A 112,528-nucleotide genomic window follows, 5' to 3' on the forward strand; every position below is an offset into this window, starting at 1 on the left:
AGCGCGGCGAAGCCGGGCGCAGCGGGTCGCCGCCATCGGGCTAGGGCCGTACAGTCTCATCCGTGAGCCGCGTCGCACCGCTCGCTCCGCCGTGGAGCGAAGAAGATGCCGCTGGCATCAACAGCTGGGGCCACCCCGACCGCACTTACGAGCCGCTGCTCTTGGTGCGTTGCCTGCAGCGCCATCCGGTGCTGGCCTCCCGTCTGCGTAAGCTCGGCGAATCCCTCTATGTCGCAGCGCTTTTGCCGGGACGGACGCGGACCATCGCCATCCTTCGCATCTGCGCGCTACTGGGCTGTCAGTACGAGTGGGGCGGACAGGCGGCGTTCTGGGGCCCGATCGCGGGCGTCAGCGACGGCGAGTGCGACGCGTTGGTCAGCGGCGGCCCCGACGACCCGCGGTGGAGCCCGGCCGAGCGGACGCTGATCGAGGCGGTGGACGAACTCGAGCGCACCGGCACGTGGTCGGAGGCGACGTGGAGCGCGCTGGGCCGCGAGCTGGACGACGAGCAGCGCATCGAATTGCTCACCGCCGTGGGCTGGTATCGCACGATTTGCACGCTGTGCAACGCGCTCGCGCTGCCGGTGGAGGGCTGGATGCGGCCCTGGCCCGGCTCAGCGCGCTGAGCGGTCCCTGCGCAGTCCCGGGTGCTGGTTGTTCAATAGCGGCAACAGCACCCGACGCGGCATGAACCGAAACAGCTTGGTGCTGATCTGGCTTGGCAGGCCCGGGATCACGGTTCCGCGATCGCCGTCTAGCGCGTCGATGCCGGTGCGCGCCACGTCGCGGGCGGGCATCCACAGGAACTTCGGGAATGCGTCGGCGAAGGTGCGCTCGTCCATGCCGGCGCTCTTCAGGAATTCGGTGCGCACCGGGCCCGGGTTCAGCAGCGCGACGGTGATTCCGGTGCCGGCGAGTTCGGCGCGCAGCCCCTCGGTGTAGGTGATCACGAATGCCTTGGTGGCGGCGTACCCGACCTGCCCCGGGAAGGGATGGTATCCCGCGGTGGATCCGACGTTGAGGATCGCGCCTTTCTTGCGGGGCACCATCTGCTGGACCGCGCGGGTGGTCAAATCGATGACGGCTTCGACGTTGACCCGCACCTGTGCGATCTCGTCGCCGACGGAGGTGGTCGCCACCGATCCGATGGTGCCGATGCCGGCGTTGTTGACCAGGATGTCGGCGGTCAGGCCGCGACGGTCGACCTCCTCGAAAAGGCCGGCGCGGGCGGCGGAATCGCCGACGTCGCAGGCGATCACCTCGACGCGGACGCGGCCGGCGAGCTCGTCGGCCAGCTCCCGCAGCCGGTCTTCGCGGCGGGCGACGAGCGTGACGCCATGGCCGCGGCCGGCCAGCTCGCGCGCGAGGTCGGCGCCGATGCCCGACGACGCGCCGGTCACGACGGCGGTGCTGGTGGGTGAGGGAGTCGGAAGGGACACGGCCTAACACTAGGTCGCCGCGTGTTCAGAGCCCTCACCGCCGCCGAACGTGAAGCTGGCCGCACGCTCGGCGTCGAATGTGCGGCTAGCTTCACACTCGCCCGGGCACGAGCACACGAAAAGGCCCGGCCCCTTGTGAGGGCCGGGCCTTTTCGTACTCGAGTCGTGGACTTAGAAGTCCATGCCGCCCATGCCACCGGTCGGGTCGCCCGCGGGTGCGGCCGCCTTCTCCGGCTTGTCGGCGACGACGGCCTCGGTGGTGAGGAACAGCCCCGCGATGGACGCCGCGTTCTGCAGCGCCGAACGGGTCACCTTCACCGGGTCGGCGACGCCGGCCTTGAGCAGGTCCTCGTACTCACCGGTGGCGGCGTTCAGGCCGGTGCCGGCGGGCGAGTTGCGGACCTTCTCGGCCACGACGCCGGGCTCCAGACCACCGTTGAAGGCGATCTGCTTCAGCGGAGCCTCGAGCGCCACACGGACGATGTTGGCGCCGGTCGCCTCGTCACCGGTGAGCTTCAGCTCGTCCAGCGACGGGGTCGCGTGCAGCAGGGCCACGCCACCACCGGCGACGATGCCCTCCTCGACGGCGGCCTTGGCGTTGCGGACCGCGTCCTCGATGCGGTGCTTGCGCTCCTTGAGCTCGACCTCGGTGGCGGCCCCGGCCTTGATCACCGCAACACCGCCGGCCAACTTGGCCAGGCGCTCCTGCAGCTTCTCGCGGTCGTAGTCGGAGTCGCTGTTCTCGATCTCGCTGCGGATCTGGGCCACCCGCCCGGCGATCGCGTCGGAGTCACCGGCGCCCTCGACGATGGTGGTCTCGTCCTTGGTGACGACGACCTTGCGGGCCTTACCCAGCAGGGCGACGTCGGCGCTCTCCAGGGACAGGCCGACCTCTTCGCTGATGACCTGACCACCAGTGAGGATGGCCATGTCCTGCAGCATCGCCTTGCGGCGGTCACCGAAGCCGGGGGCCTTGACGGCGACCGACTTGAAGGTGCCGCGGATCTTGTTGACGACCAGGGTGCTCAACGCCTCGCCCTCGACATCCTCGGCGATGATCAGCAGCGGCTTACCGGCCTGGATGACCTTCTCCAGCAAGGGCAGCAGGTCCTTGACGGTCGAAACCTTGGAGCTGACCAGCAGGATGAAGGGGTCCTCCAGGACCGCTTCCTGACGCTCGGCGTCGGTCACGAAGTAGCCCGAGATGTAACCCTTGTCGAACCGCATACCCTCGGTGAGCTCGAGCTGCAGACCGAAGGTGTTGGACTCCTCGACGGTGATGACGCCCTCGTTGCCGACCTTGTCCATCGCCTCGGCGATCAGATCGCCGATCGACTGGTCGCCCGCGGAGATGGCCGCGGTCGCAGCGATCTGGTCCTTCGTCTCGACCTCTTTGGCCGACTTGAGCAAGGTCTCGGTGACCTTGTCGACGGCCTTCTCGATGCCGCGCTTCAGACCCAGCGGGTTGGCACCGGCCGCGACGTTGCGCAGGCCCTCACGGACCAGCGCCTGGGCCAGAACCGTGGCCGTCGTCGTGCCGTCACCGGCAACGTCGTCGGTCTTCTTGGCGACTTCCTTGACCAGCTCGGCGCCGATCTTCTCGTAGGGGTCCTCCAGCTCGATCTCCTTGGCGATGGACACACCATCGTTGGTGATCGTGGGGGCACCCCACTTCTTCTCCAGGACGACGTTGCGGCCCTTGGGACCCAACGTCACCTTTACCGCGTCGGCGAGGGCGTTGAGCCCCCGCTCGAGGCCGCGCCGGGCCTCTTCGTCGTACGCAATTGTCTTGGCCATTGCGAAGTGATTCCTCCGGATTGGGGATGACACGTTCTGGCCGGGTGCAGTGCCCGCGACGGACGGCTAGGTGTCTCCCGCTTGTCGCGGCCCTGGCCTCACCGTCCCGACCTAGCACTCGCTGGTCGCGAGTGCCAACGTCATTCTTAGCACTCGCCTATGTCGAGTGCAAGAAGCGGCCGGCCTTATCGCGCAGCGCGTAGACCGTCGACGACGACGTCGGTCACCCGCTCGGCCAAGTCCGAGTTGTAGGCCTCCATCGCCTGGCAGCCGACCATGATCGCCTTCACTTCGCGCACCCCGATGTCCTGGCGCGCGGAGCCCGCACTCTGGGCGGCCCGCAGCAGCTCGTCGAGCATGGCCAGGAACGCGTCCTCGGCGTCGGGCGCCGCGGTGGCGATGTCGATGCCGAATCCGGCCAGCGCGTCGACCAGACCTCGGTCCGCGGCGCCCCAGTGCAGCACCATCGACCGCAGGCAGGCGAACAGCGCTTCGCCCGGCCCGACGGATTCCAGCAGGGCACGGCCGTCGTCGACCAGTCGCTGCATCCGATCCTGGATCACCGCCTGGAACAGCGCCTCCTTCGTCGGAAAGTGCCGATAGACGGTGCCGGCCCCCACGCCCGCTCGCCGCGCTACCTCGTCGATGGGCACCGAGAGTCCCTCGGCTGCAAACGTTTCGTAGGCGACATCCAGCACGCGTGCCCGGTTGCGCGCCGCGTCGGCGCGCAACGGCCGTGCGGGTTGCGCCATCTGTTCACTCCTCAGCGGTTGACAAAGCGGGGCGTGCGTTCCATATAGTGGCACTCAACCGGAGCGATAGCCCCGTTTACTCTACTAGTTCAAGGAATCTCTCATGGCCAAGTGGACCACCGCTGACATTCCCGACCAGACCGGACGGGTCGCCGTCATCACCGGAGCCAACACGGGCCTGGGCTACGAGACGGCCCTGGCGCTGGCCGATCACGGCGCGCACGTCGTGCTGGCGGTGCGCAATCTGGACAAGGGCAAGGACGCGGCGGCCAAGATCACCGCACAGAGCCCGCACGCCGACGTCGCGCTACAGGAACTCGACCTGACGTCGCTGGCGTCGGTCCGGGCGGCCGCCGAGCAGCTGCGGTCCGCGCACGACCGCATCGACCTGCTGATCAACAACGCGGGGGTGATGTACACGCCGAAGTCGACCACCAAGGACGGCTTCGAGCTGCAGTTCGGCACCAACCACCTGGGACACTTCGCCTTCACCGGCCTCCTGCTGGACCGGCTGCTGCCGGTCGCCGGCTCGCGGATCGTGACGGTCAGCAGCGTCGGCCATCGCATCCTCGCCGACATCCACTTTGACGACCTGCAGTGGGAGCGCCGCTACAACAGGGTCGCCGCCTACGGGCAGGCCAAGCTCGCCAACCTGCTGTTCACCTATGAACTGCAACGACGGCTTGCCCCGCATGGCACGACGATCGCCGCGGCCGCGCACCCCGGCATGTCCGACACCGAGCTGATGCGCAACATGCCCGCCCCGCTGGTCGTCGCCTTCGAGCGGATCGCACCCCTCGTCGCCCAGAACCCGGCCATGGGCGCCCTGCCGACCCTGCGCGCCGCCACCGATCCGGCGGTGCAAGGGGGGCAGTACTACGGGCCCGACGGCCTCGGCCAGACGCGCGGCTACCCCAAGGTCGTGGCGTCTAGCGCCAAGTCGCACGACGTCGAGCGGCAGCGCCGGCTGTGGACGGTCTCCGAGGAACTCACCGGGGTGACCTACCCCATCGATTAGCCCGAGGGACGACCCGCCGCGCCCGGCAGTGCGCCGCGCTCGCGATCGGCACTAGGGCAGATCGAGCAGCTGCTCGTAGAAGCCGCCGAAGCCGCGCGGGCGATCGACGAGGTGGATCTCGAGGATCCAGTGGCAGATGCGGCCGCGCGGATCGGTGCGGCGCATCGGCTTGTTCGATCCGGGCATGATGATCCACTCGACGCCTGGGCCGGCGATCTTCTTGTGCGGGAACTCGCCGATCAGGTGGCCCGCGATGCGGCTGCCCCACTCGAACCCCTCGGCGTCGGCCACCGCGACGACATAGTCGAACAGCTCGGCGCCGGTGATGTCGGGATGGCCGGCGAAGTGGTCGCGGCCGGCCTCCCAGACCCGTGGCAGCGCATCACGAAGGGCCGTCTTGTACGGGTCGTCGCCGAGCACGAACGTCCGCCCGAAATCGGCCTCCCACTCCTCGAAGATCGGACCGAGATCGAGGAACACGATGTCGTCGTCGACGATCACGCGATCCGGCGGGCGTTCCTGGAACGGCTGCAGCGTGTTCTGCCCGGCCCGCACGATCCGCCGGTGCCAGTGCCGGGTCACGCCGAACATCTCGCCGGCGAGGTCATGGATCCGGTCGGAGAGTTCCTTCTCGGCCAGCCCGGGGCGAATCATGGCCCGCCGCTCGATTTCGTCGAACAATTGCGCGGCTTTGCGTTCGGCATCGAGCAGCCGTTGCACGCGAACATCTTCGGCACTCGATCGCTCCACACCGGCGATGCTATGCGCACACTGGAACCATGTCTCTCGTCGTGCCGCCCTACCCGCCAGCCCGATACACCAAGGACGAGCCGGAGATCAGTGCCTGGTTCAAGCGTGCCGATCAGCCACCGGACTACGAGACGTCCGGGGTCAGGTACCACTACCTGGCCAACCAGCAAGACACCGCCGGCGACTACGGCCTCTACCGCGTCGACATCGCACCGGCCGGCGGCGGGCCCCCGGCGCACTTCCACCGCGCCATGTCCGAGGCGTTCTTCGTCTTGTCCGGAACGATGAAGCTCTATGACGGCACGCAGTGGGCGGACGGCCGTCAAGGCGACTTTCTCTACGTCCCGCCCGGCGGGGTGCACGGTTTTCGCAACGAGGCGGACGAACCGGCATCGATTCTGATGTTGTTCGCACCCGGCGCACCCCGCGAGGCTTACTTCGAGGGATTCGCGGCACTGGCCGACATGACCGACGACGAGCGCCGGGAATGGTTCATCCGCCACGACAATTACTGGGTGCAGTAAGCCTCAGGTAAACGCGAGATTGCTTCTGCCGGGGCGTTTCTGGGCGCGACGCCGCCGCGGTTGAAGCCAAGAGCGTGCGGCTACGGACGTAGCAGGTAGTCCTCGACGACCATGCGGCGAGTGCGCTCGAAGAATGTCTTGCCGCTATAGGGCAATTGGGTGACGACCTTCCCGCTGGGATGTCGAAAGTAGTTGGTACAGGCCAGCCAGACCTTGCCCGCCATCGCGGCCTGGATCTCCTCGTTGTAGTGGCGCTGCGCCTCGGCCGTCACCTCGACGGTGCGCGCCCCGCGGCCGCCCATCACGTCGAGGATGTGGCAAATGAAGGTCGTCTGCGCCTCGTGGATGTAGATGATCGAGTTGACGCCGTTGGTGTTGGGGCCATACAGCACAAAGAAATTCGGATACCCGGCGACCAGCGTGCCCAGGTAGGCTTCCGCGCCGTCGCTCCAGTCATCGCGCAGGTGGCGACCGCCGGAACCGTACACGTCGATGCTGGCCAGATAGTCGGCGGCGGTGAACCCGGTGCCGTAGATGATGGTGTCGACGTGGTGTTCGACGCCGTCAACGGTACGCACCCCACGTTCGGTCAGTTCCGCGATCGGGGTCGTTTCCAGGCTGACGTTGGGCAGTGCGAACGTGGGGTACCACTCGCGCGACATCAGCGGCCGCTTGCACCCGGCGGGATAGTGCGGTGTCAGCTTCGCCCGCAACTCGGGATCGGCCACCTTGCGGGCCAGGTAACCGCGGGCAAGCTCGGTCGCCTCGAGGATCTGTGGGTGATCGACGTCGAAGCTGGACGACTCGTAGGCAGCGAAGGCCTCGTCGCGCAGCTTCTGTGCGGCGGCCGGCTCACGCTCGAACAGCTCGTGCTGCTCTGGGGTGAACGGGAAGTCGAATCGCGGCGCGATCCATATCGGGGTCCGCTGAAACACGGTCAGATGGGCGGTCTTTCGAGCTATCGCCGGTACGTATTGGATCGCGCTGGCACCGGTGCCGATGGAAGCGACGCGTTCTCCGTCGGTCGACTTGCTGTGGTCCCAGCGCGAGGAATGAAATCGGCGTCCGCGAAACCGCTTCGCCCCCATAATGTCCGGGACATATGGCACATCGAGCATGCCGACCGCGCTGACCACCACGTCGAAGTCGTACTGTCGGCCGTCAGCACTGGTGAGCGTCCAGCGGCGCTGCGAGTCCGACCAGCGCGCGGTGGTGATCGCGGTGTTGGCCCGCAGGTGCCCGGCCAGTTCGTGCTCGGTCGCCACCCTTTCGAGATACGCAAGGATCTCGGGCTGGTTGGCATAGGTCTTGCTCCACCGAGGGTTGGGCGCAAAGGAATACGAGTACAAATGCGACGGGACATCGCAGGCCGCACCCGGAAAAGTGTTGTGGCGCCAGGTTCCGCCGAATCCGTCTGCTCGGTCGAAGATCGTGAATTCGTAGCCCGCGTCGGCGAGTTGGATCCCCATCGCGATGCCGCCGGCGCCGGCCCCGATGATCCCGACCGAGGGCTTCGGGTCCACTATGCCCATTGCGCGAAATACGGCCGCTCGGGCCGGCTCTTCTCCACCAGGATGAACACCACACCCCAGGGATCGACGAACCAGGTGGTACGTACCCGTGCCACATCGGCGATTCCGCTGACCACAAAGCGCACGCCCTTGGACTCCAGTTCCGCCCGGGTGGCGTCGATGTCCGCACAGATCAGCCCGACGTGCGAGAGCCCGGGGTCGGTCAGCGCCCGGCCGTCACCGGCAGGCCCGCTTTTGGCTCCGAGGTATTCGATCACCTCGAGCACCCGGTCACCGCCGTCGTCGAACCCGAGGATGGCAGCTTTCATGCTGGGATCGGACACCAACTCACCCATGTCGTCGCGAATGGCGTTGCCGGACATGACATATGGGGGCGAGAGCACACGCAGGCCCAGCACATCGCGGTAGAACGCCACCGCAGCCTCGCAGTCCGGAACGCAAACCCCGGTGTGAGCCAATCCGGTAATCACGTTCTCACCTTACGTCCGCCCGGCAGGGCCACCCGCCCATCCGGCAGCAGCAGTTCCGATGAGTATCTTTTGGGCCATGCCTTCCAACGACGCAGAGACCCGCTCATGGTCGGAGGCTGATGTCCCGGATCAGACTGGCCGGGTCGTCGTCGTCACCGGCGCCAACACCGGCATCGGTTACGAGGCGGCGGCCGTGCTGGCCTACCGCGGCGCCCACGTCGTGCTCGCGGTGCGCGACCTGGAGAAGGGCAACGCGGCGCTGTCGCGCATCGTCGCCGCCAGTCCGCGCGCGGATGTCACGTTGCAGCAGCTGGACCTCACCTCCCTGGACGCGATCCGCTCGGCCGCCGACACGCTGCGCGCGGCCTACCCGCGCATCGATTTGCTGATCAACAACGCCGGGGTGATGTGGACGCCCAAGCAGGTCACCAAAGACGGCTTCGAATTGCAGTTCGGCACCAACCATCTGGGCCACTTCGCGCTGACCGGGCTGCTGCTGGAAAACCTGCTGGTGGTGCGGGATTCGCGGGTGGTGACGGTCAGCAGCCTCGGGCATCGGCTGAGGGCGGCGATCCAGTTCGATGACCTGCATGCCGAACGCGGCTACGACCGGATCGCCGCCTACGGGCAATCCAAGCTGGCCAACCTGCTGTTCACCTACGAGCTGCAGCGCCGGTTGGCCGCCACGCCCGACGCAAAGACCGTTGCCGTCGCAGCCCACCCCGGCGGCTCCAATACCGAGCTGGCCCGCAACCTGCCGGGCGTCTTGCGGTCGGTGAAGGCCCTGGTGGCCCCGGTGCTGTTTCAAAGCCCGGCGATGGGCGCGCTGCCCACGCTGCGGGCTGCCACCGATCCGGCCGTCCAGGGCGGGCAGTATTACGGCCCGGCCGGCTTCCTCGAGCAGCGCGGCCGCCCTAAGCTCGTCAACTCCAGCGCCCAGTCCCACGACGAGGAGTTGCAGCGTCGGCTCTGGGCCGTCTCCGAAGAACTCACCGGTGTCAGCTTCCCCGTCTGACGCGCGGATAATGGCTTCGATGCGCTCAGTCGCCGAACATCAGCGGGTCGTCACCGAGTTGATTCGTGCGCGCCCACAGGTCGGGGTCCCGCTGACCGACGCCCAGGGCCTGGTTCTGGCCGACGACGTGGTGGCGCAGCTGGCCTTGCCCGTCTTCGACAACTCCGCGATGGATGGCTACGCGGTGCGCGCCGAAGACACGGCGAGCGCCACGCCCGAAAGCCCGGTGGAGTTGCGTGTCGCCGAGGACATTCCGGCCGGACGCACCGACGAACTGACGCTGCGGCCCGGGACGGCGCACCGGATCATGACGGGCGCACCGCTGCCGGCCGGAGCCACGGCCGTCGTGCCGGTGGAGGACACCGACGGCGGCATGGACGTGGTGTCGATCCGCGCGCCCCGCACGGCCGGTAAGCACATCCGCCGTGCGGGTGAGGACGTCTCCCCCGGCACCACGGTCTTGCGCCGGGGTCAGGTCGTGACGCCGGCCGTGCTCGGCTTGGCGGCGGCGCTGGGCATCGCCGAGTTGCCGGTGATTCCGCGCCAGCGGGTGCTGGTGATCTCGACCGGATCGGAGCTGGTGACGCCGGGCACGCCGCTGCTGCCGGGGCAGATCTACGAGTCCAACTCGATCATGCTGGCCGGCGCGGTTCGGGATGCGGGGGCCGATCTGGTCGCCGTCGCGACCGCGGAAGACGACGTGGCCCAATTCAGTTCGATCATCGACCGATACGCGCGCCCGGACAACCAAGTGGACCTGATCATCACCAGCGGCGGGGTCAGCGCCGGCGCCTACGAGGTGGTCAAGGACGCGTTCGGGCGCGAGGGCGACCAGGGCGTGGAGTTCGTCAAGGTCGCCATGCAGCCGGGCATGCCGCAGGGCGTGGGGCGGGTGGCCGGCGCGACGATCGTCACGCTGCCGGGCAACCCGGTCAGCGCGCTGGTGTCCTTCGAGGTATTCATCCGGCCCGCGCTGCGAAGGGCCATGGGCCTGCCGCACCCGGAACGCCCGCACCGCAAGGCCGTCCTCGCCGAGTCGCTCACGTCACCTCGCGGCAAGCGCCAATTCCGGCGTGCGGTGCTCGACGATGACGCCGGCACGGTCGTCAGTTACGGACCGCCGGCGTCGCACCACCTGCGCTGGCTGGCGTCGGCGAACGGACTGCTGGACATCCCCGAGGACGTCGTCGAGGTGCCCGAGGGAACCCAACTGCAGGTCTGGGATCTGCGTTAGCGGGCTCGCTAGGCCGCGGGCGTGGCCACGTCACGATGGAACTCGTCGGCCTTGTCGAAAGCCGGTGTGCAACGGATGGCGACGGCGACGACCGACATCATCACCGGAATGGTGACCAGCGCCGCCGACAGCCCCACCCAACCCGACAGGTGGCCGATCAACGGCGGTCCGAGCAGGTAGCCCAGCCAACCAGCCGCGGCCACGACGGCGATCGCCGATCCGGCGCCGCTCGCGCCGTAGGCCGCGCTGAAGGCCGTGGGCACCAGCAGCGCCACGCCGACGCCCAGCGCGGCGAAGCCGAACACGCCCACCCAGGCGTCGGCGGCGGCCAGCGTCACACTCATGCCCAAAACGGACACCAGCGCCAGCGCCGGCAAGAGCCGGCGGCTGGACACCCGCGCGTGCAGTCGGGGCGCGCCGAACCGGGTGATGACCATCGCGCACGTGTAGGCGGCGTAGCTCGACGCGGCGACGCTGGGGCCGGCACCCACGACATTGCGCAGGTAGTTGGCCGACCAGTCGGTGGCGGCGCCTTCGCACAGAAACGACGCGAACGACACCGCGGCGAGGATCGCCACCGCCGGGGTCATCCAGGCGCGCTTACCCTGCGGCGGGGTCGATGACGCGGCGGCCGCGTCGACCGCGTCGGGGATCAGGCGACGGGTCAGCGGTTCCACCACGACCAGGACGCCCAGCCCCAGACCAGTCAGCTGGGCGGTGAGGCTGACGCCCACGCTGACGCAGGCCGCGCCGATCACGGCGCCCGCCAACGCCCCGACGCTCCACATGCCGTGAAACCGAGCCATGATCGGAGCCTCGGCGAGGCGCTCGACCGTGCCGGCCTGCGTGTTCATCGCGACGTCCAGGGCTCCCTGACACAGCCCCCACAGCGCCAGCGCACCGAACAGCGCGGCCGCGGATCCGGCCAGGCCCACCGTCGTTCCGGCCGCGGCATAGCCCGCGACCGTGACCGGGATCAGGCGGTGGCTGCCCCACCGGGGCAGTGCCCAGTGGCTGAGCAGCGTGGCCACCACCGATCCCAGCGGCGCGCCCAACAGGGCCGTCCCGAGCGCCGCGTCGGAAAGGCCGAGCTCGGCCTTGACGTGGGGAATGTGAGCGGCCCAGGAGGAGAACACCAGACCGTGCGCGATGAATACGGCGGTGACCGTGACTTTCGCCCAGAGCAACTGTGGGGCTCGCCGATCCGCGCTGTGCGATTCCATGTCGACGGTGGGCGTTCCCGCTGCGGGCGTCTACGAATCAACGGCGGGCTCCGTAAGATGGCCGCGTGGCACGACGCCCCCGCACTATCGGCCCCACGGCTTCGGACCCGAGCTTTAGCCCGCAACACGCGCTGGAGTTGGTGCGCTCCGCCATCCCGCCGGTGCATCCGGCCGGACGGCCGTTCATCGGCGGCGGCCTGGCGCTGGCCCTCGTCGGGCGCAAGCACCGATGGGTGCGACGGGCGGGACTGCTGGCCGCCGGGGCCTGCGCGGGGTTCTTCCGTCATCCGCCGCGGGTGCCCCCCACCCGGCCCGGCGCGATCGTCGCCCCCGCCGACGGCGAGATCTGCGTGATCGATTTCGCCGCCCCGCCCGCCGAACTGAGCATGGGCGACGCACCGCTGCCGCGAGTCAGCATCTTCCTGTCGCTGTTGGACGCCCATGTGCAGCGCGCTCCGGTCAGCGGCGAGGTAGTCGCCGTGCAGCACCGGCCGGGCCGATTCGGCTCGGCCGACCTGGCCTCGGCGAGCACCGAGAACGAACGCACCAGCCTGCACCTGCGCACCGCCAGCGGCGCGGACGTCGTCGCGGTGCAGGTCGCCGGGTTGCTCGCCCGCCGCATCATCTGCGACGCGCACGTCGGGGACAAGCTGTCGGTCGGTGACACCTACGGCCTTATCCGGTTCGGCTCCCGGCTGGACACCTACTTGCCGGCGGGTTCCGAACCGCTGGTGAAGGTGGGCCAGCGGGCGATCGCCGGCGAGACTGTCTTGGCCGAGCTGCGATGATCAGCAAGCCGCGCGGGCGCCCGGCGGTCAACCTGCAGATCCTGCCGAGTGCCATGACGGTGCTCTCCGTCTGCGCGGGACTGACGTCGATCCGGTTCGCCCTCGAGCACCAGCCCAAGGCGGCGATGGCGCTGATTGCCGCGGCCGCCATCCTGGACGGACTCGACGGGCGAGTGGCCCGCATCCTGGACGCCCAGTCGCGGATGGGCGAAGAGATCGACTCGCTGGCCGACGCGGTGAACTTCGGCGTAACCCCGGCGATCGTGATTTACGTGACGCTGTTGACCACGTCGCCGGCCGGGTGGGTGGTGATCCTGCTCTATGCGGTTTGTGTGGTGTTGCGGTTGGCGCGATTCAACGCATTGCTAGACGACGGCAGCCAGCCCTCCTACGCGCACGAATTCTTCGTCGGCATGCCCGCGCCGGCCGGCGCGATCTCGATGATCGGTCTCATCGGACTCAAACTGCAGTTCGGCGACGGCTGGTGGACCTCGCCACTGTTCCTGTGCATCTGGATCACCGGGACCTCGATCCTGATGGTCAGCAAGATCCCGATGCGCAAGATGCACGCGGTCGCCGTGCCGCCGAGTTGGGCGGCGCCCCTGCTCGCGCTCCTGGCGATCTGCGCGGCGGCGGCGGTGCTGGCCCCCTACATGTTGATCTGGGTGATCATCGTCGTCTACCTGTGCCACATACCGTTCGCCATCCGCAACTCGCGCTGGCTGGCCGCGCACCCCGAGGTGTGGGATGACGCACCCAAGCAGCGCCGCGCGGCGCGGCGGGCGATCCGCCGGGCACAGCCCAACCGCCGGTCGGTGGCGCGGCTGGGCCTGCGCAAGCCGGGCAGGCGCTTGCCGTGAGTCGCTCCGGCGACGACGCACACCGCTCCGGCTCGGTCCGTCAGCTCACCCTGACCGCCCGGCTGAACACCTCGGCCGTCGACTCCCGCCGCGGCGTCATTCGGTTACATCCGAATGCCATTGCCGCACTGGGGATTCGGGAATGGGACGCGGTGTCGCTGATCGGATCGCGCACGACGGCGGCCGTCGCCGCCCTGGCCGGCCCGGGCACGCCCGTCAGCACCGTGCTGCTCGATGACGTGACGCTGTCCAACGCGGGACTGCGCGAGGGAACCCCGGTGGTCGTCGGCACGGTCACCGTCTACGGCGCGCGGTCGGTGACGCTGGCCGGCTCGGCGCTGGCCACCCAGTCGGTCACGCCGGTCACGCTGCGACAAGCCTTGCTGGGCAAGGTGCTTACCGTCGGCGACGCCGTATCGCTGCTGCCCCGCGACCTGGGTCCCGGCACGTCGACGTCGGAGGCCACCCGCGCCCTGGCCACCGCGGTGGGCATCAGCTGGACCTCGGAGCTGCTCACCGTCACCGGCGTCGAGCCCGAGGGACCCGTGAGCGTGCAGCCCAACTCGCTGGTCACCTGGGGCGCCGGTGTTGTGTCCGGGGCGCGGGCATCGTCGCAGATTTCGGTCGAAGTCGCCAGGCCGGAGATGGTCGTCGAAGAACTGAAAGGCACCCAGCCGCAGGCGGCCAAGCTCGTCGAATGGCTCAAGCTGGCGCTCGACGAACCACACCTGCTCAAGACATTGGGCGCCGGTGCCAACCTCGGCGTGCTGGTGTCGGGCCCGGCCGGCGTGGGCAAGGTGACGCTGGTGCGCGCGGTGTGCGGCGATCGCAGGCTGGTCACACTTGACGGCCCGGAGGTCGGCGCGCTGGGTGCCGAAGATCGGCTCAAGGCAGTGGCTTCCGCGGTGCAAACGGTCCGCGACGGTGGCGGCGTGCTGCTGATCACCGATGTCGATGCCCTACTGCCGGCCACCGCCGAGCCGGTGGCCTCGCTGATCCTGAGCGAGCTGCGTACCGCCGTGGCCAGCGAGGGCGTCGCCCTGATCGCCACCTCCGCGCGACCTGATGCGCTCGACGCCCGGTTGCGGGCCCCCGATCTGTGCGACCGCGAGCTGGGCCTGCCGCTTCCGGACGCCGGCACCCGCAAAGCGCTACTGGAATCGCTGCTGCGAAACGTGCCGACCGGGGATCTAGACCTCGACGAGATCGCCTCTCGAACACCGGGTTTCGTTGTCGCCGACCTGGCCGCACTGGTGCGCGAGGCAGCGCTGCGGGCCGCGTCGCGGGCCAGCGCCGACGGCCGGCCGCCCGAGCTGAAGCAGGAGGACCTCATCGGTGCGTTGACCGTCATTCGGCCGCTGTCTCGCTCGGCCAGCGAGGAAGTCAGCGTCGGCAACATCACGCTCGACGACGTCGGCGACATGGCCGAGGCCAGACAGGCGCTGACCGAGGCCGTGTTATGGCCGCTACAGCATCCGGACACGTTCGCGCGGTTGGGGGTGGAGCCGCCGCGCGGGGTGCTGCTGTACGGGCCGCCGGGCTGCGGCAAGACCTTCATCGTGCGGGCGCTGGCCAGCACGGGGCAGTTGTCCGTGCACGCCGTTAAGGGCTCCGAGCTGATGGACAAATGGGTGGGCAGCTCGGAAAAGGCTGTGCGCGAACTATTTCGGCGCGCGCGCGATTCGGCGCCGTCGCTGGTCTTCCTCGATGAGGTGGACGCACTGGCGCCGCGGCGTGGGCAGAGCTTCGATTCGGGCGTGACCGATCGAGTGGTCGCCGCGCTGCTGACCGAGCTCGACGGCGTCGACCCGCTGCGCGACGTGGTCGTGCTGGGCGCCACCAACCGGCCGGATCTCATCGACCCCGCGCTGCTGCGACCCGGCCGGCTGGAGCGGCTGGTCTTCGTCGAACCGCCCGATGCGGCGGCCCGCCGCGAAATCCTGCGCACCGCAGGCAAATCCATTCCGCTGAGCGCCGACGTCGATCTGGATCAGGTAGCGGCCGGACTCGATGGCTACAGCGCCGCCGACTGCGTGGCGCTGCTGCGAGAGGCCGCACTGACGGCCATGCGTCGATCCATCGACGCCACCGATGTGACGGCCGCCGACCTCGCCGCTGCACACGAAAACGTCCGTCCCTCCTTGGATCCCACGCAGGTCGAATCGCTACGAGCGTTCGCCAAAGCTTTGTAGCACGGCCAGGGACGACGCCGCGACGTCCTTTTCCAGCCAGGTCGGCATCGGGTCATCGCGCGCGTGGCGCCGCACCACGGCGTAGGGCAGGTCGGCGACCGCCCGCGCGACGGCGTCGACGGATCGCGGTTTGCCGTTGCCATACAGTTGCCGGGCCAACACCGCGATGCGCTGGGTCAGCGGGGCGTTCATCGCGGCAAGGGTCTGCTGGAATGCCGCGTCCGGCTCGTCGTCGAGCAGGTCGCCGGGGCGGATGGTCAACAACAGCCGGGCGTCGTCGGGCAGGGCCCGCGCGAAGCCGACGGCGGCCACGGCCATCGCCACGGCGGTGTCCGTCGGGTTGTCGCCGTTGGCGGCCATTGCGCGCGTCTGGAAGCGTTCCAGCGCGCGCAGCCAGGCCGCGGTCAGGATGCCGTCGCGGTTGCCGAACCGGTGATACAGCGTGCCCGCGGGCGCGCCGCTGGCTTTCGCGATTGCGGCCACGCTGGCCGCGCGCGGACCACCGTCGAGCACCAGTGCTCGAGCCGCGTCGAGGATCACATCGGTTTCGTGCTTCCGCGGAGGTGCCACGATCTAGTACATTCCTTCTATATGGAACGATTACCCTATATTGATGAGCATGCCATAACCATCGACGCCGGCAGCGAAGACACGTGGGCGGCGCTGCTGCGGGTGATGTGCCGCGATCCGCACGACCCGTCGACCGTGCCCTTCGGCTTCACCCTCGACGACGCCCGACCGCCGGCGCGATTCGCGCTCAAGGGGCGCCACTGGTTCGCGGTCTACCGATGGGTGTTCGAGCTGGACGCGCTCGACGGCCCCGCGCGCACCCGGCTGCGGGCGGCCACCTGGGCGGACTTCCCAGGTATCCGCGGCAAGACCTATCGGGCGCTGGTGATCGGCACCGGCGGGCATCGCATCGTCGTGCGGCGGACCCTGAAACGCGTTGCCGCAGCGGTCCTCGACGAGCGGGCCGGCACCGGTGCGACCGCGGCCGATTACGTGGACGTGTTCGAGGTGCCTATCGCCGCCGGCGACACGCGCACCGCCGAACAAGCATTTCGCGACGGGCTCGGCGATAAGCCAACCGCGGGCGGGCGCCTGGTGGCGTGGGTCCACCGCAATGTACTGATGTTGCGGCTGGGCCCGCCCCGCTCGGCCGGTCACCTCATCGGCTGGTCGATCGTTCGTTCGGATCCCGACGAACTGGTGCTGGCGACGCGCGGGCCGCTGATGCGCGGCGAGCTGACGTTGCGCCGCCAGGACGGTCGGCGGGCGGTCCTGACCACCCGCCTGCACTACCGACGCCGAGTGACAGCGCGGGCGGTGTGGGCGTTGATCGGCCCACTGCATCGCATGGTGGCGCCGCAACTCATGCGACGCAGCGCGAGCCGGGGGCGCGCCATGGCGCCGATAGGTTGATCCGCGTGACCAACGCGAGGCCGGGCTGTGGGACCTCTCCGAAGGTTTTGTGCCACAACCTGACCGTGCGCCGGTTCATGGCTCGGGAAGTGGCGCCCATTCGCGGGACAGTCGCGAGGTGAAGCGCGGCGGCCGGTGCTCGAGGAACGCGGCGACGCCTTCGTCGGCGTCGGCACCGCCCATCAGCCATTCGTGCACAAGGGTTTCCAGCGAGGCGACCTGTCGCGGCGTGTAGCGATTGATCGCGCTGTCCCACAGCAGGCGTTTGCACAGCGCCGCCGACATCGGTGACACGTTGATCGCGATGTCGCGGGCCAGCGACAGGGCATGGTCGAGCACCTGTTCGGCGGGCAGAGCGCGGGTGGCGACGCCGAGCGCGGCTGCCTCGGTCCCGCCGAACGTGCGCCCGGTGAGCAGGATGTCTGCGGCCACCCCCAGGTTGGTCAACTGGGTGAGCGTCCAGTGCGACATGCAGTCGGGCAGCACCCCCCGGCGGACCTGCACCACACCGTATTTCGCGTTCTCGGCCACGACGCGGATGTCGGCCTGCAACGCAATGGTCAGCCCGATGCCGATGGCGTGGCCGTTGACCGCGGCGATCACCGGTTTACGCAACTCGAACGCCGCCGGGGTGATCGGCGAGGCCGAGAACGTGCCGGTCGGGCCGGAGTCGGTGGGTGCGCTGAACGGGCGTGCGTCGCCGGAAAAGTCGGCCCCGGCGCAAAATGCACGACCCGCCCCGGTCAGCACGATGGCTCGGACGTCGTCGTCCTCGTCGCAATCCCGGTATGCGCGGCTCAGCAGCGCGCCCATTTCGGCGGTGTAGGCGTTGAGGTGGGCGGGCCGGTTGAGCGTGAGCACCGCCACGCCCGAATCGATTTCGACCGTCAGGTCGGCGCTCATGACAGGACCGGCACCCGATGCGGGGCGCCGATCATGTCGGCGGCGCTTGCCGCCGCCCGCACCGGCGAACCGCTGACCCGAAGCTGCACCTTCATCCGTCCGTCCTTCACCCCGCCCGGTCATTCGGAAAGCTGAAACTCCACCACTTCGGCGACCGCGTCCACCGCCTCGCGCAGCGCGACAAGGCGGTCGGCGGCTCCCGGCGCCGACAGCACCGAGTAGCGGTCGGCCGTGCCGATCGGAATGCGAGACGCCAACGCGAACAAGCGCTTCCCCGCTGAGCCGGTCCGGTCATATCCCAAAATCACCTCACGGCCCGGAAGATTGATGTCGCGCGCCCGCGCAATGCGCTCGAACAGTGCCATGGCCCGGTCTTCGACCTCGAGCAGCTGGGTGTCCGACACCGCATCACCGGACTCGTCGGGCCACGGCGCGACCACCGCCCGCGGATACGGGTCGTCGGGCAGCCATTCTTTCACTCGAATACGTTCTTCGGTACGGCAATTCAGCGAATACCGCCCGGCGCCGTGGTCGATGCACTCGGCAATCCGGGACAACACGCCGACGTCGCAACGTGCCTCACCGCCACCGACCTCACGCCCGCGCGAGATCAGTACCACCCCGAACGGGTCGCCGGTGTCCATACAATGCCGCACCAGCTCGCCATAGCGTGGCTCGAAGATCCGCAACGGCAGATCTTGGTCGGGTAGCAGCGCCGACTCCAGCGGAAACATCGCGAGCTCAAGGGCTTCCGTCATCAGATCTCCAGTTCGGCCACCAGCGCATCGACGACCGCACGCAGGTCGCCGTCATGTTCTTCGGCCACCCGGCGCTGCCGCTGGTAGGAGGCGCCTTGCCGCGGAATGTCGGCCACCGCGGCAAGCTCGTCGACGCAATCCAACTTCTTGGCCACCGGCTCCAGCCGGTTCAGCACGTCGTCGAGATCCTCGGTGACCAACCGCTCATTGCTGTCAGCGTCCAGGATGATGACCGCGTCCAGACCGTAGCGGGCGGCGCGCCACTTGTTCTCCTGGTTGTGCCAGGGCGGCATGCTCGGCAACGACTCGTCGGCTTCCAGTCTGCGGTCCAGGTCGACAACCAGGCAGTGGGTCAGCGCGACCAGGGCGCCCAGCTCGCGCAGGTTGGACACGCCATCGCAGATCCGCATTTCGAGCGTGCCCAGGTGTGGGGAAGGCCTGATGTCCCAACGGACTTCGTCGACATGGTCGATGATGCCGGTCTTCTTCTGGTCGTAGACGAAACGTTCGAATTCCGCCCACGTCTGGAATTGGAACGGCAGCCCGGCGGTGGGCAACTGCTGGAACATCATCGCCCGGTTGCTGGCGTATCCGGTGTCCACGCCCGTCCACCACGGTGACGACGCCGACAGCGCCAGCAGGTGCGGGTAGTAGTTCAGCAGCGAGGTCATGATCGGCATCACCTTGTTCGGCGAGGAGATGCCGACGTGCACGTGCACGCCCCAGATCAGCATCTGCCGTCCCCACCATTGGGTGCGCTTGATCAACTCGGCGTAGCGCGGGGCATCGGTGAACTTCTGAGAACTCCACTGCGCGAAAGGATGTGCCCCGGCACAGAACAACTCCATGCCGCGATCCCGGACGATGCGTCGCGCCGGCCCCAGGGTCTGCCGCAGATCCTCCATGGCCTCGCCCGCGGTGCGGCAGATGCCGGTGACCACCTCGACGGTGTTGCGCAGCAATTCCTTGTGTACGCGCGGGTTTTCGCCGATCTCGGCGATCACCGCGGTGGCTTCGTTGCTCAGGTCGCGGGTCTGCGCATCGACGAGCGCGAACTCCCACTCGACCCCGAGGGTCGGCCGTGGTGAGCGGGCGAAATCGATGTGGGTGTTGGCCCTGTTAACCGGCACCGATGACACCGCACGCCACCCGCTTGCCGGGGTCACCGGTACTCATCGTCATGTCGCGGGGGCCCGGCGTGCCATTGGTCTGGTTGTTGCCCCCCGATGGGGCGTTGGCGGAGCTGGCCGCACCGGCGTGGATGATGATCGCGGTCTTCTGCCCGGTGAGCAGATCCTCCATGGCGAATGCGTCCGTGGTAGTGACCAACCTTCCGGAGCCGTCCTTGCGCACCAGCAAGGTGGGCAGGTCTCCGCTCGCGGGCTCGCCGCTGTGCCCGGGCGCCTGAAAGTGGTCGCCGGCGGACAGGAAGTCCCCCGGCGCGCCGCCGGTCGGGGCCACCGAGTTGGGCTCGCACTTGCCGACCTTGTGAATGTGCACATCGTGGAAGCCCGGTGTAAGCACACCGTTGGCCGTCGTCTCGATGGTGACGGTGGCGTACCCGTTGTCGAATTCGAACGCCGCGGTGGCCACCTGGGTACCGTCCGGGGCCTTCAGGTGCGTGGTCATGCTCGGGGCCGCCCCCCCTCCAGGCTCCGAGGCTTTGGCGCCAGCCGGCGATGGCGATCCGGTCCAAACCGCTGGAGTGGTGCCCGGAACCGAGGACGCCCGCTCGGGCGACGAACAAGCACCCAGCAACACGACACAACCGGCCAGAACCAAACAGGGCAGGTTACGCATAACCAGCAGCCTAGCCCGGCGGCGAGGTTAGCCGGAACGGCTCGCTGAGGAGTCGGGCAGTCGAATCAGCCCGCCACAAGGACGATGACACCCGGCGGCTCCGCGCTGAGCGCGGGGATTCGCGGTTCGACGGGTGCGCCCAGGTTCTTGCCCACCGCATCGGCGGTGGCGTGTTCGTCACCGGCGTCGGTGTAGTAGACCGTGGTGGTCGAGACGTCGGGCACGGTCATGTTGTCGACCTTGGTGACTTTGAATCCGGCGGACGTCAGCTGGTCCTTAGTGCGCGCGGCGACACCCTCTTTCGCGGAGATGTTGTAGATCTGCACCTCGGCCTGGTTGCTCGCCGGCTTGTTGGTGGGGGATGTCGTCGTCGAGCTGGTGACGCTCGAGGTGGACACCGCCGACGCCGAATCGTCGTCAGAGCTCCCGGAAGAACCCAGAGCCTGCCAACCGAGCAGCAGGAAGATGACGCCGAGGAACAACAGCACCATCACCATGGCCCGCAGGGGCAGCCCAGTGGAGTCGGGAACTCGTTCTTTCATCGAGCCCTACTGTAACGAGTCAGGTCACCTCGAAGCCGAGGCGCCGTGCCGCGCGTGCCTTCTGCCTGCCGGCACGCAGCCTGCGCAGCCGTTTCACCAGCATCGGGTCGGCGGCCAGCGCCTCGGGCCGGTCGACGAGCGCGTTGAGCACTTGGTAGTAACGCGTTGCCGACATCGAGAACAACTCCTTGATGGCGTCTTCCTTCACACCGGCGAACTTCCACCACTGGCGCTCGAAGGCCAGGATGTCGTGCTCGCGGCGGGTCAGCCCATCTGCGATCTCAGAGTCGTCCCCCGATCGATTTGCCCGCGCCATGGCGCTGTCCATATCGCTTCCCCTGGACCCTTTCGGCGAATTCCGAACTGCTCGAATGACTTGACTTAGCTAAGGGCGTGTTTCGGCGATAATTGAAACACGCGCCAAACCCTCAAGCCGTCATCCAGACCCGCGAGTCGGCCGATTGGCCAAGATGGCCCAGACTCCGAGATCGCAGGCTGGGCAACCCAAGGGCGTGCGGTAGCTTAGCCGACCATGGCAGTCGTTCCGATCCGCATCGTGGGAGATCCCGTCCTGCATACCCCGACGCAGCCGGTGCCGGTCGCTGCCGACGGTTCGCTGCCGGCGGATCTGGCCGAGCTGATCGCGAACATGTACGACACCATGGACGCCGCGCACGGGGTCGGGCTGGCGGCCAACCAGATCGGGGTCGGCTTGCGGGTCTTCGTTTATGACTGCGCCGACGACCGGGGCCGCGCCGACCGCCGCCGCGGTGTCGTCGTCAACCCAGTCCTGGAAACCTCCGAGATACCCGAGACCATGCCCGACCCGGACAACGACGACGAGGGCTGCCTGTCGGTGCCCGGCGAGTCCTTCCCCACCGGCCGCGCGAAGTGGGCCCGCGTCACCGGACTCGACGCCGACGGCAAACCGGTCTGTATCGAAGGCAACGACCTGTTCGCCCGGATGCTGCAGCACGAGACCGGGCACCTGGATGGCTTTCTGTATCTGGACCGCCTCATCGGCCGGCACGCGCGTAGCGCGAAACGCGCCGTCAAATCCCACAACTGGGGCGTTCCGGGCCTCTCTTGGACGCCCGGCGAAGGACCGGATCCGTTCGGGCACTGATGGTTTCGTGGCCCGACCCGGGTACCCGGGTGACGGTTCGCTACCGCCGCCCGGCCGGTTCGGTGCCGCCGTTGACCGACGCGGTGGGTCAGCTGCTGGCCGTCGACCCGATGGTGCGGGTGCGGACGAAGACCGGCGCCGTCGTCGAGTTCGCACCCGCCGATGCGGTCGCGCTGCGGGTGCTCACCGACACCCCGATCCGCACGTCACACATCCGCGCGCTCGAACACGCCGCCGCCACCGCCTGGCCGGGCGCACAGCATCTTTGGCTGGACGGCTGGCTCCTGCGGGCCGGCCACGGTGCCGGCCTTGCCGCGAATTCCGCAGTGCCGCTGGCACTTTCCGCTCAGCTGAGCTGCCTACCGGCGATCGTCGAATGGTACCAGGGCCGCGGCCTGACGCCACGACTTGCCCTGCCCGACCGCCTGCTGGAACTGCCGGCCGGCTTGACCGGCGAACGCACGGAACGGGTTGTGGTGCGCGATCTTTCCGACGCGGCCGCCCACAGCGCCGGCCCGTCCGTCAGACTGTCGCCGCGCCCCGATGACGCGTGGTTGCGGATATCCGGCGGCGAGATCCCGGTCGACGTGCTCACCGCCGTCATCGACGGCGAGCTCGCCTTCGGCGCGCACGGTGACACAGCGGTCGCGCGTGCCGCCGTGACCGACGCACCCGGCGGCGAACGCTGGGTGGGCATCTCGGCCGTGCGCTGGGCGCCGGACGCCGACGAGCGATCGGCGGCGGACCTGTGCGGGGCACTGTTGGCGTGGGGGGCCGACCGTGGAGCAACGCGCGGCTACCTGCGGGTACCCGACGCCGGCGTGACGACGCTTGCCGCCGCGTTGGGATTCCGTCTACACCACCGCCGTCGCTACGTGCCGGTGCGCCCGGACGGCTGGGCTAACGTCTAGCCATGCCCGACGGGACGGTTGATGGTGGCGGCGACGCGCCGCCCCAGCCGTCGCCGCACTTGCGATCGACGCTTCGGATGGCCACCTGGAATGTCAACTCGATTCGTTCCCGGCTGCACCGCGTCACCGACTGGCTGGCCCGCGCCGACGTCGACGTGCTGGCCATGCAGGAAACCAAATGCTCCGACGCCCAGTTCCCCACGTTGCCGTTCTTCGAACTCGGCTACGAGGTGGCCCACGTCGGTTTCAACCAGTGGAACGGCGTGGCGATCGCCTCCCGCGTCGGCCTGGACGACGTGCAGATCGGATTCGAGGGTCAACCCACCTGGAGTAGCAAGCCGGAAGTCGCCGCCACCGCGGAGGCCCGTGCGTTGGCCGCCACGTGCGGTGGCGTCCGGATGTGGAGTCTCTACGTTCCCAACGGCCGGGCCCTGGGCGACCCGCACTACACGTACAAGCTTGAATGGCTTGCGGCACTGCGTAATTCGGCATCGAGTTGGTTGCGCGACGATCCCACCGCGGCCATCGCGCTGGCCGGCGACTGGAACATCGCCCCGCAAGACGACGACGTCTGGAGTATGGAGTTCTTCGCCGACGCCACGCACGTCTCCGCACCGGAGCGCCGCGCGTTCCACGCCATCGTCGATGCGCAATTCGCCGACGTGGTGCGCCCTTTCGCGCCGGGCCCCGGGGTCTACACCTACTGGGACTACACCCAGCTGCGGTTCCCGAAACGACAAGGCATGCGCATCGATTTCATCCTCGGCTCACCGGCCTTGGCGGGCCGCGTGATCGACGCCCAGATCGTCCGCGAAGAACGCAAAGGCAAGGCGGCCAGCGATCACGCGCCGGTGCTCATTGATGTGAGGCGAGACGAGCCGCGGCCATAAGGACGGGCCAGACCCACTCACATCAAGCTCACGCAATTCTCAGGTGCTTCTCGTTGTCTGCGCGATGACATGGTGGCAGGCTTTGGGGATTAGCAGCAATGGCAGGGAGTCATCATGAGTGTCATCGGCGGAGCATTCCGAGGCGTGAGTCAGGCGGTGAACCGCGCGGCGACCGCGACGACCGCAGCCGCCGGTGCCGTCGGTGGCGCGGCGGTCAACGGGGTCATCGGCGGCGTCACCGGAGCCGCGGAGGGCGTCAAGCGCGGCATGAACAGCGGTAGCCACTCGGCGCCCGCGGCCGCGCTGGCCTTCGGCGCGCTGGGCGTCGCCGGATTGGTGGAGTGGCCGGTGCTGCTGGCCGTCGGCGGCAGCGCCTTGCTGTTGCAGAGGTTGAGCCGCAAGCACGAGGCCGAGCCCCGCGCGGTCAAGGCGGACCTCAAGGCGGTTCCGGCCGAGCCGCCGACGCAGAAGAAGGCGCCCGCGAAAACCCCCGGCAATTCCCCGGCCAAGAAAACGGCCGGACGCCGGGCCGGCACCACGGGGTTGCGCAGCACCAACTAGGCGAATCCGCTGCCGATCAGCCGGCTGCTTCGCTAAAGACCGCCGAAGCCAATTGCGCCAACGGCCAGCGCACCACGCGATCGTCGGAGTGAGCAGATGGATCCGGACAGATCGGGCCCTGAACCACCCCGGACGGAACCTTCGCGCCGCGACGAGGAACCCGATCGTCTTGCCGAATCTCGACCACCCCGACGCGCCACAACAGCGCATAGAGTTCGAGTAGCGGCACCTTCAGCACCGAAGCAAACGATGAAACTAGCGGATCGCCCCCGGTGTCGGTCATCGTCGACATAGTTCCGACGGTGGACCCGCGACCCAGCGAGATGGGAAACCTCTCGTTACCGAAAGGCAAATGATGGCGGAAAAGAAGTCGCGGCGCGGCACGTCGCAGCGCGAGGCGGTGCAGAAGATCCGCGAGGGCGAAACCTTTGTGGTCAACCTGCCGGCGGTCGGTCAGATGGAAATCCCCAGGCCAGAGCAGTTGGCCTACTTCGGCGGGCTGGCGGCCCTGGCGGCCCTCGAACTCATCGACTGGCCGGTGGCCCTGGTCATCGCCGCCGGGCACTTACTGGCCAGCAACCACCACAACAAGCTGTTGGAGGAGCTCGGGGAAGCGATGGAGGAGGCCTAGCCGCCGCCCGATCGGCTCAGCTTTGCGCGACAGCGTGGTCGAACCGCAGGGTGACCCGAGTGCCGGCCGAGGTGCGTCGCGTTTCGACATCGTCGGCCAAACCGCTCATCAGGGTCAGCCCGCGCCCGCGGCGGCGGCTGCGCAAGCTGGCCGACGAATCGCCGACCCATCGGCCGGTGTCACTGACAGTGATCACGACGGTGTTCTGCCGCAGGAAGGCCTCGACCGACACCGTTTGACGCGGTTCGTTTCGGCTGCCGTGTTCGATCGCGTTGGTGACGGCTTCACCGGTCGCCAACAAGATGTCCGTTTCGCGACCCGGCAAGACTTCGATGGTGTTCAGCCAATCTCGCAGCTGCTCCCGCGCGACGGGAATCTGAGCGGGCGCGGCCGGCACCACGGTGACGAAGCTGCCCGCGGCCACGTGGCTCGGCCGCAGCGCGAGTACCACGACGTCGTCGCGGTAACCGGACGGCGGTGCCATCTTGGTCAGCAGCTCCGCGCAAATCTGTTCAACCGGGAGGCCGGCGCATTGCGCCGCGACCGCCCGCAGGCGCTCGAACCCGTCGTCGAGCGTCTCGCCGGGCCGTTCGATGAGTCCGTCGGTGTAGAGCAGGATCAATCCGCCCGCCGGCAGCTCGGCCGTCGCGGTGTCGCCGGATGACTGGTCCGCCGAATCGTGGAAGCCGTTTCCGGCCACAGAAACCGGCGCGCGCCGGCCGGACTCCAGATAGACCGCCTGCCCGTCGGGCAGCACCAGCACCGGATAGGGGTGCCCGGCGCAGCTGTAGCTGACGGTGGCAGCGCCGCGGCGGGATTCGGTGTCGATCCGCGCGTAGGCCACCGTCGCGCAGCGCGCGCCGTCGACGCTGGCGGCATACCTGTCCAGCGCGCCCAGTACTGCCTCCGGTTCGTCCGCGGTCAGCGCGGAGGCCGCGACCGCGGCGCGCAGCCTGCTCATCACGATCGCCGCGGGGAGGCCGTGCCCGACCACGTCTCCGACCGATATCGCGATCCTGCCGGGGTGGTCCAGTGGGGTCACGGAATACCAGTCGCCGCCGACCCGCATCGCCTCCCCCGCCGGCTGGTAGACGGCAGACACGACCGCGGCGGTAGAGCCGCGATCCAGGTCGAGCAGGTGCTCTTGGAAGTCAATGGCAATCTCGTGTTCGCGGGCCATCAGCCGAACCCGGTCCAGGGCCGAGGACGTCAGCTCGGCCATACGGGCAAAGGCATCGAGTTCGGTGGCGTCGAATTTGCGTGGAGCCGGCCACAACAACGCCAGCACACCCAAGATCCGGCCGGCGCCATCCCGCAGCGGGTGGGCCACGCAGGCGCGGATGCTCGCCGCGCTGTCCTGCACGGCGTGCGCGTAGCGCGGGGGCAGCTCGAACGTGTCGGCGACGATCATCGACTCACCGGTGCGCGCGACGTCGGCTCCGATCAACGGGGCGTCGAGCGCGACGACGTGGTAGCGGTCGCGGAACTCCGCCGGCAGATCGCCGGAGTATTCGAAGCGCAGGTAACGCTCGCCGTCGACGACACCGATCGCGACCGCGCCGGCGTCGCCCGAGCCGAAGGAGGAGCCCAGTAGGGCGTCCATGATCTCGCCGACCGAGCTGGCGCCCTGCAGCGCCGAGTCGAGATGCACCAGGTCGGCGGCGAGGCCCGACCGTGCCTCGCGACGCTGCCGCTCACGCTCGCGGCCAACCGCGGACAATCTCGACGCCACCCGGTCGATCAGCTCTTGGGTCCGGAACGGCTTGGGCAGATAGTCGTCGGCCCCGCCGGCATAGCCCTCGTTGATCGCCTCGGGACCGGCCCGCGCGGACAGCATCAGGATCGGCGTGGCCGCCAATTCCGGGTCCGCGCGGACGGCGGTGACAAATCCAAAGCCGTCGAGCCCGGGCATCATCACGTCGGTGACGATCGCGTCCGGGCGCAGTCTCCGCGTCGCGGCCAGCGCCGACTCTCCATCGCCGGCCAGAGCCGTCTCCCAGTGGGCGGACAGCACCCGGTCCAGGTGCGCCCGCATGTCCGCATTGTCGTCGGCGATCAGCACGAGTTGGCGCGTCCTATCGGGCGCGGCGGCCACGGGTTCGGGGGCCGTCGTCACCCATTGACTCGCCTCGGCGACATATGGATTCGTTTCATCCGGCATGGCGGGCGACGCGGCGACCACCGCGCCCGAGACCGATCGCGGCACCCGGATGGTCACGGTGGTTCCGCGGTCCAGCTCGCTGTCGATCTCCACCGTGCCGCAGTGCAGTTCGACCAGGCCCCGCACCAAAGACAACCCGATCCCGGTGCCCTCGACGCTGCGGCCACGAACGTTGTCGGCCCGGTAGAAGCGCTCGAACAACTGCTTCAGATCCTCGGCGCCGATGCCGACCCCGGTGTCGCGCACGTCGATCACGCAGTCATCGGATTCGGTCCGTACCTGCACCGAAATCGTGCCTCGCAGCGTGTATTTGACGGCATTGGACAGCAGGTTGAGAACGATCGTCTCCCACATGCCCGGATCGACGTCGGCCAGGGCCGGCGCGCAGTCCAGCTCGAGGTCGAGCCCCGCGCGATGACACAGCTCGGTGAACGACGACGCGATGTGCGCGGTGAGGGCGCCGACATCGGTGCACACCAACTTGGCGTTGGCCCGGCCGGCCTCGATGCGGGAGAAGTCGAGCAGCGAGTCGACCAGACGCTGCAGGCGCCGCGCGTTGCGTGCTGCGGTGGTAAGCCGCTCCGCGAGCAGGGTTTCCGGCGCCGCGTCCAGCAGCGCGTCGTCCAGCGGTCCGAGCAGCAGGGTCAGCGGAGTGCGGAACTCGTGGCTGACATTGGTGAGAAATGCCGTCTTCGCCCGGTCCAATTCGGCCAGCGCGTCGGCCCGGTGCCGTTCCTGCTCGTAGGAGACGATCGAGGCGAATGTCGACGTCAACTGGTCGGCCAGCAGCTGACAGAAGCCTTGAAATTGTGCGTCGAGGGGGCGCCTGGGGCTGGCGCCGAGCACCAAGGCCCCCGTGGTCAAGGCCTCCCCCAGGGGCAGCACCAGCATTTGCCGCGGACAGTCGGCACCCAGGACCTCACCGATGCCGGGGATCGCGCCGGTGACATCCTCGATGACCTGGCTTTCGGCCCGGGACCGCGCCGCCGCATCCCAATCGGTCAGCTGCGCCAGTTCGCCGGGCAGCAGCGCCAGCACCGATGGCGTCGCGCCGCGCAGCGTGACATCGCCGGTCTCACCGCTGCCGGCGTAGACGGCGATGAAGGACAGGTCGGCCGGTTGCGATGCACACACCCTGACCGCGACACCGACCGCCTCGTCGATGCTGCGGCTCTCGACTATCGCCGAGGCGACCGTGTTGAGCAGATGCAGGCGGCGCTCGCTCAGCACCCGCTCGGTTGTCTCTGTGACCGCGCAGAAAATCCCAGAGACATCGCCGCTCGTGGCGATCATCGGGCCGTAGGTGAAGGTGAAATATCGGTCTTGCCGTCGACCTTCTATCACCATGGACAACAACAGGTCGCGCGACCACGTCGCCTCACCTGTCGCAATAACCCCCGTAAGCATCGGTCCGATGGAGTCCCAGATGTCCCACCACACTTCCCGGCCGCGCCGCCCCAGGGCAGCCGGATGCTTGTCGGCCAGAGCAGATATGTAGGCATCGTTGTAGACGAGGAACAGATCCTGCGGCCCCAGCCACAGCACGATCGGAAACCGCGACGTCAGCGCCGTCGTCACCGCTGCGCGGAATTCGGCCGGCCATTGGTCCGGCGGTCCCAGCGGATGAGTGTCCCAGTCGTATTCGGCGAACCGCCGGCCCATCTCACCGCCTAGCGAAACGGCAGCGGCCAGGTCAGCCGGCAGTCGCGAGTCCATCACCGCCGTCTTCGTTGCAACGCCGCGGACAGCGTCGGGTAGATGTCGAAGACCCGGTCTAATTCGGTGACCTGGATCGGTCGCAGCACCTGGTCGTGGTCGGCCACCAGCCGAACCGAGGTCCCGTCGGCCTTTCCGCCCTCGTGACAGTCGAGCACCGCGTTCAGCGCCGCGCTCCCGAAGAAATCAACGGCCTGCAAATCGATGACCACCGGTCGGGCCGGCTGCGCCGAGGCCAGCCTGAGGGCGGTCGTCAGGTGAGCGGCAAGCTCGCCGACGGTACTGGAGTCAACATCGCCTTTGACGCTCACAATCACCGCATCGTTGTGGGCCTCGTGTTCGACCGGCAACAACTTCGTGCCTTTCGCCGCAGCCAACGTGGAGATCTGCAGCCGCTTAGCGCGATTACGCGGCGGTATGCGCGGTCGCGCACCGCAGACCACCCGAGATTAACCTGTACCCGAACTGCTCGTTTACCGAATCGTTGGTTACCCGGTTGACTCGGGCGGAATCCTCTCGTGCACGGTCAGCAGCAAATGGTCGAACTGGCTTTGCAAGGCGGCAACCGGTGACCCCAGGGTCGCCACTTCGGTGAGCAACTGCTTGGCCAGCGCACGCAATTTCACATTGGACTCCTGCGACCGCCACTGCAGCACACGAAACGCCTGCTCGGCGCTGACCCGGTAGACGAACATCAGCACGCCTTTGGCCTGCTCGATGGCCGCGCGGCTCTCGAACAGGTCCGGCAGCGCCTCGTCGAGCACCTCCTGGCGGGTCGCGTCGAAGGTGTTGGTGAGGTCGATGTAGTAGCCCTCGGTGCCCAGCACGGCGCCCGACTCGTCGCGCATGCGGTCGGCGACGACGATGGCGTCGTGCAGCGTGCCCGCGGTGTCGACGAAGCGGTGCCTGCTCGAGAACGACTCTTCGGACTGCAACGCGAAGTCGAGGAGCTCCTGGACATGGGCGCGGTCGTCGGGATGTTTGTGCGACAGCAGCAGTTCGGTCGTCGGCTCGACCTCCCCGGGTTCGTAGCCGTGCATCCTGGCCACCTCGTCCGACCATTCCCAGCGTTGACCGACGAACCAGAAGCGGAACGCGCCGACGTTCAGGTACCCGGGTGCCGGCTCGCCGGGTTCCGAGAATGACACGCCGCCCCCATCGGATGACGATTCCCCTGTTCGCCTGCGCTGTGGCACGTTTGCATTTTTCCACTAGGGGAACGCCTCCGGCTACCGCCCCGGTACAAAAGGCCGTCGACCATGTCGCTCGGCCCTGGGTCGGGGTAACGTCGCGTGCGGACCCATCCATACGACGCGGGAGCGCACGCCGAGTGCGCTGAGAGGACGGCTCGGGGCCGTCGACCGTACGAACCTGACCGGGTAATGCCGGCGTAGGGAGAAGAAAAATGACTGATGTCCTTTCCGGAACCGTGTCGGGCACCGCTTCGCACGGTGTTGAGCCGGCCGTGACCACCGGCCCTATCGCGGGCAGCAGCAAGGCCTACCGCGAGATCGAGGGCCCGGACGGCGTCACCTTGCGGGTGCCGCTGCGACGCGTGCACCTGTCCACCGGCGACGACTTCGATCTGTACGACACCTCCGGGCCCTACACCGATCCGGACGCGACGATCGATCTGACGGCCGGGCTGGCGGCTCGGCCCGGCGTGGTCCGCGACCGCGGCACCCAGCTGCAGCGCGCCCGCGCCGGCGAGGTCACCGCCGAGATGGCCTACATCGCCGCCCGCGAAGGCATGCCCGCCGAGCTGGTCCGTGACGAGGTCGCGCGGGGCCGTGCGGTGATCCCGGCCAACCACAACCACCCCGAAATCGAGCCGATGATCATCGGCAAGGCCTTTGCAACCAAAGTGAACGCAAACATCGGTAACTCAGCCGTGACGTCCTCGATCGCCGAGGAGGTCGACAAGATGGTATGGGCAACCCGGTGGGGCGCCGACACCATCATGGACCTGTCCACCGGCAAGAACATCCATGAGACCCGTGAGTGGATTCTGCGCAATTCGCCGGTGCCGGTCGGGACCGTGCCGATTTACCAGGCCCTGGAGAAGACCAAGGGCGACCCGACCCAGCTGACGTGGGAGCTGTACCGCGACACCGTGATCGAGCAGTGCGAGCAGGGTGTGGACTACATGACCGTGCACGCGGGCGTCCTGCTGCGTTACGTGCCGCTGACCGCCAAGCGGGTCACCGGCATCGTCTCCCGCGGCGGCTCGATCATGGCGGCCTGGTGCCTGGCGCATCACCGAGAGTCGTTTTTGTACACCAACTTCGACGAGCTTTGCGAGATATTCGCCCGCTACGACGTCACCTTCTCCCTCGGTGACGGCCTGCGGCCGGGCTCGATCGCCGACGCCAACGACGCCGCGCAGTTCGCCGAGCTGCGCACCCTGGGCGAGTTGACCAAGATCGCGAAATCCCATGGCGTGCAAGTGATGATCGAGGGACCGGGCCACGTCCCGATGCACAAGATCGTCGAGAACGTGCGGCTGGAAGAGGAGTGGTGCGAGGAAGCCCCCTTCTACACCCTGGGCCCGCTGGCCACTGACATCGCGCCCGCCTACGACCACATCACCTCGGCGATCGGCGCGGCCATCATCGCCCAGGCCGGCACCGCGATGCTTTGCTACGTGACCCCCAAGGAACATTTGGGGTTGCCAGATCGCAAGGATGTCAAGGACGGGGTGATCGCCTACAAGATCGCCGCGCACGCAGGCGATTTGGCCAAGGGACACCCGCACGCGCAGGAGCGCGACAACGCGCTGTCTACGGCACGCTTCGAGTTCCGGTGGCACGACCAGTTCGCGCTGTCGCTGGACCCGGACACCGCGCGGGAGTACCACGACGAGACGCTGCCGGCCGAACCCGCCAAGACTGCGCACTTCTGCTCGATGTGCGGGCCGAAGTTCTGCTCGATGCGCATCACTCAGGATGTGCGCGACTATGCCGCCAAGCACGGCCTGGACAGCGAGGAAGCTATCGAGGCGGCCATGTCGGAGGGCATGGCGGAGAAGTCGCGTGAGTTCGCCGAGCACGGCAACCGGGTGTATCTACCGCTGGCCCAGCGGTGATCGCAAGCGCGGCGCAGCCGGGCGCAGCGGGTCGCCGCCATCCGGCTGCGGTGATCGCAAGCGCGGCGCAGCCGGGCGCAGCGGGTCGCCGCCATCCGGCCCAGTGACTTTCCTGCCGCTGCCTGCGCCGGGCACGACGCCGCGGCGGGTGCTGTCCATCGCCGGATCGGATTCCGGGGGTGGCGCGGGCATCGAAGCCGACATGCGCACGATGGCGCTGCTGGGCGTGCACGCGTGCGTCGCGGTCACCGCGGTCACCGTCCAGAACACGTTGGGCGTGCAGAGCTTTCATGAGGTGCCCGATGACGTGGTCGCGGGGCAGATCGAAGCCGTGGTCGACGACATCGGCATCCAGTGCGCCAAGACCGGGATGCTGGCATCGCCGCGCATCATCGACACCGTCGCCACCACCTGGACCCGGCTCGGGTTGAGGGTTCCACTCGTGGTCGATCCGGTGGCGGCGTCCATGCACGGCGATGCCCTGATGGCGCCGCCAGCGCTGGATTCGCTTCGCAATCAACTGTTTCCATTGGCGACGTTGGTGACACCGAACCTTGACGAGGTGCGGCTGCTGGTCGACATCGACGTGGTGGATCCCGCCTCGCAGCGTGCGGCGGCCAAGGCGCTGCACGCCTTGGGCCCGCGGTGGGTGCTGGTGAAGGGCGGTCATTTGCGGTCGTCGGATCACAGCTGCGACCTGCTCTATGACGGTGCTGATTTCCGCGAGTTCGACGCGCAGCGGGTCGCCACCGGCAACGACCACGGCGGCGGCGACACGCTCGCCAGCGCGATCGCGTGCGCCCTGGCGTACGACTTCACGGTGCCGGCCGCCGTCGAGTTCGGGAAGCGATGGGTCACCGAATGTCTACGCGCCGCTTATCCGCTCGGCCACGGTCATGGCCCCGTCTCCCCGCTTTTTCGGCTGTCATCGGCGCGCGCATGAATCTCGATCGGATCGCGGGCATCGCACACGAACCGGACGGTGCGCCAGAAGGCGTGGTAGTGCTGACCCACGGCGCCGGCGGCAACCGGGATGCCGTTCTGCTGCAGCAGGTTTGCGAGGAATGGGCGCAGCGTGGCTGGCTTGCGGTGCGCTATAACCTGCCGTATCGCCGGCGCCGGCCCACCGGCCCGCCCTCTGGTTCCGCCGCCACCGACCGGGCCGGCATCGTCGAGGCGATCGCGGTGTGCCGCGGCCTTGCCGACGGCCCGCTGATCGCCGGTGGGCATTCCTATGGCGGTCGGCAGACGTCCATGGTGGTTGCGGCAGGGGAGGCCGCGGTCGACGTGCTTACGCTGTTCTCCTATCCGGTGCATCCCCCGGGCAAGCCCGAACGCGTGCGCACCGAGCACCTGCCCGACATCACGGTTCCGACGGTGTTCACGCACGGCACGTCGGATCCATTCGGCACGCCCGACGAGCTGCGTGCCGCCGCGGCATTGATCACCGGAACGACGGCCGTCGTCGAGATCGCCAGTGCACGACACGATCTGCGATCCAAGACGCTGAACGTCCCGGCATTGGCGGTCGATGCCGCTCTGCAGCTACTGGGACGGAATTAGGCAGTTTCAACTGGACAGTTTTAGCTGTCTAATTTAGGATGTTGGCGTGGGCGACGTCAGCGAATCCGCGGTAGTGGCGGCCCGCGATATCCGGGTGGTGTTCAGCCGGCTGCGGCGCCGGTTGAAAGACGTCTCGGTCGACGGCCTGACACCGTCCCAGACGGCGGTGCTCACCCGGCTGTGGAAAGACGGACCGTCATCAGCCAGTGCGTTGGCCGGTGCGGAACAGGTACGACCCCAGTCGATGGCCACCATCCTGGCGGCCCTGGGCCAACGCGGCCTCATCAAGCGCGAACCGGACCCGAATGACGGCCGGCGCCAAGTGGTCTCACTAACCCAGGCGGGGAGAAGGCGTGCCGAAAGCGGCCGACGCGCCCGCGAAGAGTGGCTGGCACGCACCATCCAGGAGCGTTACAGCGAATCCGAGCGGCGCGTCATCGTCGACGCGTTGTCGCTGCTCGAGCGCTTGACCCATTGACCCGCCAATATAGGACGCGAAAGGACCTAAACTGCAATGGAATTGGGATTACATTTCATCGATTTTCTGCCCGGCGAGCCGGCCAAACTAGGCCCCACGCTTGCTGAAGTGGCCAAGGCCGCCGAACAAGGCGGCGCCACGCTCTTCACCCTCGCGGACCACTTCTTCCAGATGGAAAGCATTGGTCGCGCCGAGGACCCGTTCCTCGAGGGCTACACATCGTTGGGCTTCCTGGCTGCCCAGACGACGACGATCGATCTGGCCCTGCTGGTCACGGGCGTCACCTACCGCTATCCCGGCATGTTGGCCAAGGCGGTCACGACCCTCGACGTGCTGTCGCAGGGCAGATCGATGTTGGGGCTGGGTGCGGCCTGGTACGAACGTGAGCACACCGCACTGGGTATTCCCTATCCGCCACTGCGTACCCGCTTCGAAATGCTGGAGGAGACGCTGCAGATCTGCCGGCAGATGTGGAGTGAGGACGACGGGCCCTACACCGGCACGCACTACCGGCTGAACGAGACCATCTGCGAGCCACAGCCGATTCGGCGGCCTCCGATCCTGATCGGCGGGGACGGCGAGAAGAAGACGCTGCGCCTGGTTGCGCAATACGCCGACATTTGGATCAGCATGGCCGCTGACGCCGAAGAGCTCGAGCACAAGATCGAGGTGTTGAACCGGCACTGCGACAAGGTGGGCAGGAATCCCAATGACATTCGCAAGACAGCCGGCGGCCTGGCCACCACCGATCCTTTCGACGACACATTCCTGAAGACGGTTGAACGCTACGCAGCGCTTGGTGTCGACATGATCAACATCGGCCCGCTGCCCGGCAATCCGGATCCGCTCGGCTTCGTTAACCGCTTGGGCGACGAGGTGATTCCGCGGCTCGCCGAAGTGGGTTGACCGTCGATGGTTCGTCAGATGGGGTAGCGCGAATAACAGGCGTCCGTATTGCCGGTCACGCCACCGCGGAACGCCGCAATCCGAGTGAAACCGGCCGGCACGCTGGTGCCGTCAGCGTCACTGGCGACCAGATGGTTGGTGAGCAGGCCGGCGACCGCTTCGTCGAGATCACCTGCGGTCAGCAGCAATTGGTTGTGCGAGGGTAGGTCGATCGGCTCGGCCATCTTGCGGTGTGCCACACCGGTGAGGCATGCCGTACGCAGCGCGGTCCACGGACTCTGCATTGCCAGGCCGCGTTCATGCTGAACCGCCAGCGCGTATCTGGACATCACGACGGACAGCGCGGTGTCGTCGCCTTGCGGCAGCGTCTGTTGCTTCTCGTCTGCGACCGTGCCCAGGGCGGCGAGTCCGGGCAGGTCGACCACGATAGTGTTGGTGCCTGGACAGTACGACGCCGGTGGTGTCGCCTTGGCGTCCGGGCAATCGGCCGGCTGGTAGGACAGTGCCGGAGGGTTGGTCGGGGCGAAGATCTTTCCCAGCACATCCATCAAATTCGACAAGGTGTCCTTGTTGATCGACACCTCACCGGTCTCCGTTGCCCCCGAGTTGTCGACTCGCAACGCGTTTGGCAAATCGCCGCGGCGCTTCTCGATTTCGTTACGGTTGATCGCCGCGCAGGCCGAGGTACCGCTGAGAAAACCCAGCTGGAAGGCGCTGACGCGGTCCAAGGCCGAACCGTGCGCGTCGTCGTTGACCGTTTCGCTGTCCATCACCGGGTCACGGGTGGTGATGATCCCCGCCAATACATGGTCGAGCCCGTCGGCGGTGCTCAGCGTGAAGCGCGGCGACTTGCCGTCGGCGACCCAGTACAGATAGACGCCCGCGAAGCAATCGGCCTGCTGCTCGCGGATGATGGTCGCGTCCCGTCTAGTCACCAGCTTCGCCATCTGCTGCAGCGCATGCCCGAATTCGTGCGCCAGCACACCGGTGACGGACATGTCACCGAAGTACTTCTGCGCCATGGGCATGAATACGCCGCGGTCCCAGGCAATCAGATTGCATCTGCCGGTGTAGAAGGCGTTGACGAGCTTGTAGGTGTCGTTGTGGCACACGATCGGGCTGCTCGGATCGGTCGAGTTGTAAGACACCATCTTGCTGACCGGAACGAACTTGCCCTTCAGCGACCGGTCGTACACCGACTGCCAGTAGTCCTCGATGTCGTTGACCGACAGCAGCGCCAGCGAGTCGATCTTCCCGTTGTCGGTGTTGAGCACCTTGCCTTTCGTCCTGGGTGCGTTCGAACGGATTCCGCTGGGCCCGTTGGTCGCCGGCAGACCACCGACCAGGAAGGGGTCGTTGAGCATCGACAGTGCACGCCCGCCGACGAATGTCGTGCAGCCGGCCACCACGAGGACCGCCACCGCCCATGCGAATGCCGACCTGAGCGCATAACTATTCATGAGCAACCTCATCCCGACCGGCCGCAGGGCAGCATCAAGGAAACTCATCCTAGAGGGATTCAGCCCACAAGACAGCACAAATCGAGGGACCCAGCAAACGTCGGCTCCGCGCAGAGTTGCTCAAAAGGCGGTGGCTCGCCGTCGCCCCTCGACCGGCCGCTCCGGGTGTATTACTTGAACGGCTAATCGTGCTTGGCGGTTGTGGCGCCGTTCGGTGGCGATGCGTGTCGCGCGGTTTTGGGCGCGGGTGCTGCGGCGTTTGGGCATCATGACGGTGGGGTCGGCGCAGCGTTGGTTTCCGGGTGTGGCGGGTGCGGGCGCATCGCCGGTGGGGGCGCACACAAGGACGCGGACAGCAGCGCGCTGCCCGGGGTCGTAACGTAGGTGTGCGGGCCCGGCAGCGACCAAATTACGGTCCCGCCGACGAGTTGGCGGTCATGCCAAGCGGACTGACTCCAGTAATCGACGCGTTCCTCGGCTTACACTTCCGCAATGTTCTCGGAGACGCGCTATGCGATGAACGGGGACTTGGGCGTCGCCTATCGCACGTCGCGCGAAGGTCCCCGCGACATCGTGTTCGTCCCGAACTGGTTCACCTGTTGCGAGCTGTTCCCGGACCTGCCGTCAACTCAGGGCTGGGTCGAGGCGATGACATCGCTCGGGCGAGTGATCTTCTTCGACCAGCCGGGGAGTGGAGCGTCGGATCCTGTCGAGCCTGGCGCGCTGCCGACCTTGGAGCAATGGGCCGACAGCATCACTGCGGTGCTCGACGATCTCCAGAGCCGCGAAGCAGTACTCATCACCGGGCCCGGTGCGTTTGCGACGGGTGCGGTGTTCGCTGCTACATATCCGGCGCGTACCTCCGCGCTCGTGGTGCTGGAGGGCTACGCCAATCCAGTTAATGACCGGGCTGATGGAGTTAATTCAGAGGAAATCATCGCTGGCCTGGCGGCCATGTGGGGAACGGGCAATTACTGGCCTTCGATCAATCCCGACATGCCATACAACGAGGAGATCGGCGCCGCGCTGGCGCGACATGACCGGCTTGCCGCGAGCCCACGCACCTACGCTCTCTTAATGCCTTTATTGACCGAGGTAGACGTGCGGGCGGTGCTTCCGACCATCCGCGTACCAACTCTCGTGCTCCAGCACACCGACGACCCGATGGTCCCGCCCCCGTGGGGCAAGTATGTCGCTGACCACATACCTGGCACGAAATACGTCGAACTGCCCGGACGCAACTTGTACCACTTCGTGGAACCGTGGCGGGATTCGTTTCAGGAGATCGCTGAGTTCCTCACAGGCCACCGCGCAGAAGTTGCCGATGATCGGGTTCTCGCCACAGTGCTGTTCACCGACATCGTGGACTCAACACGGCGCGCTGCGGAGATGGGCGACCGCGATTGGCGTGCTCTGCTCGACGCTCACGACGCCGTCGTTCGTTCGCAACTCGCTCGCTTTCGGGGCCGCGAGGTGAACACCTCGGGAGACGGCTTCCTCGCGATGTTCGACGGGCCGCAGCGAGCGATACGCTGCGCCATGGCAATTCGCGACGCGGTACAGACATTAGGCATCCAGGTACGCGCCGGGTTGCATACCGGTGAGTGCGAGGTCCGTGGCGAGGACATCGGCGGGATTGGCGTGCACATCGGCGCGCGGGTGAGCGCCCTGGCCGGGCCGAGCGACGTCCTGGTGTCGAGTACGTTGCGCGACTTGGTGATCGGGTCAGGAATCGAGTTCGAGGATCGCGGCACGCATGACCTCAAGGGTGTGCCGGGTGAGTGGCGTTTGTTCGCCGTCGCTTCCTCTTAGCGGCGGCGCGCCTGGGGGTGTGTCTTCCAAAAATGCCCGTGCCGTCCGGCCGTTGCTCGTCGCTCCAGCCGTTGCGGCCGACCCAGAACGTTTTGAGCATGTGGTGGCAACGACTGGCTAGAGAACATTTCAGCAACGCGGCGCCGGCCCGGTTACGGTAGCAACGGCAGACGCCACAGCGGCGTCCCGGGATCGAGAAAAAAGAGCCGTATCGCTGTCACTCGCAGGATCCGCACTGCGCCAATGATCATGATCGCCGCGAGCGGCAGGTTGCCGATGGCGGCCGTCAACATCGGGACAGCCAAATTTCGCCCCAGGCCGGCGGTCAAGATATCGAACCAGGCATCACAGATCAGCAGAACGCCCGTCGTGAACGCGGTGAGCAGTACCAGCTGGCGACGCAGCCAGCCCAACACCGCGGTCGCGGCCATGAACGCAACGAGCAGACAGTCGAAGCCCATCCACGTAGCCGGCCAGTTCTGGGCAACATAGTTCGCGGGCAGGCTGAAACCGAGGTAGACGATCCATGGAATCAATGCGATCGAGCCGCCCACCATCAAGGTCAACCGCGTCCGCCGCATGCGACGCGCGACGGGTGGTGGAAACACTTCGTCAAGCGGACGCTGCAGCCGCTGAATCAAGTCGCGGCGTTCATCGGGCGACATCGCCGCGATGCGGGAATCCGACAGCACGCCATCGCCGTAGCCAGTCATGACTCTTGAGTATCCCCGTCGGCCACCGCGTCGATACTGGCACTGCCAGCAACGTTTTGAGCACTGATGGTATCGACTGACCGAAGAACACTCTGATGGCAAGCAGCGTGGGCATTTTGGGGCCAAACCCCGGGTGGGGCGGATAACGTCGAGATCGTGGGCACGACGACTGAACACAACAGCACTGGCGGCGTTCGGGTCGAGAAGGACGGTGCCGTGACCACGGTCATCATGAATCGCCCGGAAGCTCGTAACGCGGTCAATGGATCGGCTGTGTCGGCGCTGCTCGCCGCGTTCGCTGAGTTCGACACAGACGACTCGGCGTCCATAGCGGTGCTGTGGGGCGATCACGGGAATTTCTGCTCAGGCGCGGATCTGAAGGGGGCCGAAACGGGTGACTTCAACCCCGTGAGCCCAACCGGGCCGGGACCGATGGGTCCTAGTCGGATGACCCTGTCCAAGCCGGTGATTGCTGCTGTCAGTGGCTATGCCGTCGCTGGCGGTCTTGAGTTAGGGGTGTGGTGCGATTTGCGGGTAGTCGAGGAGGGCGCAATCTTCGGGGTGTTTTGCCGTCGCTGGGGTTTACCGTTGATCGACGGCGGCACGGTCCGACTACCCCGGCTGATCGGGCACAGTCGGGCGATGGATCTGATCCTGACCGGGCGAGCGGTGGACGCCACCGAGGCGCTAGCTATCGGGTTGGCGAATCGCGTCGTACCAACTGGCACAGCCCGCGAGGCAGCAGAGGAGCTAGCTGCCGAACTCTCGGCGCTGCCGCAAATGTGCTTGCGCTCGGACCGCCTGTCGACGCTCTACCAATGGGGTCGAAGCGAGGCCGAGGCCATGGACTTCGAGTTCGACAGTTTGTCGCGTTCGGCATCCGAATTGCAGTCAGGCGCGAAGCGGTTCACCGACGGTGCGGGCCGACATGGCTCCAGAACGTGATGGTCCGACCGTGAATAAGGCACAGCGCCTTGAGGTTAGAGGCATGCGTGGCACCGCCGTCGGCGTAGAGGATCGTATGGTCGAGAGCGCAGTCGGTGGCCGGACGGTCACACCCCCCGGAGCCCGACAGGTCAGATCCCGGCAGCGCACGAAGTCGGCCAGTGCGGTCCACAGGGTGTAGCGGGGTTCAGCGCCGGCCAGTGTCGCACCAGCCGTGCCGAGCGGGCCAGCTGCGCGAGCACCTCGGCCGGGATGAGTCCTTCTCGTCCGGGCAAGGCGCGGGGGTGGACCCGCGGCCCTCGACGCTGGCCTGCTCGGCGATCACATGGATCACTACGTGGGCCTTGGGTGCCGGCGTGCCCGCGGCGCAGTCGCGACGTCCGCAGCCACACACCAGCCGCGAGCCGCCGGTGGCCAATGCCCCCAACGCATCAGCACGCCGCTGCGTGGCCGTCCGCGGATCGGCATCGCACACGGTCGCGGCCAATTCGTCGAGGCGACGATCCAGAGCCTGGCCGTCGGTCGCGACCACGCTGCCGTTCACATACGCCATCCCTGACGCGTCGGCAAGCACATCCACATACCGATCGTTGAGCGCCTGCCGGGCGCGGCGCACCGCATCGGCATCCACGACGGCCACCACCCGGTCCACCGCGGCGGCCAGTCCACGGCGGGTCAGCGACGGGCGCCGCGACAGCAGCGCCGCCAACTGCCCGTCCACCCGGACCAGCACCTCGGCATCGGTGATCAAGTCGGTGCGGAACACGATCGTCTGAAACGCCCGATAGTCGATGTGGCCGGCCCGAAACACCTTGCCGACCTCCGGCAACCGATCCCGCATCGCCATGGCATAACGCAGATAGCTGTGGCCCATCGCCACGCTGCACCCCGCCGCCGCGGCCACCTGCGCTGCCACCGCTTCCCAGGCGTCCGCCGACCATTCGGCCCGCTCCCCCGTCTCGCGGCAACGCAGTACCAACAGCTCCCCGGTGGCCACCAACCGCTCAGCCGCCGCCCGTGCCTCCGCGCGCCCGGCGTCGCGTACCCGATGCTGCAGCGCCGCGGCCTCCGGCGTCTCCCGCGAGGCATACCACCACTCGAACATAGGTTCGATCATGCCAGTCGGGTATGACAAGCCGCGCCGTTACGGCACCCGGGTGCGGTGCCGCTTGTTGTGGGCCGGCACCCCGTTGACCCCACCGATCGACTCCGCGTAGCTGCCGACGGCGAACCCGACGCCGGAACCCATGACCCCCAACGCATCCCGGTTGATGTTGTCGACGGTGTCGCGAGGGCTCTGGAGGTTCGGGTCGAACGCCACGCCGGCCTGACCGCCCCACAACCGGGCCTGCACGGGGGTTTTCGGCTGCGACGCTCCGGTGGTCATGCCGCCGATGGGCACGCCGGCGATCATGAAGGGGTGGTAGTCGGCCCTGGTGTCCAACGGCATGTCGGCGGGCCGCTTGCCGGCAAGGTTCAGATAACCGGCCAGAGTGCGTTCGATCCCGGCCGAGCCTTCGGGCACGTCCGCGGCGGAAACACCGGGTCCGGGCGGGCCGGACTGATCACCGTCGTCGGTGAAGAATCCGGCATTGGGCGAACCCAGCATGGTGAAGTTCAAGTACAACGCGATGTCGTTGAGTTGCTCACGGTCCATGCCGAACACGTAATCCATGACCCCGTTGCGCCCATCCTCCTCGGCGCCCCAGAACACGAACCGCACGGCGTTGTTCACCGGCGCGAGCGGGCCCAGTCGCAGCGCGGTCTCGAGCACGGCGGCCACCCCGGAACCGTCGTCGTTGATCCCGGGTCCGGCGCGCGGTCCGTCCAGTTGCGCACCCACCACGACGACGTCATGGGCCGATCCGGTCTTGGTCTGCGCCAACACATTCCGGGAGGTGATCTTGACGTTCTGCGCATCCAGGACCAGCCGTACGGGTGCGGTCGAGCCCGCTAGCGCGCCGGCGCCGGAGGAACCCAGCACGGCGACCGGCACGGTCAGCTGCTTGAAGTAGCCGGTGGTGAACAGCGTGGGTGGGGCTCCTCGCCCCGTGGGGGAGCTGAGCACGATCAGGGCGCTCGCGCCCTTGGCCACCGCGCTGTTCTGTTTGTCGACCACCGAACACTGCTCGTCGTCGACCACGGCGATCGCGCCTTTAGGCATGGGGGCCGGGTAATCGCTGGCCCTGCAACCCGACGGCTGCGATGGACGGATCGGCTGCCCGGTCAATCCGCCGGGCGGTGTCTGAACCAGCAGCGAGGCTTGGTCAACGGGATAGGTGCGGCCGGCAACGGTCAGCGACGGCTTGCCCAACGACACGGTGTAGAGTCGGTCGAACTCCGGTGTCTGAACATCGAAACCCTTGTCGTGCAGTATTTTTGCGACGTAGTCCACGCTGGCGTTGAAGCCCGGCATCCCGTCTGCCCGGTTGCCGCCATTGGTGTTGGCGATGTTCTGCAGGGCACGCAGGTGCGTCAGCATCCCCTCAACAGTCACCTTGTTGGCCAGACTGTGCCCAAGGTCCGGTGTCGCGGTCGGCAGCGCCAGCCGCGTCGAGGAACAACCGGCCACCATCGCGATCAGGAGCAGAGTCGCGCCCAGCCGGGAGATCATGACTTGACGAGCACGTGCCGGGTGCGGTCCGCCATGGCGGGCACGCCGTTGTGTCCGCCGACGTCTTGCGCATAGAGACCGATCGCGTAAGCCACGCCGCCGCCGTTGATCCCCAGCGCGGTGCGGTCGACGTGGTCGAGAGTGTCGGTTTTCTGGTGGTAATTGGGGTCGAAAGGTTGATCGGCGTTGCCACCCCACAACTTCGCTTGGTCGGCGGACATCTTGCCCTCGGCACCCGAGAACAGGCCGCCGGCGGGGATGCCCGCCAGCGTGAATCCGTCGTAGTCGGACCGGCCGTCGAACGAGGTGTCCTGCGCGGTCTTTCCCGCCGACTTCAGGTAGTCGACCAGCGTTCGCTCGATGCCTGCCGAACCCTCGGGTACCACCGGCCGACCACGAGCGTCCACCGGCAGCGACTGGTCGCCGTCGTAGGTGAAGTAACCGGGGTTCGGCGACGCGAGCATGTCGAAGTTCAGGTACAGCGCAATGTTTTTCAGCCCAGTCAGGTCCAGGGACTCCACATAGTTGCGCGAACCGATCAGTCCGAGCTCCTCCGCACCCCAGAAGCCGAACCGCACCGTGTTGTGCACCGAAGGCGAACTACCCAGCCGGACAGCGGTTTCCAGCACCGCGGCCACTCCCGATCCATCGTCATTGATGCCCGGCCCGTCGGGCACGCTGTCCAGGTGCGCGCCGGCCATCACCACGTTGGTCCCCGATCCGGTTTTGGTTTGCGCAATCACGTTGCGCGCCCGAAAGCTTTGCGCGCTGGCATTGAGCTTGATCGTGGTGGGCCCCGGCTGCCCGCGCAACTGCACCCCCACCGATCGGGTCACGCTCAGGACTGGGATCTTCACCTCGGTGGTGGGCCCCAGCGTGCCGCCCATCTGTTGTTCGTCGACGTTGTCGGCGACGATCATGGCCACTGCGCCACGCTCTGCGGCGGCGTCCTCCTTCTGAGCGAACGGGCAGGTGCCACGATCCACCAGCACCACAGCGCCGCGCACCGGCAGGTTGGCGTAATCGGAGGCCGCGCAGCCGAGGTTGTCCGGCGGTGCGGCGACCAGCGGCCCCCGCACACCCTCCGGTCCGGTGCCCAGGCTGAAGTCCAGCGCGTGCGCCTCCACCGCCTTGCCGCCGACGGTAACCTCCGGCTTGTCGCCATGAAACACTCGCGCCGAAAATTCGGGGGTTTGCACGTCGAATCCGCTGTCCCGCAATACGTTCACCACATAGTCGACGCTGGCCTCGTATCCGGGCGTACCCACCGCCCGGGTGCCGTTGTTGGCGTTGGCGATGTCTTGCAGCTTGGATAGGTGTGCCATCATCGCGTCGGTAGTCACCTTGCCGCGCAATGCGGAGGCGAAGTCGGCTGCGGCGGGGTCGCCGGTTATTTGGCGCGAGCCAGCTGACCGGTGGAAGCAGCCGGTTGCGAATGCCGTCAGGGCGAGCAAGGCGAGCAATGCGGGAATCGCCGTGAATTTGTTCACCATCGCGCCTCAGGTTAGACCGCGGCCCAAGCCGCCCGGTTCAGGACACGGCGGTATCAAACGTGTAGTGCGCTGAACGGCGCAATGGGGATGTTGCGCACCACGAACCAGGCCAGCACCAACGACAGCGCCACGACGGCGGCCCAGCGGCGGTGTTGCCAACCGCGGATCCGCCGACCCACCAGGCGCCCGTAGGTCCAGGACACATACGCCCACACCAACAGCACGACAGCCGCCAATCCCAACGCATTGAACCTGGCTGCCGCCAACAGATTGCCATGCATGAGCGAATACACCATGCGCAAGCTGCCGCATCCGGGACAGTCGATACCCAACAATGCCTTGGTAGGGCACACCGGCAGCGGGCCGTTCGGGGTGGTCGGATCGCCCGCCCAGATGGCGGCGCACATCAGCGTCGTGGATGCAGCCACCACCAGTGGTGCACCCAGATTCGCGTGCGCCGCCCCCCAGCGGGTCACCATGATCGGACGCTCTAGAACATCGCGGCAAGGGCCGCGTTGGTGTTCATGTTCAGCGCACCGATCCCCATCAAGATGGCGTAGATGATGCCCGCGACGACACCGATGACCGCCGACCAGACCACCCATCTTTTGGCGCTTTCGGCGGACGCTTGCGCCTCGGCGTAACGACCCTGCGCCCACAACCCGTTGACCTGGCTCGACTTGACGATCGCCACGATTCCGAACGGAAGGCAGCAGAAGAGGGTCACCAGAATCGACCACACCAGATAGTTATTCGGCGCTTGGCCGGCCGGCTGCTGCGGCGGGTAACCGGGAGGAGGCGGCGGATAACCGGGCGGCGGCGGAGGGGGTTGTGTCATGGATTCTCCAGTCAAGAGAAGTTAGCTGACGTAAAGCGGTGCTAACCCTACCCGAGCGGGCCCTGATCGGCACTGGCAATGGAAAATTCTTGTTCAGGCCGCGCGTGAACGAAATGCGCTACCGACGCCCCTGCTCCGCCGGAAATCGGGATTATCGGCACCTCAATGTAATTCAAGGTCCTGTGCGACGACCCGCACGCCACTGGCATTGGCCTGCCAGTCCGTGGGTTGGTCCGACGAAGGATGACCAGACAGACAATTTCCAGCGGAATGTATTGCTTTACCACGACATAGCCCTACTATCCGTGTTTAGAAGCGGCCGTTAAGGAGCCATTCATGTCTGATTTCAGCAATGCGCTGAGGGCGGTGACGGCAACGGCGCTCACAGGTGGTTTGGCCTTAGCGGGCGGCACGCCAGCGGGCGCGGATCCCGCCACCACCGGGAGCCCCTCGGATATCAACACACTTGCGGCCTCGCTGTCGAAGGGCTACGGCCTGAACAACTGCACCGCCCAGACCATCGACCGCAGCACACAACTGGCCGTGCTCACCTGCGGGCAGAGCCCCGATCCACGCGGTCCGGTTCAGGCCAAGTACGTCCTGTTCACCAATGCCGACCATTTGGCCACCTCTTTTAGGGCCACCATCAACGAGGACGTGTTGACCCCATGCGGGGACGCCCACCAATCACCCTCGAGTTGGCATAAGGACGGCTCTGCCGCCAGCGCCGGGCAGGCGGCCTGCGGAACCTACCGAAACGGCGCCGAGATCATCTGGACCACGGATGCGAAGAACACGTTGAGTTATTTGCGCGCGTCCAACACCGACGTTGGGGCACTCTACCAGTGGTGGCGTGCAAACGGGTGACGGTTCCGTTGTGCCGCAACGGAATCGGTGAACCCATATTCGAAGAACGTCCGCCCCTCGTTATTTAAATCAACCGCAGGGAGTCAGAACCACGCGACACCGACCTGGACCACCGCGCCATACCCGTTGGGACAGCTCACCTCGGCCGAATCCGACGTGAACGCCGCTACCAATGGTGGCGCACGAACGCTGACGTCTAGAGCTGAGCCGCAATCAGATCCGCTACCGCCCGCATCCCTGCTGCGTTCGGGTGCAAGGGAGCGGGGCGACCCGGCAGCAGAACACCGAAGCGTGCCGGCAGCGTCGTCCATGGCTCTGCCGACCACGCGTGATGTTCGCGACTCGCCACGCCGGCGCGGATGACTTCGCAACCGGTCGCCGCGGCGGCGTCAGCCGTCATCGTTTCCAGCGCGTCGGCCACATGCCGGCCCAGGTCGGCATCGGTAGGTGACAGCGGAGTCGCCGGCACGCCCGGCGGCGGCAGCATCGTCAGGTAGTCGACAAAGAAGATCCGCGCGCGTGCCGATCGCTGACGCAGCGTACGTCCGACCGCGCACAGCGATTCAAAGACCGCGTCCAGGGCGCGATCCCGCTCCTGGCGATCCAGCAGTTCGCAGATGCGACCCCCCAGCAGCGGCAGGTGACGTAGCGAACGCGGCAGTGCCGCGGCCATCAACAGCGGAATGTAGCCGACGTCATTGCCGCCGATGGTCACCGTTACCAGGCTCTCGGTGCCGTCTAGCGCGGCGATCTGGGGTGGTGCGCCGCGTTGGCGCTCGGCGAGCACGTGCGCGGTGGTCGCCCCGGAGAAGGTGACGTCGACCAAGTCGTGCCGGTATCGCTGCGCGATCAGATGCGCGTAGTTGCGTGCGGATCGGCCCGACCAGCGCGGAGCCCCACCGGCGCGCGGCCGAATGCCGGGACCGGCGGCCATCGAACTACCCAGCGCCACATAACGACTCATGGCTGCGGGCTCGAAGCCTGCGCCCAGAACCGCTTCGGGATGCGCCCGGCGCGCCGGGCCAGATACCCGGCGGTGACGGCGGCGGCCATCGCGGCCGCCATCGCGGCCGGATCGGCGGCCCGGGTCACCGCGGTGGCCAACAGCACGGCGTCACAACCCAATTCCATTGCCAACGCGGCGTCGCTGGCCGTTCCGATGCCCGCGTCGAGCACCACCGGAACGCCCGCCCGGGCGACGATCATTTCTATGTTGTGCGGATTGGTGATGCCAAGGCCGGTACCAATCGGCGAACCCAGCGGCATGACCGCAGCACAGCCGGCGTCCTCGAGCCGGCGGGCCAGCACCGGATCATCGTTGGTGTAGGGCAGGACGACGAACCCGTCATCGACCAATTGCTCTGCGGCGCGCACTAATTCGACCGCGTCGGGTAGCAGCGTGCGTTCGTCGGCGATCACCTCGAGCTTGATCCAGTTGGTGTTCAGCGCTTCGCGGGCCAACTGTGCGGTGAGCACCGCCTCGGCCGCGCCCCGGCATCCCGCGGTGTTGGGCAGCGGCGTGATGCCCAGCCGGTTGAGCAGATCGAGCAGCCCGGTGCCGCCCTCGGCGTCGACCCGGCGGATGGCCACGGTGGTCAGTTCGGTGCCCGAGGCCACCAGCGCCTCTTCGAGCACCGCAAGGTTGCTCGCTCCCCCGGTTCCCATGATGAGCCGGGACGCGAAGCTGCGGTCGCCAATGGTCAGTTTTGCATCAGCCACCTTGCACCGCCGTCACTACCTCGAGCCGGTCCCCTTCGAAAAGTTCTGTGCTCCAACGGGATCGCGGTAGTACCGCGTCGTCCATGGCCACTGCGACGCCACGGTCCGGAAAACCCAGGGAATGCAGTAGCGCGGCGACCGTGACGTGCGCTTCGGCATCGACCTTTTGCTCGTTGACCACGACGATCATTGGCCCCGCTCCTCCTCATCGCATCGCTGAAGCATCGTCAAAGCGCGGATCATCGGTGTGCTCCCACCGGGGCCAGTTCGGAAACGATCTGTTCTGCGGTCCAGGGCGCCAACAGGAATCCTGACCGGCCGTGGCCGGCGGCCACCAGCGTTCGCGTGTCCAGGCGATGCACCAACGGCAGGTTATCGGGTGTCATCGGGCGCAACCCGGCTGCGCACTCGGCCAGCTCGTATTCACCCAGCGACGGCAGCACCGCGCACGCGTCGTCGAGCAGGTCACGCACCCCCGAGACGACCGGGGCGGTGTCGCGACCGTGTTCGTACTGGGTGGCGCCGACCACCAACCCATCGGCACGCGGCACCAGGTACACCTGCCGTCCGTGCACTCGGCCGCGGATAACCCGCCGCGGCAACGGCATGCAACCCCTGCGCCACCGCAGTCGCAGGACTTCGCCCTTCACCGGCCGCACCGGCAGGCCGGGCCACAACCCCGGCGCGTCGATGCCGTTGGCGATCACCACCGCGTCGGCCTGCACGCGCGACAGCTCATACACCGGAGGCGCCCATGACACCCCGAGGCGCTCGCACTCCGCGGCCAACGCGTCCAGCACCGCCCGGTTGTCCACGGCCAGCTCGGTGGGCGCCCGAAAGCCGTGCCGGATGCCCTGCGCCAGCAGCGGTTCGACGTCGCGGACGGCCGACTCCCAGACCACCGGGTGCCCCTGGGCCGACAACCACTCCGCGACGGTGCGCAGGTCGGCGGTGTCGGCACGGTCGACAGCGACCACCAGCGACTCGCGCGCGGTGACCACTTCGGGCGGCAGCCCGTCCAGGAAATCTCCGCGCCACAGTCGCAGCGATTCCAGGCCCAGCCGAAGCAACCGCTCTTCGCCGGGCCAGCCCTCGCTGTGCGGCGCGAGCATGCCGCCGGCGACCCAGGATGCACCCATCTGGTCGCTGCGGTGCACCCGTACCGACCACCCGGCTTGCGCGGCGCGGCGCGCCACTGCGAGCCCGATGACGCCGCCGCCGATGACGGCAAGGGACCCCAGTGGGGACCCGGGGGGCATCCCGGTCATTCTCGAGCCTCCCTTCGCCGGCATGACCCGGATCAGGTGTGACGGTAAGGGCAGGTCCGGGTGGCTCCGGCTGTGCCCACTCTCAGCCCCGCAGTCAGTCGACTACCCGGGACTCCCGTGTCTGGTGGTTCGCTTCGGCTCCACGCTAGCGCGCTAGCGTCTCGGTGTGCAGCGTCCCATCGATAGACGACTTTCCGTCCTGGCGACCGCGCGGCTGTATCTGTGCACCGACGCGCGCCGTGAGCACGGCGATCTGGCGGAGTTCGCCGACGCCGCCCTGGCCGGCGGGGTGGACATCATCCAGCTGCGCGACAAGGGATCGGCCGGCGCGCAGCGGTTCGGCCCGCTCGAAGCGCGCGAAGAGCTGGCGGCGTGCCGGGTCCTGGCTGACGCGGCGCGCCGGCACGGCGCCTTGTTCGCCGTCAACGACCGGGCCGACATCGCCCGCGCGGCCGGCGCCGATGTGCTGCACCTGGGGCAGGGCGACCTGCCGCTGGACGTCGCCCGCGACATCGTCGGGCCGGATGTGCTGCTCGGATTGTCCAGCCACGACCGCGACCAGGCGGCCGCCGCGGCCGGCGGTCGGGCCGACTACTTCTGCGTCGGTCCCTGCTGGCCGACGCCCACCAAACCGGGCCGCCAGGCGCCGGGCCTGGGACTGGTGCGGACCGTCGCCGAACTTGCAACCGACAAGCCCTGGTTCGCGATCGGCGGCATCGATGAGCGGCGGCTGCCCGAGGTGCTCGGTGCCGGTGCCGGGCGCATCGTGGTGGTCCGGGCGATCACCGCGGCCGCCGACCCGCGGGCCGCGGCCGAACGGCTCAGCTCGGCGCTGGCAGCAGCGAGCTGATCCGGCGGGTCAGCTGCGAGGGCTCTTGGCCGGCGTCCCCGGGCATGCACCAGACGAAGACGCCCGCCTCGATCTCGATCGTTCGCGGCAGGTATCGGCGTCTTTCGTCGCCGTCGTCCAGCGGCAACACCGCCGACGCGGTGCGCAGCCGCTGCCAGCTGGCCGCGAAGCCGGGATGCAGCGGCAGGTCGGCGACTTCGTTTTCGGCGACCCAACGCATCTCGGCGCTTTCCCGGTTGGGCACGGTGTGCAGCAATTCCTCGGCGTCGGCGACGACGGTGGTGTAGCTCCAGTGCGTGCCGGCCATTCCGGCGACCTTCGCCGTGACGACGGTCGCACGCACGGCGAGTCGCTCACCTTGCAGCCCGGCCTCTTCGTTTGCTTCGCGGACGGCGGTCTCCTCCGGCGTTTCGTGGCTGTCCCGGGCGCCGCCCGGCAGCCCCCAGGTTCCGCCCTGATGACTCCACACGGCGCGATGCTGCAGCAGGACCGCGGGCGTGCCGTCGGCTTGCGGGGCCCGCAGCAGCAAACCTGCCGCGCCGAAGCGGCCCCAGTAGTGAGCGCCGCTGTCGGAGATCACCCAGCCGTCACCGTCGCCCCGCACCGGTTCAGGATATGCAGACTTGGTGGGGGCGTCGCCAATTGCGTCCGCCTCCACCCATCCACCCGAACAAGCTCTTAGACTTCGCTTATAGATGTCCGTGCAGCGAAATCGAGTGGCCGAGAGACGAGGGCTGATTAGACGTGACGGTTGAGCTGGCGCACCCGTCGACCGAGCCGCAGGGATCGCGGTCACCGGCCGAACCAGCCCATCCACGCTGGTGGTTCGTCTCGACGACGCCCGGCCGCATCTTGACCATCGGCATCGTGCTGGCCGCGCTAGGCGGGATCAGCGCCTTCGCCACCTCGACCACCATCAACCACCGGCAGCAAGTGCTCACCACTGTGCTCAACCACACCGAGCCGCTGTCGTTCGCGGCCGGGCGGCTCTACACCACGCTGTCGGTGGCCGACGCCGCCGCGGCCACCGCATTCATCGCCGAGGCCGAACCACAGCCCGTTCGCCAGCGCTACGAGCAGGCCATCACCGACGCGTCGGTGGCCGTGACCCGGGCGTCGAGCGGGCTCACCGACGAACCGCTGGTGCAGTTGCTGGGCCGGATCAACGCCGAGCTGGCGGTCTACACCGGCCTGATCGAGATCGCCCGAACCAACAACCGGGAGGGCAATCCGGTCGGCTCGTCGTACCTGTCGGAGGCATCGGGACTGATGCAATCGACGATCTTGCCCGACGCGGCGCGGCTCTACCGGGCGACGTCGGAGCGGGTCGACGCCGAAACGACGGCGTCGACGCAGATTCCCGCGCCCGTCATCACGGTGGTCGGTGCCACCGTCATCTTCGGCGCGTTCTCCCACCGCTGGCTGGCACGGCGCACCCGGCGCCGCATCAACCCAGGTCTGGTGGTGGGCGCGCTCGCTATTCTCGTCATGGTGGTTTGGGTTGGAACTGCGCTGACCATTTCTACGACCGCCAGTCGTAGCGCGAAGGACACTGCAGCGGAATCCCTCAAAACCGTCACAAGTGTCGCGATCACCGCCCAGCAGGCGCGCGCCGACGAGACGCTGTCCCTGATCCGTCGCGGCGACGAAGAGAAACGTAAGCAGTCGTTCTACCAACGCATCGATTCCATGCACCGACAGCTCGAGCAGTACATGTCCCGCAGCGACGCAGTGGACAAGCCGGACCTGGAAGGCGCCGATCAGCTGCTGCTGCGCTGGCGGCAGGCCAACGACCGGATCACCTCGTACATCTCGGTGGGTAACTATCGGGCCGCAACCCAGGTGGCGCTGGGCAGCAGCGAAGAAGACTCCACCCCGGCGTTCGACAAGCTGGAGGGCGAGCTGGTCAAGGCCATGGACCAGGGCCGCATCACGCTGCGCAACGACGTCATCAACGCGCGCAGCGGCCTGTCCGGCGCCCAGGTGGGTGGGGTGGTGCTCAGCCTCGGCGCCGCCATCGCGGTGGCGCTGGGGCTGTGGCCGAGGCTGAAAGAGTATCGATGATGATCCGGCTGCCCCTGCTTCTTCGCCGGGCGTGCACCGCGGCCGCCGCGGTGGCGGTACTGGCGGGCTGCGGACACACGGAATCGCTACGAGTGGCCAGTGTGCCGACGTTGCCGCCACCGACGCCCGTCGGCATGGAACAGTTGCCGCCGCAGCCCCCGCTGCCGCCCGACGACCCCACTCGTGGCTGCGACCTGACCGCCAGCCTGCGGCCCTTCGCCACCAAGGCGGAGGCGGATGCGGCGGTCGCCGACATCCGGGCCCGCGGCCGGCTGATCGTCGGGCTCGACATCGGCAGCAACCTGTTCAGTTTCCGCGACCCGATCACCGGCGAGATCACCGGTTTCGATGTCGACATCGCCGGCGAGATCGCGCGCGACATCTTCGGGGCGCCGTCACACGTCGAGTATCGGATCCTGTCGTCGGACGAGCGGATCACCGCGTTGCAGAACTCCGAGGTGGACGTCGTGGTCAAGACCATGACCATCACCTGCGACCGGCGCAAACTGGTGAACTTCTCGACCGTCTACCTCGACGCCAATCAGCGCATCCTGGCCCCGCGCGACTCGCCGATCGTCAAGGTCTCCGACCTGTCCGGCAAGCGCGTCTGCGTGGCCAAGGGCACGACGTCCCTGCATCGGATCCGGCAGATCGATCCGCCACCGGTCGTGGTCTCGGTGGTCAACTGGGCCGATTGCCTGGTGGCGATGCAACAGCGGGAGATCGACGCGGTCAGCACGGACGATTCGATCCTGGCCGGTCTGGTCGAAGAGGACCCCTACTTGCACATCGTCGGCCCCAACATGGCCACTCAGCCCTACGGCATCGGGGTCAACCTGAACAACACCGGACTGGTGCGGTTCGTCAACGGAACCCTGGAACGGATCCGTCGGGACGGTACGTGGAACACGTTGTACCGCAAGTGGTTGACGGTGCTGGGCCCCGCGCCTGCCCCGCCCACGCCGAGGTATTCAGACTGATGGCCGAGCCGGAGAAGCAAACCGAGCAGCCGGAAACCGGCTCGGAGGACGTCGGCCCGGGCACCCAACCGGCCACCGTGCAGAGCGGCGCGACGACGGGGCGGCTGCAGGCAACGCAGGCACTGTTCCGCCCGGACTTCGACGATGACGACGATGACGACTTTCCGCACATCTCGCTGGGGGCGTTGGACACCGATCCGCAGGACCGCATGACGGTGGCGACGCGGTCGCTGCCTGCGGTCAGGCAGCTCGGCGGTGGCCTGGTCGAGATCCCGCGTGGGCGGGACATCGATCCGCTCGAAGCCCTGATGACCAACCCGGTGGTACCGGAGTCCAAGCGATTCTGCTGGAACTGCGGAAAGCCGGTCGGCCGGTCCAGCAAGAAAGCCAAGGGCACTTCGGAGGGCTGGTGCCCCTCCTGCGGCAGCCCGTATTCGTTTCTGCCACAGCTCAATCCCGGCGATATCGTCGCCAACCAATACGAGGTCAAGGGCTGCATCGCACACGGCGGTCTGGGCTGGGTCTATCTGGCGGTCGACCACAACGTCAACGACCGGCCGGTGGTGCTCAAGGGCTTGGTGCACTCCGGCGACGCGGAGGCGCAGGCGATCGCGATGGCCGAACGACAGTTCCTGGCCGAGGTGGTCCACCCGCAGATCGTGCAGATCTTCAACTTCGTCGAACACGTCGACCAGCACGGGAATCCGGTCGGCCTCATCGTCATGGAGTACGTCGGCGGTCAGGCGCTCAAGCACGGGAAGGGCGAGAAGCTACCCGTCGCCGAGGCCGTCGCCTACCTGCTGGAAATCCTGCCCGCGCTGAGCTATCTGCACTCCATCGGCCTGGTCTACAACGACCTGAAGCCGGAGAACATCATGCGCACCGAAGAGCAGCTCAAGCTGATCGACCTGGGTGCGGTTTCGCGAATCAATTCCTTCGGATACCTTTATGGCACACCGGGTTTCCAGGCGCCCGAGATCGTGCGCACCGGCCCGACGGTCGCCACCGACATTTACACCGTGGGCCGCACACTGGCCGCGCTCACGCTCAACCTGCACACCCGCAACGGCCGGTACGTCGACGGCTTGCCCGAGCACGACCCGGTGTTGAAAACCTACGACTCCTTCCGCCGGCTGTTGCGCCGCGCCACCGATCCCGACCCGCGGCGCCGGTTCGCCAGCACGGAGGAGATGTCCGCCCAGCTGATGGGTGTGCTGCGCGAGGTGGTCGCCCACGACAGTGGGGTGCCCAGGCCGGGCCTGTCAACGATCTTCAGTCCCAGCCGCTCGACGTTCGGGGTCGACCTGCTGGTCGCCCACACCGACGTCTACCTGGACGGTCAGGTCCACTCGGAGAAGCTCACCGCACGGGAAATCGTTACCGCGCTACAGGTTCCGCTGGTCGATCCGGCCGACGTCGCGGCTCCCGTCCTGCAGGCGACCGTGTTGTCCCAGCCGGTGCAGACCCTGGACTCGTTGCGCGCGGCACGGCACGGAACGCTGGATGCCGACGGGGTCGAGCTGTCCGAATCGGTGGAGCTGCCGCTGATGGAGGTCCGCGCCCTGCTGGATCTCGGCGATGTGGCCAAGGCCACCCGCAAGCTCGACGACCTGGCCGAGCGGGTCGGCTGGCAATGGCGGTTGGTGTGGTACAGGGCCGTCGCCGAGCTGCTCACCGGCGACTATGACTCGGCCACAACGCATTTCACCGAAGTGCTGGACACGTTCCCCGGCGAGCTGGCACCCAAGGTGGCGCTGGCCGCCACCGCCGAATTGGCCGGCGACGTCGACGACCACAAGTTCTACGAAACGGTGTGGAAAACCAACGACGGGGTGATCTCGGCCGCATTCGGGTTGGCTAGAACGCTGTCTGCGGAAGGGGATCGGGCCGCCGCGGTGCGGACGCTGGACGAGGTCCCGGCCAGCTCCCGGCACTTCACCACCGCGCGACTGACCAGCGCGGTGACGCTGTTGTCCGGACGGACCAAGAGCGAGATCACCGAGGAGGACATCCGCGACGCGGCCCGGCGGGTGGAGGCGCTGCCGCCGACCGAGCCCCGCGTGCTGCAGATCCGCGCCCTGGTGCTGGGCTGCGCGATGGACTGGCTGGAGGACAACAAGGCCAGCACCAACCACATCCTCGGATTCCCGTTCACCGAGCACGGGCTGCGGCTGGGAGTCGAGGCGTCGCTGCGCAATCTGGCCCGCGTCGCCCCGACCCAGCGACACCGCTACGCGCTTGTGGACATGGCGAACCGGGTGCGCCCCACCAGTACCTTCTAGCCGCGTCTGGCCGCTTCGCTCGTGGCCGCTTCGCGCATGACCATTTCCCGCGTGGTCGCTTCGCTCGTGGCCGCTTCGCGTCGGACCGCTTCCCGCGTGGTTGCTTCGCGTCGAGTGTGTATCGTGGGCCTTCAGTGTGAACGTCGGGAGGCGACACGCCGACAAACTCCGCCGTAGGTTCACTCCGAAAGCCGACAATTCACAGTCGATTTCGCTAGCGCCGCCCGAACTCGGCGAACGATGCCTTCGGGCCGGTCTTCCGCGACGACCCGGACGACGATCCAGCTCAGCTCTTCGAGCATCTCCTGGCGCTGAATGTCTTTGACGTATTGTCTTCGGTCGGTGCGATGTTGGTCGCCGTCATACTCGACGGCGACCATCGGCTCCGGCCAGCCCAAGTCCAGGTAGGCGGCGGGCAGGCCGTCCGCGCCGAACACCGGAATCTGGGTCTGCGGCCGCGGCAGGCCCGCGTCGATCAGGAGCAACCGCAAATAGCTTTCCCGCGGCGACTGTGAGCCCGGGTCGACAAGGTCGAGTGCCGTCTCCAGTCGCCGCAGGCCAGGCGTGCGCGGGTGTGCCTCGGCGACCCGCAGCACGCCGTCGACCTTGAAACCCGTTGCGCGGGCCAGCGCGTCGAGCCGGACGACGGCCGAGCGGATGGCCCCGCGGCGGCCGATGTCGAACGCGGTCCGCTCCGGGGTGGTGACAGCGAGCACACCGCACAGCTGCGTCTCGCCGGCACCCAATGTTTCCCGACGCGTCAGTACTGCGTTCGGGGGCCGGTTGTTGGCGTGTATCAGCTCAACCGGAACACCGTCGGGTACCCACTTGGCGCCGTGCAGGTAAGCGGCGGCGGCCCCTGAGATGACGGCTCGGCCACCAGACCACAGCCACGCAGCCGCAATTCGCAACTCAAGCGAGGGTACCGCGTCATTCGAGAGGTACACGTCGGGCAACAGTGCGCGGTATCGCGTCCGCAGCTGGTGCCGGCTCAGCGAGCCACAGCGCAACGCCTCGCTGCCGACAAATGGCTCCTTCATGTCGCGACCATCGCAGGTCGACCGCGCTCAGCGAGTACGTCTGTGCACAGGGCTGCCGGACCCTGGGCCTGCGGCCAGGGCCAAATGGGCCAAATGAGCCAAATGGGCCAACGGGAACCCCACCCGACGCGGTGCGATTCACGCGCCAAGCCACCGGCTTAATATCCGCCTAGCACGTCCACGCAGTCCCGGGCGATGGCCAGCTCTTCGTTGGTCGGGACCACCAGCACGGTGATCGGTGAATCGTCGGCGGAAATCTGACGCGCACCCTTACCGCCGCCGAGGTTGCGGCGCTCATCGAGCACGATGCCCAGTTCCTCCATGCCGGCGACCGCGTCGCGGCGCACCGCCGGATCGTTCTCGCCGATCCCGGCGGTGAAGCTGATGACATCGGTGTGCCCCAGCACCGCGAGGTAGGCGCCGATGTACTTGCGCAGCCGATGCGTGAACACGCTGTACGCCAGTTTTGCCGACTCGTCGCCGGATTCGATCATCGTCCGCAGCCGGCGAAAGTCGCGCTCCCCGGCCAGGCCCAACACCCCGGAGCGCTGGTTGAGCATGGCCTCGACGTCGTTGACGCCCATCTTCGCCACGTGGCACAGATAGGCGACGACACTGGGATCGATGTCGCCGCTGCGGGTGCCCATCACCAGACCTTCCAGCGGCGTCAAACCCATCGAGGTGTCCAGCGGCCGGACACCGGCGATCGCCGAGGCGGAGCAACCGTTACCCAGATGCAGCACAATCTGTTTCACGCCGCCGAGCGGTCGGTCCAGGAACGCCGCGGCCTGCTCGCTGACGTAGCGGTGCGACGTCCCGTGAAACCCGTACCGGCGGATCTGAAACCGCTGCGCCAAGTCGTGATCGATGGCGTAGGTGGCCGCCGCGGGCGGCAAGTCGTGGAAAAACCCGGTGTCGAACACGGCTATGTGGGCGAGGTCTGGCAGCAGCTTGCGCGCGACCTCGATTCCTTTGAGGGCGGGCGGATTGTGCAGCGGGGCCAACTCCGACAATTCGTCGAGCCTGCCGATCACCGTATCGTCCAGCAGCGTGGGTTGATAAAAAGTGTTGCCGCCGTGCACCACTCGATGACCCACCGCGGCGATGCCGCTCGCCTTCAGGTCGATGCCGTCGTCGGCCAGCGTGTCGAACGCGCTGCGCAGCGCCGCGTCATGGTCGGGGACCGCCGACGATTCCTCTCCGATCCGCTCGATGAGACCCGTCGCTCGCGCGTCTCCCGAATCGGGGTCGACCACTTGATATTTCAGGGATGACGAGCCCGAATTGATCACCAACACCAGGCGTCCGTCGCCACCGGCCGTCATGGCTGGCCCTGCGCCTGAATCGCGGTGATGGCCACGGTGTTCACGATGTCTTCGACCGACGCGCCCCTGGACAGGTCGTTGACCGGCTTGCGTAAGCCCTGCAACACGGGCCCGATGGCAAGTGCCCCGGCGCTACGCTGCACAGCCTTGTAGGTGTTGTTGCCGGTGTTGAGGTCGGGGAAGATCAACACGGTCGCGCGGCCTGCCACCGGCGAGTCGCGCAGTTTGGTGGCGGCGACCGACGGTTCGATCGCGGCGTCGTACTGGATCGGGCCCTCGACCGGCAGCTCGGGGTTGCGCTGCCGTACTAATTCTGTTGCCGTCCTTACCTTGTCGACGTCCGCGCCGGTACCCGAGTCGCCGGTCGAGTACGACAGCATCGCCACCCGCGGTTCGATGCCGAACTGCGCGGCGGTGCGCGCCGACGAGATCGCGATGTCGGCCAGCTGCTCGGGCGTCGGATTCGGGATGATCGCGCAGTCGCCGTACGCCAGCACGCGATCGGGCAGACACATCAAGAAGATGCTGGACACCGTCGAAACATCCGGGACCGTCTTGATGATCTCGAATGCGGGCCGAACGGTGTGGGCGGTGGTGTGCGCCGCGCCGGACACCATGCCGTCGACATGGGAGTTGTGCACCAGCATGGTGCCGAAATACGTACTGTCGCGCATGACCTCGCGGGCCTGCTCGACGGTGACGCCCTTCGCCTTGCGCAACTCTGCGTACTGGCAGGCGAACTCGTCGCGCAGCTCGCTGCTGCGCGGGTCGATCACGGTGGCATCACCCAGGTCGACCCCGAGTTCTGCAGCGCGCTGGCGGATTTGAGCCTCGTCGCCCAGGATGGTCAGGTCGGCCACGCGGCGCTGTAGCACCCGGCCGGCGGACCGCAGGATCCGGTCGTCGTCGCCCTCGGGAAGCACGATGTGCTTGCGATCCGAACGCGCCTGCAGCGTCAGCTGGTGAATGAACATCTGCGGCGTGACGACGGTGGGGATCGGGATGGCAAGCTGCGCAAGCAGATCGGTGATGTCGACATGGCGGTCCATCAGCTCCAGCGCGGTGTCGATCTTGCGCTGCGAGGTCGCCGTGACCCTGCCCCGGGCCGACGCCGCGGCGCTGCCGGTGTCGTAGGTGCCCAGCGCGGTGGCGACGATCGGTAGCCGCAGCCGCAGTCCGGCGACCAGGGCGGCGATGGACGGGTGCAGCGCGAATCCGCCGTTGAGCACGATGCACGACAGCGACGGAAAGCCCTCCGCGGCATGGGCGCTGGCGACGGCGAGCACCACGTCCGAGCGGTCGCCCGGGGTGATGACCGCGACGCCGTCGCTCAGCCGTTCCAGGACGTGGTCGGCGGTCATCCCCGCGACCAGTACGCCGGTGACCTCGCGTTCGCGCAGCGACTCTTCGCCGCTGACCGGCGTCCCACCGACCGCCTTCTCCAGCTCGGCCACCGTCGGCGCCGACAGCAGCGGCTGCTCGGGCAGCACGTAGCTGCGCTGGGTGAATTTGCGCAGCGCTTCGGCCACGTCGGCCAGCTCGGCCGGATCGCACCGGTTGGCCACCACCGCCGCGGTGTGCGCGTGCTGGGCGTCCAGTTCGGCGAGGCAGACGTCGACGACCCTGGCGATCTCGGCGGCGGTGCGCCCCTTGCCGCTGACCGTCAGCAGCAGCGGCGCACCGAGGTTGACCGCGATACGCGCATTGGTCGTGAGTTCCGCGGGCCGGGTCACGTCCGTGTAGTCACTGCCCACGATCACCACCACGTCGCACACCTCGGCCACCGCGTGATAGGCGTCGACGATGCGGGCGATCGCGGCATCGCCGTCGGCGTGCAGCTGCTGATACGTGACGCCGACGCACTGCTCGTACGACAGACCTGCGGTGGTCCGGGTCAGCAATAATTCGAGGATGTAGTCGCGGTCGTCTGACTCAGAGCGCGTAATGGGCCGAAACACACCGACTTTGGCGACCGTCGCGGTCAACCGGTGCAGCAGCCCCAGCGCTATCGTCGACTTGCCGGTCTCCGGCTCGGGCGCGGCTATGTAGATCGCTGTCACTGAACTGACACAGAGCCGGAAACCATTCGCGCGCCTCTCAGGCCAGCCGCCGCAGCCGCGGCGCCAGGTCCTTCTCGAAGAGCTCGAGGAAGCGGCGCTGATCATGGCCGGGGGCGTGGAACACCAGGTGGTTGAGGCCCCATTTCACGTACTGGCCGACCTTTTCGACCGCTTCGTCGGGATCGGACGCCACGATCCAGCGCTTGGTGATCTGCTCGATCGGCAGCGCGTCGGCGGCCTTCTCCATCTCGATTGGATCATCGATGGAGTGTTTCTGCTCGGCCGTCAGCGACAGCGGCGCCCAGAACCGGGTGTTCTCCCGGGCCAGTTCGGGGTCGGTGTCGTAGGAGATCTTGATCTCGATCATCCGGTCGACGTCGTCCGGATTCTTTCCGGCCGCTTCCGCCCCCTCCTTCATGGCGGGCATCAGTTTGTCCTTGTACAGCTCCTCGCCCTTGCCGGAGGTGCAGATGAACCCGTCGCCGGCCCGCCCGGCGTACTTGGCCACCTGCGGTCCGCCCGCCGCGATGTAGATCGGGATGCCGCCGTCGGGCACGTCGTAGATCGAGGCGCCCTTGGTTTTGTAGTACTCGCCTTCGAAGTCGACGCGGTCGCCCAGCCACAGTTCGCGCATCAGCCGCACCGATTCGCGCAGCCGCGCGTAGCGCTCCTTGAACTCCGGCCACTCGCCCTCATATCCCGTGGCGATCTCGTTCAGCGCCTCGCCGGTGCCGACACCGAGGAAGATGCGGTTCGGGTACAGGCAGCCCATCGTGGCGAACGCCTGGGCGATCACCGCGGGGTTGTACCGGAACGTCGGGGTGAGCACCGAGGTGCCCAGCACCAGCCTCTCGGTGCGCTCGCCGACCGCGGTCATCCAGGCCAGCGAGAACGGCGCGTGTCCGCCCTCGTGCCGCCACGGCTGGAAGTGGTCACTGACGGTCGCGCTGTCCATGCCGTGCCCTTCGGCGGCGACAGCGAGTTCGACCAGCTCGCGCGGTGCAAATTGTTCAGCGGACGCTTTGTATCCGAGTTTCAGTTCAGCCACTCGTTCTTTCTACTCCTGTGCTGACGGTCGCGACCCGCCGCGCCCGGCATCGCCGCGCTTGCGATCGCTTCTCGCAGCGCTCCTACACTCGCGGGCATGGGATCTGCGCCCACTCTCGTTCAAGTGTCCGACACGGTGTACCTCGCCCAGGGGGAGGCCGTTAACTGGACGCTGGTCGTCGACGGCACCGGCGTGATGCTGATCGACGCCGGATATCCCGGCGACCGCGAGGACGTGCTGTCGTCGCTGCGGGAGCTGAATTACGGCCCCGACGACGTGCGTGCCGTGCTGCTCACACACGCCCACATCGACCATTTGGGCTCGGCGATCTGGCTCGCGGATGAATATGGCACCGACGTGTTCTGCCATGTCGAGGAGGTGGGTCACGCCAAGCGCGAATATCTGGAGCAAGCGTCGGTTTTCGATGTCGCCCTGCGCATTTGGCGGCCGCGCTGGGCGGCGTGGGGTTTGCACGTACTGCGCAGCGGCGGCCTGATTCGAGACGGCATCCCGTCCACCCGGCCACTCACCGACGAGGTGGCCGCCGGTCTGCCCGGCCACCCGGCGGCGGTCTTCACCCCCGGACACACCAGCGGACACTGCTCGTACGTGGTGGACGGCGTGCTGGTCAGCGGCGACGCGCTGATCACCGGGCACCCGCTGCTGCGCCGACGCGGACCGCAGCTGCTGCCCGCGGTGTTCAGCCATAGCCAGCAGAATGCGGTGGGCAGCCTGGACACCCTGGCGCTGCTGGACACCGAGGTCCTGTTGCCCGGGCACGGCGACGTGTGGCGGGGCCCGATCCGGGAAGCGACCGCGCGCGCTGTCTCCCTGGCCGGCGGCAACTGACTCCGGCCGAAATCATCGCCACACCAACCAGATTCATCACCATAGCTTTGCTGTGCCACTCCCGAACGTGCCAGCGCATCCCCTACCGGGCTTCCTTGAAACCCGTTGTGGCGGCGCTTGACTCAGGTCAGCCACTTCTCGAACGCGATCGGGACAAAGGGACCCCAGTTGGGCAGAGGATCCGGCGGAATCCGGGTGTACCCGGTCGCGTCATACAGCGCCTCGGCCTCGGGCTGCCGATCGCCGGTGATCAAGTAGAGCCGCCGATACCCCCGCGCCAGGGTCTCGGCCTCCAGCGCGGCCAACAGCGCCCTGGCGTAACCACGGCGCCGGTGAGCGCCGTCGGTCCAGATCCGCTTGAGCTCCGCGGTGTTGGCGTCGTAACGGCGAAACGCACCGCCGGTCACCGGCACGCCGTCCAACACGCCGATCAGCAGTCCGCCGTCCGGTGGCGCCAACTCCGCCCGCGGTACCGGCAACCAGGTGAGGTGGGTGCTCGGTGTGCCGCCGTATCGCTGTGCATACTCGACTGCCAGTTCGGCCAGTAGCGGTTGGGCCAGCGGGTCGTCGTGAGTCGCCGATACGAACCGCAGTTGACCAGGTGCTGAGCTTGCTCCCGACATCACCCAACTCAAACGCGTGTCGCGGTGATGTATTCCGGGATGAACTCCGCGTCGCCGCGCCCCATCCGCCGCCGCCCGCCCAGTCCCATCGAGCCCAGCAGCTCGGTGATGCCAAGCCCGGCCGTCTGCCAGCCATTCGCCGCCAAATACTCTGGCAAATAATGATATTCGCCCGGATATGTCAGGCTGGCCAGGTCGACCTCCAGGCCGCGCTGCCGCCACCCGTCGACGAAGGCGCGCTCGGCCCCGAGGTGCAACGGATTCCAGACTGGCATGTGATCGGCGGTGAACCGGCTGCCCGCCGCGCTCGCGGCGGTGACGTCATTCAGCAATCGATTCTGCTCGTTGGGCGACAGGTATCCGACAAGCAACTGCTCGGCGACCCAGACCGTGGGCTGGGCGCTGTCGAACCCGACCCGGCGCAGCGCCCCCGGCCAATCCTGGCGCAGATCAATGCCGATCGCACACCGGTTGGTGGCCAATTCGGCACCCAGACCGCGCAGCACTTCGGCTTTGAAATCGAGCACTTGCGGCTGATCGACCTCGTACACCGTGGTCCCCCGCGACCACCACAGCCGGTAGGGCCGGGTGTCAAGACCAGACGCCAGGATCACCACCTGCCGAATGCCCGCCCGGACGGCGTCGGCCAGGAATTCGTCCACGAACCGCGTCTGCGCCGCCAGCACATCCATCAGCCCCGCCATCGCCGGGTCGTCACCGTCGTCCTCCGCGAACACATGGTCCTTGATCACCCGCGTGAGGTAGTCGATGCCGACCGCTCGCAGCAGCGGCTCAGCGAACGGATCGTTCAGCAGCCCCTTGTTGGTGGCCACCGCCCGCGCGGCCGCACCGAATGTTGCGGTCACCGCCACGTCGGCCGTTGGCACCATGGTCGTCTCAGACGCCGGAGCGACGCCGCAGCGCCAACCCGGCGGCCACTCGCCAGCCCAGCAACAACAGCGCCGTGACCGTCGTCGCGACCACCACGAAACTCCCCGCCACGCCCGCTGAGGTGACCTTGCGCAGCAGCATCCCGACGACCACGGTGGACAGCCACACGATGACCCCCGTCGGCACCACCGCGGTCGGTCGCCGCCACCCGCGAGAGACCAGCCACCCGACGACGGTGCCGGTGAGAAACGGCCACGCCGTCACGGCGATGCCCGTGACATTGAGACCTTCGTCGTGGCTGCGGCGCCCCACGGCACAGAACACCAGGACACCGACGACGTCCACCCCGAGCCAGGCCGGCCGCTGGAGCCTAAGCATGCAGGCAGACTACCGGGACGCTCGAGGAACCTTGACCGCGCAGCTGCGGTGAACCTAGATTCGTCAAGAATGAATACTCATTCACCCTGCGGCCTGGCGGTGGTGACCGGCGCGGGTTCCGGCATCGGCAGGGCCATAGCGCTGGGCCTTGCCGCACGCGGCGAGCGCGTGGTCGCCGCCGATCTCGACCCGGCGGCGGCATCGGCCACCGCCGACGAACACCCCGACCTGATCACCGCGCTACCGGTGGATGTGGCCGTCCCGGACCAGGTTAACGCCCTGCGGGATCGGATCAACGCCGATCTGGGCGTGCCCCGCACCGTCGTCAACGCCGCCGGATGGGACCGCACCGACCAATTCCTCAATGCCACACCGGAATTCGCCCAGAAGGTGGTGGCCATCAACTATCTGGGCCCGGTGCATGTCTGCTCGGCGTTCCTGCCCGGGATGATCGAGACGCACGGCGGCGGACGGGTGGTCAACGTGGCCAGCGACGCCGGGCGTGTCGGCAGCGCCGGTGAGAGCATCTACGCCGGCGCCAAGGGCGGGGTGATCGCCTTGACCAAGTCGCTGGCCCGCGAGATGGCTCGACACCACATCACCGTGAACTGCGTGTGCCCCGGCCCGACCGATACCCCGCTGTTTCATGCGCAGCCCGAAAAATTGCAGGAAGCACTGGTCACGGCGATCCCGTTTCGCCGGTTGGCCCGGCCCGAGGAGGTCGCCGCGCCCGTGCTGTTCTTCGCATCCGACGCCGCCTCGTTCATCACCGGACAGGTGATCAGTGTGAGCGGCGGCCTGACGATGGCAGGCTGATCACATGAGTAGCACCCAGACACCACCCGCCTTCGATCGCGACGACCCGCTCGGCCTCGACGCCTCGCTATCCAGCGATGAGCTTGCGGTGCGCGACACCGTGCGGGACTTCTGCGCGGAACACGTTCTCCCGCACGTCGCGGAGTGGTTCGAGATCGGCGACCTTCCGGTCCGCGAACTGGCCAAGGGCTTCGGTCAACTCGGCCTGCTGGGCATGCACCTAAACGGGTATGGCTGCGGCGGCGCCTCCGCCGTGCACTACGGGCTGGCCTGCGTGGAGCTGGAAGCCGCCGACTCCGGGATTCGGTCGATGGTCTCGGTGCAGGGCTCGCTGGCGATGTTCGCGATCTGGAATTTCGGGTCCGAGGAGCAGAAGCAGGAGTGGTTGCCCGGCATGGCCACCGGCGAGCTGCTCGGCTGCTTCGGCCTGACCGAACCCGACGTCGGCTCCGATCCGGCCGCGATGAAAACGCGGGCGCGCCAAGATGGTTCGGACTGGGTGCTAAACGGACGCAAACTGTGGATCACCAACGGCTCGGTTGCCGACGTCGCGGTTGTCTGGGCCGCGACCGACGACGGGATCCGCGGTTTCATCGTGCCGACCAAGACGCCGGGGTTCAGCGCCAACACAATTCACCACAAGCTGTCGCTGCGGGCCTCGATCACCAGCGAGCTGGTGCTCGACGACGTGCGGGTGCCGGCCGAGGCGATGCTGCCCGAGGCCAAGGGGCTGCGCGGGCCGCTGTCGTGTCTGTCCGAGGCGCGCTACGGAATCATCTGGGGCTCGATGGGAGCGGCCCGCTCGGCCTGGCGGGCCGCGCTGGATTACTCCACCCAACGCACCCAGTTCGGTCGCCCCATCGCCGGCTTCCAGCTGACCCAGGCCAAGCTCGTCGACATGGCGGTAGAGCTGCACAAGGGCCAGCTGTTGTCGCTGCACCTCGGCCGCCTCAAGGACAGCCACGGGCTGCGTCCCGAGCAGGTCAGCTTCGGCAAGCTCAACAACACCCGTGAGGCGATCAAGATCTGCCGGACCGCACGAACCATATTGGGCGGCAATGGAATATCGCTGGAGTACCCGGTCATCCGGCACATGGTCAACCTGGAATCGGTGCTGACGTATGAGGGCACGCCCGAGATGCATCAGCTGGTGCTCGGGCAGGCATTCACCGGCGCCGACGCCTTCCGCTGACAGGAGCACCGATGGCCGCACGCCTGCAGTACGCGTCCGAGCATCACCAGTTCCGAGAACTGGTACGCGGTTTCGTGCGACAGACGGTGATGCCCAATCATGAGAAGTGGGAACGGGACGGCCAGTGGGATCGCTCGCTGTTCATCGAGGCGGGCAAACTGGGGCTGCTCGGCTTCTCGGTGCCCGCGCATCTCGGCGGGCCGGGTGTGAGCGATTTCCGCTACAACGCGATCGTGATCGACGAATTGCAGCGCGCGGGTGCCGCCGCCGAGGCCATCGCCTTCACTCTGCAAAACGACGTGGTGTTGCCCTATCTCACCGATCTGACCAATCCCGAACAGCAAAAGCGCTGGCTACCCGGCGTGGTCACCGGTGAGACGGTGCTGGCCATCGCGATGACCGAGCCCGGCACCGGCAGCGACCTGGCCGGGATCCGCACGACCGCGGTGCGAGACGGTGACGACTACGTCGTCAACGGCGCCAAGACGTTCATCTCCAACGGGCAGATCGGCGATCTCTTCGTCATCGCGGTGCGCACCTCGCCGGATCGCCACCAAGGGCTGTCGCTCCTGGTCGTCGAACCCGCCACACCCGGCTTCTCCCGCGGCCGCAACCTGGAGAAGATCGGCCTGCACGCCCAAGACACCAGTGAACTCACCTTCACCGACATGCGGGTGCCCAGCGCCAATCTGCTCGAAGACGAGGGCAAGGGTTTCTACCAGCTGATGAAGAACCTGCCCCAGGAGCGGCTCGCGCTCGGGGTGGGTGCGGTGGCCGCCGCCGAAGGCATTCTTGCCGAGACCCTCGACTACGTGCGCGACCGCACCGCGTTCGGCTCACCGATCGCCGGCTTCCAAAACAGCCAGTTCGTCCTCGCCGAACTCGCAACCGAAATCGACATCGCCCGTACCTATCTCGACGACTGCCTGGCCGAGCACCTGGCGGGTGAGTTGACCGCAGCACGTGCCGCCCGCCTGAAGTGGTGGACCACCGACTTGCAGGTGCGCACCGCCGACCGCTGCCTGCAACTGCACGGCGGGTACGGCTACATGCGCGAATACAGTGTGGCGCGCGCCTTCGTCGACGCCCGCATTCAGACTATCTACGGCGGCACCAACGAGATAATGAAGACGATCATCGCCAAGGACCTGGGCATCTGAGGCGTCCATGGTCACCGATTACAGCGATCTTCCCGTCGAGGAGGCCGTGCGCGCCGCCCGGGCCAGCTCGCGGCGCCGTCAAGTGCTGGATGCCGCCGTCAAGGTGATGGGCCGCAACGGGTTTCACCAAATGTCCATGCAGGACCTGGCCACCGAGGCCAAGGTCAGCGTCGGCCTGATCTACAAGTACTTCGGCGGCAAGGAGGACCTACTGCTCGCGACGATCGTGCGGATCCTGGACGTGTTCCGCGATCAGCTGGCACCGGTGATCGCGGCCGCCGGCGACGACGTCGTCGATCAGTTGACCGCGGGCGTGCGCCGCTACATCGAGATCGTCGACGAGAATCTCGACGGCGTGGTGCTGACCTACCGCGAGAGCCGCACCCTCGGGGCGCCCGGCCGCACGCAGATCAAGGACCTCGAAATCGGCAGCGCCGCACCGCTGCGCGCGGTGATCGAGGACGGTATCACGCAGGGGGTCTTTCGCGCCGTCGACGTCGACCTCACCGTGTTCGACATCGTGCTGCTCGCCCACGGCTGGGCGCTCAAGCACTGGCACTTCGGGACGATTTACACCATCGATCGGTACATCGGGTTGCAGACCCGGCACGTGCTGACCGGATTGATCGCCGACGATCGCCGCGCCGACTACGCGCACGTGCTGAAATAAGGGTCATGAGATTGAGCGCGCGCCCGATTCGCGGCATGGTCGCGCTGTTGGTCCTGGGCGCCGCCGGCGGTATGCCGACGGCGGGCGCCGATCCCAGCGGGGCACTGCCCACCATGACGTCCAGCGGCGGTGGGCCGATCATCGGTGGCGGCAGCAACGCCGGGATCGCGCAGCAGCTGTTCGGCTTCGGCAAGCCCGATGTGCAGGAGGCCGACGGCTCGGACGCCGCGCAATTCATCACGACCGCCGCCGCGAGCACGAGTTCCCAACTGGCCGCGCCTTTCTCGTTGATGCGCCGGGCGCTTTCGTGCCAGACCAACAACGCCGGGTTCGGTGCGCGCGCCTATCGACGTAGCGACGGGCAATGGGGAGGCGCGATGGTCGTGGCCGCCAAGAGCGCCACCCCGAACGTCGATGGGCTGATCGCCTGCGCCAAGACCAATTGGCGCCGCACCACAGCCGGTACGCAGACTTCGCTCTGCAACAGCGGCTGGAGCACCCCCAACACCTACGAGAGCCGTCGCGGCGAGACCTACTACGTCCTGCTCGCGGGCACCGCCGACGACTTCTGCACCGCGGTCAACGCAAAATTCAAGGACAACTCCAACGGGTGGCCTTTCTAGGGGCAAGGAGTCATAGGCTGGGTATGCGCCGCAGGGGGCTTGCGGAAAAACAGAAGGGGTGAGCATGTCGCGTCATCACGTCGTCATCATCGGAAGCGGATTCGGCGGGCTGAACGCGGCCAAGTCACTCAGAAGGGCCGACGTCGACGTCACCCTGATCTCGAAGACGACGACCCACCTGTTCCAGCCGCTGCTGTACCAAGTGGCCACCGGCATCCTGTCCGAGGGTGACATCGCCCCGACCACCCGGCTGATCCTGCGGCGGCAGAAGAACGTCCGGGTGCTGTGGGGCGACGTCAGCGAGATCGACCTGACGGCGAAGACGGTCACCTCGCATCTGATGGGCATGCAGACGGTGTCGCCCTTTGACAGCCTGATCGTCGCCGCGGGCGCGCAGCAGTCGTACTTCGGCAACGACCAGTACGCGGCCTTCGCGCCCGGCATGAAAAGCGTCGACGACGCCCTCGAGCTGCGGGCCCGGATCCTGGGTGCGTTCGAGGCCGCCGAGGTCGCCACCGACCCGGCCGAGCGGCAACGTCGCCTGACGTTCGTGGTCGTCGGCGCGGGTCCGACCGGGGTCGAGCTGGCCGGCGAGATCGTCCAGCTCGCCGAGCGCACCCTGGCCGGGGCGTTCCGGACGATCACCCCCAGCGAATGTCGCGTCATCCTGCTCGACGCGGCACCCGCCGTGCTGCCGCCGATGGGTACCAAGCTGGGCTGCAAGGCGCAACGCCGGCTGCAGAAGATGGACGTCGAGATCCAGCTCAACGCGATGGTGACCGCGGTTGACTACATGGGCATCACGGTCAAGGAGAAGGACGGCGGCGAGCGGCGCATCGAATGCGCGTGCAAAGTGTGGGCCGCGGGCGTACAGGCCAGCTCACTGGGCGCGATGATCGCCGAGCAATCCGACGGAACCGAGACCGACCGCGCCGGCCGGGTGATCGTCGAGCCCGACCTCAGCATCAAGGGGCATCCCTACGTGTTCGTCGTCGGCGACCTGATGTCCGTCCCCGGAGTGCCGGGGATGGCCCAGGGCGCGATCCAGGGGGCACACTACGTCACCAAGCTCATCAAGCAGGCGGTCAACGGCCACGACGATCCCGCCAACCGCAAGCCGTTCAAGTACTTCGACAAGGGCAGCATGGCGCTGATCTCGCGGTATAGCGCGGTCGCAAAGGTCGGCAAGCTGGAGTTCGGCGGCTTCATCGCCTGGCTGGCGTGGCTGCTGCTGCATCTGTACTACCTGATCGGCCACCGCAATCGCATCGCCGCCATGTTCGCCTGGGGGATCTCCTTTTTGGGTCGCACCCGCGGCCAGATGGCCATCACCAGCCAGATGATGTACGCCCGCCCGGTGGTGGACTGGGTGGAGCAGCAAGCGCAAGAGGGAACCCTGGCGGCGGCCGAACGCATCGACGCGGCCGAAAAGCAAGCCGGCTAGCTGAGCGCCCGATCGATGTCGGCGATCAGATCGTCGGTGCCCTCCAGCCCGACGGAGATGCGCACCACGCCGTCACCGAGCCCGATCGCCGCGCGACCCTCCGGGCCCATGGCCCGGTGGGTGGTGGTCGCGGGATGCGTGACAAGGGATTTGGCGTCGCCGAGATTGTTCGAGATGTCGATCAGCTGAAGCTTGTCCAGCACCTCGAAGGCGCGTTGCTTGGCCTTGTCGTCGGGGCAGTCGAGCGCGAACGTGATCACCGTTCCCCCGCCGGACATCTGGCGCTTGGCCAGGTCGTATTGCGGATGCGAGGAAAGATACGGGTAGCGAACCCAACTCACCGCCGGATGGCTCTCCAGGAATTCGGCGATCCGGAAGGCCGAGTTGTTGCTGTGTTCCACCCGGACCGCCATCGTCTCAAGGCCTTTCACCAACACCCAGGCGTTGAATGCGCTCATCGCCGGGCCGGTGTGCCGCATCAGCTTCTGCACCGGACCGTCGATGTACTCCTTGTCGCCCAAGATGGCCCCGCCGAGCACCCGGCCCTGACCGTCGATGTGCTTGGTGGCGGAGTACACCACCACGTCAACGCCGAGCGGAATGCCCTGCTGCAGAAGCGGTGTCGCAAACACGTTGTCCAACACCACTTTTGCACCCGCGGCGTGCGCAAGCTCGCACACCGCGGCGACGTCAACCAGCGACTGCATGGGATTGGACGGCGTCTCGAAGAACACCGCCGTGGTGGGCACCGACAACGCCTGCTCCCACTGGTCCAGGTCGTCGCCGTCGACGAAGACGGTTTCGACTCCCCATCGCGGCAGGATCTCATTGCACACGACGAAACACGAGCCGAACAGGCTGCGCGACGCGACCAGGCGGTCCCCCGCGCCCAGCAGCGCGCCCAACGAGGTGAACACCGCCGCCATGCCACTCGCGGTGGCGAAGGCCGCCGGGGCCCCTTCGAGCAGGCGCAACCGCTCCTCGAACATCGTCACGGTGGGGTTGCCGTAGCGCGAGTAGACGAAGCGGTCCACCTCACCGGTGAACGACCCCTCCGCAACCGCCGCCGACTCGTAGACGTAACCCGAGGTCAAAAACATCGCCTCGGCGGTCTCGTCGAAATTCGAACGCAACAGCCCGCCACGCACGCCGATGGTCGCCTGGCTGACGCCGTCGGGCAGCGCCGCGGGCACGCGAACGGAATTGTTGTCGGGTAGGGTCATCGCCGACTCAGCCCTGTTTCCAAGGCAATCCGATGGCCCGCCAGCCTGTTTCGCCCCGGTGGCCGTTGGCATCGAGTTGGCCCTCGAAGCCGTCCACGATGTTGTAAGCCGGCGTGATGCCCAGCTCGGTCGCGACCTCGGCGGCGCCGATGGAGCGGTTGCCGGACCGACACAAGAACAGCACCGGACGCTGCGCGCCGGATTCCGCCGGCGCCACCTGCTCGCGCAGTTGGTCGGCGAAATTCGCGTTGCGCTGTCCGTCGGAGTAATTCCACTCCAGGAACAACACCTCACGGCCGAGGCTGGACAGATCGGGCACACCGACGAATTTCCATTCGGCATCGGTCCGCACGTCGATCAGCACGGCGTCAGGATTGTCGCTGAGCAGCTTCCATGCGTCCAGGGGCGAGATGTCCCCGGCGTAGGAGTGTGCGTGCTCTGTGCTCATGCTCGTTTCCCTCATCGTTCGTTGTCAGCCACCCTATCCGCGCCCGAGCCGTCAGGCCCCGGCCCCCGGCCGGATCGCCCCCGTCCCCGCAGCGGCATCTGACCTGCGATGGTATCGAGGCCGTCGCCGCACCCAGCCGGGGGCGGTCGATTCGCACCACCCGCCGAGCGGGCTCAGCCGGACGACTCTGACGCGGCGAGCCGGTCGGCCACCTGGCCGGCGCGCTCGCGGGCGGCCGTCACCTCCGGCGCGGTGGCCAACGCCCGGTAGCCGCGCCCGACCACCCGCACGTCACTTTCGGGCACGCTCAGAGCGCCGGTCAGTGCCGCGGGGCCATGGGAGGGGACGGAGTCGATCGCGCGGGCGGCGGCCGGCGAAACCATCATGGTGTCCACCGGCAGGTCCAGGATGGTCCGGGCCGCAAGTTCGAACGCGGAGAGCCGCTGACTGCGCAGTGTCACCCAGACGCTGTCGGTGGGGTGGGACGTGACATCGGCGAAGTACACCTCGTCGCCGTTGACCATCAATTCGACCGCGAAGACGCCGCGTCCACCCAGCGCCTTCGCGATTCGCGCGGCAATCGACTTCGCGGCGTCCGTCGCCGCCGCACTCAACTTCTGGGGTTGCCAGGACTCCAGCACCTGCCCGCCGGAGTCACGATGACCGATGGGCGAACAGAACTCGATCACCGGACCCGCCGGCCCTTCGCTGCGCACCGCCAGCAGCGTCACGTAGAACTCGACCTCGACCACGGTCTCGGCCAGCACCCGCGGCTGCCCGGGTCCCGCGTGACCGCCCACCGCGCGCTGCCACGCCGGCTCGAGTTCTTCGCGTCGACCGACCACCGACTGCCGCGGTCCGATCGGCCCGGCCGCGGGCTTGATCAACAGCGGGTATCCGGCATGCGCGCCTACCGCCTCCAGTTCGCCCGGGGACCCGACGAACCAGAACGGCGCGGTGGGCAGCCCCAACTCGTCGGCGGCTAGGCGGCGCAACCCCTCTCGGTCGGCGCTGAGCCGCGCGGCGCGGGCGCTGGGCACCAACTCGGTGCGGTTCGCTGTGGCCACGGCGTCGAGGGCCTCGACGGCGACGGCGGCGGTCGCGGTCACGACGAAGTCGGGCTGCAGCCGTTGCAGCGCCGCGGACAGCTCGGCGGCGTCGGTCAGCGCAAGCACCAGGGCCTGGTCGGCCACCCCGTGCGCGGGTGCATGCGGATGCTGGTCGACGGCGACCACCCGGGCACCGAGGCGCCCGAGGGCGATCGCCAGCTCCCGGCCGGTCTCGCCAGAACCCAGCAACACCACCGTCGGCCTGCCGTCGGCGCCCCCGGGCTGGGCTTCGGCGGGTGCGGGGGCTTGCTGGGGCACGGCGAGCGCCGTCGTTTCGTCGTCCCGTCCGTCGGGCGCGCCGTCAGTCACGGCTCAAGGATAGGTCGGTTCTGGATGTGCGCGGCCGGCCTCGCCCGCCGACGATGCGGCCCGCGTAGCGGGGATGCAGGAAGCGGGCCATCCGGCTCAAGGCTGGCCCGGGAGTAACTGCACCATCAGGCCGTTGGCCTCGGCCAGCAGCGCGCCGTCCTCGTCGACCAGTTCCGCCGACACGAACGCTTTGCGCCCTTCGGTGCTGGTCACCCGTCCGCGCACCACCAACGGCACGTCGATCGGCGTGATCTTGCGGTAGTCGACATGCAGGTATGCGGTCCGGCTGATGGGGCGGTCCGCGGCGTGGGAGACCATCCCGAACATATGGTCAAACAGCAGCGGCAGCACGCCGCCGTGCACCGCATAGTTGCCCCCGACGTGAAACCGGGTGAAATGGCCCCGCATTTCGCAGCCCTCGGACTCGTATCGCGTCAACGTCCACGGCGGCAGCAGCAGGCTACCCATGCCGGGCAGCCCCGGGGTCCGTCCGGCCGGTGCCTGACCCTCCACGGCAGCCTGGAACGGCCCCAGCAGCTCGGTCAGCGCCACGACACGATCGGCCGCGTCGTCCCACACCTCGTCGTCGGGATCGGCCGACACGGCGAGGTCCTGTAGCCGGCGCATGGCCGCCACGAACCGCCCGAATCCCGGGCCCGGTTCGGCCACGCCGTATTCGGGGAAGCCGCCGTGGTGGGTGTACTCGGGGTCGAGGTCTTTGGGATCCTGAGCAGCTTCGGTCACGGACGGGCCGCCAGGACGTCGCGGCGCACGATGGTCTGTTCACGTCCTGGGCCCACACCGATACACGAAATGTGCGCTCCGGCAAGCTCTTCCAGCCTCAGCACGTAGTCACGCGCTTTGGCGGGCAGGTCGTCGAATTCCCGTGCGTGCGAGATGTCCTCCCACCAGCCGGGCAGTTCTTCGTAGATGGGTTCGGCGCGCGAAAGGTCGCTTTGCGTCATCGGCATCTCGTGGATGCGCTGCCCGTCGATCTGATAGCCCACACACACCGGGACCGTCTCCAGACTGGACAGCACGTCGAGCTTGGTCAGGAAGAAATCGGTGATGCCGTTGACCCGGGTGGCGTAGCGGGCGATGACGGCGTCGAACCAGCCGCACCGCCGGCGCCGTCCGGTGGTGACGCCGAATTCGCCGCCCGTCTTGGACAGGTATTCGCCGTTCTCGTCGAACAGCTCGGTGGGGAACGGGCCCGAGCCCACGCGGGTGGTGTAGGCCTTGAGGATCCCCAGCACGGCGGTGATCCTGGTGGGACCGATTCCCGAACCCACGGCCGCGCCGCCCGCCGTCGGATTCGACGACGTCACATAGGGATACGTGCCGTGGTCGACGTCGAGCAGCGTGCCCTGCGAGCCTTCCAGCAGCACGGCCTCGCCGGCCTCCAGCGCGGTGTTGAGCAGCAGCCGGGTGTCGGCGATGCGGTGCTTGAAGCCTTCGGCCTGCTCGAGCAGGGACTCGACCACCTGATGCGGATCCAGCGCCTTGCGGTTGTAGATCTTGACCAGGATCTGGTTTTTCAGCTCCAGCGCGGCTTCGACCTTGTGCGTCAACACTTCTCGATGCAGCACGTCGGCGACCCGGATGCCGATGCGCGCGATCTTGTCCTGGTAACAAGGGCCGATGCCGCGGCCGGTGGTGCCGATCTTCTTGTTCCCCATGTAGCGCTCGGTGACCTTGTCGATGGCCACGTGATAGGGCAACAGCAGGTGCGCGTCGGCGGAGATGAGCAGCCGCGAGGTGTCGACCCCGCGGTCCTCGAGGCCCTTCAGCTCGTCCAGCAGCACGCCGGGGTCGACCACCACGCCGTTGCCGATGACATTGGTGACCCCCGGGGTCAGCACTCCCGACGGGATGAGGTGCAGCGCGAAGTTTTCGCCGGTAGGCAAGACGACGGTGTGCCCGGCGTTGTTGCCGCCCTGGTAGCGCACCACCCACTGAACGCGCCCACCGAGCAAATCGGTGGCCTTACCTTTGCCCTCGTCGCCCCATTGGGCGCCGATGAGGACGATTGCCGGCATGACACGCTCCCACCTGATCTCGCCTGCGTATTGTGGTCCAGCCGGTGACCCACCCTAGCCTGACGACCGTGCTGGCCGGCTGAGGAGCCGGGCAAATCAGCTTAAGCCAGGAGGTGGCGAGACCGGGGTGACACAGCCGGTAAAGGCGGGCGGCGACCTCACCCGTACGGCGCCGCGACCGGAGCGCTTCCCGGCGCCGGCGGCTTGGCCGCGCATACGCCGGTCCTGGTGGACGCGTCCAGCATCAGGCACAGGCCGTTGGCGCCACGAGCGCTCTTGGTGCCCGACCAACTGGGGTGCACGGGTTTGCCGTTCCAGCTGATCAGCGTCCAGCCGTCATGCGGGCTGCCCTGGATCACGACGATGCCGGTGTTGGGCAGCGGATCGAAAAGCAGCAGCAAGGGATCGGGGTTTTTGACGCTCATCATCGTCCCGACGCCGATGACGAATTCGCTGGAGAACGCCACCTCGGTGATCCTGCCGTTCGCGGCGCGGACCGGGTTGGCAAGCGCGTTGGCATACATCGTCAGGAGCAGGTCGTTGAAGTGACCGACGTTGGTCGCGGCGTTGCCGTACACGGTTTGCAGCGCGCCGTCGAAACGCCTGCGGAACTCGAATCCGTTGGAATCGGTGGAGCCGGGAGCCAGCATCGGCACGATGCGCAGCCCGAGCATCCACGCGACGGGGGCCAGCAGGTATGCCAGCCCGCCGAGGCTGACCTGCGGCTGGCCGTTGAATGCGCCGGCGTCGATCTCGTTGAGCCCCGGCAATACCTGCGGGTTCATGCCCAGCGCGGCGGCCAACGGCGCCGCGGTCTGCTGCGTCCTGACCAACTGCGACGCGAAGATTGCGGCGACCGGGCCCTTCGCCGCGAGAACGCCGGCCACGGTCTGCGCCTGTTGCCGACCGAGCGCGGTGAGCGAGGCGCCGGGCGGCGCCGTGTCGATCAGGCTCGCCGCATTGGCTGTCGACTGCCCGTGTCGCACCAGGTCGATCACGATCGATTCGTCCGCCGAGGCTGTCGCAGATGCATTGCACAGCAGGACAATCGAAAGCAGCACGGCGGCAACGGGGTACAGCGGCTTCGTCAGCACCGGAGGCGTATGGGGCCGGCACCCGGCACGAGCAATGCTGATCGCGCGGTTGACAAGATGGCGGTAAGTCGGCGAATGGTCATTCTCCGTTCCCTCAACCACTCGTGGTGGGATTCCGCGCAACGTCGGCCCTGTGGCAGGAGTAAAGTATCCGCTTGTTTCCCGGCAGCGTTGCAACAACTTTCGCACTCCGACACCATGTTGTGACTGTGTCGTTATGGCGAGATCTTTTGCGTCTCGACTCATGCCCGGCCAGAGGTGCTGGAAGACAACGGCATTGGCCACTTCTCGATTGGATAGATTGTGACGCAAGGAGATCGAGGCACCGCGGTCCTCCTATTCGGCCAACGGCGCACCTACCGACCGTTGCGGGGCACGCAAACCCACCGCGTCGTCGGTCAAACCGATATCGATGCCGCGATCGGCCCATACCGGCGGCTGATCGTGCTGGGCCGCGACGCCGAGCTGGCCGCGGTGCTCACCCGGCTGCTGCGCGCCGAGCGGCTCGACGTCGAGGTGGCCTACGTGCCGCGCCGCCGCACCCGGGCCACCCGGATCTACCGCCAGCCGGCCGGTTTCCGGGCGGCGCGGCGGGCCCGGCGCGGCGCGGCGCGGCGGGTGCCGCTGATCCGCGACGAGACGGGGTCGGTGATCGTGGGGCGGGCCGCCTGGGTGCCGGCGGACGGCGCGCGGTGGATCCACGGCGAGGCGGTGGTCGACGACACGACGTTGTTCGACGGTGACGTCGCCGGCGTGTGGATCGAGCCGATGCTGGCCGCGCCGGGATTGCGCGCGACGGTCGCAGGCCGCGGTCCCGGCCGCCTCTGGCGCCGATGGGTGACCGGCCGCGCCGCTCAGCTGGGCAGCACCGGTGCCGCCGTGCTGCGTGACGGCATCCCCGCCGCGCGCGCCGCTCGCCGCTCGGCGTTCTACCGCAACGTCGAAGGCTGGCTGCTCGTCGGCTAGTTTCGACCGGTGAGCTTCCCTGCCTCCCGGCGTGAATCGGTACGGCCCAGCCCGATCTTTGTGGGCCTGATCGGCCTGACCGGCGTCGGCGCCGCGTTGGCCTGGTCGGCCGGGATCAGCACCCGGCCGCTGGCGTACGCCGGCGTGTTCATCTTCGTGATCGCCGGCTGGCTGGTGTCGCTGTGCCTGCACGAATTCGGCCACGCGGTGACCGCCTGGCGGTTCGGCGATCACGACGTCGCTGTGCGGGGGTACCTGAGACTGGACCCGCGCCGCTACAGCCATCCGGCGCTCTCGCTGCTGCTGCCGATGGTGATCATCCTGCTGGGCGGGATCGGCCTGCCGGGCGCCGCGGTCTACGTGCGGACCTGGTTCATGACACCCGCCCGGCGCACCATGGTCAGCCTGGCCGGTCCGGCGGCCAACCTCGTGCTAGCGGTGCTGCTGCTGGTGGCAACGCGGTTGTTCTTCGACCCGTCGCACGTGGTGCTGTGGGCCGGGGTGGCGTTCCTGGCGTTCCTTCAACTCACCGCCGTGCTGCTGAATCTGCTGCCCATCCCGGGCCTGGACGGATACGACGCCCTGGAACCGCATTTGAGCCCCCAGACCCAGCGGTCGTTGGCGCCGGCCAAGCAGTGGGGCTTCGTCATCCTGCTGTTCCTGCTCCTGGCGCCGGTGCTCAACCAGTGGTTCTTCGGGCTCGTGTTGTCTCTATTCGACCTATCCGGCGTACCGGACGTGCTGGTGGGCTGGGGCAACGCACTGACCCGCTTCTGGAGCCGCTGGTTCTGACCCTTGCCATATATTCGTTCCCACGCATATATTTCGGACCATGGGCGCAGGCCACGACCACACCCCGGCCGACACGGAGGGCGCTCGGCTGATCCCGCGCATGATCATGGCCGCAGCGATCCTGGTGGCGTTCTTCGCGGTGGAGCTGGCCACCTCGCTGGTGATCAACTCGATCGCGCTGCTGGCCGACGCCGGCCATATGCTGACCGACGTCGTCGCCGTCTTCATGGGACTGGCCGCCGTCACCCTGGCGCGCCGCGGCAGCTCGTCGCCCGCCCGTACCTACGGCTGGAACCGCGCCGAGGTGTTCACGGCCGTCGCGAACGCGGGGCTGCTGATCGGCGTGGCGCTGTTCATCCTCTACGAGGCCGTCCGGCGGCTCAGCGAAGCGCCCGCCGTCCCCGGCGTGCCGATGATCGTGGTCGCGCTGGGCGGGCTCGCCACCAATCTCGTGGTCGCGCTGCTGTTGCGTTCCCACTCGTCGGGCAGCCTGGCGGCCAGGGGCGCCTACATGGAAGTCGTCGCCGACACCGTGGGCAGCCTCGGCGTCCTGATCGCCGGGGTGGTCACCGTGACGACGCACTGGCCCTACGCCGATGTGGTCGTGGCGGTGCTGGTCGCGCTCTGGGTGTTGCCGCGGGCCGTCGCACTGGCGCGCGACGCGCTGCGGATCCTGTCAGAGTCGTCGCCGATGCACATCGATGTCGAGGAACTGCGCGCCGCACTCGGCGCCGTCGACGGGGTGATCGACGTGCACGACCTGCACGTGTGGACGCTCTCGCCCGGCAAGGACATGTGCACCGCGCATCTGATCAGCTCCGGCGACTCCGCGCGGGTGCTGCGTGACGCGCGCGCGGCGTTGTCGGCTCGCGGACTGGAGCACGCCACCGTCCAGATCGACTGCCCCGACGACACCGATTGTTCGGACAGTTTTTAGAGCGTCAAAGCCCAAGCGCCGTGCGCGCTTCCGGGTCGCAATCGTCGAGCAGGTCAAGGCAGCGCGAGTACTCGTCGGTTTCGCCGATCGTCTCGGCGGCGCGCGCCAGGGCCGCCACACATCGCAGAAAGCCGCGGTTGGGTTCGTGCGAGTAGGGCACGGGGCCGAAGCCCTTCCAACCGTTTCGGCGCAGCTGGTCCAGGCCGCGGTGGTAGCCGGTACGGGCATAGGCGTAAGCGGTGATGGCCTGGTCGTCAGCAAACGCGCGCTCGGCCAGCGTCGCCCAGGCCACCGATGCGGTCGGATGCGCGGCGGCCACGATGCCGGGCTCCTCGCCGGCAAGCAGCTCCGCCTCGGCATCGGCATCTCCGGGCAGCAGGATCGGGTCGGGCCCCAGCAGGTCTCCCATCGGTGACATGGCTCTATTCTGCAGCTCGCCCGTTTTGCCCGCGTGACGCACCTCGGCCAACGGCGGAAGACGGGTACTGGGTCGCTAAGCTCTGCAACTACCCCACGAAGCGGGAGGACAGTAGTACTCATGCCCAAACGATCCGAACCCGACCGCGGCGGCGCGCCGAAACGGCGCGGGTTCGACCCACGCGAGTCTCGCGGCGAACCGAGCGACGAGTGGGGGGCCGAGTCCGGCTTCGAAACCGGAGACGACGCCACCGAGGGCGTCCCCCTGGTCCCCAGCGATCCGGAGACCGAAACCGAGGTGATCAACAGACCCGACCCTTCCAGCGGACCCGAGGAAATACCGAACGGCGGCCAGCGCGAACGTCGGTTCACCGCGCCGGGCTTCGACGCCAAAGAAACCACCGTCATTGCCGCCACGGCGGAGCCCGCCACCGAGGCCTTCGGGGCGGCGCCAGGACAGGATGGTACCGCGCAGTTCGAAGCGCCACCCAAAGCAGCTGTCCCGCAATCGATCCCGCCCCGCCTCGGCGCGAAGTTGCGTACGTCAAGACAATTCAACTGGGGCTGGATTCTGGCGCTGGTAGTGATCGTCTTGGCGCTGGCGGCGATCGCGATCCTGGGCACCGTGCTGCTCACCCGGGGCAAACACTCGAACGTGTCTCGGGAAGACCAGGTTCGGCAGACCATTCAGAACTTTGACGTAGCGATCCAGCGTGGTGATCTGACCACGCTGCGCACGATCACGTGCGGCACCACCCGCGACGGCTACGCCGATTACGACGAACACGCCTGGGACGAGACCTATCGCCGGGTGTCGGCGGCCAAGCAGTATCCGGTGATCGCCAGCATCGATCAGGTGGTGGTCAACGGCCAGCACGCCGAGGCGAACGTCACCACGTTCATGGCGTACGACCCGCAGGTGCGCTCCACCCGCAGCCTGGATCTGCAGTATCGCGACGACCAGTGGAAGGTGTGCCAGTCGCCCAGCGGCTAGCTGCCGACTGACTTTCCGGCGCAGTGCAGGTCGGTGCAGGCCCGGACCACTCGCTCGGACATCGACGCCTCGGCCTTCTTCAGATAGCTGCGCGGGTCGTAGACCTTCTTGACGCCGACCTCACCGTCTACCTTGAGCACGCCGTCGTAGTTGCCGAACATGTGGCCGGCGATGGGACGGGTGAATGCGTACTGGGTGTCGGTGTCGACGTTCATCTTCACCACGCCGTAGCGCAGCGAGTCCTCGATCTCCGACGTCAACGAACCGGAACCGCCGTGGAAGACGAAGTCGAACGGCTTGGCGTCGTCCCCCAACCCCAGCTTGGCCGCCGCCACCTTTTGACCCTGGGCCAATATGTCGGGGCGGAGCTTGACGTTGCCGGGCTTGTAGACGCCGTGCACGTTGCCGAACGTGGCGGCGAGCAGGTACTTGCCGTGCTCGCCGTGACCGAGCGCATCGATGGTCTTCTCGAAATCGTCCGGTGAGGTGTAGAGCTTGTCGTTGATCTCGTGGGCGACACCGTCCTCCTCGCCACCCACGACGCCGATCTCGATCTCGAGGATGATCTTGGCCGCCGCCGCGTCCTTGAGCAGTTCCCGGGCGATCTGCAGATTCTCGTCGATCGGCACGGCCGAACCATCCCACATGTGCGACCCGAACAGCGGCTCTCGGCCCGCGGCCACCCGTTCGGCCGAAATCGCCAGCAGCGGGCGGACATAGGTGCCCAGCTTGTCCTTGGGGCAATGGTCGGTGTGCAGCGCAACGTTGATCGGATATCTGTCCGCGATACAACGGGTGAACTCGGCCAGTGCCACCGCGCCGGTCACCATGTCCTTCACCCCCAGCCCGGACGCGAATTCGGCGCCACCGGTGGAGAACTGGATGATCCCGTCGCTGCCGGCATCGGCGAAGCCTTTGATGGCCGCGTTGACCGTCTCCGACGACGTGCAGTTGATCGCCGGGAAGGCATACGAGTGCTCCTTGGCGCGTCGCAGCATCTCGGCATAGACCTCGGGCGTGGCGATGGGCATAGACACCTCCTGACGGCTGGTCCTACCCAACCACGGATGCGTGGTCGGCAGCTACCCGGCAAACCGGCCGCCGCGCCGGGCGGCGGGTTAGTCCGGGCTTCGTGCGGGCCAAGCTGATTTCGCCGGTATGTTGAGGGATCATGAGCACCGCCGTGACGGCCCTGCCCCACATCTTCGACCCGATGTATTGGTTGGGCGCCGATGGCGTCTTCGGGTCCGCGGTCCTGCCCGGCATCCTGATCATTGTCTTCATCGAGACCGGGCTGCTGTTTCCGCTGTTGCCCGGGGAATCGCTGCTGTTCACCGGCGGTCTGCTGGCCGCGCACCCGAACCCACCGGCCAGCATCTGGGTGCTGGCCCCGGCCGTCGCCACGGTGGCGATACTGGGCGATCAGACGGGGTACTTCATCGGCCGGAGAATCGGCCCGGCGCTGTTCAAGAAGGAAGACTCCCGATTCTTCAAGAAACATTATGTGACCGAGTCACACGCGTTCTTCGAGAAATATGGGCCCTGGGCGATCATCCTGGCCCGGTTTGCGCCGTTCGTGCGGACGTTCGTCCCACCGGTCGCCGGGGTCTCCTACATGCGCTACCCGGTGTTCCTGGGCTTCGACATCGTCGGCGGCATCCTCTGGGGCGGCGGTGTCACGCTGGCCGGCTACTTCATGGGCAATGTGCCGTTCGTGCACCATAACCTGCAGAAAATACTGTTGGCGATCCTCGTCGTCTCCCTGATGCCGGCGTTCATCGCCGCCCTGCGCAGCTATCGGGGACGGCGGCGCGCGCAGAGCACAGACGACCGGGAAGCCGAACGGCTGCCGGCGGCCGAGTAGCCGGCCGAGACAATCGTGGGGTCAGACCGCGACTTTGAAGTCGCAGCCCGTCTTGGCGCGAACTTCCTCGACCGTGACTCCCGGCTGCAATTCGGTGAGCACCAGTCCCTGTCCCGGCTCGACGTCGAAGACGCACAGGTTGGTGATGATCATGTCGACCACGTTCTTGCCCGTGAGCGGCAGCGTGCATTGACGCAGAATCTTCGGGCTGCCGTCTTTGGCGGTGTGGTCCATCAGCACGATCACCCGTTTGACACCGGACACCAAATCCATTGCGCCGCCTGGTCCTTTGACCATCTTGCCCGGCACCATCCAGTTGGCCAGGTCACCGTTCTCCGCGACTTCCAGAGCGCCCAGTATGGATAGGTCGATGTGGCCGCCACGGATCATCGCGAAGGAATCGGCGCTGCTGAAGAAGCTGGACCCGGGCAGGCTGGTGATGGTCTGCTTGCCCGCGTTGATCAGATCCGGGTCGACGGTCTGCTCGCTCGGGTAGGCCCCGATGCCGAGCAAGCCGTTCTCGGATTGCAGCGTGACCTTGATGCCATCGGGGATGAAGTTGGCCACCAACGTCGGAATGCCGATGCCCAGGTTCACATAAAAGCCGTCGCGCAGTTCCTGGGCGGCGCGCTGGGCCATCCGCTCGCGGATGGGGCTGTCATTCTTCAGCGCGGCACCGCCGCTGGTAGTGCGGAACTCGATGCGCTTCTCGTAGCCGGTGCCCGCGATGATGCGGTCGACGTAGATACCCGGCGTGTGGACCAGGTCGGGATCCAGTTCGCCGGCCTCGACCAGCTCTTCCACCTCGGCGACGGTGATCGCGCCGCAGGTGGCGATCATCGGGTTGAAGTTGCGCGCGGTTTTGCGGTAGACGAGGTTGCCGGCCGTGTCGCCCTTCCACGCCTTGACGATCGCCACGTCGGCCCGAATACCTTCCTCCAGAACGTATTCGGTGCCGTCGAAGACCCTGGTGTCCTTTCCTTCGGCGAGGTTGGTGCCGAAGGCCGTGCGGGTGTAGAACCCGGGGATGCCCGCGCCGCCGGCCCGCAGCTTCTCCGCGAGCGTGCCCTGCGGCGTGAGCACCAAATCCAGCTCGCCGGCCAGCACCTGGCGCTCGAACTCCTTGTTCTCCCCGACGTAGGAGGCGATCACCCTCTTCACCTGCCGACCCTTGAGCAGCAGCCCCATGCCGAAATCGTCTACGCCGGCGTTGTTTCCGACGATGGTGAGGTCCTTGATGCCGCTGTCGACCAGAGCCTGGATCAGCTTCTCGGGGATGCCACAAAGGCCGAAGCCGCCCGCAGCGATGGTGATGCCGTCCTTCAGCAGGCCGCGCAGGGCCGACTCCGCGTCGGGGTGGACCTTATTGCTCACCGGGGGCTCCTGTTCTTCGACTCGGCGGAGACGTTACAGGCGGCCTCCATGAGCATCCACCCCGACAACTGCACCGACAGGTCCCGTTCGGGTACCTCGGAAGCCATCACCGCTCCCCCGACGAACTCCGCCTGCTTACCGCCCGCCGTGGGCAGCTGGGCGTCGCGGTCCCAAAATGGGCCGAACACCGGCAGTCCGTCCACCGTTTGACGGTTATCCCAGGCCGACTTCGCGCTGGCCAGCACGATCTGCCGGGCGGTGTCGCGGGCCAGCACGTCGTCGGCCGCCTCCCCCGGCAGCGCCGTGGCCACCAGCGCCAGGTAGCGGGCGGTCACCCCGGCGAACAGGCCGCCGTCCCCGCCGCCAGTGCCGGCCAGCACACCCGCCGGCGCCATGTGTTCGCGCACGGCCGCGACCAGCCGGTGCACCCGGGCGGCGTGACGCTGCCTGCTCTCGGCGGCGGTGCGGGCCGCGAGTTCGGTCTCCAGCCCCAGCACCACGCCCTGGCAGTAGGTGTACTGCGCGCGCACCAGCGAACCGTCCTTGATGCCGTCGAACACCAGGTGCGTCTCCGGGTCGATCAGCGTCTGGTCGATCCAATCGCCCATCTGCTCGGCACGTTGCAGATGGTCTCCGTAGCGGGCGAGGAAGATTCCCGCGGGGCCGTTGGCCGGGGCGTTGAAGAACTGGTCGGACTTGCGCCACGGGATGCCGCCGCCGTCCTCGGGCGCCCATGCCCCGACGAATTGATTGGCGAGCTTGGGTAAAGCGCGCCGGCGCTCGACGCCGGCGATCCGGGCGGCGCGTTCGAGCGCCAGCGCCAACCAGGCCATGTCGTCGTAGTAGCTGTTGATCCAGGAGAAGTTGTTGCGCAGCCGGTGCGAGCGGACCTGCCGGTTGATCTCGGTATGCCGGTGCGGCTGCGGATCGCGCGCCTCGGCGTCGATCAGGCAGTCCAGCAGATGGGCCTGCCACCAGTAGTGCCAGGTGCCGAACCAGCGGTCGCGCCGCGTCGCGGGCCAGGCCACCACCCCCAGCTGGGTGGCGGGCAGTCCCCACAGCCGCTTCAGGTGTCGTTGCGTGACAGCGGCTTCGCAGCTGGCCGCGCGGTTGACCCAGAGCTGATCCATAGCTGTCGATCCTGCACCACGCGGTTGCGTGTGCGTTCAGGGCGTCGAGTGTGAATGCAGGGCGATCCGCCGCGGGCCCGCCCTCAGTTCACACTCAAGACGCACTGCACGTCACCATGCGCGGGACAAATCGGCGTGCTGCCTGACCCACGCGTGCATGGCGATTCCGGCGGCGACGCCCGCGTTGATACTGCGCGTCGATCCGAACTGCGCGATCGATACCGTCAGCCCCGCACCCCTACGGATGTCGTCGGTGATGCCGGGCCCCTCCTGGCCGAACACCAGCAGGCACTCGCGGGGCAGCGCGGTCTGCTCCAAGCGCGTCGCGCCCGGGACGTTGTCCACGGCGACCACTGTCAGCCCGGTGTCCGCGGCAAACTCCAGCAGCTCGGCGGTGCTGTCGTGATGGCACAACCGCTGATAGCGATCTGTCACCATGGCGCCGCGGCGATTCCACCGCCGCCGCCCCACGATGTGCACGGTGTGCACCGCGAACGCGTTGGCGGTGCGCACCACCGAACCGATGTTGGCGTCGTGGCCGAAGTTCTCGATCGCCACGTGTAGGGGGTGCCGCCGCCGGTCGATGTCGGCGATGATCGCTTCGCGCGTCCAGTACCGGTATGCATCGACGACGTTGCGAGTGTCGCCCTCGCGCAACAGGACTGGGTCATAGCGCGGGTTGTCGGGCGGATCACCGGGCCACGGCCCGACGCCGGCCGGCGGTGTCATCGCCCATTCGGTGGGACCGGGGCCGCTCATCGCTGCGTCCACACGCCGGCGTGCGTGCCGTCGATGGCCAGCGTCGCGTAGAGCAACGCGTCGTTGATCTCGCCCTGGGTGCACAGCGACGCGTTGACGTGCACCGCGTCCAATGAGGCATCGGGCAGGATCAGCACCGACGACCCGTACGCCGCGCAGGCGGGGCTCAGCCCCGGGGCGGGCAGGGTCGGCGATGCCAGCAGCATCATCGGGCCGCCGCGCTTGGCGGACTCGTCGCGATAGCGGGCCGCGACGGAGGTGGCTTCCAGCCCCAGCAGCATGTACCCGTTGCCGGTGAACGCTCCCGGGTCACCCAGCTGCATCTTGGTCACCGGGATGCCGTCGGCCCGCCACGCCGACAGGCTGACGGTCTTGACCGCCAGGCCGCCGCTGTCGTTGGCGTTGGTCGGCAGCAGACCGACGGGGAAGGCGACCGGGTAGGCCGACGAGCTGTTCGGGATCCGGTCGCGCGGCGAATAGCCGTAGACCCCGCGCACCTGGCTTCGATCCTTCAGCGGCCCAAGACAAACCGTGCCCGTGAGCCGATCGCGCGGCGCCGAGAGCGGCGTGGGGATGTCACGCACACCGGCCTTGGCGTTGGCACAGCTGCCCAGGCCGGTGACCTCGATGGGGTGGGCCAGCGCGCCGTATAGCCCGAAGCGGATGTCTTCGGGATTGGCGTGCGGGTCCTTGGCCGAGGCGGCGCTGGCGTCGACGTCGACAAGCACGTAATCGCCGTCCCAGCGCAAATTCGACACCGACATGTTCCAGCCGAGCAGGGCCAGCGATTCGCCGAGCCGCGCCCCCTGGGCGCCGTAGGGACGCGCTGGTTGGCTAGCGGACGAGCAGCCGGCCAGGCAGGTGACCACGCAGGCGACTATCGCAAGGACGGTACGCATGATCAGCGGCTCGAGGTCAAGCCGAGGCACCCGCGCCACGTCCGCCCCACGGGGCACTGCAGTCCCCGGCGCAAGGTATGGACGAATTGCCCGCCTTTGAGCGACAACTCGGGCGCCCTCGCGCTAAGACGTATTTGTCGCTGTGAGGCGGGCACAACGAACATCGTCCGCGCCAGGGACACCTGCGGCACATGTGACAGCTGGTGCCTGCCAGAGCCCGCCGCCAACTAGCTCAGCCCCAGATCGGTGAGGCCGAGCACACTTCGATAGGGCAACCCCGCGGCCTCGATGGCCTGGGCTGCGCCGGTCGCGCGATCCACGACGGTGGCCACCCCCACCACTTCTCCGCCGGCGTCCCGGACGGCGCGCACCGCGGTGAGCGCAGAGTTGCCGGTGGTACTGGTGTCCTCTACGACCAGCGCCCGCTTACCGGAAACCTCGGATCCTTCGATAAGACGTTGCAGCCCATGGGTCTTCGCCGACTTACGCACGACGAAGGCGTCGATCGGGCGACCCGGTGCGTGCATCACGGCGGTGGCCACCGGATCGGCCCCGAGGGTCAGGCCGCCGACCACGTCGTAATCCCAGTCACTGGTCAGTTCGCGCATCAGCGCGCCGATCAACGCCGAGGCGCGGTGGTGCAGCGTGGCCCGACGCAGGTCGACGTAATAGTCGGCCTCCTTGCCGGAAGACAGCGTGACCCGCCCGTGCACCACCGACAGCCGTGACACCAGGTCCGCCAACTCCTTGCGGTCAGGTCCGCCCACGACCACTCCCGATTCGTTTGGTGACCGCCCGCATCAGGCTCCGCGGGATCAGGCGCTCTGCGGCGATGATCGCCTTGTACTGCAGGCCCGGGATGCTGATCACCTTGCCGCGGGCGATATCGGCCAGGCTCTGGCTGACCACGTCGTCGACCTCGAGCCACATGAACGACGGCGACTTGGCCATGTCGATCCCGGCGCGGTCGTGGAATTCGGTGTGCACGTAGCCCGGACACACCGCGTGCACGGATACGCCGGTGCCTTGCAGGCCGACGGACAAGCCCTCGCTGAACGAGATCACCCACGCCTTGGACGCCGAGTATGTCGAGCCGCGCCCCGGCACCAGCCCCGCAACGCTGGCGATGTTGATGACGGTGCCGGCCCCGGCCTCCAGCATGGTCGGCAGGGCCGCGCGGGTCAGGTGCATGACCGCGGTGACGGTGACATCGAGCTGGGACTGCAGCAGCACGGGATCGCTGGACCAGAAGTCGCCGGAGGTGCCGAAGCCGGCGTTGTTCACCAATACGCGCACTCCCCCAGCGGCCAGCCGGTCGCACACCCGTTGCCGGCCTGCGGCATCGGCCAGGTCGGCGGGCAGGATCTCGACCCTGCCCGAGTGTTCTTGCAGTTCGTCCGACAGCCTGGTCAGGCGGTCGACGTCGCGGGCGACCAAGATGAGGTCGTAGCCGTCGCCGGCGTAGCGCCGCGCGAACCCGGCGCCGATTCCGGACGTGGGCCCGGTGATCAGGGCAACGGGGCGGGGCATGAGCGACATCCTAATGACGGCGGCATCATCGGCCGCCGTGAGCCGTCAGCGCTGATAGTTGTTGGCCTGGTGGCCGTTGCGTCCCGAGGGAGGTGGCCGGCGGATGGTTTCCGAGCGCCCGTCGGACCGAGGCTGGTCGCGGCGCACCGGCTCGGCGCCGTGACGACCTGACTGAAGATCCGGCCCGAGCGGCCCCGCCACGTCTTGTTGCGCGCGGCGCGGCGGCAGCTCGGCCCGGCCCGCCGGCGCCAACGGCCGGCTGGGCGAGGCGTTGCGCGGCCCGGCCGGCGCCCCGGTCTCCTGAACGGTCTCCTCGGGCAGCGGCGGCAGCACCCGCAGCAGGTCGTTGAACTGGCGCACGGTGCGCAGACCCTCGTCCCACTGGGCGCGGGTGCTGGTCATGGGCATGGCGACCAGCGTCCAGTTCTGCTCGTTCCACATGATCTCGGCGCTATCCGGAGCGGTGTGCGCAAAGGTGACCATGCGGCGGTCGCAGGCCCGTCGGGCGGCATCCAGATTGGTGGAGTAGACCATCCGCGGCCCGATCGCACCCAACAGCCAAATGTCGCTCTCCCGTGGCTCTTTGAGGCCCTTGAGCCGCAGATCCACCACGACGTTGGTGCCCACCTTGCGGTGCAGCGCGATGACGGTGGCGACCTCTTCCAGGTCGAAGATGTAGACGGCCTCGCCGCGGATCTGACCCAGCACCACGTTCTGGGCGGCGACGTCGCCGACCGTCGACATCACCCCGCGCTTCCAGCGCTTGACGATGTCGGCTGATTCGCGCTCGTAGTCGAACCCGTGCGACCGCGCCCACGACTTGCGGCGCCTGCTGCGCCCACGCCGCCGATCGATGTCGACGTACAGCAGCACCCCCGCGCCGACAAAGCACAGCGCGGAGAGCGTGAACCAGAGGGGGACCATCCAAAACAGGGTATCTGCTATTGGCCCGGAACATGGAAGGCGACCAGGTCACAACCCAGTTACTTATTGTGCGACCCGCCCGGGACCGCCTCCCGTATTGTTCGGCCATGGTGTACCAGGGCTATCGGCTCATTCGCGTCGCCAGAAACGGTGGGATCTGCCGGGCCACGATCGACAATCCGCCGATCAATCTGCTGGACGTGGCGCTACTCACCGAGATCGACCGCCTAACGCGCGAGGTCGCCGCCGACGACGAGGTGCGGGTCCTGATCGTCGACTCGGCAGACCCGGAGATCTTCATCGCACACGCCGACGTCTCGTTGCTGCACGACCTGCCGGCCGACGACACTGCGCTGCACGACGAGCCGTCGTTCTTCCACGCGATGACCGAGCAGATCCGGACGTTGCCAAAGGCGACCATCGCAGTCATCGAGGGTGTCTGTCGCGGCGGCGGCTGCGAATTGGTGATGGGCTTCGATCTACGCTATGCCGCGCTCGGCACGACGGTGCTGGGTCACCCGGAGGTGTCCGTCGGAATCATCCCCGGCGGCGGCGGCACCCAGCGGTTGCCCCGGATGGTCGGCCGCGGCCGGGCACTCGAAGTGATCCTTGGCGGCATGGACATCGACGCCGCGACTGCAGAAGCCTGGGGATACGTCGACCGGGCCCTGCCCCCCGAAGAGCTGCGACCGTTCGTCGACCGGCTGGCCGCACGCATCGCAGCGAGCCCGCCCACCGCCATCGCAGCGGCCAAGCGGGCGGTGGACACCGCTCTGGACGGGGCGATCGACATGACAACCGGCCTGCGTATCGAGGATCAGCTCCTTCGGGAAACCGTCGCGGAGCCCGCGGCCCGCCAACTACTGAAAGCGATCATTTCGGCCGGCGCCCAGACCCGCGAATTCGAGTTGGGCGCCGCGCAGAAACGAGGGCCTAGCCCAGGATCAGCGAGTCGCCGTCGGGGCTGACGTTCACCGGAACGGTGTCGCCGTCGTGCACGTCGCCGGCCAACAACAGCTTGGCCAGCTGGTCACCGATGGCCTTCTGCACCAGGCGGCGCAACGGCCGCGCGCCGTAGACCGGATCGAATCCGCGCTGCGCCAACCACTGCTTGGCCGGCAGCGACACCTCCAGCGTGAGGCGGCGCTGCGCCAGCCGCTTCTGCAGCTGGGCCAGCTGGATGTCGACGATCTGCACCAACTCGCCGGGCTCTAGGCCGGCGAAGATGATCACGTCGTCGAGCCGGTTGATGAACTCCGGCTTGAACGCTGAGCGCACCGCCGCCATCACCATCTCCTCGTCGCCGCCCGACCCGAGGTTGGACGTCAGAATCAGGATGGTGTTGCGGAAATCGACCGTGCGGCCCTGCCCGTCGGTGAGCCGGCCCTCGTCGAGCACTTGCAGCAGCACGTCGAACACGTCCGGGTGCGCCTTTTCGATCTCGTCGAACAGGATCACCGTGTACGGACGCCGCCGCACCGCCTCGGTCAGCTGACCGCCCTGGTCGTAGCCGATGTATCCCGGCGGGGCGCCGACCAGCCGGGCCACCGAGTGCTTCTCGCCGTATTCGCTCATGTCGATGCGGACCATCGCGCGTTCGTCGTCGAAGAGGAACTCCGCCAGCGCCTTGGCCAGCTCGGTCTTACCGACGCCGGTCGGCCCGAGGAACATGAACGATCCGGTGGGCCGGTTGGGGTCCGCGACGCCGGCGCGGGAACGCCGCACCGCGTCGGATACCGCTGTCACCGCCCTCTTTTGGCCGATGACGCGCTTGCCCAGCTCGTCTTCCATGCGCAGCAGCTTGGCGGTCTCGCCCTCGAGCATGCGGCCGGCGGGGATGCCGGTCCACGCCGACACGACATCGGCGATGTCGTCGGGGCCGACCTCCTCCTTGAGCATCACGTTTTCGCGGGCCTCGGCATGGGGCAGCGCGGCCTCGAGTTTCTTCTCGACCTCGGGGATGCGGCCGTACCGCAACTCGGCCGCCTTGGCCAGGTCGCCGTCGCGCTCGGCGCGCTCGGACTCCCCGCGCAATGTGTCCAGCTGTTCCTTGAGCTCACGCACGACGTCGATGGCGTTCTTCTCGTTCTGCCACCGGGTGGTCAGCTCGGCCAGCTTCTCTTTCTGGTCGGCCAGCTCTGAACGCAGCTTCTCGAGCCGCTCCTTGGACGCCTCGTCCTCCTCCTTGGCCAGCGCCATCTCCTCGATCTCGAGGCGGCGGACCAGACGCTCGACCTCGTCGATCTCGACTGGCCGGGAGTCGATCTCCATCTTCAGCCGGCTGGCGGCCTCGTCGACCAGGTCGATGGCCTTGTCCGGCAGGAAGCGGGCGGTGATGTAGCGGTCGGACAGCGTCGCGGCGGCCACCAGGGCCGAGTCGGTGATGCGCACCCCGTGGTGTACCTCGTAGCGGTCCTTCAGCCCGCGCAGGATGCCGATGGTGTCCTCCACCGAGGGCTCGCCCACCAGCACCTGCTGGAAGCGGCGCTCCAGCGCGGCGTCCTTCTCGATGTACTTGCGGTATTCGTCGAGCGTGGTGGCGCCGACCAGCCGCAGCTCGCCGCGGGCCAGCATCGGCTTGATCATGTTGCCGGCGTCCATCGCGCCCTCGCCGGTCGCCCCGGCGCCGACGATGGTGTGCAGCTCGTCGATGAAGGTGATGATCTGTCCGGCGGAGTTCTTGATGTCGTCGAGCACGGCCTTGAGGCGTTCCTCGAACTCGCCGCGGTACTTCGCGCCGGCCACCATCGAGCCGAGGTCCAGGCTGATGACGGTCTTGTCGCGCAGGCTCTCGGGCACGTCGCCGGCGACGATGCGCTGGGCCAGCCCCTCCACGATCGCGGTCTTACCGACACCCGGCTCACCGATCAGCACCGGGTTGTTCTTGGTGCGACGGGACAGAACCTGCACGACGCGGCGAATCTCGTTGTCCCGCCCGATAACCGGGTCGAGTTTGCCTTCGCGGGCGCGCTCGGTGAGGTCGGTCGAGTACTTCTCCAGCGCCTGGTAGGTCGCCTCGGGCTCCGGGCTGGTGACCCGGGCGCTGCCGCGCACCTTGACGAACGCCTCGCGCAACGCCTGCGGCGAGGCGCCGTGGCCGGTCAGCAGCTTGGCGACGTCGGAATCACCGGTGGCCAGACCCACCATCACGTGCTCGGTCGAGACGTACTCGTCGTCCATCTCGGTCGCCAGTTGCTGGGCCGTGGTGATGGCGGCCAGTGATTCGCGCGACAGCTGCGGCTGCGAGCTCGCGCCGCTGGTTTGGGGCAGCCTGTCGACCAGGCGTTGCGCCTCGGTGCGGATGGTGGCGGGCTGGACGCCGACAGCCTCCAGCAGCGGCCCGGCGATGCCGTCGGCCTGCGTCAACAGCGCCATCAGCAGGTGCGCGGGCCGAATCTCCGGATTACCCGCGGCCGACGCGGCCTGGAGTGCCGAGGTGAGCGCCGCTTGGGTCTTGGTGGTCGGGTTGAAAGAGTCCACGACACCTCCGTTCGTAGTACAAAATGCTTGTCCACATGTCCAACGCCGTCAAGGTTGAGTGTGTTCCGCTCAACTCTACCGAGTTTTGGGCGATACGGCGTTCGGGGTATCCCCGAATCGATGACGCAGACGACGCAGCACCCCGACCAGGCCGACGGCGAGATGCCCAGAACTCCGCGCCGCGTTGCGCGGGCCTTCTCGCTCACCGCGGTGGCCGTCGGACTGGCGCTCGCGGGGCTGGTCGCGATCGGGCTGCATAGCGACTTCGCCGCGGGTGGCCCGTCGACCACGGTCCCGCAAGCCGGCACGCTGCAGGCCAGCGGGATCGGCACGACGAAGACGATCCCGTGTCACGCCGGCTACCTGTCGGTGAGCGGGAAGAACAACACCATCACCCTGACCGGGCACTGCACCAGTGTGAGCGTCTCGGGCAGCGGCAACCACGTCGCGGTCGACAGCACCGACGCGGTGAGCGCATCGGGGACCGGCAACGTCGTTCTGTATCACTGGGGTTCACCCAAGATCGACAACGTCGGGACGGCCAACATCGTCCGACAGGGCTGAATCACCGGCGGTCGAGCCTAGAATCGGGGCCCGTGAGCCTGGAGGACGTCGACGCACTGCGGATGCTGCGCGACGCCTTCGCCCCCGAGGAGTCGGGTTCGGCCGGGGAACCCGATGGGCTCGTGCACCGCTTTTACACCCATTGGTTCGCCCTCGACGCTTCGGTGCGCGACCTGTTCCCGCCCGAAATGGCCGCCCAGCGGCTGGCTTTCGGCCACGCGTTGCACTGGGTATACGGCGAGCTCGTCGCGCGGCACACACAGGAGCCGGTGTCGTTCCTGGCCCAACTCGGCCGCGATCACCGCAAATACGGTGTGCTGTCCCCGCATTACGAGACGCTGCGGCGGGCGTTGTTGACGACCCTGCGCGCCCACCTGGGTGCGGCCTGGACCGACACCCTCGACGAGGCGGCCAGGCAGTCGCTGAATTTGATCACCGGCGTGATGAGCGGCGCCGCGGACGCCGAGGAGGGTCCCGCCTGGTGGGACGGCACCGTCATCGAGCACATGCGGGTGTCGCGCGACCTGGCGGTCGTCCGCCTGCAGCTCGATCAGCCGATGCACTATCACCCCGGCCAGTACGTCAACGTCCACGTGCCCCAATGCCCGCACCGCTGGCGGTATTTGAGTCCCGCGATTCCGGCCGACCCGAGCGGCGGAATCGAGTTTCACGTCCGCCTGGTTCCCGGCGGCTTGGTCAGCACCGCGATCCTCAACGAAACGCGCACCGGCGACCGGTGGCGGCTGTCCAGCCCGCACGGCGGCCTGCGGGTCGACCGCGACGGGGGCGACGTGCTGATGGTGGCCGGCAGCACGGGGCTGGCGCCACTGCGGGCGCTGATCATGGACCTGTCCCGGTTCGCGGTGAATCCGCGGATACACCTGTTCTTCGGCGCCCGATACCGCTGCGAGCTCTACGATCTGCCGACCCTGTGGCAGATCGCCTCGCACAATCCGTGGCTGTCGGTATCGCCCGTCTCGGAGTACAACAGCGACCCGTCCTGGGCCGCAGACTATCCCGACGTCACGCCACCGCGCGGCCTGCACGTGCACCAGATCGGGCGACTGCCCGAAGTGGTGACCAAATACGGCGGCTGGGGCGATCGGCAGATCCTGGTGTGTGGCGGGCCGGCGATGGTCAACGCCACCAAGGCCGCCCTGATCGCCAAAGGGGCACCGCCCGAACACATTCAGCATGACCCGCTATGGAGGTAGCCATGCACGTCGTCACCCTGCACGATCCGTCGTCGCCGGTGGTCGCGCAGTTCGTCCCCGAGGCCGGGATGATCGGCACGTCGCTGCGCGACGCCGGTGTCGAACTGCTGGGCCAGCGCCGCGGCCTGGACGCCTACATCTCGGACGGCAAGACGATGGGCATCCCGATTCTGTATCCGTGGGCAAATCGATTGGGCGAGAACACCTATACCGCGCAGGACGTCACCGTGAGCCTGTTGCCGGGAGAAAACGGGGTGCGCACCGACCCCAACGGGCTACCCATCCACGGCGTCCTGGCCGCCTACCCTGGGTGGCGGGTGACGGCCGAGACCGCAAACGAGCTGACCGCCGAACTGGATTTCGGCGCCGATCCCCAATTGCTGGCCAGCTTTCCCTATCCGCATGTGCTCGCGGTGACGGCGCGGCTGGCCGACCGGAGGCTGACGGTCCGGGCCACGGTCACCGCGACCGGCGACCGGGCGGTGCCGCTGTGCTTCGGGTTCCATCCCTATCTGCAGCTGCCCGATGCGCCGCGGGCCGACTGGGTCATCGAGACACCGCCGTTGCGGCACCTGGGCCTCGACGGCAAGGGCCTGCCGACGGGCAATTCCGAGCCGCAGCCGGCGCGGGAAGAGGCGTTGCGCGACAAGGCCTTCGACGATGCGTATGACCAGGTGGCCGAGGGTTCGGTGTTCGCGGTGTCCGGCGGCGGGCGCCGCATCGAGGTGCACTTCGAACGCGGCTATCCGGCGGCGCAGATCTTCGCGCCGCCGGTCGACGACCCCGCGAAGGCGATCGTGTGCTTCGAGCCTATGACCGCACCGACCGACGCCCTGCGCCGTGGCGGCTACCGCTGCGCGCGGCCGGGCGAGCCGGCGGTTACGCAGTTTTCCATCCTGGTGTGATCTCGGTGACCACTTGGGTCTCTTCAGTCGCTGCCTGATGGCCACTGGGTGAATGCCAAAAGCGCTAGCAGATGCGCTAGCGCTTTGCGGATTGTCCCTATGCCTCCGGGAACGGAAACCCTTGGGGCGAAAGTGAAACCGAGCGACAGTCAACGGCCGCGGCGCGGCTGCCACACCACCAGCGCGGTGCTCTTGGGCACCACGGCCACGTCGCGGCGCTGGCCGGCCCGCGTCTGCGCCAGCTCCTCGGTCAATTCTTTGACCCGGGCCTGCAGCGCTTCGACCTGGTTGGTCAGCTCGATGATCCGTTTGATGCCGGCGAGGTTGACGCCCTCGTCCTGCGAGAGCCGTTGCACCTCACGCAACAGGTCGACGTCGTGCTCCGAATACCGCCGTCCCCCACCGGAAGTCCGGCGCGGGCTGACCAGGCCGAGCCGGTCGTAGGTGCGCAGCGTTTGGGCGTGCATGCCGGCCAGCTCGGCGGCCACCGAGATCAGAAAGGTTCGGGCATCCTCTTTGCGGTTCTTAGCCATCAGCGATTACCTGCCCATCCGGCCCGGGGGTCGAAGCCGCTGGACCGCTCCGCGGCGGCGTAAGCCTCCAGCGCCTCCTGGGCTGCGCCCTCCAGATTCGGTGGTACGGCGACCTTTACGGTCACCAGCAAGTCCCCGTTGCCGCCGCTGCGCTTGGGCACGCCACGCCCGCGCACCCGCAGGATGCGGCCGTCGGCGGTGCCCTTGGGCACCCGGACACCGACTTTGCCATCCAGGGTGGGCACCGAAATGGTTGAGCCCAGGGCCAACTCGGCGAAGCTGACCGGAACGGTCACCGTGAGGTCGTCGCCGTCGCGTCCGAACACCTTGTCCGGGCGCACGTGCACGGTCACGTACAGGTCACCCGACGGCGCACCGCGCAATCCCGCCTCGCCCTGGCCGGGCAGCCGGATGCGCTGTCCGTCTTCGACTCCCGGTGGGATCCGCACATTGATCGTGCGGGTGCGGGTGGTGACGCCGGTGCCCTTGCACTCGTCACAGGGGTGCTCGATGATCGAGCCGCTGCCCCGGCAATCGGTGCACGGTTCGGAGAAACCGAATGCGCCCTGGTTGCGGTTGATCACACCGGAGCCGTTACAGGTGGGGCAGACCTTCGGGCTGGTGCCCGGCCGCGCGCCGCTGCCATGGCAGTTGGTACACGGCGCCGGACTGGTCAGCCGCAGCGGCATCGCCACGCCCTTGGCGGCCTCGACGAAATTCAGCTGCGTTTCCGTCTCGAGGTCGTTACCGCGCCGCGGCCGGCTGGGACGGGCGCCCGAACCGCGCCCGAACAAGCCGCCGAACAGGTCACCGATGTTGGTGCCGCCGCTTCGGCCGGCGGCATCGAACAAATCGTTGAGGTTGAACTCAGCGCCGTCACCGCCGACGTTGAAGCCCCCGAACCCGCCGCCGTCGAACCGGCGCCCGCCAAAACCACCGCCGGCGAACAGCCTTCGGGTTTCGTCGTATTCCTTGCGCTTGGCCGGATCCGACAAGACGTTGTGCGCCTCGGAGACCGCTTTGAATCTTTCGCCGGCGGCGGGGTTGTCGGGGTTGGCGTCCGGGTGTAGGTCGCGCGCCAACTTGCGGTAGGCGCGTTTGATCTCTTCGGGACTGGCGTCAGAGGAGACGCCCAGCTCCTTGTAGAAGTCCTTTTCGACCCATTCACGCTGGGCCATGTCGCGTCACCCCCTCACCACTTTCTCTTGGTCACTCTTCCAATGTGCTGATTGTGTGGTCTAGTCACCGGACGTGCCGGCGTTATCGTCCGATTCGGCGGGGTCGGTTTGCCCGGCCGCCGCGGCGGACTCGGCGGACTCGGCGGTTGCGTCGCCCTCATCGTCGACCGTGTCGACGACGCCGACCAACGCGTGGCGCAGCACCTGATCGCCCAGCTTGTAGCCCTGACGCATGACGGTGCCGATCACCGGACGGGAGCCGTCGCCTTCGTGCTGGACGGCTTCGTGCAGCACCGGATCGAAGTCCTCGCCCTCCTCGCCGAACGCCGACAGGCCGAGGCCGGTCAGCGCGCTTTCCAGCTTGTCGGCCACCGACTTCAACGGCCCGGACTCCAGGTCGCCATGCTTGCGTGCGCGGTCGAGATCGTCCAACACGCCCAGCAATTGGTTGACGACGGCGGCCTTGGCCCGGTCCGCCGCGGCTTGCTGATCGCGCAGCGCACGCTTGCGGTAGTTCGCAAAGTCGGCCTGCACCCGTTGCAGATCGCCCAGCAGTTCGGCGGCCTTGCCGGCCTCCTCGGGTGATTCACCCGAGAAGTCGCCCCGCGCAGCCCCTCCCGGCGCGTTGCCGGGAGGGACCTGCCGTACTTCACCGGTCTCAGGGTCGATTCGCCGCTTGTCGGTGACTGTCACCTGTTCCTGTGGATTGCTTTCCGTCACTTGGACTCCCGGTCATCGTCGACCACCTCCGCGTCCACGACATCGTCAGCGGAGCCAGACCCGTCGCCTGCCGCGCCGCCACCGGCCTGCTCGCCGGCGGCCTGGGTGGCCTCGTAGATCGCCTGTCCGAGCGCCTGCGATTCCTGCCCCAGCTTCTCCATGGCCGCCTTGATCGCGGTGATGTCGGTGCCGGCCAGGGCCGTCTTGGCCTCGGCGATCGCGGCGTCGACCTTGGACAGCGTGTCCTCGGGGACCTTCGAGCCGCCCTCGGCGTCACGCTGGTCCTTGACGAACTTCTCCGTCTGGTAGACCAGCGATTCGGCCTGGTTGCGGACGTCGGCCTCTTCGCGACGCTGACGGTCCTCCTCGGCGTGCGCCTCGGCGTCCTTGATCATCCGGTCGATCTCCTCCTTGGACAGGCCGGAGCCCTCCTGGATTTTGATCGTGTTCTCCTTGCCGGTGCCCTTGTCCTTGGCGGTGACGTGCACGATGCCGTTGGCGTCGATGTCGAACGTGACCTCGATCTGTGGGACGCCGCGTGGGGCCGGCGGGATGCCGGTGAGTTCGAAGGAGCCGAGCAGCTTGTTGTGCGAAGCGATTTCGCGCTCACCCTGATAGACCTGGATCTGCACCGACGGCTGATTGTCGTCGGCCGTGGTGAAGGTCTCCGACCGCTTGGTGGGGATGGTGGTGTTGCGTTCGATGAGCTTGGTCATCACGCCGCCCTTGGTTTCGATACCCAGGCTCAGCGGCGTAACATCAAGCAGCAGAACGTCTTTCACCTCGCCCTTGAGCACGCCGGCCTGCAGGGCGGCGCCCACGGCGACAACCTCGTCGGGGTTGACGCCCTTGTTGGGCTCCTTGCCGCCGGTGAGCTCCTTGACCAGCTCGGTCACCGCGGGCATCCGGGTGGAACCACCCACCAGGACCACGTGGTCGATCTCGGAGACCGAGATACCGGCGTCCTTGATCACGGACTGGAAGGGCTGACGCGTGCGGTCCAGCAGATCCTGTGTGATGCGCTGGAATTCGGCGCGGGTCAGCTGCTCGTCGAGGAACAGCGGGTTCTTGTCCGCGTCGACGGTGATGTACGGCAGGTTGATCGACGTGCTCTGCGAACTCGAGAGCTCGATCTTGGCCTTCTCGGCGGCCTCACGCAGCCGCTGCATCGCCATCTTGTCCTTGGTGAGGTCAATTCCGCTGGTGCCCTTGAACTTATCGACGAGCCACTCGACGACGCGGTCATCCCAGTCGTCCCCACCGAGGTGGTTGTCACCGCTGGTGGCGCGGACCTCGACCACACCCTCGCCGATCTCGAGCAGCGAGACGTCGAACGTACCGCCACCGAGGTCGAAGACCAGGATGGTCTGTTCCTTCTCGCCCTTGTCCAGGCCGTAGGCCAGCGCGGCCGCGGTCGGCTCGTTGACGATGCGCAGGACGTTGAGGCCGGCGATCTGGCCGGCTTCCTTGGTCGCCTGACGCTGGGCGTCGTTGAAGTACGCCGGCACGGTGACCACCGCGTCGGTGACGTCCTCGCCCAGATACGCCTCGGCGTCGCGCTTCAGCTTCATCAGCACGCGGGCACTGATCTCCTGAGCGGTGTATTTCTTGTCATCGATCTCGACGGACCAGTCGGTTCCCATGTGTCGCTTGACCGAACGGATGGTGCGGTCGACGTTGGTGACCGCCTGGTTCTTGGCGGGCTGGCCGACCAACACCTCGCCATTGCGCGCGAAGGCGACGATGGACGGCGTGGTCCGCGAACCCTCCGAGTTGGCGACGACGACTGGGTCACCACCCTCGAGGACTGCGACGACGGAGTTGGTGGTCCCGAGGTCGATACCGACCGCACGAGCCATGGTGATTCCTCCTGAATATGTAGAGCTTGCTTGGTGTCACTATGCTGAGTGAACCCCGCTCAAGCCTGCCCGTGGGGCTGGTGGGCTGTCAACCCGGCATTGAGTGTGGTTCGCTCAACTTGTCGATCATGTTAACGGCGATCGGTGCCGCCTTGTTCCCGGGGTGGCTGACTATTCGGAGCCCCGTCGGCAACATCCTCGATCAGCGCCAGCAGCGCGCGGGTGGCCGCGCTGACCGGCCGGGTCCCCGAGGTCGCCACGTAGAGCCGCCACTGCAGGTCGTGCCCGGTGATTCGGACGCTGACCAAGCCCGAGCTGTCGATGCCGTCGAGGATGGACCAGCTCAAAAAGCCGATGCCCAGCCCCTTGCGGATGCAGGTCGCCGCGGTGCCGATGTCGGCAACCTCCACCGCGACGGTCCGCTCGACACCCGCAGCCGCGAACGCGGTGTCGACCACGGTGCGGTTGCCATACCCCGGCGGTCCGTCGACGAAGGACATGCCCGCCAGATCGGCCAGTGAAACCGTCTTGCGCCGCGTCAGTGGATGCTCGGCGGGCACCACCAGTAGGAGGGGCACCGACGCGACCAGCCGGGTATTCAGGTCAGCCGGTGGTGGTCCGGTGAACACCAGAAAGGCGACGTCGAGGCCCCCGTCGCGCAATTGGCCGGCTAGACCGGCCGAGCCGGCGCTGGCCGCACGCAGGTGGACGACCACCTCGGGGTGACGGGCGTGCAGTTCGGCCAGCACGGTCGGCACGTCGATGACGCTGACCGACGTCAACGTGCCGACCCTGACGGTGCCGCGCACGGTGCCCCGGGCGGCGTCGACCGCGTCCTTGGCCGCGCGGGCGGCGTCAAGCGTGGTCCGGGCGTGGGGCCGCAGCGCTTCTCCGGCGGGGCTCAATGTCGCTCCGCCCGGGCCCCGGACGAAGAGCTCGGTGCCCAGTTCGCGTTCGAGCGCCTTGATCGTCGCCGATACTCCGGATTGCACGACCCGCAGTCGCGTGGCCGCTCCGGTGAAGCTTCGGCTGTCCGCGACGGCCAGGAAATACTCGAGGTGGCGAAGCTCCATATCAGCGATTATCACCAATAATGATCAAGCGCATCAGAATATATCGTTGGTGCTGATCGTGGGGTCGGCCATACCGTGACAATGCCCATGAATCAGCAAACCCCCACCGAGATCGGCACGCGGTGGTCGTCGGGGTCCCCCGACGACAGATTCGTCGTGGAAAACCCCGCCACGGGTCAGGTCGTCACCGTGGTGCAAGGCGCCGGTATCGACGAGGTGGACAGGGCGGTGCGGGCGGCACACGCCGCGCACCTGAGCTGGAAGCACCGCCCGGCCCGTGAACGCGGCCGCTATCTGCGGCGGGTCGCCGACGTCATTCGCGCGCACGCCGACGAGATCGCCGCCCTCGAGTCGCTGGAAATGGGCAAGCCGATCAGCCAGGCCCGCGGCTTCGACGTGGAAGCCGCGATCGGAATCTTCGAATACTTCGGCGCCATGGTTGAGGTGCTGCCGAGCCAGGCGCGCGACTACGGCCCGATCTTCGACGTCACCACGCTGGAGCCCTACGGCGTGATCGCCGGCATCGTGCCCTTCAACTGGCCACCGATCCACACCGCGGGCAAGATCGCTCCCGCGCTGGCCGTCGGCAACGCCGTCGTGCTGAAACCGCCCGAGCAGACGCCATCGGTGGTGCTGCGGCTGGTCGAACTGATCCAGTCGGTGCTGCCCGACCCGGTGGTGCACGCCGTGCCCGGCGGCGGCGAGGTGGGCGCGGCGTTGGCCGAGCATCAACTGGTGGGCAAGATCTCCTTCACCGGGTCACCGCTCACCGGTTCGGCTGTGCTGCGCACCGCGGCCGGCAACCTCACGCCGGCGCTCATGGAGCTGGGCGGAAAGAACCCGCTGCTGGTATTCGACGACGCCAATTTGCGTGAGGCACTGCTGGCCGCCGTCGAAGGTGGCTTCTTCAACCAGGGCGAGGCGTGCACAGCGTCCTCGCGAATCCTGGTGCAGGACAACATCTATGCCGAATTCGAGAAAAGGCTGTGCGCCGCGGTCTCCCAGCTGCGGGTGGGCGACGGCGCCGACCCCGGCACCGACGTGGGCCCGCTGGTCACCAGGGCACAGCGCAAGCAGGTGCTGGAATATCTCGACATCGGCATGGCCGAGGGCGCCCGCATCGCCGCCCAGGCTCCGCTGCCGCAGGATCCCGAACTCGCGGACGGCTTCTACGTCGCACCGACCGTGCTGACCGGCGTCACACCGGGCATGCGGGTGGCGCAGGAGGAGATCTTCGGCCCGGTCGTCGCACTGATCCGGTTCACCGACGAGGCCGAGGCGGTCCGCATCGCCAACGGCACGCCGTACGGACTGGTCGCCGCGGTTTTCACCGCCGACGGCGATCGGGCGCTGCGGGTGAGCCGGCAGATCCGGGCCGGAGCCGTCTTCATCAACAACTACGCGCGGATGGCCATCGGCAGCGGATTCGGCGGCGTCGGCCACAGCGGGTTCGGCCGCGAGCACGCACAGGAGACGCTGGCCGAATACGGCTACACCAAAACCATCCGCCTGGCCGCCAACCGCGACGAGCTGCCGTATTGGAACGCCGCCACCCGAGTCGTCGAAGGATAACTCAGATGCGTGTAATCGCCCTTGAAGAGCATTACGCCACAACGGAATTCCTGCGTGGGCCGGGCACCTGGCTCGCGTCGCGGCCCGGCATCGTGGAACCGGCCAGCGATCTCGGCGACGGCCGCATCGCGGCGATGGACGAGGCGGGGGTGGATCTGGCGGTGCTGTCACTGGCCGCACCCGGGGTGGAACAGCTGGACCCGGACGAAGGCGTTCGGCTGGCCCGCGACTGTAACGACCAGCTCGCGGCCGCGGTGCAGCGATACCCGGATCGCCTGGCGGGTTTTGCCACCGTGCCCACCAGCGCCCCCGACCAGGCGGCCGACGAACTCGAACGGGCCGTGCGCCGGCTCGGCTTTCCCGGCGCGGTGATCAACGGACACAGCCGGGGCCGTTACCTGGACGACCCGTTCTTCGAGCCCATCCTGGCCCGCGCGGCCGCCCTGCAAGCACCGATCTACCTGCATCCGACCATCCCGCCGGCGGGCGTCATCGAGTCCAGCTACGCCGGCTTCGCCGAGCCCGTCACGTTCGCGCTGGCCACGGTGGGCTGGGGGTGGCACATCAATACCGCCACCCACGCGCTGCGGATGATTCTCGGCGGCGTGTTCGACCGCCACCCGTCGTTGCAGATCATCATCGGGCACATGGGTGAAGCGACGTCGTTCATGCTCCCGCGTTTCGACGCAACGCTGACACCGGATTTGACCGGCCTGCGACGCCCCGTGAGTTCCTATCTGCGCGAGAACTTCCACTACACGTTCGCCAACTTCAATGACCACGCCACGTACGCGAACCTGGTGGCGCAGGTGGGGATCGAACGCGTGGCCTTCTCCGCCGACTATCCGTTCGGGTCGATGGTCGCCGCCCGCGCCTTCCTCGACGGCTTGCCGCTGTGCGATCACGAGCGGGCCGCGATCAGCCACCGCAACGCCGAAAAGCTACTCGGCCTCTAGCGGCCCGAACAGATCCGTGACCGGTCGATCACGCGGTGATAAACCCGGACCATCGGCTCTGCATCGATAGCCGCGCCGGAACAGGACTTTCGCCTCCCGGTGCGTAACCTAAGTGCCGCTATTTCGAATCGTCTGGGGAGCGGCGGGTGCGGTTTTCGGAGAATGTGCGGCGGAGCCTGGCCGGTGGTTCGCTGCTGCTCGTAGCCCTGCTGGCCAGTTCAGAGCTGGTCTCTGGCTGCAGCTCCGTCATCGGCGGCCGGCCGGTGGCCTCGCCCGGAGCGGGTCCCACCGAACCGTCATTCCCCACCCCCAGATCCACTCCGCCGTCGGCCACCGCCACCCCCGCGCCGGGCCCGTCCACTGCGCCGGCGAACCCGACCAATCCAGCGGGAGCCATCCCGCTGCCGCCCGACCAGAACGGTTACGTCTTCATCGAGACCAAATCCGGCGTGACGCGCTGCCAGATCAACAGGGAGACCGTCGGCTGTGAGGCGCCGTTCACCAACTCACCGCTGCAGGACGGTGAGCACGCCAACGGGGTCAGCATCAACAGCGACGGCAAAGTGCAGTGGGTGCTGGGCAACCTGGGCGCCATCCCGACCGTCACCATCGACTACAAGACCTACGCGGCGCAGGGCTGGACGATCGTCGCCACCGCCGACGGCACCCGCTTCACGAACGACCAGACCAAGCACGGCATGTTCGTCAGCATCGAGAAGGTCAGCACGTTCTAGGGGCCTGAAACGCCGAATCATTCGGGCTACGGCGCGATCCGGCCGGCTGAGCCGGCCGTCCGGCATCAGGTGCCGAACGACTTGTCGCGCAACCGAATTGTCAACGGGTGAAGTCCGACGGTCGAAATTTCCCCTCAGACAGCTGGTTTTCGATCTCCTCCAGGCTCTTACCGGTGAGGTCGGGCATGCGGAAGTACACGAAGACCCACGCCGCCAGGTTGAACAACGCGTAGAGCCACATCGAGGGCCCGACCCCGATCGCTTTGATGAGCGACAGCATCGTCAACGTGATTACGAGGTTGGTCCCCCACAGTGTCGCCGACTGCACGGCGGTGGCGGCCGGGCGCACCGCCAGCGGATAAGTCTCCGAGCCGGTCAGCCAGCCCATCAGCTGTAGGCCGCCGCCATTGAACAGCATGAAGGCGGTCAGGCAGATCATGATGTAGGGAATCACCTCGTGACCGCTGCCGCTGGTCACGAACAGCAGACCCAGCACGAACAGGCTGATCGCCGCACCCGGCACCATGATGAGGGTGAGCCGGCGCCGACCCACCCGGTCGATGATGGCCAGCCCGATCAGTTGGGCGATCAGGTAGGTCGCACCCAAGCCCACCGATACCCACAGAGCGACGGACCTGTACACGCCGTCGTCGGTCAATATGGTCGGCGAGTAGTAGATGATCATCTCGATGCCGCTGAGCTGGGTGAACACCGCGATGCCGCAACCCAGGACCAGGGCCGGGCGCACCCAGGCGGCGCGCAGCCCACCCCACCCTCGGGTACTGGCCGTGTGTTCGACGCGTGCGAGTTCAATCGCTTCGTCCAGCTCGCTACCCACGTCGTAGCCCTCGGGCCGGACCTGTTCCAATACCGCTTGCGCGGCGTGTCGATCACCTTGCTTGACCAGCCAGCGCGGACTTTCCGGCAGGCGCAGCAACAGCCACAGCATGATCGCCGCGGGTACGCACGCGATCCCGATCGGCCCTCGCCAGGAGATCGAGTCGGAGACCCCGACGAGGGTAGCGACGAGGAGGCCAACCCCGATGGCGATCTGGAAGCACAGCACCAACCGCCCCCGGTAGGCCGGTGGCGAGAGTTCGGCGACATACATCGGTGCCGTCTGCGTCGCCCCGCCGACCGCGAAGCCCAGGACCAGCCTTCCCAGCGACAGCGCAACGGAATCGGGCGCGTCGGCGCACCACAGCGCGCCGACGATGAACACCACCGCCAGCATCAACAGGGTGCCGCGACGGCCGCGCAGATCGGAAAGCCAACTACACGTCAATGCCCCGATGATGGCGCCGAGCAGGATGCTGGCGGCGATCACCTGCTGCCAGCCCTCGGTGATGTTGAAGTCCTGGGTGAGCTGCAAGAGCGCCCAGGAGATGACACCGGTGTCGTAGCCGTACAGCATCCCCGAGATCGCCGCGACGAGCGCGATGATGACCACGCCGCTCGTCAGTTGTTTTCCCTCGCCGCCACCGGCTGCGCCCTGCGATACTTCCGCGTTGGCCATACCGGTGACGCCGGAGCGGAGGTGACGAACCCCGGGCTGGTCGGCGGGCCGGCCGGGCATCGTCATCGCCTCCCAATGCTCGGATTTCCTGGTCGCTCGCCGCGCTTTTCATAGCCCGATGCCATAACCGCTGTCGCATGGCTGCGCCTGTTGGTCGCTGGTGCGGTCAATGAACGGGTATCCAGCTCGCTTCGGTTGCTGGTTGGTCCGCCCGGGCCCGGCAAACGCGGCGCCTGTTACGGGCTTGCCGCTTGACTTCCAATATCGAAACGGGACGCGAGCCCGTCACGAATTGCACGAAAGTCGAGGTGACGCGGCGATCGTTGTTATTGTACTAAAACGTTTTTCGGCCGAAGAAGCCTCTCGATACGGTCAACACCTTCTGAGCCGGCGATCCGGTCAGAACTTGGAGCCAAGTCCCGCGATCAGATTGATCGTCACAGCCAACACAACCGCCCCGAGCAGGTAAGACAGCAGCGCATGCCGCAATACCGTCGCCCTGATCGAGGTCAAGCCGATCTCGGTGTCTGACACCTGGTAGGTCATGCCGACGGTGAAGGCGAGATAGGCGAAATCCCGGAAGCGGGGCGGCTCAGGATCGTGAAAGTTGATGCCGCCCGGGTCATCCGAGTAGTAGAGCCGCGCGTAGTGCACGGCGTACAGCGTGTGCACGGCGACCCAGGACGCCGCGACCGTCAGGACGCCGAGGATGGCGGCGGCCACGGCTTCGCGCCCCGAGCGCGAGCCCGCGGCCACCACGTAGCCGACACCGCCCAGGCTCGCGACGCTCGCCGACAGGATGACCGCGTCGGCGACCCAGCGGGTCGGATCCTCCCGCGTCGACCAGCGGCAGGTCTGCTCGGCATCCATGCCGAGCAGGCTGAGGTGCGTCCACACCGCATACATTCCGGCGGTGATGATCCAGCCGGCCAACGCATAACGCCAACCGGCCGTATTGCCGACCGCGACAGCGCCGGCGACCCCGAGGACCACGCAGACCGATATCCGGACCGCGACCGTGTCTCGCAACAACTTCACCAGGGAATCCACGCCCTTGACCTAACCACCACGCGGATCGTCAGCCCACGTCTTCGGCGCACCGCCGCGTCGTTCAGGGCCGGCATGAGGAGATTGGCAGGTGCGGTTAGTACCATCGGTGCCGTGGCATCCAATGGCCCGCGCGACGACTTCCACAACCAGCCGACGCAGCATGGCGACTTCGGCGCGGCCGAACAGCCGCCGACCGGCCAGATTCCGTCATCCGGTCGCCCGCCGAACCCGCCCGAGGGGTTCGAGCAACCCGGCGACGTCGACCCGTTCGACCAGGAGGCCGAGCCGACTCCCTGGTACCGCAGGCCCGGAATGCTCGTCGCGTGGCTGGTCTCCGTCGTCATCCTGATCGCGTTGATCGTCTTCGGCATCATCCAGCTCATGCACGGACAACAGAGCGTCAACCACAATCCGAAAACGACGACAAGCACCACGACCACCACCACGTCGACGACCCCGACGACGACCACCCCCACCACCGCGCCCAGCAGCGCAGAGGAACCACCCGCGCAGCAGCCGACCCAGCAGCAGCCGCCTCAACAGCAGCCCACCGGAGGACAGACCCAACAGCCGTCGCATCACCACCATTTGCCGCAGCTGCCGTCGGTGATCACCGTTCCGGGGGTGCCGAATCCGGTCACGGTGCCGCCTGGGCTGCGTTAGCGAGCCGGTGGCGAACCCGATTCAAGGTTGCACCGCACCGCGCCGGCGAAGCCCTACACTCGCTGCAATCCACGGTCGCTACGGCGAGCACCGCCGCGCGACGGCAACGGGACGACTGACACAGGGGTGTAGCAGATGAGCGAGTCGCTCGGGCTGTCTATCGGGGTGGCCAACCTGGTGGCTGCCCGCGCGGGCGGCGCTCCGATAACCCGCAGCTCCGTGCTGACGTTGTTCGAACAGCGACCCACCGAAGTTGGCCTGCCGGAAGAAAATCCGAATCTGACCGAACCGGGACTGGTGCTGCGGGGTTTCGTCGAACGCGTTGGCGACCGCGCGCCATTGGTGGCGGCCGACGGCACCAAGTACCTCGGCGCGGCGCTGACGGTCGAGGCGATCGAGGCCATGGCCCGCGCGGTCGGCTACGGGTCACCGATCACCATCGCGGTGCCCGCCTACTGGTCCCGCGACCAGTTCGCGGCGCTGCGTGAGGAGTTCTTCGCCCAGTCGGACCTGGCGCGCGGCGGGGCGGCGCCGATGCTGGTTTCCGATGCCACGGCCGCGCTCGCGGCGCTGCGCGGCACGCCGGGATTCAGGGCCGACGGCGTTATCGCCCTGTGCGACTTCGGCGCCGCTGGCACCACGGTCACCCTGATGGATGCCGGGGCCGGCTTCGCGTCGGTGGGTCCGGTCGCGCGGTACACCGATTTCTCCGGCGACGCGATCGATCAGCTCATCCTGGATCACCTGCTGTCCGCCGACGTCAGCACCGCCATGCTCGGCGGCGCCGCGCGGGTCGGGTCGCAGACCCGCCTGCTCGCCGCGTGCCGGCGCGCCAAGGAGCAACTGTCGACCGCGGGTGTGGGCACCATCGCCGGGGCCAGCGACGAGGGTGCCCAGCTGTCCCGCACCGAATTCGAGCAATTGATCTCCGCACCGCTGGACCGGTTCCTCGCGTGGGTCGACGAGTCCTTGCGGCGCAACGCGATTCCGAACACCAGGCTCAGCGCCATGGCGATCGCCGGCGGTGGCGCGAACATCCCGTTGCTCAAGGCGCGCTTGTCGCAACGGTTCGGGGTACCGGTGCACAGCACCGCGCAGCCGGCGCTCAGCGCCGCCCTCGGTGCGGCGGTGCTCGGCCCGCATTACGCGTCGGGCGGCGCTCCGACCGCCGCGGCCGCCGCCGTGGAAGCGCCGACCGAAATGGTCGGCACCACCGGGCTGGACATGACCCAGGCCGCGTGGGGAGCCCAGGCCACCGACGTGGACGACGCTCTGGCGTGGTCGCAGGACGCCGACCACGACGAGCCGGTGCCCTATACCGGGCGCGACGCGACCGGCGAGTACGCCAGTGAGGCAAGGGAATTCGACGGTGCGACCGGCAGTCACTACGCCCCCGCCCCGGGGCGATTGCCCTGGTACAAGCGCACGGCGCTGGTGTTGAGCGTGGCCGGGGCGGCCGCGGCGGTGCTGGTGGCCCTGATCTTGGCGATCAACCTGTTGCTCACCAAGTCCACACCGGTCCGCCCCACGTCGCCGCCCAGCCAACCGCCGCAAACCGTGACCATCACCGGGCCGAACGACAGCACCACCGTCACCGTGATCCCAGCGCCCCCGCCGCCGTCCACCGAGCCGTCGGCCACCACCACGACGCCCGCGCCGGCGCCGTCGACCACCGCCACGACCACGACGTCCGCGCCGCCGAGCACTACCACCACCACGACGGCCGCCCCCACCACTACGTCGCAGGCGACCACCACCGCGGCACCGACGACCACGCGCGGGCGGCCCCTGCCGCCAATCTTCGGGCGCTGACGGGAACAGTTCCAAGCCCCGCGGCAACGGTTATTCAACGAAGTTTGGTGGCGCTCATCACTTCGTATGCGTCGCCTCCGGTGAATGGGTATTAACCAGCAGGCCAGGGGCATGGCGAACTGCCAAGTTAGGGCAGCCTTTCTCGCGCTGAAAGCCGCGGAGATGTAACTATGAGCGGGGCTCAAGCAGGCAAATACAACGCAGGCTGATTCAACTATTCATTGGGGAGACCTTCTGTGACTACGCAGATGCTCATCAGACTGGTCGTGGGCATGGGCATGACGCTGCTGGTGGTCGCGCTGGCGGCGCGGCGGGTCCTGTGGCTGTTCAAGCTGGTCACGGCGGGCAAGCCGGCGCCGGGTCACACGGACGACCCGGGCAGGCGAATCTGGACGGAGATCGCCGAGGTCTTCGGCCAGCGCCGCCTGCTGAAGTGGTCGATCCCCGGCCTGGCCCACTTCTTCACGATGTGGGGCTTCTTCATACTGCTCACCGTTTACATCGAGGCCTATGGGCTGCTCTTCCAGGACAACTTCCACATCCCGATCATCGGCCGATGGGACGCGCTGGGCTTCCTGCAGGACTTCTTCGCAACGGCCGTGTTCCTCGGGATCACCACCTTCGCGATCATCCGGTTGATGCGCAGCCCGCGCGAGATCGGCCGCTCGTCGCGGTTCTACGGCTCGCACACGGGCGGCGCCTGGCTGATTCTGTTCATGATCTTCAACGTCATCTGGACCTACGTGCTGGTCCGCGGGTCGGCGGTGAACAACGGCACGCTGCCCTACGGCAACGGCGCGTTCCTGTCGCAGCTGTTCGGCACGATCCTGCACCCACTGGGCCAGCCCGCCAACGAGATCATCGAGACGACGGCCCTGCTGCTGCACATCGGGGTCATGCTGGCCTTCCTGTTGATCGTGCTGCACTCCAAGCACCTGCACATTTTCTCGGCGCCGATCAATGTCATCTTCAAGCGGCTGCCCGACGGGCTCGGCCCGCTGCTGCCGATCGAGGCCGATGGCAAGCCGATCGACTTCGAAAACCCGCCCGACGACGCCGAATTCGGCCGTGGCAAGGTCGAAGACTTCAGCTGGAAGGCGATGCTGGACTTCGCCACCTGTACCGAGTGCGGGCGCTGTCAGTCGCAGTGTCCGGCGTGGAACACCGGCAAGCCGCTGTCTCCCAAGCTCGTCATCATGGACCTGCGCGACCACTGGATGGCCAAGGCGCCCTACATCCTGGGCGACAAGGAGTCACCCGCCGAGAACACCCCCGAGGGCGGGGTCGGCGAGGAGCTGTCCGGCGAGCAGCACGCCGAGGCCCACCACGTCCCCGAGTCCGGCTTCGGCCGCGTGCTGGGTTCTGGCCCCGAGCAGGCGACCCGGCCCCTGGTCGGCACCGTCGAGCAGGGCGGCGTCATCGACCCCGACGTGCTGTGGTCGTGTGTGACCTGTGGGGCCTGCGTCGAACAGTGCCCGGTGGACATTGAGCACGTCGATCACATCGTCGACATGCGGCGCTACCAGGTGATGATGGAATCGGAGTTCCCGTCCGAGCTGTCCGTGCTGTTCAAGAACCTGGAGACCAAGAGCAACCCGTGGGGCCAGAACGCGTCGGACCGGACCAACTGGATTGACGAGGTCGACTTCGACGTCCCGGTCTACGGCGAGGACGTCGACAGCTTCGACGGCTTCGAGTACCTGTTCTGGGTGGGTTGCGCCGGCGCCTACGACGACAAGGCCAAGAAGACCACCAAGGCCGTCGCCGAACTGCTGGCCATCGCCGGGGTCAAGTACCTGGTGCTCGGGGCCGGCGAAACCTGCAATGGCGACTCCGCGCGCCGCTCCGGCAACGAGTTCCTCTTCCAGCAGCTGGCCGCCCAGGCCGTCGAAACACTGGACGGGGTGTTCGAGGGCGTCGAGACCGTCGACCGCAAGATCGTTGTCACCTGCCCGCACTGTTTCAACACGCTGGGCCGCGAATACCGGCAGCTGGGCTCCAACTACAGCGTGCTGCACCACACCCAGCTGCTCAACCGGCTGATTCGAGACAACAAGCTGGTGCCGGTGACCCCCGTGTCGCAGGACATCACCTATCACGACCCGTGCTACCTGGGCCGGCACAACAAGGTGTATGAGGCGCCACGCGAGCTGATCGGGGCCGCGGGAGCGAACCTGACGGAGATGCCGCGGCATGCCGAGCGCAGCTTCTGCTGCGGAGCGGGCGGCGCGCGGATGTGGATGGAAGAGCACATCGGCAAGCGGATCAACCACGAACGCGTGGACGAGGCGTTGGCCACCGGCGCCGCAACCATCGCCACCGGTTGTCCCTTCTGCCGGGTGATGGTCACCGACGGTGTCAACGACCGGCAGGAAGAGGCAGGACGCAGCGGTGTCGAGGTCCTCGACGTTGCGCAGATCCTGCTGGGGTCCCTCGAGTACGACAAGGCGACGCTGCCAGAGAAGGGTACGGCCGCCAGGGAGGCCGAGAAGCGGGCGGCGCAGGCGCCCAAGGCCTCGACAGCCACGGCGCCCGCCGAAGCGCCGGCCGAGGCGCCCGCCGCGGCCGAGGCGGCCCCGAAGTCCGAGGCCACCGCGGCTCCCGCCGCGCCCGTCAAAGGGCTGGGCATCGCCGGCGGCGCGAAGAAGCCGGGCGCGAAGAAGGGCGCGCCGGCCGCCGAGGGGGCCAAGGCCGAGGCACCCGCCGCAGGCGGAGAAGCCAAGGCACCCGCCGCCCCGGCGAAGGGCCTGGGTCTGGCGGCGGGCGCCAAGCGGCCCGGTGCCAAGAAGGCGGCACCGGCGGCCGCGGCGCCCAAGGCCGAGGCAACCGCGGAAGCGACGCCCGAAGCCGAGACGACCGAAGCCGACACCGCGACCGAAGCCAAGGCACCCGCGGCCCCGGTCAAGGGCCTGGGCATCGCCGCGGGCGCCAAGCGGCCCGGCGCCAAGAAGGCGGCGCCGAAGACCGAGCAGCCCAAGGCCGAGGAGCCCAAGGCCGAGCAGCCCAAGGCCGAGGAGCCCAAGGCCGAGGCCAAACCCGAGGCGGCGCCTAAAGCGGACCCGGCAAGGCAGACCGACGGCGACGACGGACCCGAGCAGCCCCCGGTCAAAGGCCTGGGCATCGCCCGCGGGGCGCGTCCCCCCGGCAAGCGCTGACCTGCGTCTTCGCGGCTTGGCAGCAAAAATCAGTGGACAGTGGTGGCACCATTGGTGGTGTGACCACCCATCACGTGCCCCTGCACGCGTCGGCTCATCACCGGCCGCAGCGTAGTTTCGCGCAGTCGTCGAAGCTCCAGGACGTCCTTTACGAAATCCGCGGGCCCGTGCACGCGCACGCGGCACGGCTGGAGGCCGAGGGGCATCGCATCCTCAAGCTCAACATCGGCAACCCGGCGCCGTTCGGCTTCGAGGCGCCCGACGTGATCATGCGCGACATGATCCAGGCCCTGCCGTACGCCCAGGGGTACTCCGACTCGCGGGGCATCCTGCCCGCCCGCCGGGCGGTGGTCACGCGCTACGAGTTGGTCGACGGATTCCCCCGCTTCGACGTCGACGACGTCTATCTGGGCAATGGGGTCTCCGAGCTCATCACCATGACGTTGCAGGCCCTGCTCGACACCGGCGACGAAGTGCTGATCCCCTCGCCGGATTACCCGCTGTGGACGGCGTCGACCTCCCTTGCGGGCGGAACGCCCGTGCACTACCTGTGCGACGAGACACAGGGCTGGCAGCCCGACATCGCCGACATCGAGTCCAAGATCACCGACCGGACCAAGGCGCTGGTCGTGATCAACCCGAACAACCCGACTGGCGCGGTCTATACCAGCGAAGTCCTCACCCAGATGGTCGATCTGGCGCGCAGGCACGAGCTGTTGCTGCTCGCCGACGAGATCTACGACAAGATCCTTTACGACGACGCCAAGCACATCAACCTGGCCACACTGGCGCCGGACATGTTGTGCCTGACGTTCAACGGCCTGTCCAAGGCTTACCGGGTGGCCGGCTATCGGGCCGGCTGGCTGGCGATCACCGGACCCAAGGACCACGCCGAAAGTTTCATCGAGGGCATCAACCTGCTGGCCAACATGCGGCTGTGCCCCAATGTTCCGGCGCAGCACGCGATCCAGGTGGCCCTTGGCGGCTACCAGAGCATCGACGACCTGGTCCTGCCCGGCGGGCGGCTGCTCGAGCAGCGCGATGTCGCCTGGACCAAGCTCAACGAGATCCCGGGGGTGTCCTGCGTCAAACCCGCCGGCGCGCTCTACGCGTTTCCCCGGCTGGATCCCGAGGTCTACGACATCGAAGACGACGAACAGCTCGTGCTCGACCTACTGCTGCAGGAGAAGATCCTGGTTACCCAGGGCACCGGTTTCAACTGGCCGGCCCCGGATCATCTGCGCATCGTGACACTGCCCTGGGCCCGCGATCTGGCGGCCGCGATCGAGCGGCTGGGCAACTTCCTCGCCGGCTATCGACCGTAGGCATCCGCGCGGCCGCCTCTACGGTGGAGCGGGTGACGCACTTCCACTCGCACAGCACGCCGTCGGGTCCGTCCACGGTTGATCCGTTGCCCGCCAGGGTTGTTGTCGGGTTGTTGATCGCGATCGGCGTGGCGGTGGCCGCCGGCGCCGTCGTGCTCTGGCCGAGCCGACAGCACGTCGACATCCCGATGCCGCTGCAGAACGCGACCGGCGGCGCGGTGAGTACGCAGGGCGGGCACGTGCTGTCCAGCGGAGTGGGCGACTGCGGCAGCCCGTCGGTCAGCCAGGTCCTCACCGGTGCGCCGCAGCAGGCCCCGCCGGGCGCGGGACGGTGCGTTTT

110 protein-coding genes and 1 riboswitch (1 of these 111 cut by a window edge) are annotated in these 112,528 nt (G+C 67.6%); of the genes, 50 read left to right on the top strand and 60 right to left on the bottom strand.

Annotated elements, in window-relative coordinates; translation table 11 throughout:
- The first annotated feature begins 62 nt into the window (after positions 1-62).
- Positions 63-626, top strand: coding sequence for a carboxymuconolactone decarboxylase family protein (locus AC5Y4F_RS14705; RefSeq protein WP_067933977.1), 564 nt, complete (start codon positions 63-65; stop codon positions 624-626).
- Here the strand turns inward: AC5Y4F_RS14705 and AC5Y4F_RS14710 are convergent.
- The 3 genes from AC5Y4F_RS14710 to AC5Y4F_RS14720 all read right to left on the bottom strand — a co-directional run bounded on the left by AC5Y4F_RS14710 (position 615) and on the right by AC5Y4F_RS14720 (position 3,988).
- Positions 615-1,439, bottom strand: a complete 825-nt coding sequence (locus tag AC5Y4F_RS14710) for an SDR family NAD(P)-dependent oxidoreductase (protein ID WP_499997462.1) — start codon at positions 1,437-1,439, stop codon at positions 615-617. The genes AC5Y4F_RS14705 and AC5Y4F_RS14710 overlap by 12 nt on opposite strands.
- Positions 1,440-1,610: 171 nt before the next feature.
- The gene (groL, locus tag AC5Y4F_RS14715; RefSeq protein WP_064950651.1) at positions 1,611-3,236 is read right to left on the bottom strand and encodes a chaperonin GroEL; all 1,626 of its coding nucleotides are present in this window, start codon (positions 3,234-3,236) and stop codon (positions 1,611-1,613) included.
- Positions 3,237-3,421: 185 nt separating this feature from the next.
- Positions 3,422-3,988, bottom strand: a complete 567-nt coding sequence (locus tag AC5Y4F_RS14720; RefSeq protein WP_067933973.1) for a TetR/AcrR family transcriptional regulator — start codon at positions 3,986-3,988, stop codon at positions 3,422-3,424.
- A gap of 103 nt (positions 3,989-4,091) precedes the next feature.
- Between AC5Y4F_RS14720 and AC5Y4F_RS14725 the strand changes: the two genes are divergently transcribed.
- Positions 4,092-5,006 (top strand): SDR family NAD(P)-dependent oxidoreductase, encoded by a 915-nt coding sequence (locus AC5Y4F_RS14725; RefSeq protein WP_067933971.1) that lies wholly within the window; start codon positions 4,092-4,094, stop codon positions 5,004-5,006.
- A 51-nt stretch (positions 5,007-5,057) separates the two neighbouring features.
- Here the strand turns inward: AC5Y4F_RS14725 and AC5Y4F_RS14730 are convergent, their stop codons facing one another.
- Complete coding sequence (locus AC5Y4F_RS14730; RefSeq protein ID WP_067933970.1) at positions 5,058-5,756, bottom strand: M24 family metallopeptidase; 699 nt, start codon at positions 5,754-5,756, stop codon at positions 5,058-5,060.
- A gap of 29 nt (positions 5,757-5,785) precedes the next feature.
- Here AC5Y4F_RS14730 and AC5Y4F_RS14735 point away from each other — a divergent pair, with 29 nt between their 5' ends.
- Positions 5,786-6,280 carry a cupin domain-containing protein gene (locus tag AC5Y4F_RS14735; protein ID WP_067933968.1) on the top strand — a complete coding sequence of 165 codons (495 nt, stop codon included), beginning with the start codon at positions 5,786-5,788 and terminating at the stop codon, positions 6,278-6,280.
- 80 nt (positions 6,281-6,360) lie between these two features.
- On the opposite strand, the gene AC5Y4F_RS14740 is transcribed toward AC5Y4F_RS14735, so the two are convergent.
- Both AC5Y4F_RS14740 and AC5Y4F_RS14745 read right to left on the bottom strand, forming a co-directional pair.
- Positions 6,361-7,803: a flavin-containing monooxygenase gene (locus AC5Y4F_RS14740; RefSeq protein WP_369829697.1), complete on the bottom strand. Its 1,443-nt coding sequence runs from the start codon at positions 7,801-7,803 to the stop codon at positions 6,361-6,363.
- The gene (locus AC5Y4F_RS14745; protein WP_499997463.1) at positions 7,803-8,282 is read right to left on the bottom strand and encodes a VOC family protein; all 480 of its coding nucleotides are present in this window, start codon (positions 8,280-8,282) and stop codon (positions 7,803-7,805) included. Before AC5Y4F_RS14745 ends, AC5Y4F_RS14740 begins: the two co-directional genes overlap by 1 nt.
- A 76-nt stretch (positions 8,283-8,358) precedes the next feature.
- Between AC5Y4F_RS14745 and AC5Y4F_RS14750 the strand changes: the two genes are divergently transcribed.
- The gene (locus tag AC5Y4F_RS14750) at positions 8,359-9,297 is read left to right on the top strand and encodes an SDR family NAD(P)-dependent oxidoreductase (RefSeq protein WP_067933962.1); all 939 of its coding nucleotides are present in this window, start codon (positions 8,359-8,361) and stop codon (positions 9,295-9,297) included.
- Positions 9,298-9,316: 19 nt separating this feature from the next.
- The gene (gene moeA, locus AC5Y4F_RS14755; RefSeq protein ID WP_499997464.1) at positions 9,317-10,531 is read left to right on the top strand and encodes a molybdopterin molybdotransferase MoeA; all 1,215 of its coding nucleotides are present in this window, start codon (positions 9,317-9,319) and stop codon (positions 10,529-10,531) included.
- Positions 10,532-10,539: 8 nt separating this feature from the next.
- Here moeA and AC5Y4F_RS14760 read toward each other — a convergent pair whose 3' ends face one another.
- Positions 10,540-11,754 carry an MFS transporter gene (locus tag AC5Y4F_RS14760; protein WP_499997465.1) on the bottom strand — a complete coding sequence of 405 codons (1,215 nt, stop codon included), beginning with the start codon at positions 11,752-11,754 and terminating at the stop codon, positions 10,540-10,542.
- A gap of 65 nt (positions 11,755-11,819) precedes the next feature.
- Between AC5Y4F_RS14760 and AC5Y4F_RS14765 the strand changes: the two genes are divergently transcribed.
- The 3 genes from AC5Y4F_RS14765 to AC5Y4F_RS14775 are packed head-to-tail and all read left to right on the top strand — an operon-like array spanning position 11,820 to position 15,594.
- A complete protein-coding gene (locus AC5Y4F_RS14765; protein WP_197520546.1) occupies positions 11,820-12,542 on the top strand; it encodes a phosphatidylserine decarboxylase in 723 nt (240 codons plus the stop codon).
- Complete coding sequence (pssA, locus tag AC5Y4F_RS14770; protein WP_499997466.1) at positions 12,539-13,402, top strand: CDP-diacylglycerol--serine O-phosphatidyltransferase; 864 nt, start codon at positions 12,539-12,541, stop codon at positions 13,400-13,402. Before AC5Y4F_RS14765 ends, pssA begins: the two co-directional genes overlap by 4 nt.
- Positions 13,399-15,594 carry an AAA family ATPase gene (locus AC5Y4F_RS14775; protein ID WP_499997467.1) on the top strand — a complete coding sequence of 732 codons (2,196 nt, stop codon included), beginning with the start codon at positions 13,399-13,401 and terminating at the stop codon, positions 15,592-15,594. Before pssA ends, AC5Y4F_RS14775 begins: the two co-directional genes overlap by 4 nt.
- On the opposite strand, the gene AC5Y4F_RS14780 is transcribed toward AC5Y4F_RS14775, so the two are convergent.
- Positions 15,568-16,164, bottom strand: coding sequence for a TetR/AcrR family transcriptional regulator (locus tag AC5Y4F_RS14780; RefSeq protein WP_499997468.1), 597 nt, complete (start codon positions 16,162-16,164; stop codon positions 15,568-15,570). The genes AC5Y4F_RS14775 and AC5Y4F_RS14780 overlap by 27 nt on opposite strands.
- 21 nt (positions 16,165-16,185) lie before the next feature.
- On the opposite strand from AC5Y4F_RS14780, the gene AC5Y4F_RS14785 reads away from it, so the two are divergent.
- Complete coding sequence (locus tag AC5Y4F_RS14785) at positions 16,186-17,016, top strand: DUF2867 domain-containing protein (RefSeq protein WP_499997469.1); 831 nt, start codon at positions 16,186-16,188, stop codon at positions 17,014-17,016.
- Positions 17,017-17,091: 75 nt separating this feature from the next.
- On the opposite strand, the gene AC5Y4F_RS14790 is transcribed toward AC5Y4F_RS14785, so the two are convergent.
- The 6 genes from AC5Y4F_RS14790 to napA form a co-directional block, all read right to left on the bottom strand.
- Positions 17,092-17,919 carry an enoyl-CoA hydratase-related protein gene (locus AC5Y4F_RS14790; protein WP_499997470.1) on the bottom strand — a complete coding sequence of 276 codons (828 nt, stop codon included), beginning with the start codon at positions 17,917-17,919 and terminating at the stop codon, positions 17,092-17,094.
- A gap of 119 nt (positions 17,920-18,038) precedes the next feature.
- Complete coding sequence (locus AC5Y4F_RS14795; RefSeq protein WP_499997471.1) at positions 18,039-18,677, bottom strand: LON peptidase substrate-binding domain-containing protein; 639 nt, start codon at positions 18,675-18,677, stop codon at positions 18,039-18,041.
- The gene (locus AC5Y4F_RS14800) at positions 18,677-19,816 is read right to left on the bottom strand and encodes a glutamate--cysteine ligase (protein ID WP_197520547.1); all 1,140 of its coding nucleotides are present in this window, start codon (positions 19,814-19,816) and stop codon (positions 18,677-18,679) included. Before AC5Y4F_RS14800 ends, AC5Y4F_RS14795 begins: the two co-directional genes overlap by 1 nt.
- Positions 19,797-20,477, bottom strand: a complete 681-nt coding sequence (gene sodC / locus AC5Y4F_RS14805) for a superoxide dismutase[Cu-Zn] (protein ID WP_067933945.1) — start codon at positions 20,475-20,477, stop codon at positions 19,797-19,799. The genes AC5Y4F_RS14800 and sodC overlap by 20 nt, the downstream gene beginning before the upstream one ends.
- Positions 20,478-20,542: 65 nt before the next feature.
- Positions 20,543-21,019 carry a LytR C-terminal domain-containing protein gene (locus AC5Y4F_RS14810; protein ID WP_067933943.1) on the bottom strand — a complete coding sequence of 159 codons (477 nt, stop codon included), beginning with the start codon at positions 21,017-21,019 and terminating at the stop codon, positions 20,543-20,545.
- A gap of 19 nt (positions 21,020-21,038) precedes the next feature.
- On the bottom strand, positions 21,039-21,347 hold the full coding sequence (gene napA, locus AC5Y4F_RS14815) for a nucleoid-associated protein NapA (protein WP_067933941.1): 309 nt from the start codon (positions 21,345-21,347) through the stop codon (positions 21,039-21,041).
- A 204-nt stretch (positions 21,348-21,551) separates the two neighbouring features.
- Between napA and AC5Y4F_RS14820 the strand changes: the two genes are divergently transcribed.
- The 4 genes from AC5Y4F_RS14820 (at position 21,552) to AC5Y4F_RS14835 (ending at position 24,507) form a co-directional block, all read left to right on the top strand.
- Positions 21,552-22,145, top strand: coding sequence for a peptide deformylase (locus AC5Y4F_RS14820; protein ID WP_067933940.1), 594 nt, complete (start codon positions 21,552-21,554; stop codon positions 22,143-22,145).
- A complete protein-coding gene (locus AC5Y4F_RS14825) occupies positions 22,145-23,056 on the top strand; it encodes an N-acetylglutamate synthase, CG3035 family (RefSeq protein WP_499997472.1) in 912 nt (303 codons plus the stop codon). Before AC5Y4F_RS14820 ends, AC5Y4F_RS14825 begins: the two co-directional genes overlap by 1 nt.
- Before the next feature lie 77 nt (positions 23,057-23,133).
- A complete protein-coding gene (locus AC5Y4F_RS14830; RefSeq protein WP_499997580.1) occupies positions 23,134-23,946 on the top strand; it encodes an exodeoxyribonuclease III in 813 nt (270 codons plus the stop codon).
- A 114-nt stretch (positions 23,947-24,060) separates the two neighbouring features.
- Positions 24,061-24,507: a hypothetical protein gene (locus AC5Y4F_RS14835; RefSeq protein ID WP_067933936.1), complete on the top strand. Its 447-nt coding sequence runs from the start codon at positions 24,061-24,063 to the stop codon at positions 24,505-24,507.
- 16 nt (positions 24,508-24,523) lie between these two features.
- Here the strand turns inward: AC5Y4F_RS14835 and AC5Y4F_RS14840 are convergent, their stop codons facing one another.
- Positions 24,524-24,790 (bottom strand): Rv1535 domain-containing protein, encoded by a 267-nt coding sequence (locus AC5Y4F_RS14840; protein ID WP_067933934.1) that lies wholly within the window; start codon positions 24,788-24,790, stop codon positions 24,524-24,526.
- A gap of 72 nt (positions 24,791-24,862) precedes the next feature.
- Here AC5Y4F_RS14840 and AC5Y4F_RS14845 point away from each other — a divergent pair, with 72 nt between their 5' ends.
- Positions 24,863-25,138: a hypothetical protein gene (locus AC5Y4F_RS14845; protein WP_156750034.1), complete on the top strand. Its 276-nt coding sequence runs from the start codon at positions 24,863-24,865 to the stop codon at positions 25,136-25,138.
- A 16-nt stretch (positions 25,139-25,154) separates the two neighbouring features.
- On the opposite strand, the gene AC5Y4F_RS14850 is transcribed toward AC5Y4F_RS14845, so the two are convergent.
- The 3 genes from AC5Y4F_RS14850 to AC5Y4F_RS14860 form a co-directional block, all read right to left on the bottom strand.
- Positions 25,155-29,015: a SpoIIE family protein phosphatase gene (locus tag AC5Y4F_RS14850; RefSeq protein ID WP_067933931.1), complete on the bottom strand. Its 3,861-nt coding sequence runs from the start codon at positions 29,013-29,015 to the stop codon at positions 25,155-25,157.
- Positions 29,015-29,368 carry an STAS domain-containing protein gene (locus AC5Y4F_RS14855; RefSeq protein ID WP_499997473.1) on the bottom strand — a complete coding sequence of 118 codons (354 nt, stop codon included), beginning with the start codon at positions 29,366-29,368 and terminating at the stop codon, positions 29,015-29,017. The genes AC5Y4F_RS14850 and AC5Y4F_RS14855 overlap by 1 nt, the downstream gene beginning before the upstream one ends.
- Before the next feature lie 135 nt (positions 29,369-29,503).
- A complete protein-coding gene (locus tag AC5Y4F_RS14860; protein WP_067933929.1) occupies positions 29,504-30,163 on the bottom strand; it encodes a PAS and ANTAR domain-containing protein in 660 nt (219 codons plus the stop codon).
- 155 nt (positions 30,164-30,318) lie between these two features.
- Positions 30,319-30,429, top strand: a riboswitch (TPP riboswitch).
- Between AC5Y4F_RS14860 and thiC the strand changes: the two genes are divergently transcribed.
- The 5 genes from thiC to AC5Y4F_RS14885 all read left to right on the top strand — a co-directional run bounded on the left by thiC (position 30,421) and on the right by AC5Y4F_RS14885 (position 35,047).
- Positions 30,421-32,100, top strand: coding sequence for a phosphomethylpyrimidine synthase ThiC (gene thiC / locus AC5Y4F_RS14865; RefSeq protein ID WP_499997474.1), 1,680 nt, complete (start codon positions 30,421-30,423; stop codon positions 32,098-32,100). Its footprint overlaps the riboswitch before it by 9 nt.
- A gap of 103 nt (positions 32,101-32,203) precedes the next feature.
- Positions 32,204-33,043, top strand: coding sequence for a bifunctional hydroxymethylpyrimidine kinase/phosphomethylpyrimidine kinase (gene thiD, locus AC5Y4F_RS14870; RefSeq protein WP_499997475.1), 840 nt, complete (start codon positions 32,204-32,206; stop codon positions 33,041-33,043).
- Positions 33,040-33,663 carry an alpha/beta hydrolase family protein gene (locus AC5Y4F_RS14875; protein ID WP_067933924.1) on the top strand — a complete coding sequence of 208 codons (624 nt, stop codon included), beginning with the start codon at positions 33,040-33,042 and terminating at the stop codon, positions 33,661-33,663. Before thiD ends, AC5Y4F_RS14875 begins: the two co-directional genes overlap by 4 nt.
- Positions 33,664-33,709: 46 nt before the next feature.
- Entirely contained in the window at positions 33,710-34,141 is a 432-nt protein-coding gene (locus AC5Y4F_RS14880) for a MarR family winged helix-turn-helix transcriptional regulator (protein ID WP_067933922.1), read from the top strand.
- A gap of 36 nt (positions 34,142-34,177) precedes the next feature.
- Positions 34,178-35,047 (top strand): LLM class F420-dependent oxidoreductase, encoded by an 870-nt coding sequence (locus AC5Y4F_RS14885; RefSeq protein ID WP_499997476.1) that lies wholly within the window; start codon positions 34,178-34,180, stop codon positions 35,045-35,047.
- Positions 35,048-35,061: 14 nt separating this feature from the next.
- Here AC5Y4F_RS14885 and AC5Y4F_RS14890 read toward each other — a convergent pair whose 3' ends face one another.
- Positions 35,062-36,507 carry a neutral zinc metallopeptidase gene (locus AC5Y4F_RS14890; protein ID WP_499997477.1) on the bottom strand — a complete coding sequence of 482 codons (1,446 nt, stop codon included), beginning with the start codon at positions 36,505-36,507 and terminating at the stop codon, positions 35,062-35,064.
- A gap of 492 nt (positions 36,508-36,999) precedes the next feature.
- Here AC5Y4F_RS14890 and AC5Y4F_RS14895 point away from each other — a divergent pair, with 492 nt between their 5' ends.
- Complete coding sequence (locus tag AC5Y4F_RS14895) at positions 37,000-38,319, top strand: adenylate/guanylate cyclase domain-containing protein (RefSeq protein ID WP_499997478.1); 1,320 nt, start codon at positions 37,000-37,002, stop codon at positions 38,317-38,319.
- 152 nt (positions 38,320-38,471) lie between these two features.
- On the opposite strand, the gene AC5Y4F_RS14900 is transcribed toward AC5Y4F_RS14895, so the two are convergent.
- Entirely contained in the window at positions 38,472-39,032 is a 561-nt protein-coding gene (locus tag AC5Y4F_RS14900) for a hypothetical protein (protein WP_499997479.1), read from the bottom strand.
- A 156-nt stretch (positions 39,033-39,188) separates the two neighbouring features.
- Here AC5Y4F_RS14900 and AC5Y4F_RS14905 point away from each other — a divergent pair, with 156 nt between their 5' ends.
- On the top strand, positions 39,189-39,977 hold the full coding sequence (locus tag AC5Y4F_RS14905; protein ID WP_499997480.1) for a crotonase/enoyl-CoA hydratase family protein: 789 nt from the start codon (positions 39,189-39,191) through the stop codon (positions 39,975-39,977).
- 187 nt (positions 39,978-40,164) lie between these two features.
- Here the strand turns inward: AC5Y4F_RS14905 and AC5Y4F_RS14910 are convergent, their stop codons facing one another.
- Genes AC5Y4F_RS14910 through AC5Y4F_RS14930 form a run of 5 tightly spaced genes read right to left on the bottom strand, consistent with a single transcriptional unit; the run spans position 40,165 to position 44,922 of the window.
- Complete coding sequence (locus tag AC5Y4F_RS14910) at positions 40,165-41,094, bottom strand: DUF222 domain-containing protein (protein ID WP_499997481.1); 930 nt, start codon at positions 41,092-41,094, stop codon at positions 40,165-40,167.
- Between the two features lie 27 nt (positions 41,095-41,121).
- Entirely contained in the window at positions 41,122-42,591 is a 1,470-nt protein-coding gene (locus AC5Y4F_RS14915; protein ID WP_499997482.1) for a M28 family peptidase, read from the bottom strand.
- Positions 42,588-44,084 (bottom strand): M28 family metallopeptidase, encoded by a 1,497-nt coding sequence (locus tag AC5Y4F_RS14920; protein ID WP_067933911.1) that lies wholly within the window; start codon positions 44,082-44,084, stop codon positions 42,588-42,590. The genes AC5Y4F_RS14915 and AC5Y4F_RS14920 overlap by 4 nt, the downstream gene beginning before the upstream one ends.
- A 53-nt stretch (positions 44,085-44,137) precedes the next feature.
- Positions 44,138-44,563, bottom strand: coding sequence for a DUF2752 domain-containing protein (locus AC5Y4F_RS14925; RefSeq protein WP_067933909.1), 426 nt, complete (start codon positions 44,561-44,563; stop codon positions 44,138-44,140).
- Positions 44,564-44,574: 11 nt separating this feature from the next.
- A complete protein-coding gene (locus AC5Y4F_RS14930; RefSeq protein WP_067933908.1) occupies positions 44,575-44,922 on the bottom strand; it encodes a CD225/dispanin family protein in 348 nt (115 codons plus the stop codon).
- Between the two features lie 336 nt (positions 44,923-45,258).
- Here AC5Y4F_RS14930 and AC5Y4F_RS14935 point away from each other — a divergent pair, with 336 nt between their 5' ends.
- The gene (locus tag AC5Y4F_RS14935; protein ID WP_067933906.1) at positions 45,259-45,789 is read left to right on the top strand and encodes a serine/threonine protein kinase; all 531 of its coding nucleotides are present in this window, start codon (positions 45,259-45,261) and stop codon (positions 45,787-45,789) included.
- Positions 45,790-45,985: 196 nt separating this feature from the next.
- Here the strand turns inward: AC5Y4F_RS14935 and AC5Y4F_RS14940 are convergent, their stop codons facing one another.
- Genes AC5Y4F_RS14940 through thiO form a run of 4 tightly spaced genes read right to left on the bottom strand, consistent with a single transcriptional unit; the run spans position 45,986 to position 48,767 of the window.
- Complete coding sequence (locus AC5Y4F_RS14940) at positions 45,986-46,753, bottom strand: SGNH/GDSL hydrolase family protein (RefSeq protein ID WP_067933904.1); 768 nt, start codon at positions 46,751-46,753, stop codon at positions 45,986-45,988.
- Positions 46,750-47,508 carry a thiazole synthase gene (locus AC5Y4F_RS14945; RefSeq protein WP_067933902.1) on the bottom strand — a complete coding sequence of 253 codons (759 nt, stop codon included), beginning with the start codon at positions 47,506-47,508 and terminating at the stop codon, positions 46,750-46,752. Before AC5Y4F_RS14945 ends, AC5Y4F_RS14940 begins: the two co-directional genes overlap by 4 nt.
- Positions 47,501-47,698, bottom strand: a complete 198-nt coding sequence (gene thiS, locus AC5Y4F_RS14950) for a sulfur carrier protein ThiS (protein ID WP_067933901.1) — start codon at positions 47,696-47,698, stop codon at positions 47,501-47,503. The genes AC5Y4F_RS14945 and thiS overlap by 8 nt, the downstream gene beginning before the upstream one ends.
- Before the next feature lie 49 nt (positions 47,699-47,747).
- On the bottom strand, positions 47,748-48,767 hold the full coding sequence (thiO, locus tag AC5Y4F_RS14955) for a glycine oxidase ThiO (protein WP_067933992.1): 1,020 nt from the start codon (positions 48,765-48,767) through the stop codon (positions 47,748-47,750).
- A 187-nt stretch (positions 48,768-48,954) separates the two neighbouring features.
- On the opposite strand from thiO, the gene thiE reads away from it, so the two are divergent.
- Entirely contained in the window at positions 48,955-49,626 is a 672-nt protein-coding gene (gene thiE, locus AC5Y4F_RS14960; RefSeq protein ID WP_082947589.1) for a thiamine phosphate synthase, read from the top strand.
- Here the strand turns inward: thiE and AC5Y4F_RS14965 are convergent.
- Positions 49,598-50,230, bottom strand: a complete 633-nt coding sequence (locus AC5Y4F_RS14965) for an NUDIX hydrolase (RefSeq protein WP_067933898.1) — start codon at positions 50,228-50,230, stop codon at positions 49,598-49,600. The genes thiE and AC5Y4F_RS14965 overlap by 29 nt on opposite strands.
- A gap of 140 nt (positions 50,231-50,370) precedes the next feature.
- Here AC5Y4F_RS14965 and glnX point away from each other — a divergent pair, with 140 nt between their 5' ends.
- From glnX to AC5Y4F_RS14980, 3 genes are read left to right on the top strand one after another with little or no spacing between them, the layout of a single operon-like run.
- Positions 50,371-51,690 (top strand): protein kinase G-activating protein GlnX, encoded by a 1,320-nt coding sequence (glnX, locus tag AC5Y4F_RS14970; RefSeq protein ID WP_499997483.1) that lies wholly within the window; start codon positions 50,371-50,373, stop codon positions 51,688-51,690.
- Positions 51,690-52,670, top strand: a complete 981-nt coding sequence (locus AC5Y4F_RS14975; RefSeq protein WP_067939847.1) for a glutamate ABC transporter substrate-binding protein — start codon at positions 51,690-51,692, stop codon at positions 52,668-52,670. Before glnX ends, AC5Y4F_RS14975 begins: the two co-directional genes overlap by 1 nt.
- The gene (locus AC5Y4F_RS14980) at positions 52,670-54,952 is read left to right on the top strand and encodes a serine/threonine-protein kinase PknG (RefSeq protein ID WP_067939845.1); all 2,283 of its coding nucleotides are present in this window, start codon (positions 52,670-52,672) and stop codon (positions 54,950-54,952) included. The genes AC5Y4F_RS14975 and AC5Y4F_RS14980 overlap by 1 nt, the downstream gene beginning before the upstream one ends.
- A 179-nt stretch (positions 54,953-55,131) precedes the next feature.
- Here AC5Y4F_RS14980 and AC5Y4F_RS14985 read toward each other — a convergent pair whose 3' ends face one another.
- From AC5Y4F_RS14985 to fgd, 4 genes are all read right to left on the bottom strand, one after another.
- Positions 55,132-55,992 (bottom strand): hypothetical protein, encoded by an 861-nt coding sequence (locus tag AC5Y4F_RS14985; protein ID WP_499997484.1) that lies wholly within the window; start codon positions 55,990-55,992, stop codon positions 55,132-55,134.
- 158 nt (positions 55,993-56,150) lie between these two features.
- Positions 56,151-57,317 (bottom strand): acetate kinase, encoded by a 1,167-nt coding sequence (locus tag AC5Y4F_RS14990; protein ID WP_067939843.1) that lies wholly within the window; start codon positions 57,315-57,317, stop codon positions 56,151-56,153.
- Positions 57,314-59,377, bottom strand: coding sequence for a phosphate acetyltransferase (pta, locus tag AC5Y4F_RS14995; protein ID WP_499997485.1), 2,064 nt, complete (start codon positions 59,375-59,377; stop codon positions 57,314-57,316). The genes AC5Y4F_RS14990 and pta overlap by 4 nt, the downstream gene beginning before the upstream one ends.
- 37 nt (positions 59,378-59,414) lie before the next feature.
- Complete coding sequence (fgd, locus tag AC5Y4F_RS15000; protein ID WP_067939840.1) at positions 59,415-60,425, bottom strand: glucose-6-phosphate dehydrogenase (coenzyme-F420); 1,011 nt, start codon at positions 60,423-60,425, stop codon at positions 59,415-59,417.
- A gap of 96 nt (positions 60,426-60,521) precedes the next feature.
- Between fgd and AC5Y4F_RS15005 the strand changes: the two genes are divergently transcribed.
- Entirely contained in the window at positions 60,522-61,274 is a 753-nt protein-coding gene (locus AC5Y4F_RS15005) for an MBL fold metallo-hydrolase (protein ID WP_067939839.1), read from the top strand.
- Positions 61,275-61,396: 122 nt separating this feature from the next.
- Here the strand turns inward: AC5Y4F_RS15005 and AC5Y4F_RS15010 are convergent, their stop codons facing one another.
- The 3 genes from AC5Y4F_RS15010 to AC5Y4F_RS15020 are packed head-to-tail and all read right to left on the bottom strand — an operon-like array spanning position 61,397 to position 63,166.
- A complete protein-coding gene (locus AC5Y4F_RS15010) occupies positions 61,397-61,897 on the bottom strand; it encodes a GNAT family N-acetyltransferase (RefSeq protein WP_499997486.1) in 501 nt (166 codons plus the stop codon).
- Between the two features lie 8 nt (positions 61,898-61,905).
- Positions 61,906-62,787 (bottom strand): class I SAM-dependent methyltransferase, encoded by an 882-nt coding sequence (locus tag AC5Y4F_RS15015; RefSeq protein WP_499997487.1) that lies wholly within the window; start codon positions 62,785-62,787, stop codon positions 61,906-61,908.
- Between the two features lie 7 nt (positions 62,788-62,794).
- Complete coding sequence (locus tag AC5Y4F_RS15020) at positions 62,795-63,166, bottom strand: DUF3054 domain-containing protein (protein ID WP_067939833.1); 372 nt, start codon at positions 63,164-63,166, stop codon at positions 62,795-62,797.
- A gap of 69 nt (positions 63,167-63,235) precedes the next feature.
- On the opposite strand from AC5Y4F_RS15020, the gene AC5Y4F_RS15025 reads away from it, so the two are divergent.
- The 6 genes from AC5Y4F_RS15025 to AC5Y4F_RS15050 all read left to right on the top strand — a co-directional run bounded on the left by AC5Y4F_RS15025 (position 63,236) and on the right by AC5Y4F_RS15050 (position 69,071).
- On the top strand, positions 63,236-63,982 hold the full coding sequence (locus AC5Y4F_RS15025; protein ID WP_499997488.1) for an SDR family NAD(P)-dependent oxidoreductase: 747 nt from the start codon (positions 63,236-63,238) through the stop codon (positions 63,980-63,982).
- A gap of 4 nt (positions 63,983-63,986) precedes the next feature.
- The gene (locus tag AC5Y4F_RS15030; RefSeq protein ID WP_067939829.1) at positions 63,987-65,174 is read left to right on the top strand and encodes an acyl-CoA dehydrogenase family protein; all 1,188 of its coding nucleotides are present in this window, start codon (positions 63,987-63,989) and stop codon (positions 65,172-65,174) included.
- Positions 65,175-65,185: 11 nt separating this feature from the next.
- A complete protein-coding gene (locus AC5Y4F_RS15035) occupies positions 65,186-66,334 on the top strand; it encodes an acyl-CoA dehydrogenase family protein (protein ID WP_499997489.1) in 1,149 nt (382 codons plus the stop codon).
- A gap of 7 nt (positions 66,335-66,341) precedes the next feature.
- Entirely contained in the window at positions 66,342-67,004 is a 663-nt protein-coding gene (locus AC5Y4F_RS15040; RefSeq protein WP_067939825.1) for a TetR/AcrR family transcriptional regulator, read from the top strand.
- A 5-nt stretch (positions 67,005-67,009) separates the two neighbouring features.
- Entirely contained in the window at positions 67,010-67,627 is a 618-nt protein-coding gene (locus AC5Y4F_RS15045) for a hypothetical protein (protein ID WP_499997490.1), read from the top strand.
- A gap of 64 nt (positions 67,628-67,691) precedes the next feature.
- On the top strand, positions 67,692-69,071 hold the full coding sequence (locus AC5Y4F_RS15050) for an NAD(P)/FAD-dependent oxidoreductase (RefSeq protein ID WP_067939821.1): 1,380 nt from the start codon (positions 67,692-67,694) through the stop codon (positions 69,069-69,071).
- On the opposite strand, the gene AC5Y4F_RS15055 is transcribed toward AC5Y4F_RS15050, so the two are convergent.
- The 6 genes from AC5Y4F_RS15055 to AC5Y4F_RS15080 form a co-directional block, all read right to left on the bottom strand.
- Positions 69,068-70,294: an O-succinylhomoserine sulfhydrylase gene (locus AC5Y4F_RS15055; RefSeq protein ID WP_499997491.1), complete on the bottom strand. Its 1,227-nt coding sequence runs from the start codon at positions 70,292-70,294 to the stop codon at positions 69,068-69,070. The genes AC5Y4F_RS15050 and AC5Y4F_RS15055 overlap by 4 nt on opposite strands.
- Positions 70,295-70,301: 7 nt before the next feature.
- Entirely contained in the window at positions 70,302-70,742 is a 441-nt protein-coding gene (locus AC5Y4F_RS15060) for a rhodanese-like domain-containing protein (protein ID WP_499997492.1), read from the bottom strand.
- 173 nt (positions 70,743-70,915) lie between these two features.
- Entirely contained in the window at positions 70,916-72,160 is a 1,245-nt protein-coding gene (gene purT, locus AC5Y4F_RS15065; protein ID WP_499997493.1) for a formate-dependent phosphoribosylglycinamide formyltransferase, read from the bottom strand.
- Positions 72,161-72,256: 96 nt separating this feature from the next.
- Positions 72,257-72,904 carry a PaaI family thioesterase gene (locus tag AC5Y4F_RS15070; protein ID WP_499997494.1) on the bottom strand — a complete coding sequence of 216 codons (648 nt, stop codon included), beginning with the start codon at positions 72,902-72,904 and terminating at the stop codon, positions 72,257-72,259.
- Positions 72,901-74,199 (bottom strand): adenylosuccinate synthase, encoded by a 1,299-nt coding sequence (locus tag AC5Y4F_RS15075; protein ID WP_499997495.1) that lies wholly within the window; start codon positions 74,197-74,199, stop codon positions 72,901-72,903. Before AC5Y4F_RS15075 ends, AC5Y4F_RS15070 begins: the two co-directional genes overlap by 4 nt.
- Positions 74,200-74,357: 158 nt before the next feature.
- Complete coding sequence (locus tag AC5Y4F_RS15080) at positions 74,358-75,260, bottom strand: histidine phosphatase family protein (RefSeq protein ID WP_499997581.1); 903 nt, start codon at positions 75,258-75,260, stop codon at positions 74,358-74,360.
- A 333-nt stretch (positions 75,261-75,593) separates the two neighbouring features.
- Between AC5Y4F_RS15080 and AC5Y4F_RS15085 the strand changes: the two genes are divergently transcribed.
- From AC5Y4F_RS15085 to AC5Y4F_RS15095, 3 genes are read left to right on the top strand one after another with little or no spacing between them, the layout of a single operon-like run.
- The gene (locus tag AC5Y4F_RS15085) at positions 75,594-76,259 is read left to right on the top strand and encodes a peptidase M50 (RefSeq protein ID WP_499997582.1); all 666 of its coding nucleotides are present in this window, start codon (positions 75,594-75,596) and stop codon (positions 76,257-76,259) included.
- A gap of 9 nt (positions 76,260-76,268) precedes the next feature.
- Positions 76,269-77,051, top strand: a complete 783-nt coding sequence (locus AC5Y4F_RS15090; protein ID WP_067939806.1) for a site-2 protease family protein — start codon at positions 76,269-76,271, stop codon at positions 77,049-77,051.
- Between the two features lie 40 nt (positions 77,052-77,091).
- Positions 77,092-77,988 carry a cation diffusion facilitator family transporter gene (locus AC5Y4F_RS15095; RefSeq protein ID WP_067939803.1) on the top strand — a complete coding sequence of 299 codons (897 nt, stop codon included), beginning with the start codon at positions 77,092-77,094 and terminating at the stop codon, positions 77,986-77,988.
- A 4-nt stretch (positions 77,989-77,992) separates the two neighbouring features.
- Here the strand turns inward: AC5Y4F_RS15095 and AC5Y4F_RS15100 are convergent, their stop codons facing one another.
- Positions 77,993-78,406 (bottom strand): DUF3151 domain-containing protein, encoded by a 414-nt coding sequence (locus AC5Y4F_RS15100; RefSeq protein WP_499997496.1) that lies wholly within the window; start codon positions 78,404-78,406, stop codon positions 77,993-77,995.
- 120 nt (positions 78,407-78,526) lie between these two features.
- On the opposite strand from AC5Y4F_RS15100, the gene AC5Y4F_RS15105 reads away from it, so the two are divergent.
- Entirely contained in the window at positions 78,527-79,399 is an 873-nt protein-coding gene (locus AC5Y4F_RS15105; RefSeq protein ID WP_499997497.1) for an Rv0361 family membrane protein, read from the top strand.
- Here AC5Y4F_RS15105 and fbaA read toward each other — a convergent pair.
- Positions 79,396-80,430: a class II fructose-bisphosphate aldolase gene (gene fbaA / locus AC5Y4F_RS15110; protein ID WP_499997498.1), complete on the bottom strand. Its 1,035-nt coding sequence runs from the start codon at positions 80,428-80,430 to the stop codon at positions 79,396-79,398. The two genes, AC5Y4F_RS15105 and fbaA, sit on opposite strands and share 4 nt — an antisense overlap.
- 140 nt (positions 80,431-80,570) lie before the next feature.
- Between fbaA and AC5Y4F_RS15115 the strand changes: the two genes are divergently transcribed.
- Positions 80,571-81,263: a DedA family protein gene (locus tag AC5Y4F_RS15115; protein WP_067939798.1), complete on the top strand. Its 693-nt coding sequence runs from the start codon at positions 80,571-80,573 to the stop codon at positions 81,261-81,263.
- Between the two features lie 21 nt (positions 81,264-81,284).
- Here AC5Y4F_RS15115 and AC5Y4F_RS15120 read toward each other — a convergent pair whose 3' ends face one another.
- The 7 genes from AC5Y4F_RS15120 to ttfA form a co-directional block, all read right to left on the bottom strand.
- Positions 81,285-82,637, bottom strand: coding sequence for a 3-oxoacid CoA-transferase (locus tag AC5Y4F_RS15120; protein ID WP_499997499.1), 1,353 nt, complete (start codon positions 82,635-82,637; stop codon positions 81,285-81,287).
- Positions 82,634-83,767, bottom strand: a complete 1,134-nt coding sequence (locus tag AC5Y4F_RS15125) for a glycoside hydrolase family 76 protein (protein WP_067939795.1) — start codon at positions 83,765-83,767, stop codon at positions 82,634-82,636. Before AC5Y4F_RS15125 ends, AC5Y4F_RS15120 begins: the two co-directional genes overlap by 4 nt.
- A gap of 111 nt (positions 83,768-83,878) precedes the next feature.
- Positions 83,879-84,526, bottom strand: coding sequence for a TrmH family RNA methyltransferase (locus AC5Y4F_RS15130; protein WP_499997500.1), 648 nt, complete (start codon positions 84,524-84,526; stop codon positions 83,879-83,881).
- Positions 84,523-85,425, bottom strand: coding sequence for a hypothetical protein (locus tag AC5Y4F_RS15135; RefSeq protein WP_499997583.1), 903 nt, complete (start codon positions 85,423-85,425; stop codon positions 84,523-84,525). Before AC5Y4F_RS15135 ends, AC5Y4F_RS15130 begins: the two co-directional genes overlap by 4 nt.
- Before the next feature lie 227 nt (positions 85,426-85,652).
- Positions 85,653-86,192: an orotate phosphoribosyltransferase gene (pyrE, locus tag AC5Y4F_RS15140; protein ID WP_067939849.1), complete on the bottom strand. Its 540-nt coding sequence runs from the start codon at positions 86,190-86,192 to the stop codon at positions 85,653-85,655.
- Entirely contained in the window at positions 86,179-86,955 is a 777-nt protein-coding gene (locus AC5Y4F_RS15145; protein ID WP_499997501.1) for an SDR family NAD(P)-dependent oxidoreductase, read from the bottom strand. The genes pyrE and AC5Y4F_RS15145 overlap by 14 nt, the downstream gene beginning before the upstream one ends.
- Positions 86,956-87,000: 45 nt before the next feature.
- Positions 87,001-87,879: a trehalose monomycolate transport factor TtfA gene (gene ttfA, locus AC5Y4F_RS15150; RefSeq protein ID WP_067936302.1), complete on the bottom strand. Its 879-nt coding sequence runs from the start codon at positions 87,877-87,879 to the stop codon at positions 87,001-87,003.
- Between the two features lie 107 nt (positions 87,880-87,986).
- Here ttfA and AC5Y4F_RS15155 point away from each other — a divergent pair, with 107 nt between their 5' ends.
- A complete protein-coding gene (locus AC5Y4F_RS15155) occupies positions 87,987-88,847 on the top strand; it encodes an enoyl-CoA hydratase/isomerase family protein (RefSeq protein ID WP_231986391.1) in 861 nt (286 codons plus the stop codon).
- Here AC5Y4F_RS15155 and clpB read toward each other — a convergent pair.
- The gene (clpB, locus tag AC5Y4F_RS15160) at positions 88,813-91,359 is read right to left on the bottom strand and encodes an ATP-dependent chaperone ClpB (protein WP_067936298.1); all 2,547 of its coding nucleotides are present in this window, start codon (positions 91,357-91,359) and stop codon (positions 88,813-88,815) included. The genes AC5Y4F_RS15155 and clpB overlap by 35 nt on opposite strands.
- A gap of 120 nt (positions 91,360-91,479) precedes the next feature.
- On the opposite strand from clpB, the gene AC5Y4F_RS15165 reads away from it, so the two are divergent.
- Genes AC5Y4F_RS15165 through AC5Y4F_RS15175 form a run of 3 tightly spaced genes read left to right on the top strand, consistent with a single transcriptional unit; the run spans position 91,480 to position 94,042 of the window.
- On the top strand, positions 91,480-91,923 hold the full coding sequence (locus AC5Y4F_RS15165) for a DUF3060 domain-containing protein (protein WP_067936294.1): 444 nt from the start codon (positions 91,480-91,482) through the stop codon (positions 91,921-91,923).
- A 32-nt stretch (positions 91,924-91,955) separates the two neighbouring features.
- Positions 91,956-93,137 (top strand): FAD-binding oxidoreductase, encoded by a 1,182-nt coding sequence (locus tag AC5Y4F_RS15170; RefSeq protein ID WP_499997502.1) that lies wholly within the window; start codon positions 91,956-91,958, stop codon positions 93,135-93,137.
- A 2-nt stretch (positions 93,138-93,139) separates the two neighbouring features.
- Positions 93,140-94,042, top strand: coding sequence for an aldose 1-epimerase (locus AC5Y4F_RS15175; protein ID WP_499997503.1), 903 nt, complete (start codon positions 93,140-93,142; stop codon positions 94,040-94,042).
- A 149-nt stretch (positions 94,043-94,191) separates the two neighbouring features.
- Here the strand turns inward: AC5Y4F_RS15175 and AC5Y4F_RS15180 are convergent, their stop codons facing one another.
- The 5 genes from AC5Y4F_RS15180 to AC5Y4F_RS15200 form a co-directional block, all read right to left on the bottom strand.
- Positions 94,192-94,575, bottom strand: a complete 384-nt coding sequence (locus tag AC5Y4F_RS15180) for a heat shock protein transcriptional repressor HspR (protein ID WP_067936288.1) — start codon at positions 94,573-94,575, stop codon at positions 94,192-94,194.
- The gene (gene dnaJ, locus AC5Y4F_RS15185; RefSeq protein ID WP_067936285.1) at positions 94,575-95,753 is read right to left on the bottom strand and encodes a molecular chaperone DnaJ; all 1,179 of its coding nucleotides are present in this window, start codon (positions 95,751-95,753) and stop codon (positions 94,575-94,577) included. Before dnaJ ends, AC5Y4F_RS15180 begins: the two co-directional genes overlap by 1 nt.
- A gap of 60 nt (positions 95,754-95,813) precedes the next feature.
- Positions 95,814-96,473 carry a nucleotide exchange factor GrpE gene (grpE, locus tag AC5Y4F_RS15190; RefSeq protein WP_067936281.1) on the bottom strand — a complete coding sequence of 220 codons (660 nt, stop codon included), beginning with the start codon at positions 96,471-96,473 and terminating at the stop codon, positions 95,814-95,816.
- Positions 96,470-98,332 (bottom strand): molecular chaperone DnaK, encoded by a 1,863-nt coding sequence (dnaK, locus tag AC5Y4F_RS15195; protein WP_067936278.1) that lies wholly within the window; start codon positions 98,330-98,332, stop codon positions 96,470-96,472. The genes grpE and dnaK overlap by 4 nt, the downstream gene beginning before the upstream one ends.
- Before the next feature lie 131 nt (positions 98,333-98,463).
- Complete coding sequence (locus AC5Y4F_RS15200; protein ID WP_067936275.1) at positions 98,464-99,405, bottom strand: LysR family transcriptional regulator; 942 nt, start codon at positions 99,403-99,405, stop codon at positions 98,464-98,466.
- Between the two features lie 87 nt (positions 99,406-99,492).
- Here AC5Y4F_RS15200 and AC5Y4F_RS15205 point away from each other — a divergent pair, with 87 nt between their 5' ends.
- The 3 genes from AC5Y4F_RS15205 (at position 99,493) to AC5Y4F_RS15215 (ending at position 102,667) form a co-directional block, all read left to right on the top strand.
- Entirely contained in the window at positions 99,493-100,977 is a 1,485-nt protein-coding gene (locus tag AC5Y4F_RS15205) for an aldehyde dehydrogenase family protein (protein WP_067936305.1), read from the top strand.
- A 5-nt stretch (positions 100,978-100,982) separates the two neighbouring features.
- Positions 100,983-101,933, top strand: a complete 951-nt coding sequence (locus tag AC5Y4F_RS15210; protein WP_499997504.1) for an amidohydrolase family protein — start codon at positions 100,983-100,985, stop codon at positions 101,931-101,933.
- Positions 101,934-102,079: 146 nt separating this feature from the next.
- Positions 102,080-102,667, top strand: coding sequence for a hypothetical protein (locus tag AC5Y4F_RS15215; protein ID WP_067939857.1), 588 nt, complete (start codon positions 102,080-102,082; stop codon positions 102,665-102,667).
- A gap of 100 nt (positions 102,668-102,767) precedes the next feature.
- On the opposite strand, the gene AC5Y4F_RS15220 is transcribed toward AC5Y4F_RS15215, so the two are convergent.
- The gene (locus AC5Y4F_RS15220; protein WP_082947809.1) at positions 102,768-104,183 is read right to left on the bottom strand and encodes a sugar porter family MFS transporter; all 1,416 of its coding nucleotides are present in this window, start codon (positions 104,181-104,183) and stop codon (positions 102,768-102,770) included.
- 399 nt (positions 104,184-104,582) lie between these two features.
- Positions 104,583-105,233, bottom strand: coding sequence for a DUF1345 domain-containing protein (locus tag AC5Y4F_RS15225; protein ID WP_067939860.1), 651 nt, complete (start codon positions 105,231-105,233; stop codon positions 104,583-104,585).
- Between the two features lie 72 nt (positions 105,234-105,305).
- Here AC5Y4F_RS15225 and AC5Y4F_RS15230 point away from each other — a divergent pair, with 72 nt between their 5' ends.
- From AC5Y4F_RS15230 to AC5Y4F_RS15250, 5 genes are all read left to right on the top strand, one after another.
- Positions 105,306-105,896, top strand: a complete 591-nt coding sequence (locus AC5Y4F_RS15230; RefSeq protein ID WP_197520695.1) for a hypothetical protein — start codon at positions 105,306-105,308, stop codon at positions 105,894-105,896.
- Positions 105,897-106,031: 135 nt separating this feature from the next.
- Positions 106,032-107,708, top strand: coding sequence for an Hsp70 family protein (locus tag AC5Y4F_RS15235; RefSeq protein ID WP_067939864.1), 1,677 nt, complete (start codon positions 106,032-106,034; stop codon positions 107,706-107,708).
- 236 nt (positions 107,709-107,944) lie between these two features.
- Positions 107,945-110,863, top strand: coding sequence for a heterodisulfide reductase-related iron-sulfur binding cluster (locus tag AC5Y4F_RS15240; protein WP_082947808.1), 2,919 nt, complete (start codon positions 107,945-107,947; stop codon positions 110,861-110,863).
- Positions 110,864-110,895: 32 nt separating this feature from the next.
- Positions 110,896-112,188 (top strand): pyridoxal phosphate-dependent aminotransferase, encoded by a 1,293-nt coding sequence (locus tag AC5Y4F_RS15245; protein ID WP_067939868.1) that lies wholly within the window; start codon positions 110,896-110,898, stop codon positions 112,186-112,188.
- Positions 112,189-112,220: 32 nt separating this feature from the next.
- Positions 112,221-112,528 carry the 5' end (the start) of a YibE/F family protein gene (locus AC5Y4F_RS15250; protein ID WP_067939882.1) on the top strand. 958 nt of this gene lie beyond the right edge of the window, so the window shows 308 of its 1,266 coding nt (coding positions 1-308); the start codon lies at positions 112,221-112,223; its stop codon lies beyond the right edge, outside the window.

It is taken from the genome of Mycobacterium sp. NGS56, from assembly GCF_059812425.1.

Bases quoted from the DNA above. Each gene is read 5' to 3' on its own strand.
- moeA (WP_499997464.1), top strand. From the start codon at position 9,317: ATGCGCTCAGTCGCCGAACATCAGCGGGTCGTCACCGAGTTGATTCGT.
- AC5Y4F_RS14895 (WP_499997478.1), top strand. From the start codon at position 37,000: ATGTTCTCGGAGACGCGCTATGCGATGAACGGGGACTTGGGCGTCGCC.
- AC5Y4F_RS14735 (WP_067933968.1), top strand. From the start codon at position 5,786: ATGTCTCTCGTCGTGCCGCCCTACCCGCCAGCCCGATACACCAAGGAC.
- AC5Y4F_RS15005 (WP_067939839.1), top strand. From the start codon at position 60,522: ATGGGATCTGCGCCCACTCTCGTTCAAGTGTCCGACACGGTGTACCTC.
- AC5Y4F_RS15235 (WP_067939864.1), top strand. From the start codon at position 106,032: ATGAGCGAGTCGCTCGGGCTGTCTATCGGGGTGGCCAACCTGGTGGCT.
- AC5Y4F_RS14980 (WP_067939845.1), top strand. From the start codon at position 52,670: ATGGCCGAGCCGGAGAAGCAAACCGAGCAGCCGGAAACCGGCTCGGAG.
- thiO (WP_067933992.1), bottom strand. From the start codon at position 48,767: ATGCCCCCCGGGTCCCCACTGGGGTCCCTTGCCGTCATCGGCGGCGGC.
- AC5Y4F_RS15220 (WP_082947809.1), bottom strand. From the start codon at position 104,183: ATGGCCAACGCGGAAGTATCGCAGGGCGCAGCCGGTGGCGGCGAGGGA.
- napA (WP_067933941.1), bottom strand. From the start codon at position 21,347: ATGGACAGCGCCATGGCGCGGGCAAATCGATCGGGGGACGACTCTGAG.
- AC5Y4F_RS14940 (WP_067933904.1), bottom strand. From the start codon at position 46,753: ATGAGTCGTTATGTGGCGCTGGGTAGTTCGATGGCCGCCGGTCCCGGC.
- AC5Y4F_RS15205 (WP_067936305.1), top strand. From the start codon at position 99,493: ATGAATCAGCAAACCCCCACCGAGATCGGCACGCGGTGGTCGTCGGGG.
- AC5Y4F_RS15200 (WP_067936275.1), bottom strand. From the start codon at position 99,405: ATGGAGCTTCGCCACCTCGAGTATTTCCTGGCCGTCGCGGACAGCCGA.
- AC5Y4F_RS14900 (WP_499997479.1), bottom strand. From the start codon at position 39,032: ATGACTGGCTACGGCGATGGCGTGCTGTCGGATTCCCGCATCGCGGCG.
- AC5Y4F_RS14975 (WP_067939847.1), top strand. From the start codon at position 51,690: ATGATCCGGCTGCCCCTGCTTCTTCGCCGGGCGTGCACCGCGGCCGCC.
- AC5Y4F_RS15175 (WP_499997503.1), top strand. From the start codon at position 93,140: ATGCACGTCGTCACCCTGCACGATCCGTCGTCGCCGGTGGTCGCGCAG.
- AC5Y4F_RS14820 (WP_067933940.1), top strand. From the start codon at position 21,552: ATGGCAGTCGTTCCGATCCGCATCGTGGGAGATCCCGTCCTGCATACC.
- AC5Y4F_RS14785 (WP_499997469.1), top strand. From the start codon at position 16,186: ATGGAACGATTACCCTATATTGATGAGCATGCCATAACCATCGACGCC.
- AC5Y4F_RS14830 (WP_499997580.1), top strand. From the start codon at position 23,134: ATGGCCACCTGGAATGTCAACTCGATTCGTTCCCGGCTGCACCGCGTC.
- AC5Y4F_RS14725 (WP_067933971.1), top strand. From the start codon at position 4,092: ATGGCCAAGTGGACCACCGCTGACATTCCCGACCAGACCGGACGGGTC.
- AC5Y4F_RS15035 (WP_499997489.1), top strand. From the start codon at position 65,186: ATGGCCGCACGCCTGCAGTACGCGTCCGAGCATCACCAGTTCCGAGAA.
- AC5Y4F_RS15100 (WP_499997496.1), bottom strand. From the start codon at position 78,406: ATGTCACCGATGGGAGACCTGCTGGGGCCCGACCCGATCCTGCTGCCC.
- AC5Y4F_RS15165 (WP_067936294.1), top strand. From the start codon at position 91,480: ATGACGCAGACGACGCAGCACCCCGACCAGGCCGACGGCGAGATGCCC.
- AC5Y4F_RS14760 (WP_499997465.1), bottom strand. From the start codon at position 11,754: ATGGAATCGCACAGCGCGGATCGGCGAGCCCCACAGTTGCTCTGGGCG.
- AC5Y4F_RS15135 (WP_499997583.1), bottom strand. From the start codon at position 85,425: ATGCGTACCGTCCTTGCGATAGTCGCCTGCGTGGTCACCTGCCTGGCC.
- AC5Y4F_RS15125 (WP_067939795.1), bottom strand. From the start codon at position 83,767: ATGGATCAGCTCTGGGTCAACCGCGCGGCCAGCTGCGAAGCCGCTGTC.
- AC5Y4F_RS14910 (WP_499997481.1), bottom strand. From the start codon at position 41,094: ATGATCGAACCTATGTTCGAGTGGTGGTATGCCTCGCGGGAGACGCCG.
- thiS (WP_067933901.1), bottom strand. From the start codon at position 47,698: ATGATCGTCGTGGTCAACGAGCAAAAGGTCGATGCCGAAGCGCACGTC.
- AC5Y4F_RS15145 (WP_499997501.1), bottom strand. From the start codon at position 86,955: ATGCCCCGCCCCGTTGCCCTGATCACCGGGCCCACGTCCGGAATCGGC.
- AC5Y4F_RS14915 (WP_499997482.1), bottom strand. From the start codon at position 42,591: ATGATCTCCCGGCTGGGCGCGACTCTGCTCCTGATCGCGATGGTGGCC.
- AC5Y4F_RS14935 (WP_067933906.1), top strand. From the start codon at position 45,259: ATGTCTGATTTCAGCAATGCGCTGAGGGCGGTGACGGCAACGGCGCTC.
- sodC (WP_067933945.1), bottom strand. From the start codon at position 20,477: ATGCGTAACCTGCCCTGTTTGGTTCTGGCCGGTTGTGTCGTGTTGCTG.
- AC5Y4F_RS15055 (WP_499997491.1), bottom strand. From the start codon at position 70,294: ATGACCCTACCCGACAACAATTCCGTTCGCGTGCCCGCGGCGCTGCCC.
- AC5Y4F_RS14920 (WP_067933911.1), bottom strand. From the start codon at position 44,084: ATGGTGAACAAATTCACGGCGATTCCCGCATTGCTCGCCTTGCTCGCC.
- AC5Y4F_RS15230 (WP_197520695.1), top strand. From the start codon at position 105,306: ATGAGGAGATTGGCAGGTGCGGTTAGTACCATCGGTGCCGTGGCATCC.
- AC5Y4F_RS15020 (WP_067939833.1), bottom strand. From the start codon at position 63,166: ATGCTTAGGCTCCAGCGGCCGGCCTGGCTCGGGGTGGACGTCGTCGGT.
- AC5Y4F_RS15040 (WP_067939825.1), top strand. From the start codon at position 66,342: ATGGTCACCGATTACAGCGATCTTCCCGTCGAGGAGGCCGTGCGCGCC.
- AC5Y4F_RS14930 (WP_067933908.1), bottom strand. From the start codon at position 44,922: ATGACACAACCCCCTCCGCCGCCGCCCGGTTATCCGCCGCCTCCTCCC.
- AC5Y4F_RS14840 (WP_067933934.1), bottom strand. From the start codon at position 24,790: ATGACCGACACCGGGGGCGATCCGCTAGTTTCATCGTTTGCTTCGGTG.
- AC5Y4F_RS15010 (WP_499997486.1), bottom strand. From the start codon at position 61,897: ATGTCGGGAGCAAGCTCAGCACCTGGTCAACTGCGGTTCGTATCGGCG.
- AC5Y4F_RS15105 (WP_499997497.1), top strand. From the start codon at position 78,527: ATGCCCAAACGATCCGAACCCGACCGCGGCGGCGCGCCGAAACGGCGC.
- AC5Y4F_RS14790 (WP_499997470.1), bottom strand. From the start codon at position 17,919: ATGAGCGCCGACCTGACGGTCGAAATCGATTCGGGCGTGGCGGTGCTC.
- AC5Y4F_RS15155 (WP_231986391.1), top strand. From the start codon at position 87,987: ATGGTGTACCAGGGCTATCGGCTCATTCGCGTCGCCAGAAACGGTGGG.
- AC5Y4F_RS14990 (WP_067939843.1), bottom strand. From the start codon at position 57,317: ATGACGGCCGGTGGCGACGGACGCCTGGTGTTGGTGATCAATTCGGGC.
- AC5Y4F_RS14845 (WP_156750034.1), top strand. From the start codon at position 24,863: ATGGCGGAAAAGAAGTCGCGGCGCGGCACGTCGCAGCGCGAGGCGGTG.
- AC5Y4F_RS15210 (WP_499997504.1), top strand. From the start codon at position 100,983: ATGCGTGTAATCGCCCTTGAAGAGCATTACGCCACAACGGAATTCCTG.
- AC5Y4F_RS14985 (WP_499997484.1), bottom strand. From the start codon at position 55,992: ATGAAGGAGCCATTTGTCGGCAGCGAGGCGTTGCGCTGTGGCTCGCTG.
- AC5Y4F_RS15115 (WP_067939798.1), top strand. From the start codon at position 80,571: ATGAGCACCGCCGTGACGGCCCTGCCCCACATCTTCGACCCGATGTAT.
- AC5Y4F_RS14925 (WP_067933909.1), bottom strand. From the start codon at position 44,563: ATGGTGACCCGCTGGGGGGCGGCGCACGCGAATCTGGGTGCACCACTG.
- AC5Y4F_RS15025 (WP_499997488.1), top strand. From the start codon at position 63,236: ATGAATACTCATTCACCCTGCGGCCTGGCGGTGGTGACCGGCGCGGGT.
- AC5Y4F_RS14795 (WP_499997471.1), bottom strand. From the start codon at position 18,677: ATGACGGAAGCCCTTGAGCTCGCGATGTTTCCGCTGGAGTCGGCGCTG.
- AC5Y4F_RS14810 (WP_067933943.1), bottom strand. From the start codon at position 21,019: ATGAAAGAACGAGTTCCCGACTCCACTGGGCTGCCCCTGCGGGCCATG.
- thiC (WP_499997474.1), top strand. From the start codon at position 30,421: ATGACTGATGTCCTTTCCGGAACCGTGTCGGGCACCGCTTCGCACGGT.
- AC5Y4F_RS15130 (WP_499997500.1), bottom strand. From the start codon at position 84,526: ATGAGCGGCCCCGGTCCCACCGAATGGGCGATGACACCGCCGGCCGGC.
- AC5Y4F_RS14720 (WP_067933973.1), bottom strand. From the start codon at position 3,988: ATGGCGCAACCCGCACGGCCGTTGCGCGCCGACGCGGCGCGCAACCGG.
- AC5Y4F_RS14850 (WP_067933931.1), bottom strand. From the start codon at position 29,015: ATGGACTCGCGACTGCCGGCTGACCTGGCCGCTGCCGTTTCGCTAGGC.
- AC5Y4F_RS14825 (WP_499997472.1), top strand. From the start codon at position 22,145: ATGGTTTCGTGGCCCGACCCGGGTACCCGGGTGACGGTTCGCTACCGC.
- ttfA (WP_067936302.1), bottom strand. From the start codon at position 87,879: ATGGTCCCCCTCTGGTTCACGCTCTCCGCGCTGTGCTTTGTCGGCGCG.
- AC5Y4F_RS15095 (WP_067939803.1), top strand. From the start codon at position 77,092: ATGGGCGCAGGCCACGACCACACCCCGGCCGACACGGAGGGCGCTCGG.
- groL (WP_064950651.1), bottom strand. From the start codon at position 3,236: ATGGCCAAGACAATTGCGTACGACGAAGAGGCCCGGCGCGGCCTCGAG.
- AC5Y4F_RS14835 (WP_067933936.1), top strand. From the start codon at position 24,061: ATGAGTGTCATCGGCGGAGCATTCCGAGGCGTGAGTCAGGCGGTGAAC.
- AC5Y4F_RS15180 (WP_067936288.1), bottom strand. From the start codon at position 94,575: ATGGCTAAGAACCGCAAAGAGGATGCCCGAACCTTTCTGATCTCGGTG.
- AC5Y4F_RS14885 (WP_499997476.1), top strand. From the start codon at position 34,178: ATGGAATTGGGATTACATTTCATCGATTTTCTGCCCGGCGAGCCGGCC.
- AC5Y4F_RS15015 (WP_499997487.1), bottom strand. From the start codon at position 62,787: ATGGTGCCAACGGCCGACGTGGCGGTGACCGCAACATTCGGTGCGGCC.
- AC5Y4F_RS15045 (WP_499997490.1), top strand. From the start codon at position 67,010: ATGAGATTGAGCGCGCGCCCGATTCGCGGCATGGTCGCGCTGTTGGTC.
- AC5Y4F_RS14875 (WP_067933924.1), top strand. From the start codon at position 33,040: ATGAATCTCGATCGGATCGCGGGCATCGCACACGAACCGGACGGTGCG.
- AC5Y4F_RS14750 (WP_067933962.1), top strand. From the start codon at position 8,359: ATGCCTTCCAACGACGCAGAGACCCGCTCATGGTCGGAGGCTGATGTC.
- AC5Y4F_RS15075 (WP_499997495.1), bottom strand. From the start codon at position 74,199: ATGCCGGCAATCGTCCTCATCGGCGCCCAATGGGGCGACGAGGGCAAA.
- AC5Y4F_RS15050 (WP_067939821.1), top strand. From the start codon at position 67,692: ATGTCGCGTCATCACGTCGTCATCATCGGAAGCGGATTCGGCGGGCTG.
- fbaA (WP_499997498.1), bottom strand. From the start codon at position 80,430: ATGCCCATCGCCACGCCCGAGGTCTATGCCGAGATGCTGCGACGCGCC.
- AC5Y4F_RS15060 (WP_499997492.1), bottom strand. From the start codon at position 70,742: ATGAGCACAGAGCACGCACACTCCTACGCCGGGGACATCTCGCCCCTG.
- dnaJ (WP_067936285.1), bottom strand. From the start codon at position 95,753: ATGGCCCAGCGTGAATGGGTCGAAAAGGACTTCTACAAGGAGCTGGGC.
- dnaK (WP_067936278.1), bottom strand. From the start codon at position 98,332: ATGGCTCGTGCGGTCGGTATCGACCTCGGGACCACCAACTCCGTCGTC.
- AC5Y4F_RS14890 (WP_499997477.1), bottom strand. From the start codon at position 36,507: ATGAATAGTTATGCGCTCAGGTCGGCATTCGCATGGGCGGTGGCGGTC.
- pssA (WP_499997466.1), top strand. From the start codon at position 12,539: ATGATCAGCAAGCCGCGCGGGCGCCCGGCGGTCAACCTGCAGATCCTG.
- AC5Y4F_RS15030 (WP_067939829.1), top strand. From the start codon at position 63,987: ATGAGTAGCACCCAGACACCACCCGCCTTCGATCGCGACGACCCGCTC.